We start from the raw sequence: 104262 nt of genomic DNA, 5'->3' as shown, positions 1-104262 counted from the left end.
TGGAAGTGACGGATGGCATAAGTTGTCAGGACTTATTGGATTGTTCTGGCAGTGGCGTTGTCCCTGGAAATAACTCCAGCAGAGACCGTACCCGAAACCGACACAGGTGGTCAGGTAGAGTATACCAAGGCGCTTGAGAGAACTGTGCTGAAGGAACTCGGCAAATTGCACGCGTAACTTCGGAATAAGCGTGACTCACCTAGGGCAACCTAGAATGAGTGGCACAAGCCAGGGGGTAGCGACTGTTTAGCAAAAACACAGGGCTCTGCGAAGCAGCAATGCGACGTATAGGGTCTGACGCCTGCCCGGTGCCTGAAGGTTAAAGGGAGATGTGAAAGCGTCGAACTGAAGCCCAGGTAAACGGCGGCCGTAACTATAACGGTCCTAAGGTAGCGAAATTCCTTGTCGGGTAAGTTCCGACCTGCACGAATGGCGTAACGACTTCCCCACTGTCTCCAGCACAGGCTCAGTGAAATTGAATTCCCCGTGAAGATGCGGGGTTCCCGCGGTCAGACGGAAAGACCCTATGAACCTTTACTATAGCTTCGCCTTGGCGTTAGCGACCGTATGTGTAGGATAGGTGGGAGGCTATGAAACCGGGGCGCCAGCTCTGGTGGAGCCATCCTTGAAATACCACCCTTACTGTCGTTGACGTCTAACCGAGGGCCGTTATCCGGTCCCGGGACATGGCGTGGTGGGTAGTTTGACTGGGGCGGTCGCCTCCCAAAGTGTAACGGAGGCGCGCGATGGTGAGCTCAGAGCGGTCGGAAATCGCTCGTCGAGTGCAATGGCATAAGCTCGCCTGACTGTGAGACTGACAAGTCGAGCAGAGACGAAAGTCGGCCATAGTGATCCGGTGGTCCCGCGTGGAAGGGCCATCGCTCAACGGATAAAAGGTACTCTAGGGATAACAGGCTGATTTTGCCCAAGAGTCCATATCGACGGCAAAGTTTGGCACCTCGATGTCGGCTCATCACATCCTGGGGCTGGAGCAGGTCCCAAGGGTATGGCTGTTCGCCATTTAAAGTGGTACGTGAGCTGGGTTCAGAACGTCGTGAGACAGTTTGGTCCCTATCTGCCGTGGGTGTTCGAAGCTTGAGAGGATCTGTCCCTAGTACGAGAGGACCGGGATGGACATACCTCTGGTGGACCTGTCGTGGCGCCAGCCGCGCAGCAGGGTAGCTAAGTATGGAATAGATAACCGCTGAAAGCATCTAAGCGGGAAACTAACCTCAAAACAAGGCTTCGCTGAGGATCGTGGAAGACTACCACGTTGATAGGCCAGGTGTGGAAGCGCGGCGACGCGTGAAGCTTACTGGTACTAATAATCCGATCGGCTTGATCGTTTCTCAGCAAAACTCATTCAAGGTTTTACCGCTAGACGGTGTCTTCTCATCATCATTTCCCATCCGCCCGGTTGACCTGGTGGCTATGTCGGAGGTTCCCCACCCGATCCCATCCCGAACTCGGTCGTTAAGCCCTCCAGAGCCAATGGTACTTCGTCTTAAGGCGCGGGAGAGTAGGTCGCCGCCGGGTCTACCGGTCGGATGGGTAATGATGTTTCGAACCATTCTTCCTTCACATATGAAAAGCCCCACGGTCACCGATCGTGGGGCTTTTTCGCGTCTGGATTTCCGAGCGCTTTCTCGGCCAATGCGGCAGGCGGGCGATGAGCTTGCCTGCAACCCCGGCACCAGAAACAGCCGATGATTGTATATCGAGCGGGTTCGCCTTTATGGTGGCGGCGTTAGCCAACGAGGGTGGGTCGGCGATGAGGGTGCGGTTTAAAGGGGAACTCAGATTTCGGTCCCTGAAGCGTGCGACCATCCTGCGCGTCACGGTGGCGGTCGGCGGCCTCATGAAGGTTGCCTGTGGATTGGCTGTCTTTCTGAGTCTGGTCCAACTGGTCCTCGGGTGGGGACGTTAGGTGGACGAGATTGTCGAACAGAAGTTGCGGCTAGGTCGTCGCATTCGTGATTTGAGAACCGAAGCGGGTTGGACGCCGACCCAACTGGCCCAGGCGCTCGGGATCAGCTTTCAGCAAGTCCAAAAGTACGAGCACGGCATCACACGGATCTCCGTCGTGACGATCTTACGCGTGCTGGCCGTGCTGGGCGTTCCCGCGGATGTCTTCTTCGCCGGCATGGCTGAACCGACCGGCCTGCCGTTCACACAGGCGGTTGCGGATCCAAGCTCAGAGCAGCTGCGGCGCGACTACCAGGCCATTAGGAACCCAGACGCACGGCGGGCCTTGAGGGATATGGCGCGCGTCTTGGCCGGAGGGTCTGTCGCAAAGCGGAGCCTTTAAGAATAACCGGCGTTATTCTTCTGAAGTCGAACGGGGTCTCGTCATGCGTGCCGCCATTGCCGCAATCTCAATCCTGGCGCTTGCCGCCGCCTGCACACAGCGGGCCGAGGAGGCTCAGCCGCAATCCCCACAGCCGCAGGCGCCGGCCCCCACGGCGCCGGTCGCGCCTCCCGTCGGCTACGCTTGCGAGAGCGGTCAAACGGTGACGGTCGCCTACCCGGATACCGCCACGGCGCAGATTACGTACAAGGGGCAGACCTTCGCTATGCGGTCTGTTCAGGCCGCTTCGGGCGCGCGTTACGCCGGATCGGGCCTTGAGTGGTGGACGGAGACGCGTGACGGACAGGAGGCGGCGACGCTGAGCCGGCTCGGTCCGAACGAAGACGTGGGCGTGGCGGTGCTGGAGCGCTGCAGCCGTCCCGCTGCGGGCGTGGCCAATCCGCCCGGACCGGCTCCGACCCCGACGCCCGCACCGGGCGGCGTGCTGCCAGCGGCGGCGCCGTGCCGGGGTCCGCAGCTGCGGCTGTCTGCCGACGGCGGAGACGCCGGCGCGGGCAACCGACAGCTGGTGGTTGGTGTGACGAACGTGGGCCTGCAGACGTGCAGCCTGACCGGCTATCCGACCGTGACCCTTCAGGACGCGCGTGGACGCAATCTGACGGCCATTCGAGCGGATCAGAATCCCAGCAACTATTTCACCAACAACAGCGCGCCGCAGCCGGTGACGTTGGCCCCGCAGGCCAAGGCCTTCGTGGACATAAACTGGAACGTGGTGCCGCACGAAGCGCAGGGCGAGCGCACCTGTCCGAGCGCCGCGCGGATCCGGTTTATGGCCCCTGGCGACACTTCGCCGATCAATCTGGACCAGACATTCACCCCTTGCGGCGGCCGGATCCAGGTCAGTCCCTTCCATGCACAGGGCGGTCCCTCGGTCGGCAACGGCGTCTCGGGCTGAGGCGTCCGGCGGGGTTTCGGCGCGGGGCGAAAGGTCGTAGGTCGTCGCCATGACGCAAGCCTTTCATCACCGCATCCGCGCCGAATTGGCCGACATCGACGCTCAAGGCCTGACGAAACCGGAGCGCATCATTCAAAGCCGCCAGGGGCCCCAGATCCGCGTTGGCGGGCAGGACGTGCTTAACTTCTGCGCCAACAACTATCTGGGCCTGGCGGGCGCCGAGCGTGTGGCGCAGGCGGGCATCGCAGCGCAGGCGCGTTGGGGCGCCGGTACGGCCTCGGTGCGGTTCATCTGCGGCACGCTGGAAATCCACAAGGAGCTGGAGCAGTCGATCGCCGGCTACCTAGGCTTTGAGGACGCCATCCTGTTCGCCGCCGCCTTCGACGCCAACGGCGGTCTGTTCGAGCCGCTGCTCGGCGCTGAAGACGCGATCGTCTCCGACAGTCTGAACCACGCATCGATCATCGACGGGGTGCGGCTGTGCAAGGCCAAGCGGTACCGGTTCGCCAACTCCGACATGGACGATCTGGAGACCCAGCTGAAGGCGGCGCGGGCTGACGGCGCGCGCGACATCATCATCGCCACCGACGGCGCCTTCTCGATGGACGGCTATATCGCCAGGCTGAACGATATCCGCGTCCTGGCGGACAAGTATGACGCCCTGATCATGGTCGACGACTGCCACGCGTCCGGCTTCCTGGGGCCGCAGGGCAGGGGATCGTTCGCGCACCACGGAGTGAAGATCGACTTTCTGACCGGCACATTCGGCAAGGCGCTGGGCGGAGCCATGGGCGGCTTCATCTGCGCGACGAGCGCGGTCGTGGAACTGCTGAAACAGCGGGCGCGGCCGTACCTGTTCTCCAACGCCCTGGCGCCGGCGGTGTGCGGGTCGTCGCTGGAAGCGATCCGCGTTTCGGCCAGCGCCGACGGCGACGCTTTGAGGACGCAGCTGTTCGCCAACGCCGGCCGCTTCCGTGGCGCGATGGCTCAGGCGGGCTTCGACCTGCTGCCGGGAGAGCACCCGATTATTCCGGTCATGCTGGGCGACGCAAAGCTGGCTCAGACGATGGCCGCGCGGATGCTGGAGCTTGGCGTCTATGTGATCGGCTTCAGCTTCCCGGTCGTTCCACGCGGCCAGGCGCGCATTCGCACGCAGATGTCGGCGGCGCATACCTTCGACCAGATCGACCATGCGGTCGCCGCCTTCACCATGGCGGGCCGCGAGTTAGGAGTGATCGCATGACCGAGATGATGAAAGCCCTGGCCAAGACCGGTCCCGTCGAGGGGCTGGAGCTGATCGACGCGCCGATTCCGTCGCCCGGCGACGAGGATGTTCTGATCAAGGTGCACCGCACGGCGGTATGCGGCACCGACATACACATCTGGAACTGGGACGAGTGGTCCCAGAAGAACGTCCCGACCCCGATGATCACGGGGCACGAGTTCGCCGGCGAGATCGTCGCCATCGGCAAGGACGTCGATCGCCGGCTGAAGGTCGGCCAGCGCGTTTCGGCCGAAGGGCACGTCATCGACCTGAATTCGGAAGCCGCCCGCGCCGGCCACTTCCACCTGGACCCGGCAACGCGCGGCATCGGCGTCAACCGCCAGGGCGCGTTCGCCGAATTCGTGGCGGCGCCGGCGTTCAACGTCATCGAGCTGCCGGACGACGTGCCGTACGAGATCGGGTCGATCCTCGATCCGTTCGGCAACGCGGTTCACACGGCCCAGCAGTTCGACCTTCTGGGCGAGGACGTGCTGGTGACGGGTGCGGGCCCCATCGGCGTTATGGCGGCGGCGGTGGCCCGTCAGGCGGGGGCACGGACGGTGGTATTGACCGACATCAACGACTTCCGGCTGGAGCTGGCGCAGAAGGTGGCGCCGGGCGTGCGGACGGTGAACACCACCCGCGAGGATTTGCACGACGTGATGAAAGAGCTGGGCCTCAAGGTCGGCTTCGACGTGGCGCTGGAGATGTCGGGCTCGCCCATCGCGTTCAAGCAGTGCGTCGACACCCTGATCATGGGCGGCGGCCTGGCGCTGCTGGGTATCCCGGCGCGGCCGACGGAGACCGACTGGGGCGCGATCATCCTGAAGGCCCTGACCATCAAGGGCGTCTACGGGCGCGAGATGTTCACGACCTGGCGCAAGATGCTGGGCCTGTTGAAGGCCGGTCTGGATCTGACGCCGCTGATCACCCATCGCCTGGCGTACGACCAGTACCGCGAAGGCTTCGAGGCCATGAAGTCCGGTCAGTCCGGCAAGGTCATTCTGAACTGGGAAAAGGCGGCGGCCTGAACTCAGGCCGCCGCTAGGGTCTTCCGGGGAGGGAAGTCTTGGAAAGCGGCCGGGACGCGAAGGCGTCCCGGCCGTTCTCGTATCTAGTAGCGGGCGCGCAGGGTGAGACCGACCGTGCGCGGATCGCCGGGGTTGCCGATGACCAGGCCCGAGTTGCCGGCCTGGACCGAGACGAACTGCAGATAGTCCTCGTCCAACGCGTTCTTGACCCAGACGAAGGCTTCCCAGCCGCTGTTGGCGCGGTAGCCGGCGCGCAGGCTGACCAGCGCGTAGCTGTCGATCTCGGTATACTGCGACACGGCGGCGTCGGAGTTATACTTCGAGCGATAGCTGGCGTCCGCGCCGACGAAGGCCTCGCCTGCGATGCCGAACCAGTTGGACGGGGCGTGGATTTCCGTCCCCACACCGGCGGCCCAGGGCGAGACGCCCGGCAGTTCCTTGCCCGACAGATCGCACGCCACGGTCGAGGTGCCGATCAGCTCCAGCGGGCAGGGACCGTTGGCGAAGCTGGCGTATTCGCCGTCGGTCCAGGCGACGTTGGCGTACAGGTCGATGAACTCGTTCGGACGCGCCGTGGTGTCCAGTTCGACGCCCTGGATCTCCACCTTCTCGGCATTGGCCAGATAGCCGCGCAGGGCGCCCGGACCGGTGTCGACGACGTTGGCCTGATAGTCGTCGATGTCGGTGCGATAGGCGGCCAGGTTGGTGGTCAGGCGACGGTCGAACCACTGAGACTTGATGCCCAGCTCGTAGGTGGTGACCACCTCTGGCTTGACCACGGCGTTGTTCAGCGCCGGCGTGCCGTCCGGCAGGTTCGGGATGCCGGCCATGTTGATGCCGCCAGACTTGTAGCCGCGGGCCCACGACCCGTAGACCAGGAAGGTGTCGGTGACGTCATAGGACAGGGCCACCTGACCCGACAGATCGTCGTCTTCCAGGCTGGCGGCGTAGGATTGCGGCCGCGCGATGCCGTTTCGGGCGGTCAACTGAGCGGGCGTCGGATTGGCCAGACCGCCGCTGACGGTCGTGGCGTATGCGCCTTCCTTCTCTTCGCGGGTGTAGCGAAGGCCCGGCGTCAGATGCAGGTCGTCCGTGATGTCCCAGGTGACCTGGGCAAAAGCGGCGTAGCTGTCCGTTTCGATCCGGCTGTCGTTGAAAACGGTGTAGCCGTCCAGCAGGGCGTCCAGGGTGGCGCGGCCGGTGGTCGCGAGGTTCGCCTGATAGAAGGCGGGCGACAGCCAGTAGGTGCCGTCGGCGCCGTACTCCGTGACGCCGTGCGTCTCAACCGCCTGGTGGAAGGCGTATAGGCCGCCGACCCAGGTGAAGTTGCCCGAACCACCGGCCAGCCGCAGTTCCTGGCTCCACTGGTCCTGATCGGACGGGTTGGCCGACTGGCGGGTGATGTCCAGCGCGGTGTAGTCGCGGTCGTTCTGCGGACGCCAGTCCCACGAGCGCCAGGCCGAGACCGACGTCAGCGTCGCCCAGCCGAAGTCGTAGTCGATGATGGCCGAAACGCCGCGGTGGATCTGGTCAGCCAGGATGCCGCTGTCGACGTCCGCGATGCGATCGTACGGATCGGTGTTGGGCACATAGCCACGACCTGCCGCCAGCGCCGCGAACTCCAGGTTTGCCGGCTTCAGCGTATCGCCGACGCGGACATAGACCTGGGTGCAGCATTCCGGCGTCTGGTCGCTGTAGTCCGCATAGAGGCGAACGCGCAGGTCTTCGGTCGGCTGATACAGCAACTGGCCACGCCAGCTGATGCTGTCCTGGCTGTTCTGCCGCTCGTCCTGAGTGACATTGTAGAGCATGCCGTCGCGCTGGGTGGACACGAACGAGACGCGGCCGGCCAGGGTGTCCCCGTACAGCGGGCCCGAGACCGAAGCCTTCACTTGGCGGAAGTCGTAGTCGCCGATGCTGACTTCACCCAGGGCTTCCGGCGTGAAGGACGGGGCCTGGGTCGTGATGTTCAGCGCGCCCGCGGTCGTGTTCTTGCCGAACAGGGTGCCTTGCGGACCGCGCAGGATCTCGATGCGCTCCAGATCGACGAAGTCCAGCGTCGCCGTGGCCGGCCGGCCGTAATAGACCTGGTCGATGTAGACGCCGACGCCTTGCTCAAGGCCGTCGTTGGCAAGGCCATAGCTGGCGCCGAGGCCGCGGATCGTGATGGCCGTGTTCCGCGGATTGGAGCTCAGAAGCTGTACAGTCGGCGCGACCTGGCTGATCTGGCTGACGTTGTATGCGCCCGTCCGCTCCAACAGTTCCTCGTTGATGACGGTCAGGGCGATCGGCACGTCCTGGACGCTCTCTTCGCGGCGGCGGGCGGTGACGATGATGTCACCGACACTGGCGACGCTGTTATCCAGCGGTGCGGTCTGGGCGACCTGCGCCTGGGCGAGTTCAGGCGCGGCCAAGCACAGGGCGAGAGCGCTCACGGAAGCGAGTTTCAGGGCGAGCGTCTTCGACGGGGCGATCATGTATCCCTCCATTGATCTGGCGGGCAAAAAGCGTTCAGAATTCCCAGCCGTCAACTAGGTATTTCTAACCATCATCAACAGCCACGCTGTCAGGGCCGGTCATGGCAGCCTGGTAAGGCGAGCCGAGCGCTCTGCGCCATTACGCAAGGCTTTGTAATACTTGCACTTCACGTCACCGCACGGTTCTCGAGCACCGCGCCGTAGACGATTCTCCGGCGGCGTGGACGGGCTCAGGATGGTGCTGTAGGGCCACGGACCCGGCATCAAAGGAGGCCGCTGCCCTTGAGTTTTCAGGGCAGAGCCCGGTGCGTCAGGCCTTGGCCAACACCTTGGCGACCGCCTTCTCGAAGCCTTGAGTCTCCGACCCGGGTAGAACGCCCCGGATCTCGCCGTCCTCGAACAGCTTGAAGATGGCGGGGTGGACGTAGGAAGCGCGGCAGACTGTGGGCGTGTTGCCCAACAACCCCGCCACGGCCTTCACGCACAGGTTCAGCTTGCGCTTGGCGTCTGTCGCAGAGGTCGGCTCGTCCATGTCTCGCAGCGCCCGCGCCGCCGACACCGTGCCGGCCCAGGTTCGAAAGTCCTTGGCGGAGAACTGGTCGCCCATCGCCTCGCGGATGTAGGCGTTCACGTCGTCTGAGGTGATCGGGCACAGGTCGCCGTCGGCGTTGCGGTACTTGAACAGATGCTGGCCGGGCAACTCACGCATCGACCGCATCATGCGCGCCAGGCGCTTGTCCTTCAGGCTGACCTTATGCTCCACGCCGCTCTTGCCGCGAAAGGCGAAGGTCAGCGAGGCGCCATCGACGTCCAGGTGACGCTTGTTGAGCGTCGTCAGGCCATAGCTGCGGTTCTGCTTGGCGTAGGTCGCGTTGCCGACGCGGATGAGGGTCAACTCCAGCAACTGGACCGCCGTGGCCAGCACCTTGTCCTTCACCGGCCCGTGCAGGGCCAGGTCATGCTCGACCCGCGCCCGCAGCTTGGGCAGGGCACGCGCGAAGGCCGGCATCTTGTGGAATTTGGTCTCCGACGCGTGCCGGCTCCAATCGTTGTGATAGCGGTACTGCTTGCGCCCTTTGACGTCGCGGCCCGTCGCCTGGATGTGGCCGTTGGCACGCGGGCAGATCCAGACGTCCGTCCAGGCCGGCGGGATCGCCAGCATGCGGATGCGATCGAGGACCTTGGCGTCGGTGACCTTGGCGCCCTTCGCGTCGGTGTAACCGAATCCCTTTCCTGCGCGGCGGCGGGTCAGGCCGGGGTTCTCGTCGCTGCAGTATGAGAGGCCCTGGGGAACCTCGGCGGCAGCGTCGAAGCTGTGCGATCCGTCGGCCATCACTCAGCTCCCTCGAGGCGGCCGTGCAGGCCTTCGACCCAGCGCTTGCCCGGGTCGCCGCCCCACAACAACCAGGCGATGTAGCCAGCGGACGGCTTGTCCTTGTCGCCCCAGTTCTTGCCGCGCTTATCGATCTGATGGCGGGCGAAATAGCTGTACATCGACTTGATGTCGCGCTCGCTGACCGTGTCGCGGCCGGCCAGTTGCTCGGCGCGCCTGCGGCCCACGTCCGTGCCCCCGCGGCCGTGCTCCTTGCGCAATTCCAGCCCCTTGGCGGCCTGCTCGGCGACCGCCTTCGGCGGTGTGCGCTGTGTGTCGCTGAGATCGGATCGGGCGGCCATGGGCATGTCTCTTCAAGGGCTTGCGACGAACGCGGGCCTAGGAGGGCGAGTTCCGCTTGACCCGAGGCCGCGCGCATCGGACTGGGCGGCATGAACTATCGCCACAGCTTCCACGCCGGAAACTTCGCCGATGTGGTCAAGCACGCCCTGCTGTTGTGGCTGCTGGACCAGCGTCAGCCCGCTGGACCGTTGACCGTGCTGGACACCCACGCGGGGGCCGGCCTTTACGATCTGACGGGCGACGCGGTGCGTTCACGAGAGGCGGAAGCCGGCGTCGAGCGCCTGATGGCTGCGAGCCGTCGGCCGCCGCTGATCGAGGCGCTGGCGGCCGAGGTCGCCGCGCTGAACGGCGGGGGCGAGACGCGGCTGTACCCGGGGTCGCCGTTGCTGGTCGCCCGGCGGCTGAGGCCCTCGGACCGCTATGTCGGTTTCGAACTGCGGGAAGAGGTCCAGACGCTGCTGGTCGACAGCCTCAGCGCGAATCCGAACGCCGAGGCCCGGCTGGCGGACGGTTACGAGGCTGTTGTGACGGAAGCGCGCGCGGCCCGTGGGCCGGTGGTGCTGATCGACCCTCCGTTCGAACGGCCCGACGACTACATCCGCGCGGCGGACACGGCCCGTGACCTGGCCCGTGATCCGACCGCCTGCATCGCGATCTGGACGCCGCTGAAGGACATGGAGACCTTCGACGGCTTCATTCGCCGCCTGTCGGGCCTGAACGTCGTCGCCGCCGAAGCGCGCCTGCGGCCGCTGACCAATCCGATGAAGATGAACGGTTGCGCGATGGTCTTCGTAAACCCGCCGGCCGGCGTCGAGGCGGCGTCGGAACAGGTTTGCGGCTGGGTCGCCGAGGCGCTGGGTGACGGATCTGGACGGGCCGAGGTCTGGCGGCCCTAGGCCAACAGCGCCTTGCGGACCAGGGGAGCGATATCGGTGTTGCCGGCCAGAACCTGCTTGGCGGCGTAGGGATCGCCGTCGCCGTCGATGACGCCGATGACGCCGCCGGCCTCGGTGACCATCAACAGGCCCGCCGCCACGTCCCAGGGCTTCAGGTCGCGTTCCCAGTAGGCGTCGTAGCGGCCGGCCGCGACCCAGGCCAGGTCCAGAGCGGCCGAGCCCAGGCGCCGGATGCCGGCCGTGCGCTGGCTGATGGCGTGGACGTCCTTGACCGCCTGGCCATAGCCGCCCTTGCCGATGAAGGGCAGCCCGGTGGCGATCAGGCTTTCGCTCATGTCGCGGCGGCCCGACACGCGGATACGGCTGTCGTTCAGATAGGCGCCCTTGCCCTTCTCGGTCCAGAACAGCTCGTTCTGCACCGGGTTGAAGGTGACGCCCGCGACGACCTCGGTCGCGCCGTCCGGCGCGCGCCGCTCCAGCGCCACGCTGATGGCGAAGTGGGGCAGGGCGTGCATGAAGTTGGTGGTGCCGTCGATCGGATCGACGATCCAGGTGTGCGACTTGTCGGTGCCTTCGACCATACCGCGCTCTTCACCCAGGAAGCCGTAGCCGGGGCGCGCCTTCAACAGCAGTTCGAACAGGCTCTCCTCGGCCTTGATGTCGGCGGCGGTGACGAAGTCGCCAGGGCCCTTGCGGGACACCTGCAGCTGCGAGACTTCCCCGAAATCACGCAGCATCGGTCGGGCGGTCTTTCGAACCGCGTCGATCATGACGGAAACGAGGGCGGAGGCGAGGGCCATGGCGGAATCTCCTGGTCCGCATGTCCTTCACAAGGCGGTCAGCCCGGACATGCGGAGAAGTTCGTGGATCGCCCCAAAGGGGCGGTGATGGTGGTTCGATCAGTCCGCGCGGCGGACGTACTCGCCGGTCGAGGTGTCGACGATGATGCGCTCGCCGGCCGACATGTACGGCGGGATCATGATGCGCACGCCGTTGTCGGCGATGGCCGGCTTGTAGGACGACGAGGCCGTCTGGCCCTTCACGGTCGGCTCGGTCTCCGCGACGGTGACGGTGACCTGATCGGGCAGCGACAGGCCGATCGGGCGGTCCTCGTGCATCTCGATGACGACCTTCATGCCGTCCTGCAGATAGGGGATCGAATCCTCGCCGACCCAGTCCTTCTGCAGTTCGATCTGCTCGTAGGTGGCGTCGTCCATGAAGACCAGGGCGTCGCCCTGCTCATACAGATACGAGAAGTCCTTCTGCTCCAGGGTGACGCGTTCGACCTTGTCTTCCGAGCGGAAGCGTTCGTTCAGCTTGTTGCCGGTTTCGAGGTTCTTGGCCTCGACGTTGGCGAAGGCGCCGCCCTTGCCGGGCTTGACGTGGCTGGCCTTCGTCACGACCCACAGGCCGTTGTTGTGCTGCAGGACCATGCCGGGCTTGATGGTGTTGCCGTTGATTTTGGCCATGTCGGGATCGCTGAAAAGGTGGAGGCGCAACGCCTGATCGCGCGCCGAGCATCAGCGCGCGAAATCGGCCGCGATCCCTAGAGGATAGGCCTCAAAAGGGCAAGGCTGGCGCCGCTCAGTGCAGGGTACGCTGACCGGACGTCGCCTGTTCTGTCTTGCGGTGGATGAAGTTGGCCACGCGTACGCCTGCGCCCGTTGGGGCGGCGATCTTGCCGGCCGCCTCGTCCAGCTTGCGGGCTTCGAAGGCGAAGGCGGCGGCCAGGCCGGCCGATGACATGGCGGCGGCGATCTGGCTGCGCAGCGACGACGGGCGCAGGCCCAGCCAGATGGCGTTGACGGTCTGGGCTGCGAACCACAGGCCCATGGCCAGGGACCGCTCGCGGCTGGTCGGGGCGTTCCAGACCCGGACGGCCGACAGGGTCGTGGCCGAAAACACCGCCGGCAGGATCAGGCTGAAGGCGCCGCGCGGCTTTTCGGTCACCGGCATGGCACGATCACGCACATTCTTCATCGTGCGCTTCGGCTGTATCTGGCCGGACGCCAGCGCGGTGGCCAGCAGCGCGAAGCCGACCGTCAGCGCGACGCCGGCCAAGACGTGCGTGGCGCTGCGCCCCTCGCTGTTGAGAAATTCCTGCGCGCGGTCGCCCACGTCGTCGAAGATGTCGTCGATGTCGGTCATGCCGCGCTCCCTCACCTGAGAGATCGGAATGGGCGGGCCGCGCAACGGTTCCGCTTAGTTGCCTGTCGCGCTCTTGTCCGGGGCGATCTCGGTCATGGCCGATTGCAGGTAGTTCTGCTCGCCCAGCTGTTCGATCAGCTTGAATTGCGCTTCCAGGAAATCGATGTGCTCTTCCGTATCGCCCAGGATGCGCATCAACAGGTCACGGGTGACGTAGTCGTGGGCGGCCTCGGCCTGGGTCACCGCGGCTTTGGTCGTGTCCCGGCTGCCCAGTTCCAGCTGCAGATCGGCGCCCAGGCATTCGATGGCGTTCTCGCCGATCTTCAGCTTGTGTAGGTCCTGCATGTTGGGCAGGCCGTCTAGGAAGAGGACGCGCTTGATCAGCATATCGGCGTGACGCATCTCGCCGATCGATTCCTCGTAGATGATGTTGCCGAGGTGCTTCAGGCCCCAGCTTTCGAACATCCGCGCGTGCAGGAAGTACTGATTGACCGCGGTCAGCTCGTTCGTCAGCACCGCGTTCAGGGTGCGGATGATGGCGGGATCGCCCTTCATGGTTCAGCTCCGTCGGTTCGTCGTGGTCGCGATTTGGTCTGCCGTATCACACCCTGGACGCGCTGTATGATTTGCGAGGGCTTATCACTCTACTTGAGAGTGACAGTGTGGACCGCTTCTCAAGGGCGAAATGGACTATTCGGCCGCGAGTGCGAAGCTTTCGCGCGTGTCCTGGATCATCTGGCGCATTTCACAGACGCATTTGGCGCACTGCGCCGAGCAGCCGTTGCTGGCGAAGACATCGCGCGGGCGCTGGGCGCCGGCCTGGATGGCCTGCGCCACATCGCGTTGGCGAAGGCCGTTGCAGTTGCAGACGTACACTGAGAAAAGCCCGACGACACCCGATTGATAATCATTCTCTATCGCGAGACAGCAGCGACTGCAAGTCGTTCTCAGGCGCGGCGTTGACGCGCCGGGCGGCGCCGGGCAGGGCAGGTCATGGCCCGCAATCCGACCCCGCCCGAACGCCCTGCCTGTCAGCTCTATCTGATCACGCCGCCGGTCATTCCCGATCTGGAGGTCTTCGTCGGACAGCTCGAGGCTGCGCTCGGCGCAGGCGATGTCGCCGCGCTTCAGATCCGCCTCAAGCCCGCCTCCGACGCTCAGATCCTGACGGCGGCGGCGCGCATCGTGCCCGTTGCGCAGGCCCACGGCGTGGCGGTGCTGATGAACGACCGGCCCGATCTGGCGCGCGCGGCGGGTTGCGACGGCGTGCATCTGGGGCAGGAGGACGCGTCGGTGGCTGAGGCGCGGCGGCTGCTGGGCCCGGCCGCCATGATCGGCGTCACCTGCCACGACAGCCGTCACCTGGGCATGGAGGCGGCCGAGGCGGGGGCCGACTACGTCGCCTTCGGCGCCTTCTTCCCAACCGACACAAAGGCGACCACGCACCGGCCGGAGCCGGATGTCCTGACCATCTGGCAGGAGACGATGGAGATCCCCTGCGTCGCGATTGGCGGGATCACCGCAGACACCGCCGCCGTGCTGGCGACTGCGGGCGCGGACTTCGTGGCAGTCAGCGGCGCGATCTGGAACAGCCCGAAAGGGCCGGCCGACGCCGTCAGGGAACTTCTGACGAACCTGAGCCCCTAAGGCTTCAGGAGATATTAGGACGCGTGTGGTTAAGCCGAGGACTGGACTGGGTTGGATCACATAGAGCATGAGCCGGGCGCTCGATCTCTCGAATGAGGCTGTCGGCGCCGCGCCGACCGTGAAGGTGCGGCCGGCGCAGGTCGGGCTGTTCGCCAATCCCCTCATCCCCATGCTGACGACGCTGGGCGTGACGATGCTGGTCGTCGTGGCGCTGCTCTTTGCGCGAACGACAGGCATGGTCGCGGCGCTGTGGGGCGCGAGCGGCCTCGCGGCCGTGGTGTGGCTGCGTTGCGGACAGCGCGGATTGGTCTACGAGGCACCGTTCGCGCTGCTGATCGCTACGGGCGTCATGGCGGGCGAGCTCATGGCGGGCAATCCGATCGGCCTGTCCGTCGCCTTCACGGCCGCCAACATGCTGGAAGTCATGCTGGTGGTGGCGGGGACGCGCAAGCTGGTTCCGCAACTGCGCCTGGACTCGGTCGACAACGCCGCGCGCTACCTGCTGATCGTTTCGGGCCTGGCGCCGATTCCGTCGGCTCTGCTGATGTCGGGAACCCTCGCGGGGTTGCATGGCCAGCCTTTCTTCGAGGCGTTTGCAACCTGGTGGTTCTCGCATGCCCTTGGCTTCGTGGTGCTCGGCGCCATGGGGCTGTCCGCCACGCCCCAGGCCATTCGCGCCTTTGCGCGACCGGCGCGCGCGATTGAGGCGGTCGGCATCCTCGGCGTCATCCTGGCCGTCAGCGTGACCATTTATTCCGGCGTCCGGATCCCTGTGGGGTTCGTCATGCTGCCTCTGTTGCTGCTGACCGCAGTTCGCCTGAAGGTGCTGGGCACGTCCCTGGCGCTTGGCGTCATCAGCTTGGCCGCGATCGGCTCGGCCATGCTGGGGCACGGACCCTACACGACGGGCTTCACGGGCCCGCAGCAGGCGATGATGGCGCAGTTGCTGGTCATCGTGGGCTATCTGCCGTTGCTGTTCGTGGCGGCCCTGCTGGAAGAGCGTGACGCCCTCGCCGACCGCGCGCGGGACGGCCAGTTGCGCGCCGAACAGGCGTCGGAGGCCAAGTCTCGCCTGCTGGCCAATGTCGCCCATGAGATCAAGAGCCCGGTCGGCGGCGTCATCGGCATCGGCGACCTGTGGAGGACCGGCCAGCTGGGGCCGGTCACCGCGACGCAGACCGAGATGGCTGAAATGCTGGTCAAGACGGCGCGCCAGATCGAGGCTCTGTCGTACGACTTGCTGGATGTGGCCCGGGCGGAGTCCGGGGCCATGAAGGTGGAGCTGCTGCCCACGGACATCCCCGGTCTGCTGGAAGACGTGCGCCGCGCCACCGCGCTGCGGCCCGAGGCCAAGTCGCTGTGGATGGAGGTCCAGGTCGAGGGCGAAGGTCTGGTCGCCATGGCTGACAGCCAGCGGCTGGTGCAGATCGTTTCCAACCTGGCGACCAACGCGGTCAAGTACGGCGCGTCCGGCGGCTCGGTGGTGTTCCGCGCCAAGCGTGTGCGCGACAAGGTTCGGCTGGAGGTCGTCGACCGCGGACCAGGACTGTCTCGCGAAAAGCAGGCCCAACTGTTCGAGCCGTTCAACAGGCTTGGGCTGGAGCGTTCGACGGTCGAGGGGCACGGTGTCGGCCTGGCCTTGGCCAAGCGTCTGACAGAGCTGCAGAACGGCGCCATCGGGGTGGACTCCATGCCCGGCGAGGGCGCGGTCTTCTGGGTCGAACTGCCCGCCGCCTGAGATCGCTTGCAGACGAGGCGCTCAGGCGCGAAGGTCCGTCGCATGAAAGCCCCGCTTCTTGCCGCCGCCGCCACCGCCGTACTGACCCTCAGCGGGGGATCGGCCTGGTCGCAGTCCACGGACCGATCGGCGTCCGATCTGACGCGCGATCTGAACGCCTTGCCGGCCGGCGCGGTCATCGCGCCCGTCAGCCCCCCGTCGCCGTCCCCGACCCCGACAGCGAGCACGCCGGCTCGCGCGCCCGTGTTGGGGCCGACCGCCGCGCCTCAGCCGGCCCGGCCCGCGACGACGACCCCGGCGCCCACGCCCGGCGCCGCGGCGCTGAACACCAGCTATGGGCCTCCCGCCACACCGATCGCGGCGCCGACGGCGACGGCCCCAGCGCCCGCGCCTCGGCCGACCACCCAGCCTCCGGCCTCCACGACCCCTTCGCGACCGGCGACTGCACCGGCGCCGACGCCGCGTCCCGTAACGCCGGCGGCGGCCTCGACCGCGCCGACCGCCGCTGCGCCGACGCCGGTCCCCACGCCCGCACCGGCTGTGGTCGCGATGGATGTTGCGGCGATCTCGGCGCTGCCGTTCAGCCTCACATTGCCGCCCGGTTTCATCTTGGTGGAGGGGCGCGCCGGGCCGAACGCCCACATCTATTCGGTGAAGCGCGGCGATGAGACCTTCGCCATGGTCTACACGGGCGCCACGTCTCAGTTCCCGATCTACGACGGCCAGATGGTCCAGGCCGCCGGCCGCACCAGCATCGTCGTCACCGAGGACGGCAGGCGCACCGCGGCCGAACACCTGTTCCAGCGCGCCACCGCCCCGGCCGAAGTCCATGTCTGGATCTCCAGCCTCGACGGCGCCGACCGGGCTCTTGCCGAGGGCATCGCCCAGTCTGTCGACGTGCGCTGATCGCGCGCCGTCAGTAGGCCAGCGCCAGCCCGTCCTTGCGCATTTCCGACGCCGCGCCGTAGGTCCAGGGGCCGCGCGCATTCTGTTGACGCACCACATTCTGATAGCCGCCGAACCCGCCGTCGGGCGGCCCCAGCACCCATCCCATGGCCTCAAGCCCACGCCGCGTCGCCTCGGGCACGCCGCTTTCCAGATTGAGGATGCCGACACCCTCGGCCGGCTGGCCGGTCGGTTCGGACGAGCCGTAGTGCTGCCAGCGCGGTGCGTCGCCGGCGGCCTGGGGGTCGAGGCCGTAATCGACCATGTTGATGATGATCTGCGCCTGACCCTGCGGCTGCATGGCGCCGCCCATGACGCCAAAGGCCATCCAGGGCTCACCGTCCTTGACCGCGAAGCCGGGAATGATGGTCTGGAAGGGCCGTTTGCCCGGCGCATAGACGTTGGGGTGGCCGTCGGTCAGAGCGAACAGTTCGCCCCGGTCCTGGAACATGAAGCCCAGCGGCTCATGGCCGTCATCCGGCGCGAGCCCTGAGCCCATGCCGCGATAGTTGGACTGTATCCAGCTGACCATCATGCCGTCGGCGTCCGCCACGCTGAAATAGGTGGTGTCGCCGTGGTGCGGGGCGTCGCCGGGGAAGACGCGGTCCATCACCCGGTCCGGGCGGATCAGTCGGGCCCGTTCGGCGGCATAGGCCTTGGAGTTCAGCCATTCGACCGGCGTCCGGCTGAAGCGGGCGTCGGCGAACCAGCGCGCGCGGTCCTCGAACGCCAGCCGCTTGGCCTCGGCCTGATGGTGCAGGGATGCGGCGGACTGGAAGCCCATCCCCTTCAGGTCGAACTGTTCGCAGATGTTGAGGACCTGGTTGGTCGAGAGCCCTTGGGTGTTCGGACCCAGGCCGAAGACGTCGACGCCGCGATAGTTGGTCTGGATCGGCTCGACCCATTCGGTGCGGTGCGCGGCCAGATCGGCGCGGGTCATCCAGCCGCCGATCCGCTTGAAATAGGCCTCGATGCTGTCGGCGATGGGGCCATCGTAGAAGGCGTCGCGTCCGCCCTCGGCCATCAGGCGAAGGGTCCTGGCCAGGAAGGGGTTGGCGAAGACCTCGCCCACGGCCGGGACCTGACCGCCGGGCGCCCAGATGCGCTTGCGGTTGTCGTTCTCCTCGATCGGATAGCGGCCCGCGTCGAAGGCGGCGAGGTTACGACTGAGGTAGTAGCCGATGACCTGCGGCACGGGCGCACCGGCCTCGCACAGGTCGGCGACGGGCAGCAGGACGTCCTTCCAGGCCAGCTTGCCATAGCGCTGGTGCGCGCTCCACCAGGCGTCGACGGCGCCGGGGACATTGACCGTCACGGCGCCGTAGCGGGGCAGGTAGCCGTCGATGGCCTTGGCCCGGGCGGTCTCCAGCGACAGGCCGCGCGGGCTGGGGCCCGAGCCGTTCAGACCGACGACCTTCCGCTGTTTCGGGTCCCACAGCATGCAATAGGCGTCGCCGCCGATGCCGTTGGCGACGGGCTCGAGGAAGCCCAGCGCCGCGTTTATGGCGATGGCCGCGTCGATGGCCGAGCCGCCGCGTCTCAGGGTGTCGATGCCGATCAGGGTGGCGGTCGGATGGGCGGTGGCGGCCGCGCCATGCGCCCCCCAGACTGTGGAGCGGCCGGTGAAGTTGACGCCCGTGATCCGGTCTCCGTGGCCGACGCCGGCAAAGGGATCGGTCGGCGGGGCGACCTGGGTCTGCGCGCGCGCGACGCTGCCCGTGCTCACGGCGCCGAGCGCCGCGCCGGCGGGCAGGGCGGCCAGGAAAGTGCGACGGCGCATGGGACGACTCCAAACTGAGAGGGGCCAGCGATCAGACGCGCGCGCCGGTCTCCGGTCAAAGAAAAAGGGCCGCGCCCGAAGGCAGCGGCCCCTGATCCGTCTGCGTCGGTGAGACGCCTACTCGATGTCTTCGTTCAGCAGGCCGACCTTCAGGAAGCCGTTGGTCTGCATGGTGTTCATGACTTCCATGAACTGGTCGTACTTCACTTCCGGCTGGGCGCGCACGAACAGGCGCTCGTCGCGGCAGTTCGGGGTCGGAGCGAGGGCGGCGCAAACCTCGGCCGGCAGGTTCTCGATCGTGACTTCCTTGGGACCGATGAAGAGCTTACCGCCCTCCTGGATCGAGATGTAGACCGGCTCCTTGGGGTTCGGGTCGTTATTCGGAACGGCCGGCGGCAGGTCCAGCTTGATGGACACGGTGGCCAGGGGCGCGACGACCATGAAGATGATCAGCAGCACCAGCATGATATCAACGAAAGGCGTAACGTTGATATCCGAGTTCTGACCGATGGTCTTGCCGCCTTGGGCGCCAGACAGTTTCGCCGCCATGCTGTGACTCCGGTAACGCGGCCGTATCGACGGCCGGCGAAGCTAATGGGTTCGGGGAGGTTCTTGGCGTCCCGGGCCGCGCTTGTAAAGCGGTCACGGCCCAAACTCGGTTCCTCGGCCGTCGAATACGCCTGTGGCGCGAAGCCTCACCCCTTGGAGGTCAGCCCTTGCCCGCCAGTTTCAGAAAGCGGTCCATCAGGGCCGGGTCGCTCTTGAAGGCGCCTGTGAAGCGGGTGGTGATGGTCGAGACGTGGCGGTGGTGCACGCCGCGAGTGGTCATGCACTGGTGTTCGGCGTCGATCATCACGGCGACACCCAACGGCGCCAGTTGTGATTCGATGGCGTCGGCGACGTCCTGGGTCAGGGTTTCCTGGTTCTGCAGGCGCCGCGCGAAGATTTCGACCACGCGGGCGATCTTGGAGATGCCGACGACCTTCTCGCCCGGGATGTAGGCGACGTAGGCCTTGCCCAGGAAGGGGGCCATGTGGTGCTCGCAGTGACTCTCGACCTCTATGTCGCGCAGCAACACCATGTCGTCATAGCCCTGAACGTCCTCGAACGTGCGGCTCAGCTCCTTGGCCGGATCGGCGTCATAGCCCTGGAACCAGTCGCCGTAGGCGTCGACCACGCGTTTGGGCGTATCGATCAGACCGGCGCGTGAGGGATCGTCGCCGGCCCAGGCGATCAGGGTGCGAACGGCCTCCATCGCGGCTTCGCGGCTGGGACGCTGCACCTGGTCGTTGCTGACCAGTACGGGCTTGGCGGGCGTGGCGGTCATGCAGGCTCTCGAACTGCGAACACAATGACCCCTATGGAAGTCATCAGTGACTGTTTATCAGCTTCGCGGCCTATATGGGACCGTCTGTCCGTCCTGCAAGAAAACCGACCGAATGCCGCTGACCCTCTATGACTCCCTGCACCGCGAGAAGCGGGTGTTCGAACCGCGCGATCCCAGCCGGGTGAGCCTCTATGTCTGCGGCCCGACGGTCTATGACTTCGCCCACATCGGCAATGCGCGGCCGCCGGTGGTGTTCGACGTGCTGGTGCGGCTGTTGCGGCGGCAATATCCGTCGGTGGTCTATGCGCGGAACGTCACCGACGTGGACGACAAGATCAACGCCAAGGCCGCGCGCGAGGGCGTGCCGATCGGCGAGGTCACGGCGCGGTACGAAGCCGCCTATCTGGCCGACATGCAGGCGCTGAACGTTTCGCCGCCCGACATCGCGCCGCATGTGACGGACCACATCGGGGCCATCGTCAGCCAGATCCAAGCCATCGTGGACGCCGGCTGCGCCTATGCGGCGGAAGGCCATGTGCTGTTCGACGTCTCCAGCTATCCGTCCTACGGCGCGCTGTCGGGCCGGAACCTGGACGACATGATCGCCGGCGCCCGCGTCGAGGTGGCTCCGTACAAGAAGAACGCCCACGACTTCGTGCTGTGGAAGCCGTCGAAAGAGGGCGAGCCGTCCTGGCCGTCGCCGTGGGGCGAGGGACGGCCCGGCTGGCACATCGAATGCTCGGCCATGATCGAGGAGACGCTGGGTCTGCCCATCGACATCCACGGCGGCGGCATCGATCTGGTCTTCCCGCACCATGAGAACGAGGTGGCGCAGGGCGTCTGCGCCCACGGCCACGCCCAGGCGGCGGGCGCGCCGGCGGAATACAGCCGCTACTGGATGCACAACGGCTTCCTGACCGTGGACGCCGAGAAGATGTCCAAGTCGATCGGCAATGTCCTGCTGCTGCACGATCTGGTGCAGCACATGCCGGGCGAGGTGGTGCGCTGGGCGCTGCTGAGCGCGCATTACCGTCAGCCGCTGGACTGGAACCAGGGGCTGCTGGACCAGAGCCGCAAGTCGCTGGACCGGTTGTACGGGGCGCTGGGTCGGGCTGCGGCGGTGGAGGCTTCGACCGACCAGCCGGGCACCGACTTCCTGGCGGCCATCGAGGACGACCTGAACACGCCGGGCGCGACGGCGACCCTGTTCGCCCTCTCCAGCGAGATCGAGCGCGGCATGACGGCGGGCGACACAGCGTCGGTGGCGCGGGCCAAGGGCGAGCTGCTGGCCGCGGCGAAGCTGCTGGGCGTGCTGCTGGCGGATCCGGCTGACTGGTTCGGCGGCGGCGACGACGATCTGAAGGCCGAGGTCGAGGCGCTGCTGGAACAGCGGGCGGCGGCGCGGGCGGCCAAGGACTGGCCAGAGGCGGATCGCATCCGTGACAGGCTGAATGCGCTGAACGTCGTGGTCATGGACGGACCGCAGGGCGCCACCTGGCGGCTGAAGGCGTGAGGTGACGGAGACGGCGGCACGCGCTAGAGCGCGCGGATGACCACCGACGTTTCCGGCCTCTCCCAGCTCGGCGCTCAGACGGCGCAGCCCACGTCGCCCGAGACGGCGGTGCTGGAGCGCGTGCCGAACCCGCACCCCGATACCCTGTACCTGGCCCGCTTCACGGCGCCCGAGTTCACCAGCCTGTGCCCCGTCACCGGCCAACCAGACTTCGCCCACATCGTCATCGACTATGCGCCGGGCGACTGGCTGGTCGAGTCGAAGTCGCTGAAGCTCTATCTGACCAGCTTCCGCAACCACGGCGCCTTCCACGAGGACTGCACCGTGGCCATCGGCAAGAAGATCGCCGATCTGCTGGCTCCGAAATGGCTGCGGATCGGCGGCTACTGGTATCCGCGCGGCGGCATTCCCATCGACGTCTTCTGGCAGACGGGCCCCGCCCCCGAAGGCCTGTGGCTGCCCGACCAGGGCGTGCCGACCTATCGCGGGCGGGGCTGATCGCTACCGCGTTCGCAGCCGGCGCCAGTCCAGCGCCGCCAGCACGGGCAGAACGATCAGGGTCAGCACCGTCGCGGTGGTCAGGCCGCCGATGACGACTGTCGCCAGCGGCTTCTGCACCTCCGCCCCCGCGCCCATCGCGAAGGCCATGGGGACGAAGCCCAGGACCGCGACCAGGGCGGTGGTCAGGACGGCGCGAAGACGGCTGACGGCTCCCTGAAGCGACGCCTCGAGCGGGGGCAGGCCCTCGTCCGTGCGCTGGCGGATGGCCTGCATCATGACCAGGCCGTTCAGGGTGGCGACGCCCGAGACCGCGATGAAGCCCACCGCCGCCGAGATCGACAGCGGCATCCCCCTCAGCGCCAGCGTCAGGGCGCCGCCGACCAGGGCCAGCGGGACGCCCGCGAAGACCAGCGCCGCGTCCTTCCATGAGCGAAGGGCCACGACCAGAAGCCCGCCGATGGTTAGGAACACGATCGGCACGATCAGGGCGAGGCGGTTCGAGGCGCGTTGCAGGTTCTCGAACTGGCCGCCCCAGTCGATCCAGCCGGACGGCGGGGGCTGGATCTGATCGGCGACCTTGGCCTGAGCCTCCGCGACGAAGCTTCCGAGGTCGCGGCCGCGGACGTTGGCCTGGACAATCATGCGGCGCTTGCCGTCCGAACGGCTGATCTGGCTGGGCCCTTCGGCGGTGTCGAAGCGGGCGACGGACGACAGGGGCACAGTCGGGGCCCCGGCCTCGGCGTTCTCGGGCATGACGGGCAGTTGCTCGAGGATGGCCGGGTCGTTGCGGAAGTCGTCGCCCAGACGGACCACGACGTCGAACCGGCGGTCGCCCTCGTTCACCTGGCCCGCCGAGCGACCGGCCAAGGCGATGGCGAGAGCGTCGGCGGCGTCGGACGCGTGGACGCCTTGGGCCGCCGCGACGGTGCGGTCGACGCTGGCGGTGATGGTCGGCTGGCCCGACACCTGTTCGACGCGGACGTCGGCGGCGCCGTCGATGCCGTTCAGCAGGGTCGCGACCTGCTGGGCCGTGCGGTCCATGGCGGCGAAGTCGTCGCCGTAGATCATCACCGCCACGTCGGAGCGAACCCCGGCGATCAGCTCGTTGAAGCGCATCTGCACGGGCTGGGTGAACTCGTAGTTGTTGCCCAGCAGGACCCCGAGCCGTTCCTCCATCCGCTCGACCACCGCAGCCTTCGCTTCGCCGGGGTTGGGCCAGTCGCGGCGGTCCTTCAGCATGACGAAGGTGTCCGAGATGGACGGCGGCATGGGGTCGGACGCCACCTCGGCCGTGCCGGTGCGGGTGAAGACGCGCTCGACCTCGGGCATGGCCTTCAGCGTGGTCTCCACCCGGAACTGCATGGCCTGGCTCTGTTCCAGTGAGGTCGAGGGGACGCGAAGCGCCTGGACCAGGACGTCGCCCTCATCCAGTTGCGGCACGAACTCTTGGCCCAGGGTCGCGAAGGCGACGCCGCCGGCCAGCAGCGTCAGGCCGGCGCCGATCAGCACCGCGCGGGGGCGGGCCAGGGCGGCAGCGAGTAGCGGGGCGTAGCGGGCCTTGGCGGCGCGCGTCAGCCGGGTCTCTTCGTGATCGGTCTTGGGTTCCTTCACCAGCAGGGCGGCCATGGCCGGGACGAAGGTGAAGCTGAGGACGAAGGCCGCCAGCAGCGCCAGCATGACGGTCGCGGCCATCGGCCCGAACATCTTGCCCTCCACGCCCTCGAACATCAGCAGGGGGGCGTAGACCAGCATGATGATGGCCTGGCCGAAGGCGGCGGGACGCGCCATCTCGCGCGCGGCGTCGGCGGCGACCGACAGGCGTTCGGCCGCGTTCAGGGCGCGGCCGGTCTCCTCCCGCTTCAGGCCGAGGCGGCGCAGGGTGTTCTCGATCACCACCACGGCGCCGTCGACGATCAGACCGAAGTCCAGGGCCCCGAGGCTGAGCAGATTGGCGCTGATGCCGAAGCGGTTCATCGCCGAGGCCGCAAACAGGAAGCTGAGCGGAATGATCAGGGCGGTGATGATCGCCGCGCGGACATTGCCGAGCGCGAAGAACAGCACGGCGATGACCAGCAGCGCACCGAGAGCCAGGTTGTGCTCCACCGTGCGGATCGTCGCCTCGACCAGATCGGTGCGATCCAGTTCGGGCCGCAGGCGAACGCCCGGCGGCATGCTGGACTGGATCTCCTTCAGCCGCTGGCCGACGCGGTGGGCCACCTCGCGCGAGTTCTCGCCCTGAAGCATCAGGGCGGTGCCGACGACGGTTTCTCGCCCGTCGGCGCTGGCCGAGCCGAGACGGGGGGCGCGGCCGATCTCGACCGTGGCGACGTCGGAGACGCGGATCACCTGACCGCCGCGATTGAGGATGGGCGTCTGGGCAAGATCCTCCAGGCTCTTCAGGCGGGCGTCGGCGCGAACGATGTAGGCCTCGCCCGCGCGGTTGATGTAGCCGGCGCCGGCGATGCGGTTGGCGTGCTCCAGCGCCTCGACCAGTTGCACCAGACCCACGCCATAGGCGGCGAGCCGGCCCGGGTCGGGATGGACGGCGTACTCCTTCACATAGCCGCCCAGCAAATCGACGCCGGCGACGCCGGGCACGGTCTTCAGCTGGGGGGCGACCAGCCAATCCTGGACGGTGCGCAGATAGGTGGCCTTCTCGGCGTCCGTGACCAGCCGTTCGCCCTCGGGCGTGACATAGGGCGCGCCGGTGCGAGCGGCGGGGCCGGTCAGCTCCAGCGTCCAGATGTAGACTTCGCCCAGACCGGTCACGACCGGACCCATCGAGGGCGACAGACCCTGCGGCAGGTCCTCGCGCGCGGACTGGATGCGTTCGTTGATCAGGTTGCGCGCGAAATAGATGTCGGTGCTGTCGGTGAAGACGGCCGTGATCTGCGAGAAGCCGTGGCGCGACAGGGAGCGCGTCTCGGTCAGGCCGGGCAGGCCGGCCAGCGCCGTCTCCAGCGGGAAGGTGACCTGGCTCTCGACCTCCTCCGGCCCCATGGCGGGGGCGACGGTGGTGACCTGGACCTGGCGGTTGGTGATGTCCGGCACGGCGTCGATCGGCAGGCGCATCAGTTCGCGCGTACCCAGAACGGCCAGGATGAGGGCCAGTCCGACGACCAGCCAGCGGTGGCGCACGGCGGCGCCGATGATACGGTCCAGCATGATCAGTGCCCATGCTCCGCTTCGCCCTTGGCCAGTTCGGCCTTGAGCAGGAAGGCGCCGGCGCCGGCGATGCGTTCGGACCCGGTCAGGCCCGAGACGATCTCGATGCGGCCGGCCAGGGTGCGGCCGGTGACGACGGGACGGGCGCGGAAGCCGCCGGCCTCTGCGACAAAGACCGACGGCACGCCCTCCAGTGTCTGGACAGCGTCCAGCGGTACGACGATGGCCCCGCGACCGGCCGAGGCGGTGATCCGGGCCGAGACGACCGAGCCGGCAGGAGGCACGGCGCCGGTCGGGCGAGCGCGAACGATGACGACGCCGGCCTCGTTGGCCGGGGCGATGGCGACGACGACGCCCGAGACGGCGCCGGCGCCGGCGATCGAGCTTTCCAGCGTATCGCCGATGCTGAGCAGGGCGGCGGCCGCCGGCGGGGCTTCGAACACCAGTTCGACGCGGCGCGGGTCGGAGACGGCGGCGACCTGAAGAGCCTCCTCATGCAGCACCTGGCCCGGCGCAGCGCTGACGCGGGTGACGACGCCGGCGATCGGGCTACGCACGACGGTCAGGCCATTCGAGCCGGGCGAGCCATAGGCGCCGACGCGGGCGCGCGCGGCGCGCAGGTCGGCCTCGGCGCGCCTCGCCTCGGCCGCCGTCACGTCAAGACGCGCCTGCGAGACCCAGCCCTGGGCGAACAGGGTGCGGTCGCGGCGCTCGGCGGCGCGTGCGGCGTCGGCCTGAGCCGAAGCGGCGTCGGCCTCTGCCCGCGACGCGGCGCCGTCGGGACTGCGCAGAGTGGCGAGGGGCGACCCCGCGGCGACCCTGTCGCCCAGGCCGACGTGGACCCGCGCCACAGCCCCGGCCAAGGGGGCGTCGACCGAGGCCTCTGCGCCCGGAGCAAAGGCGACCCGGCCGGGCAGTTTCAGCTCCGCGCCGCCGCCGCGTTGCAGGGCGACGATGGAGACGCCGGCCGCTGCGGCCTGATCGGGCGTCAGGGCGACGACGCCGCCTTCGGGGTCGATGTCTTCATGGCCTGCTTCGACGTGACTGTCGGCGGCAGGCGGTCTCAAAAGGTGAGCGGTTCCGAAGCCGACGCCTAATGCGGCGACGACGGCGGCGCCGGTCGTCAGCCAGTATCTCTGCGATGTCATGGAGGATCCTCAAACCGGCGCGCGGCCGGTCCAGTCAGCAGGGCGCGCGCTCGTGAAAGGCGACGCGTTCGGCGAAAGTCCGGGCGTCTCACGCCCAGCGAGGATCAGATGCGGGGAGGGCGACGCGGGCCGGCGGCGTCGGCCAGCGGAGGAGCGATCGAGTGGCTCCACGACAGGGGCACCGTGAAGGTCGACACGGTCTGGATCATCGACACGTCCGGCGCGGTCGCTGGATGCGGCGCATGACAGCATCCATTGGCGCAGGCCTGGCCGCAGTCGGCGCACGGCTGCTTCGCTTCATCGACCGTAGCGCCCGACGCGAGGGCGACGGTGGCGCAACCGGCGTCCACGCAGGCGTGAGCCCCCAGCGCCGGCACCATCGCGGCCAGCGTCAGCAACAGCAGGCAGGCCAGCCGCAGACGACGGATCATGCTCAGGGGCAGAGACAGCATCACGCGGCGCATTAACACGGCTTGCGGCGTCACGCACCGGGCACGCCGCCGCAGCCCTAGTCGGCGCTACTGCAAGCGGACTAGCCTGTGCGCCATGACGCAGCGTCTTCCTCTCGAGGCCTGGGGCCGGCGGCTCCTGACGGACGCGCAGGCGTGGGCCGATCGGTCGCGCTGGCGCGGCTATCTCTATGAGTTTCTGTGGTTCGGGCTGAAGCAGGGATGGGCGTGCCTGTTCGGCGGGCTGATGCTGATTCTGATCGTCGGCACCTTTTTGCTGTGGCCCGACGGCGCGCCTGTGTCGCGCTACGACTTCCTGGTTGTGGGCGCACTGGCGGTCCAGGCCGGAATGCTGGCGTTTCGGCTGGAGAGCTGGTCCGAGGCGCGGGTCATCCTCGTGTTCCACATCGCCGGGACGATCATGGAGCTGTTCAAGACCGCGCACGGATCGTGGGCCTATCCCGAGGACAGCGTGCTCAGGATCGGCGCCGTGCCGCTGTTCTCGGGCTTCATGTATGCGGCGGTCGGCAGCTACATCGCGCGGGTTCAGCGCATCTTCCACATCAAGGTGCGGGGCTATCCGCCGCTATGGGCGACGTGGCTTCTGGCGGCGGCGATCTATGTGAACTTCTTCGCTCACCACTGGCTGCCCGACGCGCGCTCGGCGCTGTTCCTGGCGACGGGAGCGGTGTTCGGATCGGGCTGGTTCTACTTCACGGCGGACCGGACGCGGCGGTCGATGCCGCTGCTGGTCGGCTACGGGCTAGTGGCGCTGTTCATCTGGTTCGCCGAGAATCTGGGCACCTTCGCCCGCGCCTGGACCTATCCGGGGCAGGAGGGCGCGTGGGAGATGGTTTCGCTAAGCAAGCTGGGCGCCTGGTTCCTGCTGATGATCATTTCGGTGGTGCTGGTCTCGCTGGTGCACCGGCCGGAGGAGGAGCCGCGATGAGCGATGGGTGGGAAGAGTCGGCGCAGGCGTGGATTGCGTCGCAGGGCGACAGCGGCGACTTCGGGCGGCAGTGGGTGATGGATGCGCCGATGCTGGCGCGTGTGCGGCGTGGACGTTTCAGGCGTGCGCTGGATGTCGGCTGCGGCGAGGGGCGGTTCTGCCGGATGCTGAAGGCCGAGGGCGTCGAGGCCGTGGGCATCGATCCGGCCCCGGCTTTGATCGATCACGCGCGGGCGATGGACCCGGGCGGCGACTACCGCGTCGAGGCGGCGGAGGCGTTGGGATTCGCGGACGGGTCGTTCGATTTGGTGGTCAGCTATCTGTCGCTGATCGACATTCCCGATGCGGGTGCAGCCATCGCCGAGATGGCGCGGGTGCTGGCGCCCGGCGGGACGCTGCTGATCGCCAATCTGGCGGGTTACAACTCGGCCGCCGACGCCAACGAGCTGGGCTGGGCGACGCTGGTGGACGGCCGCCGGGCCCATGCGATGGACCATTATCTTGAAGAGAAGGTCGGCTGGATCGCCTGGAAGGGCATCCGCATCCAGAACTGGCACCGGCCGCTGAGCACCTACATGACGTTGCTGCTGGAGCAGGGCCTGCGGCTGACCCATTTCGACGAGCCGCGCGCGCATGGCGGCGACCCGATGCGGCAAACGCATTACAACCGCGCGCCCTGGTTCATGCTGATGGAGTGGACCAAGCCCTAAGGCAGGATGGTGGTCAGTTTCGCCAGATCCGGCCGGTCGCGTTCCAGCGCCGGTTCATTCAACGAGCCGATGTGGATGAAGCCGGCGATCGTTTCGCCAGCCGTCACGCCGAACAGGGCGGCGGCTTCGGCGTCGTAGCTGTACCAGTCGGTGATCCAGCTGGACCAGAAGCCGAAGGCCGAGGCGGCGTGCTCGAGGTTCATGCAGACGGCGCCGGCCGAGAGCTGTTGCTCCCAGACGGGCTTCAGGCCGGGCGCGGCGGTGGAGATCACCAGGATGCTGACCGGCGCGGCGGTCAGCTTGGCCAGGACGGCGGCAGCCTTAGGCGACAGATTCTTCGTCTTGACCAGGGCGGCCAGTTGTTCGGCGATGTTCGCGCGGCTTTGCGGGCCCAGCACGACGAACCGCCAGGGGGTCATCTTGGCGTGGTCGGGCGAGCGGGCGCCGAGCTTCAGGATGGCGGCGATCTGCGCCTCGTCGGGGCCGGGGGTTCTCAGGTCCTGGGCCGGCGCCGAGCGGCGGACGGCCAGGCGATGCTGCATCTCTTCCGAGACAAGCGGGGCGGGGAGGGGTGCGCCGAGAGGATAGTCGGTCATGCGCCCTAGCTAGGCGGCGCGGGCCGTCTGCGCCATACCCGGCGCATGTCCAAATCGCCCCCGAAATCGTCGGCTGACTCCCGCGACTGGTTCGATGCCGACCGGCCGCTTCCGGCCTGGGATGACGGGTCGGACCGCCCGCCCGCTTGGCGCACCGAGACTAGCGAGGTCACGTTCGAGAACCCGTGGCTCAGCCTGACGCGGCACAAGGCCATCGCGCCGACGGGGGCGAACGCGGACTACACCGTCATGCGGCCTAAGAATCTGGCGGCCGGGGTGCTGCCGCTGCACGCCGACGGGACCGTGATCCTGGTGGGCCAGCAGCGGTTCGCCCTGATGAACTATTCCTGGGAGATGCCCGAGGGCGGCGCGCCTTACGGCGAGGACCCGCTGGCGGGGGCGCAGAGGGAGCTGGCGGAAGAGGCGGGACTAGTTGCCGCGACGTGGGTCGAGGTGCTGCGGATGGAGCTGTCCAACTCGGTCACGGACGAGCGGGCGGTGGCATGGCTGGCGTGGGACCTGAGCCCGACCGAGACGGCGCCGGACCCGACGGAGGTCATCGCCTCGGTGCGCGTGCACTTCATGGCCCTGATCGACGAGATCGGTCGCGGGGCGATCCGCGACGCGTTTACGGTGGCGACAGGACTTCGCGCCTACCATATGGCCCGCGAGGGGCTGCTGCCCGCATCACTGGCGCAGGCTATGCTGACGCGGGTATGATGGGCCGATGGAGCCGGTGATGACCAAGCTTGAAGTCGTCGCGTCGCAGGACAGCGTGTGGTCGCAGCTGCGCGCCTCCGCCGAGGACGCGGCGCGCAGTGAGCCGCACCTGGCCTCGGTGATGAATGCGACCGTGCTGTCCCACATCGACCTGGCCAACTCGCTCAGCTTCCAGATCGCGCGCAAGATCGGCGACAGCGAACTGGCGCCCATGAGCGTGCGCGAGGTCTGCGCCTTCGCCTACTGGTCGGACAAGGGCATTGTGGCGGCGGCCGAGGCGGACCTGAGGGCCGTGGCCGAGCGCGATCCGGCGATCCGGTCGCTGCTGCAGCCGTTCCTCTACTTCAAAGGCTTCCAGGCGCTGCAGGCGTCGCGGGTGGCGCACTGGCTGTGGACGCAGGGGCGCGAGACGCTGGCCTTTCATTTCCAGAGCCGCATCTCCGAGCTGTTCCAGATCGACATCCATCCGGGGGCGACCCTGGGCAAGGGGCTGTTCTTCGACCACGGCACGGGCATCGTCATCGGCGAGACGGCGGTGGTGGGGGACGACGTCTCCATGCTGCACGGCGTGACCCTGGGCGGCACCGGGGCCGAGCGCGGCGACCGTCACCCCAAGATCGGCAAGGGCGTGCTGCTGGGCGCCGGCGCCAAGGTGCTGGGCAATATCGAGATCGGCGACTACGCCAAGGTGGCGTCCGGCTCGGTAGTGCTGAAGCCCGTGCCGTCGGGTTGCACCGTGGCCGGCGTGCCGGCGCGGCTGGTCAACTGCCCCACGGGCGCCGAGCCGGCGCGGACGATGGATCACACTCTGGCCGACGTGGTCTACGACTTCGTCATCTGAGGGTTTCTTTCGCGGGGCCGCTTCTCTAGGGTCCGCCGCCTCGCATTCACCTGCAATTCACACGGAGGCCCCGGCCGTGAAAGACACCGACATCAAGCGCGTCGAAAGCCACCTGAAGCGCACCTTCAACACCGGCGGCATCATCCTGAAGGCCCGCCCCAAGCAGAACGACTCGGCCGAGGTCTATGTCGGTGACGAGTTCATCGGCGTCGTCTTCGAAGACGAGGACGAGCCCGGCTCCTTCATGTTCGAGATGGCCATCCTGGCCGAGGACCTGCCGGAAGCCTGAGGCTTTCCCCGGCGGACAAAGAAAAAGGGCCGGACGGGGCGATCCCGTCCGGCCCTTTCTATTTCAGCGCGGAGTGATCAGCGCTTGCCGAAGATGGCGTCGCCGAGCGTGGCGAAGAAGCCCTTCTTGGCGGGAGCGGCGGCCGGCTTCGGAGGCGTAGCGGGGGGCGTGGCCGACGGGGTAGCGGCCGGGGCCGGCGTCGGAGCCGCTGTGGGAGCGGGTGTCGGAGCCGGCGAGGCGGCGGGCTTCGGAGCCGGGGCTGCAGCAGCGGCTGGCTTCGGCGCGGTCGCGGGCTTGGCGGCGGCGGGGCGGGTCTTGGGGGCCGTGGCTTTCGGCGCGGGCTTGGCGGTCGCCGTCTTCGGCTTGGCGACAGCCGCGGACTTCACGGACTTGGGCGCGGCGGCCTTCGGTGCGGCGGCCGGCTTTGCAGCCTTGGGAGCGACGGCGGACTTGGTCGCGACCTTGGGCGCAGCCTTGACAGCCGGCTTGGCGGCGGGCTTCGCAGCCGCCTTGGGCGCGGTCTTGGCGGCCGGAGCGGCCTTCGGCTTGGCGGCGGCGGCCGGCTTCGGCGCGGCGGCCGTCTTCGGAGCGCTCGACTTTGCCGCCGGTTTCGGCTTGGAAGCGGCGGCGGCCTTCGGGGCCGCTGATTTGGTGGAAGGTGTTTTGGCCATGGTTTGCCCGACCCCTATGTTGATGCAGATGCGCGCCGGCTCGGGCCGGGCCACGATTCGGCATGATAACGGCGTTTAGGAAATGTCCGAGTCCGCCCTTCAAATAATCGCACACGGAACGCGCGCGGCCGCCGAGGCCGGCGCCGCCCGTCTGGACGCCGACCCCCTGCTGGAAGGCGCCACCTATTCCATCCTCGAGGAAGACGAGGATCGCGGCATCTGGCGCATCGACGCCTTCCCGACCTCGGCTGAGGAAGCCGACGGCGTTCAGGCGCGCCTGAACGCGGGTGGCGACCTGAAGGTGGTCGTCGAGGATCTGGCCGATGCCGACTGGCTGGCCATGTCGCTGTCGGGCCTGCCGCCGGTGCGCGCCGGCCGCTTCTTCGTCTACGGCGCGCATGACGGCGGCCGGGCGCCGGTCAACGCCGTGAAGCTGAAGATCGATGCGGGCGCCGCCTTCGGCACGGGTCATCACGGCACGACCGTCGGCTGCCTGGAAGCCTACGACCGCCTGCTGAAGCGCGAGCAGTTCGAGCGCGTGCTGGACGTCGGCTGCGGCACGGGCGTCTTGGCCATCGCGGCGGCCAAGACCGGCAGCCGCGTCGCCATCGGCACCGACATCGACGCGCCCTCAGTCCGCATCGCCAACGAGAACGCCATGCTGAACCAGGCCCATGCCCGGTTCGTCTACGCCTCCGGCCTGAACGCTACCTCGGTGCGCTCGCAAGGGCCCTACGACCTGGTGTTCGCCAACATCCTGGCGCCGCCCCTGGTAGCCCTGGCGCAGGACATCAAGATGGCGCTCAAGCTGGACGGGGTGGCCATCCTGTCGGGCCTGCTGCGGACCCAGGAGCGGCGCGTCACCGCCGCCTATCTGGCGCGCGGCTTCAAGCTGGAGCACCGCATCCACCACGACGCCTGGAGCGCCCTGACGCTGCGCAGGGTGGGTTAACGGTGGAACCGTCACGCTGGCGCGCCGTTCCGACGCCGCAACAGGAGACGGACCATGAGCGACTTCGACCCCGCCGTTGAGCGCCGCACGGTGATCGAAACCCAGCCTGGCCAGGTGGACACGGTCGAGACCGTCGTCGTGCGTCATGATTCGTCAAACTTGGGTTGGTGGATCGCCGGCGGTCTGGCGGCGCTGATCCTCCTGGCGGTGATCTGGCTGTTGGCGACACGCCCGGCCGAGACGACGACCACGGATCTGCAGGCGCAGTCGGTCGCCGAAACGGAGGCCGCGCAGGCCCGGGCGGATGCCGATCGTCTGGCGCTTCAGGCCCAGATGACCAGCAATGCGCAGACCGTGGATATCGCGCGCTCCGACGCCGCTCGCGCCCAGGCCGAGGCCGCTCGCGCCGCCGCTGAAGCCCGCGCCGAGGAAGCCCGCGCCGTTACTGCACTCAGCACGCCCGCCCCTTCGCCGAGCGCGCCCGTCTCGACCCCGGCGCCGGCCGTCGTGACGCCGACCACGCCGCAGCCCTAGAGCCTCTAGCCGGAGGCGGTCGCGCGGCTTAGATCGGGGCCATGAGACAGTCCTTCGAAGAGACCACCGATCCGTCGTTCGGCGCCCATCATCTGCCGCTGGTGCGGGCGCGCATGGCCGAGCAGGGCCTGGACGGCTTCCTCGTGCCGCACGAGGACGAGCACCAGAACGAATACCTGCCCGAGGCGAACGAGCGCCTGGCCTGGCTGACCGGCTTCTCCGGCTCGGCGGGGGCGGCGGTGGTGCTGAAAGACCGGGCGGCGGTGTTCGCCGATGGCCGCTACACCGTGCAGGTACGGGCCCAGGTCGACCCCGGCCAGTTCGAGATCCTGGACCTCGTCGAGGGCGGGGTGCCGGCCTATCTGGAGCAGGCGCCCAGAGGTGCGGTCATCGGCTACGACGCGCGGCTGCACAGCCCCGACGCTTTGGCGGTCCTGTCCCGCGCGGCAGCCAAGGCGGGCGCCAGCCTGAAGGCGGTCGACGCCAATCCGCTGGATCAGGCCTGGGATGATCGCCCGAGCCAGCCGCAGGCGACGGTGGTCCCGCATGAGGATCGCTATGCCGGCGAAGCGGCTTCCGCCAAGCGGGCCCGTATCGGCGCGGCGATCGCCGGGGCGGGCGCCGATGCGGCGGTGATCACGGCGCCGGCGTCGCTGGCCTGGCTGCTGAACATCCGCGGCGGCGACGTGATCCGCACGCCGCTGCCACTGGGTCAGGCCATCGTCGCGGCCGACGGCGGGACGCGGCTGTTCATCGACCCGGCCAAGGTGTCGAACGAACTGCCCGCGTGGCTGGGCGACCAGGTCCTCATCGAGGGGCCGGAGCAGCTGGAGCCCGCGCTGGCGTCGCTGTCGGGGCGCAAGGTGCTGGTCGATCCCGGTCAGTCCTCGGCCTGGTATTTCGATCAGCTGGCCGCCGCCGGCGCGACCGTGGTGCGGGCGCAGGACCCCTGCACCGTGCCGCGCGCGACCAAGAACGCTGTGGAGATCGAGGGCTCGCGGCAGGCGCACATCCGCGACGGCGCGGCCCTGACGCGGTTCCTGCACTGGGTCGATACGGTGGCGCAGACCACCCTGCCGGACGAGCGGGCGGTGGCCGAGGCGCTGGAGCGGTTCCGCGAGGCGACGGGCGCCCTGAAGGACCTCAGCTTCGACACCATCGCCGGCGCCGGACCGAACGGCGCCCTGCCGCACTACAAGCCGGTGACGCGGACCCTGCGGCGGATCGAGAAGGGCTCACTGCTGCTCGTAGACGGCGGGGGCCAGTATCTGGACGGCACCACGGACGTGACCCGCACCATGGCCATCGGCGAGCCAACGGCGGACCAGAAGCGGATGTTCACCCTGGTCCTGAAGGGCCATATCGCTATGGCGACCGTGCGCTTTCCGGCGGGCACGACCGGGCCGCAGATCGACGCCCTGGCGCGCCTGCCGATGTGGATGGCGGGGCTGGATTACGACCACGGCACCGGGCACGGCGTCGGCAGCTATCTGGGCGTCCACGAGGGGCCGGCGCGCATCTCCAAGGCGCCGAACAGCCAAGCCCTGCTGCCCGGCATGATCCTGTCGAACGAGCCCGGCTACTACCGCGAGGGGCACTGGGGCATCCGCATCGAGAACCTGCAGGTGGTCACTCCGGCCGAGCCGATCCCCGGCGGCGAGCGGCCGATGCTGGGCTTCGAGACCCTGACCCTCGCGCCCATCGACCGCCGCCTGATCGACGTCGCCCTGCTGACCCCCGACGAGCGCGCCTACATGGACGCCTACCACGCCGAGGTCCTGGCCAAGGTCGGGCCGTTGCTGGATGCGACCGTGCGAGGCTGGCTGGAAGCCCAGTGCGCGCCCTTGACGTGAGCCTGTGAAGCGCCACCTGCGGAGGGTCACCCCCATCGCAGGAGATCGCCCCATGAAGACGCGCACGCTGGGCCGCGCCGGTCCGCAGGTTTCGGCTATCGGCCTGGGCTGTATGGGGATGAGCGCCTTCTACGGCGGGTCGGACGAGGCGACCTCGCTCGGGGTCATCCACCGGGCGCTGGACCTGGGCGTGACCTTCTTCGACACGGCCGAGGTCTATGGGCCGCACACCAACGAGCTGCTGGTCGGCAAGGCGCTGAAGGACCGGCGGGACCAGGCCTTCGTCGCCACCAAGTTCGGCATCAACCGGCTGGCCGACGGCTCCATGCTGACCGACGGCACACCCGCCAACATCCGCCGCGCCATCGAGGGCAGCTTGAGCCGGCTCGGGATGGATCACGTCGATCTCTACTACCTGCACCGCACCGACCCGGCGACGCCGATCGAGGAGACGGTGGGGGCGATGGCGGAGCTGGTGACCGAGGGCAAGGTCCGGTTCCTGGGCCTGTCGGAAGCCGCGCCCGAGACCCTGCGGCGAGCCCATGCGACCCATCCAATCACGGCGCTGCAGACCGAGTATTCGCTGTGGAGCCGCGAGCCGGAGGACGAGCTGTTCGGCCTGTGCGAAGATCTCGGCGTCGGCTTCGTGCCTTACAGCCCACTGGGGCGCGGCTTCCTGTCGGGCGACATCCGCTCGATCGACGACCTGGGGCCGGACGACAGCCGCCGGATGATCCCGCGCTTTCAGGGCGAGAACTTCCAGAAGAACCTGGACCTGGTCGAGGCGGTGAAGGCCATCGCCGCCGACAAGGGCGTGACGGCGGCGCAGCTTGCTTTGGCCTGGGTGCTGCGCCAGTCCGACAACCTGGTCCCCATCCCCGGCACCCGCCGCGTGCGGACGCTGGAGGAGAATGTCGCGGCGACCGAGATCGTGCTGACCGACGAGGATGTGGCGCGGATCGAGGCGATCTTCCCCAAGGGCGCCGCGACCGGGCACCGGTACGCCCCCGCAGCGCAGGCGGCGCTGAACCGATAGTCGCTTTCCTCCCCATTCTCGATGGGGAGGGGGACCACGAAGTGGTGGAGGGGCTGCGACAAGCGCTGTGCTTAAACAGCCCCTCCGTCGCGCTGCGCGCGCCACCTCCCCATCCGCATTCGCGAATGGGGAGGAAATTAGTTGCCGATCAGCGCCAGCCAGTCGTCTTCGCTGAGGACCGTCACGCCGTGCTTCTGGGCATCGGCCAGCTTCGAGCCCGCGCCGGGACCGGCGACGAGGTAGTCGGTCTTCTTCGACACCGAGCCGGAGACCTTGGCGCCCAGGCTTTCGGCGCGGGCCTTGGCTTCGTCGCGGGTGAAGCGTTCCAGGGCGCCGGTGAAGACGACGGTCTTGCCCGAGACAGGGCTGTTCGCCTGGGGGCGTTCGGCGTCCTCGATCGTGGTCAACTCGGCGACCAGGGCGTCGACGACGGCGCGGTTGTGGGGCTCGTGGAAGAACTCGGCGATGGCGCGGGCGGCGACAGGGCCGACGCCGGCGATGCCGCCGATTTCGCCGAGGGTGGCGGAAGGGCCTTCAACGCGGGCGATCTCGGACAGGCGGCGGATGGCGGCCCAGTCGGGGGCGATCTCGGCCAGGGCGCGGCGCGCGGGCGCGGCGACGCCCGGGAAGGCGAAGGCCAGCTTCTGGTCGAGGGGCGCGTCGGGCCAGGGATCGTCGGCAGTTGGCTCGGCCGCGGCCAGCACGGAGAGCGTGCGGGGCGAGACGCCGTGGCCCTCGGCCAGGCGGGTCCAGTCGGGGGAGGGGACGCCCCCGGCGGCCGCTTTGCCCGCTTCGTAGAAGGCGCTCCACGAGCCGAAGTGTCGCGACAGCAGCAACGACGTCTGCTCGCCGATCTCGCGGATGCCCAAGCCGAAGATCAGGCGGTCGAGCGCGATGGTGCGCCGGTTGTCGATGCCGGCGATCAGGTTCCGCACACTGGTCTCGCCATAGCCGTCCTCGGCCCGCAGCTGGTCCAGCTTCTCGGCATCGCGCGCCAGACGGAAGATGTCGGCGGGTTCGTTCAGCCAGCCGCGCTCGTGGAAGGCGACCAGCTGCTTCTCGCCCAGGCCCTCGATGTCAAAGGCGCGGCGTCCGACGAAATGCTTCAGCCGCTCGACCAGCTGGGCGTTGCAGATCAACCCCCCCGTGCAGCGGCGCCTGACCTCGTCGCCTTCGCGCACGGCCTCGGAGCCGCAGATGGGGCAGTGGGTCGGGAAGACGTAGGGCGCGGCGCTCGCCGGGCGTTTTTCCAGAACGACCCCGAGGATCTGGGGAATGACGTCGCCCGCGCGCTGCAGGATGACGGTGTCGCCGATGCGGACGTCCTTGCGAGCGATCTCGTCCTCGTTGTGCAGGGTGGCGTTGCGGACCACGACGCCGCCGACCGTCACCGGATGCAGGCGCGCGACGGGGGTCAGGGAGCCGGTGCGGCCGACCTGGATGTCGATGCCCTCGAGGACCGTCTGGGCCTGCTGGGCCGGGAATTTGTGGGCGATGGCCCAGCGCGGGGTGCGGGAGACGAAGCCGAGGCGGGCCTGCCAGTCCAGGCGGTCGACCTTGTAGACCACGCCGTCGATGTCATAGCCGAGGCCCGCGCGATCGGTTTGCAGGCCGTTGTAGATCGCCTCCAGCCCTTCGGCGTTCTCGACGCGGGTCGAGCGGGGATTGGTGGTGAAGCCCCAAGCCTTCAGCGCCTCCAGCGCGCCCCACTGCGTGTCTGCGAACGGCTCGGACACCTCGCCCCAGGCGTAGGCGAAGAAGCGCAGGGGCCGCTGGGCGGTGATGGTCGGGTCCTTCTGGCGCAGCGAGCCGGCCGAGAAGTTGCGGGGGTTGGCGTAGGTGCGCGTCCCGGCCGCCTCCGCCGCCGCGTTGAAGGCGTCGAAGGCGTCGTTGGGGGCGTAGACCTCGCCGCGCACCTCAATGACCTTGGGCCAGCCCGAGCCGGAGAGGCGGTGGGGGATGTCGACGATGGTCTTCAGATTGGCGGTGACGTCCTCGCCCGTCTTGCCGTCGCCGCGGGTGGCGCCCTGGATCAAGACGCCATCGACGTAGCGAAGTGAGGCGCTGAGGCCGTCGATCTTCGGCTCGGCGGTGAAGGCCAGGGGCTCGTCGGCGGGCAGCTTCAGGAAGCGGCGGATGCGGGCTTCGAAGTCCGCGACCTCCGCGTCCGAAAAGGCGTTGTCCAGCGATAGCATGGGCACGCCGTGGCGCACCTCGGCGAACTGGCTGGAGACGGGGCTGCCCACGACCTGGGACGGGGTGGCCGCGCTGGTCAGGTCGGGAAAGCGATCCTCGATGGCCAGGGCGCGGTGCTTCAGGGCGTCGTAGTCGGCGTCGGAAATCTCCGGTGCGTCGTCGCCGTGGTACAGGGCGTCGTGGCGCGCCAATTCGGCCGTCAGGCGGCTCAGCTCGGCCTCGGCGTCTGCGACGGACAGGGATTCGACGGGCGTCTCTGACATGGCCGCATCTAGCCCGCAGGTGACAGGATGCGGAAGCGCTCTATGGTCGCCGCACCTGTTCGGAGTTCGCATGACCCGCCTTTGCCGCCGCCTGATCCCGCTGAGCCTCGCCGGCGCCCTGTTGGCCGGCTGCATGCACACGTCGCCGCCGGCGGTGGTGACGCCGGCCATGCCCAGCGGCGACTACGCCCAGTTGCTGGAGGATGTGCGTGTCCTGTCGGCCGACGACATGCAGGGCCGGGACACCGGATCGGAGGGCGGGGCGCGGGCGCGGGCCTATATCATCGGCCGGCTGGAAGCCTTGGGCGTCGCGCCGTCGTCGATGGGTCGCGAACAGCCGTTCGAGGCGGCCGGCCATACGCGCGAGGGGCCCAAGACCTTCAACGGCGTCAACATCCTGGGTCAGATCCCGGGCACGCGCGTGGGCGGACGCTGGATCGTGGTGACGGCACATTACGACCACGTCGGGGTCAACGACGGCCAGATCTTCAACGGTGCGGACGACAACGCCTCGGGTGTGGCGACCATGCTGGAGTTGGCCCGGCGGCTGAAGGCCCAGGCGCCGGAGCACAGCGTGCTGTTCGTGGCCTTCGACGGGGAGGAGCGCGGGCTGATCGGAGCCAAGCGGTTCGTCGAGGCGCCGCCGTTCCCGCTGGACTCGATCACGCTGAACCTGAACTTCGACATGACGGCGCGGGCCGAGACCGACAACCATCTGTGGGTCACGGGGACGTATCAGCATCCCGAGCTGCGGCCGTTGCTGGCCAGCATCCCGGCGTCGGGGGCGATCTCGCTGGCCTTCGGCAAGGACACGCCACAGGACCTGGAGGAGAACAACTGGGTCGATGCGTCCGACCACGGCGCCTTCCACGCGGCAGGCGTGCGGTTCCTCTACATGGGCGTGGATTATCACCCCGACTATCACCGGCCGACGGACGACTTCGACAAGATCCAGCCGGCGGTGTTCGCGGGCTCGACCGAGCTGGCGATCGCGGCGTTTCGGGCGCTGGATCAGGCGCTGGATCGTTAGGTCTTCGCGCGGGCGGCCTTGATCTTGGCCAGAAGCGCCGCACGGGCCTTGGCCTGGGCGGCGTCCAGGACGGCGGCCTCTGTGTCGAGCGCCTTGCGGCGTTCGGTAAGATCCGCCTGCTCCTCGGCGTGGCGGGCGTCGAGGGCTTCGAGGTCGGCCTTCAGCGCCGCCAGTTTCACCTCGGCCTTGCGGGCGGCGGCGTCGGGCCTGCGCCTGAGGGGCGCCGCCTCGCCGATGTCGACGGCCTCGCCGCGCTTGATGACCTCGCCGGGTGATTTCAGGGCCGCGTCGACGTCGGGGCCTTCGGTGATCTCGTGGGCCAGGCCGGTCTGGAACAGGTCCTGTTCCGAGCCCCAGGCCGCGAGCGCCTTGGGACGCGAGGACGCAGCGACCGTGTAGGCGTGGAAGCCGTCGGACCAGCTGAAGACCTTCAGCCGCGCCGCCATCCGATCAGACGCCCGCCGCCCAGTCCGTGGCGCGGATCAGGCTGTCGACGATGCCGGGCTCGGACGAAGCGTGGCCCGCGTCGGGGATGACCTCCAGCCTCGCTTCGGGCCACGCGCGGTGCAGCGCCCAGGCCCCGGACATGGGCGTGACCATGTCAAAGCGGCCCTGGGCGATCCAGCCGGGGATGTGGCGGATGCGGCCGATGTTCTTGATGATCCAGTCTTCCTCGGGGAAGAAGCCGCCGTTCACGAAGTACCAGCATTCGATGCGGGCGAAGGCGACGGCGAATCCGGGCTCGGCGAACTTGTCGGGACGGGCGGTCGGGCCCTCTACGCTGACTGTCTCGCCTTCCCAGCTGGACCAGGCGATGGCGCACTCGATCTTGGCCTTTTCGTCATCGCCGGTCAGCCGCTTGTAGTAGGCGCCCATCAGGTCGCCGCGCTCGGCCTCGGGGATGGGGGCGACGAACCGTTCCCAGGCGTCCGGCGCCAGCATCGAGGCGCCGTCCTGGTAGAACCAGAGCAGCTCCTTCTTCGTCAGCAGGAAGATGCCGCGCAGGACCAGGGCCGAGACCCGCTCCGGGTGGGTGATGGCGTAGGCCAGCGACAGGGTCGAACCCCAGGAACCGCCGAACACCACCCATCGATCGACGCCGCAGCGTTCGCGCAGACGCTCAATGTCCTCGATCAGGGTCCAGGTGGTGTTGTCCTCCAGCGAGGCGTGAGGGCGGGATTTGCCGCAGCCGCGCTGGTCGAACAGGATGATGCGGTATTTCGCCGGATCGAAGTAGCGGCGCATGCCCGGATTGACCGCGCCGCCCGGACCGCCGTGCAGGACCACGACGGGGATGCCCGACGGGCTGCCGCATTCCTCGTAATAGATTTCGTGCTCGCCCTCGGTGCTCATCCACCCGGACGCGAAGGGCTCGATCTCGGGATAGAGGTCGCGGCGCGGTGCGGTCGGGGCGGGGAAGGACATACGAGGCGACTCTCTCAGGACGCGAGCGCGCCCGGGCCTTGCCGGAATGCCGCGAAGGCCAGCAAAAGCCAAGCCGCGATCATCAGCAGGCCCCCGATCGGCGCGACCGCTCCGAACGCCGGCGTGCTGGTCCAGATGATCAGGCAGAGCGCCAGGCAGAAGATCAGGCCGCCTGTCGCCGCCAGCCAGCCGGCGATCTGAACCAGACGCCCGCCGTGGAAGGCGCAGACGATGGCCAGGATGGCGTGGGCCAGCAGGTAGTGGCCGCCGGTGGTCAGCAGCGTCTTGACCGGCGGGGCGGCGCCATGAGCGGCAAAGGCCCCGACGGCGACGGAGAGCGCCCCGTTCAGGGCGGCGAAGACGGCGAGCGAGCGATTCATCATGGGCGAAACGTACCGCAATCCCATCGGCTCCGAACCTGCTATGGCGCGCGCCATGTCGCCCACGCGCCGCCTGTCCCTTCAATACGTGCTGCTGTTCGGATCGACGGGCGTCAGCCTGCCGTTCGCCGGCTTGTGGCTGAGCAGCCGGGGATTCAGCGGGGCGGAGATCGGCGTGCTGCTGGCGGCGCCGATGCTGGGGCGGCTGGTGACCGGGCCGTTGATCGCGGTGTGGGCGGACGGGTTCCGGCTGAGACGGACCGCGCTGGCCCTGCTGGGTCTGGCGGCGGCCGCAGGCTACGGGGCCGCGACGCTGGCGTCAGGCCTGCTGCCGGTGGGAGCGGCCTGGTTCGTGGGGGCGACGGCGATGGCGTCGGCCATACCGCTGCTGGACGTGCTGACGCTGAAGCTGGCGGCCAAGAGTGTGCTGCGGTTCTCGCCGCCGCGCGGGTTCGGGTCGGCCGCCTTCGTCGTGGCCAATGTGGCGATGGGGACCCTGCTGACACGTGGCGATCCGGACCTGGTCGTCGGCTGGATCGTGGCGGCGGGCGTGGCCTTTGCGGTTTCGGCGTGGCGGCTGCTGCCGCCAGAACCGGTCGCCGAGGGCGGGCCGCTGGATCGGATGGCGCGCTTCCGAGGGATGCACGACCTGCTGCGCGACCGGGCCTTCACCCTGGCCATCGTCGCGGTCGGACTGACCCAGGCGACGCACGCCTTCTACTACGGGTTCTCGGCGCTGATCTGGAAGGCGCAGGGTTTGAGCGAGGGCGTGACGGGCCTGCTGTGGGCCTTCGCCGTCGGTGTCGAGATCGCCTTCATCTGGTGGCTGGAGCCGTGGCGTCGCCGAGCGGGGGTAGGGGCGCGCGCCCTGCTGCTGATCGGGGCGGCGGCGGCGGTGCTGCGTTGGTCACTGCTGGCGCTGTCTCCGCCGCTGTGGGCGCTATGGCCGTTGCAGGCGCTGCATGCCCTGACCTTTGCGGCGACCTATCTGGCCGGCGTGGATCTGGTCGAGCGCCTCAGTCCGCCACAGGCGCACTCGGCGGCGCAGACGCTGAACTCGGCCCTGTCGTCAGGCGTGCTGATCGGACTGGCGACCATCGCCTCGGGCCCTCTGTTCGATGCAGTCGGCCCGGCGGGCTATCTGGCGATGGCGGGACTGGCGGCGCTGGGCGGCCTGATCAGCCTGTTGTTGCCGGCTCAGCCCAGATCGCCGACCGCCGCGTCCAGCAGCAGGTAGGCCCGGCCGCCGTCGGACGACAGGCTGTCCAACACCGCGCCCGTATCGCCGATCAGGCTACGCAGGTGAACGGCCGTGCTGCGCACATAAGCCTCGACATCCGCCTTCAGTTCGACGTCGCTGAGCACGCGGCGCGAGACGCTGCGGACAGCGGCGGGGGCGACGCGGCGTACGATCTGACGGGCGGTGTCCAGATCACCGGCGGCGATGGCCTGAGCGGCCTCCTGCACGCGGGCGCGGGGCAGAAGGGCGTTCGGATCGACGCCCATCCGGCGGATGGCGGCGGCCACGCGGTCGGCGTTCGAGGACGCGTCCTGCGCCGAGGGCCGGGGTGGGGGGCTGAGGTCGGGGATGATGGTCGGCTCGGACGGGGCGCCGGCCAGATCGTTCCAGTCCATCGGCTCGGACGGCGCAGCCTGGCGAGGGGCGTCCACCGGCGACAGTCGCAGGCGGCCGCGAAGACCGGCGCCGCGATCGCCTTCCGGCATGGGCGCGGCGGGCTCACGGCGGCGAACCGGGGCATTGTCGCCCGAGACGACGCCCATCAGGCGCACGGCCTCGGTCAGCATGTCGTAGTTGCGGCGCACCCGTTCCTGGAAGCCGGCGTCCAGCGCTTCGGTGTCCTCGGCCGCCTTGCGCGAGGCGGCGGACAGGGCTTCCAGACCGGCCTCGACCGTATCGCGAACGGCCTGGACGCGCGCCTCGGCCTCGCGCGGCAGCAGGGCGGCGCGCTGATCGACGTCGGCGATGGCCGACTCGATGCGGGCCAGGGCGCCCGCCAGCTGGTCGGCCAGGTTCTCCAGCCGCTGTTCGGCGCGGCTTCCGGCCTCGTCCACCAGTCCCGTGGTCTCGTGGACCAGACGGCGCGCGCCGGCGATGCGGGCCTCGGCGGCGGCGTCGGCCTTCTGGGCGGCGTCGAACAGCGCTTCGCCCAGACGATCGGTGCGCAACTGGGCGTGTTCGGTCGCTTCCTCCGCCTGGGTGCGGGCCTGGATGGCGGTCGCCTCCAGCGTGGCCAGCGCGCGGCGCGTCTCTTCCACCAGGCCGTCGCGCGCGTCGGCTGCGAGGGCCTCGAAACGATCGAGCGCCTCCTTGGTGGCGTTATCGAAGGAGTCGGCCTCTCGCTGGGACATGTCGACCAAGGCGCGGAACTGGTCGGAAGCGGCCTCGACCAGCTCCTTCAAGCTCTCGGCGCTGCGCTGGGACGTCTGGCCCAGTTCGGAGGCCCCCGCACGCGAGGCGGACAGCTGTTCGATCAGCTGGGCGCGCTGGCTCTCGACCTGTGCGGAGAAGTCTTCCTGATCGGTGCGCAGGGCATAGGCGGCTGTGACCAGGGCGGCGCGCTGCTGGCCCAGTCCTTCTTCGACCGACTGAATCTGATCGGCGACGCCGGTGCCGGCGTTTTCCAGTCGCAGGGTCTGGCGCGACAGATCGTCGGCGGCGATGCGGGCGGCGTCCTGGGCCTCGACGGCAGCGGCGGCCATGTCGGCGGCGCGGGCGGCCAGGGCAGCCTCGGCCTCCCGCAGCTGTGTCTGGGCCAGGTCGGACGCGTCGACGACCATGCGCGACTGGCGCTCGACGGCGTCCAGCACGCCGGCGGCCTGGCGCTCCATGTCGCCGCTGAGGCCGGTCATCAGCTCACGCTCCTGGCCCAGCTGCTCGGTCAGGCGACGGGCGGTGCGGGTGGCGGTGTCGGCCGCCTCGTTCAGGCGGTTGGTTTCCTGCGCCAACGCTTCGCGCAGCAGCGCCATGTCGTTGCGCGCCCGCTCGGCCGTCAGCAGGGCCTGGTCGATGTCGCCGCGCAGGGTGTTCAGGATCGCGCCGCTCTGCTGGGCGGCCAAGGCGGTGGGGGCGACCAGGGCTTCAGCCAGCGAGCGCGCGTGGCGGGTCTCGGCGGCCAGCCCGGCGCCTTGGCGCACTGCGTGGGCCAGCACCAGCGCCAGACCGGCGGGGGCCAGCGCGATAAGCGCATAGACGGCCAGACGCAGGGGCTCCAGCGCGGCCTGACCGGAGCCGGCCTCGAACGCGGCCCAGGAGGCGACGCCGCCCACCCACAGGGCCACGGCGACGCCGGCGACGGCGTAGGCGTAACGGGCTTGCGGCGCCGGGGGCAGGGCGAGGGGCGTCGGGGCCGGGGCGGGTTCCGGTTCGACATGCGCGAGGCTCTGCGCGTCCAGATCCGGCTCGGGATCCACATCGACGGCGACGGGCGGTCGGGCGATCGCCATGGCCATCTCGGCCTCGGCCTGCATCCTGCGGCGGCGACGCTCTGACATGAAGGGGCGATCGTCGCGCGGACCGGTCGCGTCCTCGGCGGCGAGGTCGGGCGACGGATCCGCAATCGGCTCGATCGACGTGTCGGGCGATGCCGCGTCCTGCGTCGTCTCGAAGACCGGCTCGACCACCGGGCCGTCGGTCGTCGATCGGGTCGAGCGCGAGGACGTGCGGACGCGGGATTTCATGACGGCGCCAAATCTCCAGGGTTCCCGCGACGGGCGAACGCGCAGGTGAAAAACCCTAGCGGCTGGAACGACAAGATCAAAGCCGAATGGACCCGTTTCCGGGTCTGGGGGATCAGCAGTCGGTGTTCGACTTGACGGCGAAGCCCGCCGAGCTGCTCGCATCGCCGCATTCGTGGACGCGGTGGACCTCGCGGTCCTGATCGGCGGAATGCAGGTTGAGGCCAAGCGGAGACAGGACCGCAGCCGCAAGCAGCGCGATCAGTGCGACCAGCATGTCAATCAGCGCCTGCACCGCTGAGAGCTCCTCATGAACCAGCGCTATCATGCGCGTTCTCGTGCGGAACGACAATGACCACGCCGATTTATACAGCTCCGTTTACGCCGCCGCCGCGCCGTGCGAGGCATTGGCGGCTGGCGCGGACCAGCCTTCCCACACGATTTCGTTGTCCGAGCCCGAGGCCATGACCGTACCGACCGCGGCGAGCCAGTACCCGGACACCCTGCTGGCCGGTCCTGCCGTGTGGCGCGCGGAGACGGCGCATCGCTTCACGCCGCTGATGGAGAACGCGGCCTATTTCGACGCCCTGGCGTCGGCCCTGCACAAGGCGCAGCGATCTATCGTCATCCTGGGCTGGCAGTTCGATCCGCGCACCCACCTGGACGTCCAGGCGCGCGCCGGCGACCGCCATGCCGAAATCGGGCATCAGCTGCGGATGCTGGTCAAACAGCGGCCCGACCTTGATGTGCGCCTGCTGATCTGGAGGTCGCCGCTGCTCATCGCGGCGTCGCAGGGCTTCTATCCGCAGAAGGCGCTGCGGTGGTTCAAGAAGCGGATGGTGGAGTTCCGGCTGGATTCACCCGGCCCCATCGGCGCCTGCCATCACCAGAAGGTCGTGGTCATCGACGACGCCGTCGCCTTCTGCGGCGGGGGCGACATCTCTGTGGACCGATGGGACTGCGCCGAGCATCTGGACGATGATCCGCGCCGCTGCCAGCCGTCGGGACTGTTCAGCGCGCCCCGTCACGAGGCGATGGCGGTGATGGACGGCCCGGCGGCGCGGGCCTTGGGCGATCTGGCGCGAGAGCGCTGGTTCCGGGCGACCTGGGAGCGGACCGTGCCGCAGCACGTCGCGCATGACCCCTGGCCGACCGGCATCGAACCGCTGCTGCGCGACGTGCCGGTCGGCATCGCCCGGACGGAGCCGAAATGGGGTGGCCGGCACGAGGTGCGCGAGAACGAGGCCCTGCACCTGAGCGCCATCAAGGCTGCGAAGTCGCTGATCTATTTCGAGAACCAGTACTTTACCTCACCGGTGATCGCCCAGGCGCTGGCAGAGCGTCTGCGCGAGCCGGACGGGCCCGAGGTCGTGCTGATCTCGACGGGCAGCAGCCCGAGCTGGTTCGACAAGATGACGATGGATACGGCGCGGACCGAGGTGCTGTACCGGCTGGAGCAGGCGGACCTGCATGACCGCTTCTTCGCCTTCAGTCCGCGCACGCCGGCGGGCGAGCGGATCATCGTCCACGCCAAGCTGACCATCATCGACGACAGGCTTCTGCGGATCGGATCGACCAATCTGAACAACCGTTCGCTGGGCCTGGACACCGAGTGCGACATCGCCACCGAGGTAACGCAAGAGGCCGACGTCGCGGCCGTGCGCGATTATCGCCGCAACTCCATCGCGCACTTCCTGGGCGTCTCCGGGCGAGACTATTCGGCGGCCGAGGCGGTCATGGGGTCGCCCGGCCGGGCGATGCGGGGGTTCGATTCGCCGCGCATGGCGTCGCTGGGTTCGGCGGCGCCGACCCGGCTCGAGCATTTCGTCGCCGCCTGGCAGCTGGGCGACCCGACCTCGTCATCGGACGCCTGGCGGCCGTGGAGGCGCAGAAATCCGTCGCAGCGTCGGCTTGAGGGCTAGACCAGCTCAAAGTCCAGGATCAGCGGCAGGTGGTCGGACGCCATGCGATCCAGCGGCGAAAAGGGCGCATGCACCCGCGTCGGCCGCACCTGCGGACTGATGAAGAAATGGTCGATCCGGATGGCCGGAAAGCCGGACGGGAAGGTCTTCACCGTCGGCTTAACGCCAAGAACGCGCTGGGCGTCCGCCAGCTTGCGGGTGAGCGCCTGATAGGGGCGGGTGATCGAGGTGGCGTTGAAGTCGCCGGTCAGGATGGTCGGCCCCTCGCAGGCCCCCAGCCATTCGCGGGAGGTCAGGGCCGCCGCCTGAAGGCGCTGTTCACGCGGCACCAGGCCCAGATGGGTGTTCAGGACGTTCAGCTTGACGCCGCCGAAGTCGATCTCGGACCACAGCGCGCCGCGCGGCTCCAGCCCCGGCACACCCTTGATGCTGGGCAGCGCGCCCGCCTTGACCAGCCGCTCCGGCCAAGGGGTCAGGATGGCGTCGCCGTAAAGCTCCGCCTCCACGCGCATGGCGGGATGGAAGCGCGAGCTCATGGACAGGCGGTCGGCGATGGCCCGGGCCTGATCGACGTGACCGGTGCGGGCGCGCCCGACGTCCAGCTCTTGCAAGCAGACGATGTCGGGCTCGTGCTCGGCGATCACGGCGGCGATCCGCTCGACATCGAGCTTTCGATCGACGCCGACGCAGCGGTGAACGTTATAGGTCAGCAGGCGAGGCATGCGTGCGCAGGGCTAGGCCGATCTTGTGAAGATTGCGACCCCCAACCCGGTCTGGGCGATCAAATCTCGACAAGCCGGTCGGGCAGTTCGTTGATGTCGTTCGGGCGCGGCGGGAAGTGGGCCGCCAGGACGTCGCCGCACAAGGCGATGGCCTTTTCGAAACCGTCGACGGGACGTTTGGCGGCGAGGCCGGCGGTCAGCGCCTTGACCGCCTCGCCCCAGACTTCGGGATCGACCTTGTCGTGGATCCCCTGGTCGGCCAGCACCTCGACCTGATGGTCGGCGGCGCATGCGAACAGCAGGACGCCGGTACGCTGCTCGGTCAGGTGCAGGCCGTGCGCCATGAACTGACGCAGCGCGGCCTGGCGCGTGCGGTGACGGCGCACGGAGCGCGGCGTCATCCAGCGCTTCACCGTCGGAATGCGGCCCAGCAGGTAGAACGCCAGGAAGACGGCGGCCTGAATGACGGCATAGGCGCCGATCGATCGTGCGATCGCGAAGTCGCGCGCCGCGAGATGGGCGGGCTCCCAGGTATCCGCCAGGCCCGGAAGCCACGCCGGATCGAAGCCCAGCGGCACCAGCGCCAGCGGAAGAATGAAGGCCGCCGCAGCCGCCCAGGCCAGGCCCACGTCCTGATAGGACGAAACGCTGCGGGCGATGACGCAGAAGACCTCGCCCGAGGTGTTGGCCTCGGCCTGCTGGATGGCCGTTGCGATGCGGCCGTGATCGTCGGTCGTGAGGCGCATCACCATCCTCCCGAGGCGCCGCCGCCGCCGAAGCCGCCGCCGCCTCCGCCAAAGCCGCCGCCCCCGCCGCCGAAGCCTCCACCGCCGCCGAAGCCGCCGCCCCCGCCGCGATTGCGCAGGGCCTCGGACGCCGCCCAGATGACGATCGGCGCCAGGCCGTCCGCGCCGCGCCGGCGCCGGCCGCCGCGACCGGCGCGACTGACCAGACTGAGGGCGATGAACAGCAGCACGACGGCGATCAGCAGGCCCGGCGCGATCGGAATCTCGCGAGTCTCGGACTGCCGCTCGGCGGCCGCGCGGGCGCGGGTCTGCGCTTCGGCCGGATCCAGACGCATCTGGGCGGCCAGGGCGTCGACGCCCTGTTCAACGCCGCGCTCGAACGCTCCGTCCCGGAATGCGGGCAGGATGTCGTTGGCGATCAGTTGCGACGAGAAGGCGTCGGTCAGGATGGGTTCGAGGCCGTAGCCGACCTCGACCCGCACGCGGCGCTCATTGGGCGCGACGATCAGGATGGCGCCGTTGTTCGTCTGCGACTGGCCGATGCCCCAGTGGCGGCCGAGGCGATAGCCGTAGTCCTCGATCTCCTGTCCGTTCAGGCTGTCGAGGGTGACGACAACCAGCTGGTCGCTGGTCTCGGCCTCCAGCGCGGCCAGCTTCTGCGTGATGCGGGCCTCGGCCTCGGGCTGGATCAGGTCGGCCTGATCGACCACGCGGCCGGTGAGCGCGGGAAAGCTGTCGGCCGCCAGAGCGGGCAGGGCGACCAGCAACAGGCACAGGACCATGAGCGCCTGCGCCAGCCGAACCGGTGTCCGGCGCAGGTCCCGGGCGATGTTCACCATCCCCGCTTACTGGGCCGCTGGAGCTGCGGCCGGGGCTGGCGCCCCCGCTTGGGCAGGCGCGCCGTTCAGGTTGAAGTTCACCGTAGGCGCGCTTTGAGCCTCGGCCGTGGCTGTGAACAGCTGCATCTCTTTCGAACCGGAGTGTGCGGTCTTGGCCCAGATCACGCTCGGGAAGGTCCGCAGCGAGGTGTTGTAGCCGCGAACGGCCTCGTTGTAGTCGCGCCGGGCGATGCCGATGCGGTTTTCGGTGCCCTCGAGCTGGGCCTGAAGCGTCAGGAAGTTCTGATTGGCCTGCAGCTGCGGATAGGCTTCCACCGTCACCAGCAGGCGCGACAGGGCGCCGGTCAGCTGGCCTTGCGCCTGCTGATAGGCCTGGAAGGCCTGCGGATTGTCGAGGTCGTCGGCGTTGACCTGGACCGAGGTGGCGCGGGCGCGGGCGTTGATGACGTCCGTCAGCGTCGTCCGCTCCTGGATGGCCGAGGCCTGGACGGTGGCGACCAGGTTGGGGATCAGGTCGGCGCGGCGCTGGTACTGGCTCTGGACGTCGGCCCAGGTCGCCTCGGCCTTCTCCTGCTTGGTCGGGATGGTGTTGTAACCGCAACCGGCCAGGGGCGTGGCCATCAGGGCGGCGGCGGTGAGGAGGGCTGCGCGGTTCATCGACGTCTCCGTGGCCGGGGCGTCTGCGCGCCCCGCGGCATCCATATTCGCATCCTGCGGACCAGCTTCAAGCCGTCGCAGACATCAGAGCGTCAAAGCGTCCGGTTCGATCCCCATCGACCGGCAGCACGCCGTATAAGTGTTGGCCAGCAAGCAGGCGATCGTCATGGGGCCGACGCCCCCCGGGACGGGCGTGATGGCGCCGGCGACGGCGGCGGCCTCTTCGAAAGCCACGTCGCCGACCACGCGGGTCTTGCCCTCGGCCGCTTTGACGGGGTCGCGCGAGGGCACGCGGTTGATGCCCACGTCGATGACCGTGGCCCCGGGCTTGATCCAGTCGCTGCGCACCATCTCCGGGCGGCCGACGGCGGCCACGACGATATCGGCGGCGCGGCACAGGGCCGGCAGGTCCCTGGTGCGCGAGTGGGCGATGGTGACGGTGCAGCTCTCGGCAAGCAGCAGCTGGGCCATCGGCTTGCCGACGATGTTGGAGCGGCCGACGACCACGGCGTTCAGCCCGGTCAGGTCGCCCAGCTCGGCCTTCAGCAGCATGATGCAGCCCAGTGGCGTGCAGGGCACAAGCCCCGGCAGGCCGACGGCCAGTCGGCCGGCGTTGACGACGTGAAAGCCGTCGACGTCCTTGTCCGGGTCGATGGCGGACAGGACCGCGTTGGCGTCGATCTGATCGGGCAGAGGCAGCTGCACCAGAATGCCGTGGATGCCGGGGTCGTTGTTCAGCTGATCCACCAGCGCCAGAAGGTCGGCCTGGCTGGTCGCGGCGTCCAGCCGGTGGGTGTCCGAGCGCATGCCCGCCTCGCGCGTCCGCTCGCCCTTGGAGCGCACGTAGATCTGGCTGGCGGGGTCCTCGCCCACGATCACCACGGCCAGGCCGGGGACGCGGTCATGCGCGGCCTTCATGCGGCCGACGGCCTCGGTGACACGCGCCACCAGGGTCTGGGAGGCGGCCTTGCCGTCGATGAGGCGGGCGGTGCTCATACCGTGTCGTTTTTCCTGCGGGAGGGATGCGCGGCGATTTACAGACGACAGGGTTCGGCGTCTATCATCGCGGCAATTCACCGGGGGACCGCCATGCGCGCCAAGACGATTCTGCTCGCCGCCAGCTCGCTGGCCATCCTCGCATCGGCGACCGGCGCAGCCGCCCAAACCGCCCTGCGGATCGGCGCGACCGTCCAGGGCCAACTCAGCGCCAACGATCCGATGGTGGAAGGCGACGCGGACGGCGCCGGGGCCTATCGCTACGAAGACTATTCGGTGCGTCTGCGCGCCGGCCAGAGGTTCGAGGCGGTGATGCGCTCCGAGGCGTTCGACACCTATCTGGAGCTGTTCGTGGCGGGGGACACGACCGAATCGCTGGCCAGCGACGACGACGGTCTGGGCGAGGGGACGAACTCGCGCCTGCGCTTCACGCCGACAGCGGCCGGCGATTACACCCTGAGGGCCCGGACCTTTTCGGGCACGGACGGCGGCGACTTCAGCCTGACGGCGCGCGAGCGGCCGCGGTCGCCACGCGCCCCGCGTCCCCGGCCCATCACGGTCGGGGCCGAGGTTTCCGGCGTGCTGGATGATCGCGATCCTGAACTGGATTCGGGCGCCCACTACGACGCCTATGCTTTCCGCGCGGCGGAGGGTCAGCGTTTCGCCATCAGCCTGAACTCCGACGCCTTCGACCCCGTGCTGCAGGTCGGGCGTATGGCGGGCGGCGAGTTCACCGAGACGGCGTCGAACGATGACGGTCCAAGCCGGGGGCTGAACTCCTATCTGGTCTTCACCGCGCCCAGCGCCGGCGAGTACGTTGTACGCGCCACGCCGCTGGTGGACACCGGGGCCGGCGCCTACACGCTGGCGCTGGCGGACGGGCCGGCCCCGCGCGCGGCCCAGGCTGTCGCTGTCGGCGATACGGTCGACGGCTCGCTGACGGCCGAGGACGGATCGAACGACCAGGGTCTGCGCTCCGACGCCTATCGCTTCACCGGCCGGGCCGGCCAGATCGTGACAGCGACCCTGAGCTCGGACGCCTTCGACACCTATCTGGCGCTGTATGGCCCGGACGACGGCTCGACGCCGCTGGCCGAGGACGACGACGGGGCCGGCGAGGGCACCAACTCGCGCCTGTCCTTCACCCTGCCCAGCGACGGCGACTATCTGATCGAGGCGCGCGGATTCAGCGACGACGCCACCGGCGACTACAAGCTCGAGCTCGTCGAGACGCCGCCGCCGCCGCCGCCCGCGGCTGTGGTGTTCGGCGAGACGGTGCAGGGCGCCCTGACCGACGAGGACGGCGTCGATGCGGAAGGCCGCAAGTTCGACGCCTATTCTGTCACCCTGCAGGCCGGCCAGCGGATCCAGGCCATCATGCGGTCGGGCGACTTCGACACCTATCTGGAGGTGGCCAGCACGGCCGAACCGTACACCGCCCTGGCCAGCGACGACGACGGTCTGCAGCAGGGCACGGACTCGCGCCTGAACTTCACGGCCACCGAGGCCGGCGACTATGTCGTGCGGGCGCTGCCGCTGTCGGCCGAGAACGACGGCCTCTATTCGCTGCAGATCATCGACCGGGGCCCCGAGCCGACGCCCGGCAGCATCATCGTCGGCGCCACGGCGCGCGGCAGCCTGACCGACGCCGACGCCATCGCACCGGAGGGCGGCTATTACGACGCCTACACGATCCAGGCCAAGAAGGACGAGAAGCTGGTCATCACCCTGGTGTCCAACGACTTCGACGCGCTGATCGAGGTTGGGCGGACCAATGAGGCGGGCGAATGGGAAAGCCTGGCGTCCGATGACGACAGCCTCTCGGACACCCACGCCCGTCTGGAATGGACGCCGGATGCGGACGGCGCCTACGAGCTGCGCGCCCGCAGCTTCGCACCGGCCTCGATGGGAGACTATGCCCTGATGGTGGAGCGCAAGCCGGCGGTTTGATCGCTTCTCTCTCCCAGAGGGAGCGGAGGAGTCACTTCTCCGACGGCAGCAGTTCGCCGGCGAACACGCGATAGCGCCCCGCGCGCACCGTATCCGCAGCACGCTTGATGTCCGGCGCGAAGTAGTGGTCGCTGGTGTAGGGCGCGGCGGCCTCGCGGACGATCGCGACCACGGCCTCCAGCTCGGGCGAGCTGGTCAACGGGCGGTGGAACTCCATCCCCTGGGCGGCGGCCAGCAGTTCGATGCCGACCACAGCCGCGGCGTTCTCGGCCATGTCCAGCAGACGCCGCGCGCCGTGGGTGGCCATGGAGACGTGGTCTTCCTGATTGGCGCTGGTCGGCACGGTGTCGACGCTGCACGGATGGGCGACCATGCGGTTCTCGGCGACCAGGGCGGCGGCCGTCACCTGTGCGATCATGAAGCCTGAGTTCAGGCCGCTCTCGCGCACCAGGAAGGCGGGCAGTTCGCTCATCTTGGGATCGACCAGGATGGCGGTGCGGCGCTCGGAAATGTTGCCGATCTCGCACAGGGCCATGGCGATCTGATCGGCCGCAAAGGCGACGGGTTCGGCGTGGAAATTGCCGCCGGAAATCACCTCGCCATCCTCGAAGAAGACCAGCGGATTGTCGGTCACGGCGTTCGCTTCGCGCGCCAGGGTGGCGGCGGCCATGCCCAGCTGGTCGATGATGGCGCCCATGACCTGGGGCTGGCAGCGCAGGGAGTAGGGGTCCTGCACCTTCGAGTCGTGCTCGAGGTGCGAGGCGCGGATGGCGGAGCCGGCCATCAGGTCACGCAGGCGGGCGGCGACGGCGATCTGGCCGGGCTGGCCGCGCAGGGCGTGGATGCGGGCGTCGAACGGGGTGTCCGACCCCTTCAGCGCATCGACCGACAGGCCGCCCGCCGCGACGGCGGCGGCGAAGACGTCCTCGGCCGCGAACAGGCCGGCCAGCGCTAGCGCCGTCGAGCACTGGGTGCCGTTCAGCAGAGCCAGACCCTCCTTGGGGCCGAGCGTGAGGGGCTTGAGACCGACGCGGGCCAGGGCCGCCTCGGCGGGCAAAGTCTGGCCGTCGCGAACGGCTTCGCCCACGCCGATGAGGACGCAGGACATGTGAGCCAGCGGGGCCAGGTCGCCCGAGGCGCCGACCGAGCCCTTGGACGGGATGACGGGCAGGACGTCGGCGTTGATGAGCTTGAGCAGAGCCTCCAGTGTCTCGCGACGGATGCCGGACGCACCCTTGGACAGGCTGGCGATTTTCAGGAGCATCAGCAGGCGGGTGACGCCCGCATCCAGCGGCGCGCCGACGCCGCAGGCGTGGCTGAGCACCAGGTTCTTCTGCAGCGTCTCCAGATGGCCGGACGCGATCGAGGTGTTGGCCAGCAGGCCGAAGCCGGTGTTGACGCCGTAGACGGTGCGCCCCTCGGCGACGATGGCCTCGATGGCGGCGGACCCGCGCTCGACATCGGCCCAGGCGGCGTCGGTCAGGGTGACGGCGACGGGACCGAGGCGGGCGAGGCGAAGTTGGGCGAGCGTCAGCGGCGCGGCGCCGATCCGGATGGCGGTCATGTCAGGCTCGGCAGGTTAAGGCCGTGCTCGCGGGCCGCGGCCTTGGCGATGTCGTAGCCGGCGTCGGCGTGGCGCATGACGCCGGTGGCGGGGTCGTTCCAGAGGACGCGGTCGAGGCGCTTCGCGGCCTCGGGCGTGCCGTCGGCGACGATGACGACGCCGGAGTGCTGGGAGTAGCCCATGCCCACCCCGCCGCCGTGGTGCAGCGACACCCAGGAGCCGCCGGACGCTGTGTTCAGCAGGGCGTTCAGTAGTGGCCAGTCGCTGACGGCGTCCGAGCCGTCCTGCATGGCCTCGGTCTCGCGGTTGGGGCTGGCGACGGAACCGCTGTCGAGATGGTCGCGGCCGATGACGATGGGGCCGCTGAGTTCGCCGGACGCCACCATCTCGTTGAACATCAGGCCGGCGCGGTGGCGGTCGCCCAGGCCGATCCAGCAGATGCGCGCGGGCAGGCCCTGGAAGGCGATCCGTTCGCCCGCCATGTCCAGCCAGCGGTGGAGGCCGGCGTTGTCGGGGAACAGCCGCTTCATGGCCGCGTCGGTCTTGCGGATGTCCTCCGGATCGCCGGTCAGGGCAGCCCAGCGGAAGGGACCGATGCCCCTGCAGAACAGGGGGCGGATGTAGGCGGGGACGAAGCCGGGGAAGTCGAAGGCCTTCGTCACACCCACGTCAAAGGCGACCTGCCGGATGTTGTTGCCGTAATCGACGACGGGGATGCCGGCCGCCTGGAAATCGAGCATGGCCTGAACGTGGTCAATGATTGATTGACGCGCCGCCGTCGCCACAGCCTGCGGGTCGGAGACGCGCTTGTCTTCCCATTCCGCGACCGTCCAGCCCTTGGGAAGATAGCCGTTGATCAGGTCGTGGGCGCTGGTCTGGTCAGTGACCAGATCGGGCCGAACGCCGCGCTTCACCAATTCAGGCAGAACATCCGCTGCATTGCCCAACAGACCGACGGATATGGGTTTTCCACCAGCGTTGGCGTCGTCGATCAGCGCCAGAGCCTCATCGATCGTTTGAGCCATCACGTCGAGGTAGCCGGTTTTCAGCCGCATCTCGATCCGGCTGCGCTGGCATTCGACGGCTAGGCAGGAGGCGCCCGCCATGGTCGCGGCCAGGGTCTGGGCGCCGCCCATGCCGCCGAGGCCCGCGGTCAAGATCCACCTGCCCGACCAGTCGCCGCCGTAATGCTGGCGGCCGGCCTCCATGAAAGTCTCGTAGGTGCCCTGAACGATGCCTTGGGTGCCGATGTAGATCCACGAGCCGGCGGTCATCTGGCCGTACATGGCCAGGCCCTTCTTATCGAGCTCGTTGAAGTGGTCCCAGGTCGCCCATTTAGGCACCAGGTTGGAGTTGGCGATCAGCACCCGCGGGGCGTCGGCATGGGTGCGGAAGACGCCGACAGGCTTGCCCGACTGGACCAACAGGGTCTCTTCCTCGCCCAGGCTCTGCAACGTCTCGACGATGCGGTCGAAGCTGGCCCAGTCGCGCGCCGCCTTGCCGATGCCGCCGTAGACCACGAGGTCCTGCGGCCGCTCGGCCACCTCGGGGTCGAGGTTGTTCATCAGCATGCGCATCGCCGCCTCTGCGGCCCAGGTCTTCGCGGTCTTCTCCGGGCCGCGCGGCGCGCGGACGATACGGGCGTTCTGGGTCATCGTTGGCTCTCGGCGAAGGCGATGCAGGCGCCGAGGACGCGGCGCAGGTGGCCGCGCATGGGCTCGGCGCGTTCGGGATCGTAGGGGCTGGGCCAGTTGGCCTCGGACACCGGGCCGGCTGGATCGAGCATGTAGCCGCGGTCGGCCAGCTCCATCTGGATCGCGTGGACGGCATGTTTCGTTTGCCTATCGCCACCCGCGCGGCGGTCGGCTGCTTGAGGCGGGTGCGGCTGCCCGTAATGGCGCGTGGTCCAGCCGCCCTTGAAGCGACCGTTCAGGACCAGGGTCTGGCCGCTGACGGCGCAGGCGGCCTCGACGGCGCGGGACAGGTCGGGCGAGCAGGTCGTTCCGCCGTTGTCGCCGATGTTGAACTGCGGCAGCTCTCCCGCGAACAGGCGCGGCACGATCGAGCGGATCGAGTGGGCGTCATACAGGACGACGGGGCCGGTCGCGCGCAGGCGGTCGATCTGGGTCTGCAGGGCGGCGTGGTAGGGGTCGAACCAGGTGGCGCGGCGCTCGGCGATCTCGGCCTCGTCCGGCGTCTGGCCCGGCAGATAGAGCGGTTCGCCGTCGAACGTCTCGGTGGGGCAAAGGCCCGTGGTCGTCATGCCGGGATAGAGCGAGGCGCCCGACGGGTCGCGGTTCACGTCGATGACGCTGCGACTGATGGCGGTGCGGACCAAGGTCGCGCCCATGTCGGCGGCGAAGTCGTAGAGACGGTCCACCCACCAGTCGGCGTCCTTGCGGGCCAGCCAGGGCGAAGTCATCCGCGCCTCGATGGCCGCCGGGATGTCCGTGCCGGTGTGCGGCAGGCCGATGACCAAGGGTGCAGCTCCCTCGTGGATAGTCAGCCAGTCATGCGCCACGTCCAGCCTCCCTCGCCAAATCGATCCGTCGTGGTATGTCTAGACATAATGATCGCAACGGCCGGAACCTGTCCAGTGCAGACCACCCAACAGAGCCTGTGGTTCGAGACCGCCCTGTTGCCCGAGGGCTGGGCGCAGGATGTACGGATCGACGTGGCCGGCGGGCGGATTGTCGGGGTCGAGGCGGGCGCGGCGAAGATGGGAGAAGCGGCCGGATCGGTCGCCCTGCCGGGCGTCGCCAATGTGCACAGCCACGCGTTTCAGCGGGCGATGGCGGGCCTGACCGAGGCGCGCGGGCCGACCGACGACGACTTCTGGACGTGGCGGGAGCTGATGTACCGGTTCCTGGACCGGGGCGGGCCGGATGAGATCGAGGCGATCACGGCGCTGGCGTTCGCCGAGATGCTGGAGGGCGGGTTCACCCGGGTGGCGGAGTTCCACTATCTGCACAACGACACGGCGGGCGCGGCCTACGGCGACCGTGGCGAGATCGCCGGGCGGATCGCAGCGGCGGCCGAGCAGACCGGGATCGCCCTGACGCTGCTGCCGGTCTTCTACGCCCAGTCGGGGTTCGGCGGTGCGGCGCCCAGCCATGGCCAGCGGCGCTTCATCAACGATCTGGACGGGTTCGCCGAGCTGGTCGGGCGGTGCCGGGACGTGACCGCGCCGCTGGCTGACGCCGTGGTGGGCGTGGCGCCGCACAGCCTGCGCGCCGTAACGCCCGAGGCGCTGGCCGCCATGCCGGGGCTGACGGACGGGCCGATCCACATCCACGTCGCCGAACAGACCAAGGAGGTCGACGACTGCCTGGCCTGGTCGGGCGCGCGGCCGGTCGAGTGGCTGCTGGCGAATGCATCGGTCGATGCGCGCTGGACGCTGATCCACTCGACCCATGCGACCGAGGCGGAATGGCGCGGCGTTGTGGAGCGGCAGGCGGTGGTGGGCCTGTGTCCCATCACCGAGGCCAATCTGGGCGACGGCGTCTTCCCGGCGGCTGCCTACGCCAAGGCCGGCGGTCGGATCGGGATCGGCACCGATTCCAACGTCCAGATCGGTCTGGCCGAGGAGCTGCGGATGCTGGAGTACAGCCAACGGCTGGCGCTGCGCGGGCGGGCGGTGATCGCGGACGGCGGGCGTTCGACGGGCCGGGCGCTGTTCGACCGAGCGCTGGCCGGCGGGGCGCAGGCGGGCGGTGTCGAGGCGGCCATCGCGGTCGGGGCGCCGGCGGACATCGTGGCGCTGGATACGCGCGGGTCTGTGTTCGCCGGGCGGTCGGGCGATGCGGTCCTAGACAGCTGGATCTTCGGAGCCCCGACAGGGTCGGTGGCGTCGGTGTGGCGGGCGGGGAAGCAGGTGGTTCGGGATGGGCGGCACATCGACCGGCCGGCGATCGAGGCGCGCTATCGCCGGGCGTTGGCCACGGTGCTTGGATGACCCTGCACAGCCGCATCTACGGCGATCTGGAGGACGCCATCCTGTCGGGCGAACTGGCGCCCGGCGAGCGGATTCCGTTCGAACATGAGCTGACCGAACGCTACGGCTGTTCGCGGATGACGGTGTCCAAGGCGATCTCGGAACTGGCGGGGCGCGGGCTGGTGGTGCGGCGCCGGCGGGCCGGCACCTTCGTCGCCCAGCCCAAGGCCCATGCGGCGGTGCTGGCCATTCCGGATCTGCAGGCCGAAGTCGAGCGCCGGGGGCAGGTCTATGGCTATCGCCTGCTGGATCGCGTCGAGCGAGAGGCGCGAACGCCGGACGAGGCGGCGCTGGCGGGCCGCGGCCGGTTGATCGACCTGGCCTGCCTGCATCTTGGGGACGGAGAGCCGCTGGCGCTGGAGCATCGACTGATCTCGCTGGACGCGGCGCCGAATGCGGCGGCGGTCGATTTTTCAAAGACCTCGCCGGGGCGCTGGCTGCTGGACGCAGAGCCTTGGACCGAGGCGGAGAACCGCATCTCGGCCGTCGGCGCCGATGCGTCTACCGCGCGGGGCCTGTCGATCAAGCCGGGCACGGCCTGCCTTGTCGTCGAGCGGCGGACCTGGCGGGACGGGCAGGGCGTGACGCGCGTGCGCCAGACCTTCCCCGGCGACCGCTATGACATGGTGGCGCGGTTCACGGCCGGACGCGGAGAGCGGGCATGAAGGCGGACCGGATTCTGGTCGACTGCCACGTGGCGACGATGGCAGAGGGCGGCGCGGCCTATGGCGCCGTCGAGGACGCCGCTGTCGTGATCGCTGATGGCCGGATCGTATGGGTCGGTCCGCGCGCGGAGGCGCCGGCCGTCGAAGGGGCGGCGGTGGACCGGCTGGACGGGCGCTGGATCACGCCGGGGCTGATCGACTGCCACACCCATCTGGTCTTCGGCGGCGACCGATCGGGGGAGTTCGAACAGCGTCTGGGCGGCGCGACCTATGAGGAGATCGCGCGGGCGGGCGGCGGCATCGTCTCCTCGGTCGCGGCGACGCGGGCGGCGTCGGAGGAGGCGCTCTACGCCTCGGCGACACGGCGGCTGGCGGGGCTGACGGCGACGGGCGTCACGACGGTGGAGATCAAGTCCGGCTATGGCCTGGATCGCGACAGCGAGTTGAAGATGCTGCGCGTCGCTCGCCGCATCGGCCGTGAGGCGGGCGTCGAGGTGCGGACCAGTTATTTGGGTCTGCACGCCGTACCGCCGGAGCATAAGGCCGATCGCGCCGCCTATGTCGATCTGGCCATCGACGACATCCTGCCGGTTGCGCATGCCGAAGGGCTGGTCGATGCGGTCGACGCCTATTGCGAGCCCATCGCCTTCTCGGGCGAGGAGGTTGTGCGGCTGTTTGAGAAGGCCGGGGCGTTGGGGCTGCCGGTCAAGCTGCACGCCGACCAACTGTCGGACGGCGGCGGAGCAGAGCTGGCGGCGCATTATGGAGCGCTGTCGGCCGACCATGTCGAGCATGCGTCCGAGGTCGGCATCGCGGCGATGGCGAAGGCCGGCGTCGTCGCTGTGCTGCTGCCCGGCGCTTATCTGATGCTGCACGAGACCACGCCGCCCCCCGTCGACCTGCTGCGCAAGCATGGCGTGGCGATGGCGGTCGCGACGGACTGCAATCCGGGCACGTCGCCGGTCGCGTCGATGACGGCTGCGCTGAATCTGGCCTGCGTGCAGTTTCGGCTGACGCCGGAGGAGGCGCTGGCGGGGGCGACGCGGATCGCCGCCAAGGCTCTGGGGCTGACCGACCGGGGCGTGGTGGCCGCCGGGATGCGCGCGGACCTGGCGGTATGGGACATCGGGCGGCCGGCAGAGCTTTGCTATTGGCTCGGCGCGCCGCTCCTGAGCCGCCGCTACCTCGCCGGCAATACAACCTGACGTAGCAATTCTGGTCGGTTGGCGTAGGCTTCGGCCATGCCTCGATTCAAGCGACAACGCCGAGTGACGTCCTACGCCTTGATTTGCCTGATGGCGCTTGCGCTCGTGGCGCAAGCGGGACTGCTGATCTGGACGCTGGCGGGTTAGGCCGAGAGGATTTTCGCCAGCGCGTCCTGGATCGTCGCCTCGGTGAAGGGCTTCTGGATCGTCGTCTGGCCACGCCACTCGTCGGGCAGCCCGCCTTCTCCGTAGCCGGTGGAGAAGACGAACGGCACGCCCCGCGCCTTCAACGCGGCGGCCACCGGAAACACCTGCTGGCCGGCGACGTTGACGTCCAGCAGGGCGGCGTCGATCTCGACCCCGCCCGCCAGGGTGCTCAGGGCCTCATCGATGTTTGAGATGGGGCCGACGGGCGTGCACCCCATGTCTTCCAGGATGGTCTCCAGGAGCATGGCGACGAGGCTCTCGTCCTCGACGACCAGAATGCGGCGCCCTTCAAGCGATGTGCTGCTCATGAACTCGCCCTTTCGGCTTCCCGATCCAGTGAAACGATGATTTCCGCCGTCAGCCCATCACGCTCGTAGTCCAGAGTGATCGTTCCCGCCAGATCGTGGCGCACATTCCTTTCAATCAGCCGACTGCCGAATCCGCGACGCGACGGCGGGGTCTCGATCGGCGGTCCGCCGGTCTCGCGCCAGCTGATGTGCAGCTTGCGATCTCTCTGGTCCGATACGGACCAGTCCACGAAGACGCGGCCGTCGCCCGACGACAGCGCGCCGTACTTCGCCGCATTCGTCGCCAGTTCGTGGAAAATCATCCCGAGGGACAAGGCGACAGCCGGCGACAGGCCGACGACCGGGCCGTTCAACGAGATGCGGCCACCGCCATGCGCGGCGGTTTCGTGGTCCAGCACCTCATGCAGATCGGCGCCTTCCCAGTGACTGTTGGTCAGTAGGTTGTGGGTATGGGACAGCGACATCAGCCGCGCCTGGAAGCTGCGGGCGAAGGTCTGAGGATCGTCGTGCGAGCGCGCGGTCTGCATGGCGATCGACTGGACGGTGGCCAGGGTGTTCTTCACCCGATGGTTCAGCTCGTCGATCATCAGCTTCTGGCGCTCGGCGGCCATGACCGCGTCGGTGACGTTGTTGCCCTGGACGAAAATGCCCGCGACCTGGCCGGCGTCGTTGCGGATCGGCTGGTAGATGAAGTTCAGGTAGGTGGTTTCCATTGGCCCGTCGGCCGTGCGCTGCAGTTCCAGCCGCTGGCTGCGGCCCTCGTAGGGCTCCCCCGTCTCGAGCACCGAATCGAGCAGTTCGTAGAAGCCTTGCCCTGCGATGTCCGGCATGGCGTCGCGAATGGTCTTGCCGATGATGTCCGAGCGGCCGATCAGGCGCAGATAGGACTGGTTGGCCATCTGGAAGACGTGATCGGGCCCGCTGAGCACCGCTGCGAAGCCGGGGGTCTGCATGAACAGGTCGACCAGGCGATTACGCTCGCCCTCCAGCCGCCGGTTGTCGGCCTGGACCTGATCGGCGCGCTGGATGATGGCCCCGGAGAGGATGGCGTCCAGTTCACTGACGTCCGACGTCTCGCGCGCCGCATTGCGTCGCAGGTGCTCCAGCTCCGTAATGTCCGTCGTGTGCTGCAGGACGAAGATGACCTCGCCGTTGGCGTCGATAATCGGGGTGTGCGTAGCGCTCCAGTATCGCTCTTCGAACACCGGCCCGTCGGGCGTTTCGACCTCGATGGCGAAGCGAACCAGCGCCAGGTGGTCGCGCTGTCGCGTATCGCGGGCCCGTTCGAGCGAATCGCGGACCTGGCGGACATTCTCGGGCGCGGTGTCACTGGGTCCGGCGGTGAAGGCGCCGAACAGGGGCTGGCCCATGATGGCGTCGCGACGCGTGTGGGTGATGTCCAGGTAAGCCTGGTTCATTCCCGCAATGCGCAAGTCGGGCGTCACAAGGACGTAGGGGTTCGGAGACGCATCGAACGCGGTCGCCAGCTCGGCCGCGAAGCCCCCTGATTTCAACAGTTCTCGCAAGCACTATCCCCGCCCAACGGCATGCGAACGCTCAACACGGCGTTTGGTTCGCCAGCGGACACGACTGGCGCCACGCCGCAGGTTGGCTAAGGTGTCCAGATGAGCATTCTCGCCGTCGTGACCGCCTTGGCCCTTTCCATCATTCCCGCCGACGACCGGCCGACAGTGCCGACCCAGCAGGGCGCGGTGCAGGGCGTGCAGGACGGGGGCGTCGCCGCCTTCAAGGGCATCCCTTACGCGGCCCCGCCGGTCGGGCCGCTGCGCTGGCGCCCGCCCCAGCCGGTCCAGCCGTGGACCGAGACGCGCGCGGCCGACCATGTCGGGGCCATCTGCATCCAGCCGCCGGCGAACGGCGACAACGCCGTCGGGCCTGGACCGATGAGCGAGGACTGTCTGACGCTGAACGTCTGGGCGCCGTCGGGAGCCCGCGAACCCCTGCCGGTGATGTTCTGGGTGCACGGCGGCGGCTATGTGAACGGATCAGGGACAGCGGACCTGTACGACGGGTCAAGCCTGGCCCGTCGCGGCGTGGTGGTGGTGACGATCAACTATCGCCTCGGCCGCCTCGGCTTCTTCGACCATCCGGCTCTGGCGGCCGATCGTCCGGCGGATGAGCCAGCCGGAAACTACGGCGTCATGGACATGATCGCCGCCATGAAATGGGTGCACGCCAACATCGACCGGTTCGGCGGCGACGCGGGCGACGTGACGATCTTCGGCGAGTCCGCCGGCGGGGTGGCGATCAGCCAGTTGATGCTGGCGCCGGATGCTCGCGGACTGTTCACCAAGGCGATCATCCAGTCCGGCGTGCCGCAGGGCCCGACCAGCCGTCTGGACGTCGCGACGCCGTCAGGCCCGCCGCTGGCCGAAAGGGGCGCCGCCTTCGCCGCGCTGAAGGGCGTACCGGCCGACGGCTCGGCCGAAGCCCTGCGCGCCATTCCCGGTGAGGCGTTGCTGGAGCCCGCGCCCAATTTCGGCGGCGGGGATCTGGTGATCGCGGACGGCCGGGTCGTGCCGACCTCGATCGAGGATGGCTTCGCGCGGGGCCTGCAGGCGCCCGTGCCGCTGATTGTCGGGACCAACAGCAACGAGTTTCCCTGGGCGCGCGCCGACACCAATCCGATGGCGCAGGCCCTGGCGCCGGCTGAACGCGCGGCGCTGGTCGCGGCCTATGACGACGAGGACGATTTCCAAGGCCGGTTCATCAGCGACGTCATGTTCAACGGCCCGGCCCGCTGGCTGGCGCGGGCCCACGCGGCGGCGGGCAATCCGACCTGGCTCTACAGCTTCGACGCCTGGCCCGACGCCATGCCTCAGCCGCACCGCGGCGCCTGGCATGCGCAGGAGCGGCAGTACGTCTTCGACACCCTGAAGACCTCGCCCTGGCCGACCACCGCGCGGGACGAGGCGGTCGCCCAAGTGACCAGCGACTATTGGGCGACCTTCGCGAGGACAGGCGTTCCCGCCGTTGATCAGCAGCCGACCTGGCCGGCTTTCGGCGCGGGCGAGGAACAGGCGCTGGTGTTCCATAACGACGGCGTGGCGGTGGAGCCGGTTCCCGGCGTGGCGCGTCTGGACCTCATTGATGCACTGCTCGATCGCTTGAAGACGGCGGGACTGCGGTAGCAACCTTGACCATAAGCGACGGCGGGGTGATGGACATCGCGAACGGGTTCTAGGATCACCGCATGACCGTGCCGCGCGCCGACGCTGCCGCCGGCCCAGCAACCGGCGCGAGGCGGCCCTATCTGGTCGCCTATCGGACCGACGGACTGGGTTCGCGAATCCTGAATCTGGCGTGGACGTGGCGCGTGGCCCGGCGTCTCGGGGCTCAGACCATCGTCTACTGGTCCGGCACGCCCGGAGGCGACGTCGAGCATTTCGGGCGTGGGTATCAGGCGGGGCGGCTGTTCGACCTTTTCGACATCTACCGTCGGGATGCGGGCGTCGTCTTCGTCGACGGCGACCCCAAGCCCGTCCGGGGCCTGACGCGGATCGACAAGCGGCCGGACTGGAAGCGCAACGGCCTGCGGGGTTGGCCGGCGCAGGATGTCTTCGGCGCCGAAGATCACGCCTATTACACCGTCTGTGATCCGCTGCTCCTGGAGGGCGAGCGGCCGGATGACGCCGGGCGCGAGGCCTGTGCGCTGCTCGCCGAGTTGACGCCCAATCGGGTGGTGCGCCGCCGCGTGAAGCAGATCGCGGCAGAGGTGGATCTGTCCAGCATGGTCGGCGTGCATTTCCGACGCGGCGACATCGTGGGCCGGCTGGCCGGGCTCGGCGCCGAGCTGCAACAGACAGGCAGCGCGCCGCCCGAGCTGGCCGAGTGGATCGAACACTTCTTCGCCCGCTGCGCACCGGCCGACGCCTATGCAGCGGAGGCGACGCGACAGGCCGGGACCGGGGCAGAGTTGCTGGTGTGCAGCGAAGACCCCGATGCGGCAGCGCTGTTCAGCGACCGCGCCCGATCACTGGCCCCCTTTCTGACGGACCTCCCGTCCGTCCAGGCCGCGATGGTCGAGATGTTGGCTCTGGCGCGCTGCGGCCAGATCATCAGCACCGGAAGTCGGTTCGGTCAGGCGGCAGGCCTGATCGGTGGGCTGGCCCCGGCGGATGCGCGGCTATCTGCCTCGCCCGAGGGCTATCTGGGCGAGTTGTCGCGCGTGATGGGGCTGACTGCACTGGATCGCGATCATCCGGCTGTTCGAACGGCGGCCGACGCCGTCATCGGCTCAAGTAGCGTCTTCCGCCTGTCGCGCGACCTCGGCTGGGGCCTGGATGCGACGCGCGCCGCGGCTCTGATCGCAGCGGGCTGACGGAAGGGTGGAAGGAAGGCGATGGTGGATGCTGCAGGGATTGAACCTGCGACCCCCTCGGTGTGAACGAGGTGCTCTCCCGCTGAGCTAAGCATCCGCCGGCCGTGGCCGCGAGGCCCGCCCCGGTTCGGGGAGGCGCGGACATAGCTTGGCTCGCTCGTCGGCGCAAGCCGCAGCGGCGCCTCAGATGCCCGCCGGGCCGACCTCGGTGTTCGCGGCGTCGGGGTCGCCGGGCAGCCAGGCGACACGGCCGTCATAGATGTCCTCGTCCAGAATGCCTTCTTCGCGGGCCACCAGCACCGGGACCAGCATCTGGCCGGTGACGTTGGTGGCGGTGCGCATCATGTCGATGATCCGGTCGATGGCGACGATGTAGCCGATGCCTTCCAGCGGCAGGCCGGCCGTCGACAGGGTCAGGGTCAGCATGACGACGCTGGTCCCCGGCACCCCCGCCGTGCCCAGCGAGCCCAGCACGGCGGTCAGGCCGATCAGGATGTATTGGGTCAGGGTCAGGTCGATGCTGAAATACTGGGCGATGAAGATCGAGGCGATGGCCGGATAGATGGCGCCGCAGCCGTCCATCTTGACGTTGGCGCCCAGGGGCACGGCGAAGGCGGCGTAGGCCTGGGGCACGCCCAGCCGTTCGACCGTCTGGCGCAGGGTGATGGGCAGGGTGCCCAGCGAGGAGGAGGTGGCGAAGGCCGTTTGCTGGGCCGCGAAGGCGCCGCGGAAGAAGCTGGTCACCTTCAGGCCGTGCAGCTTCAGCAGGCCGGAATAGACGATCAGGATGTGGAACAGGCAGGCGGCGTAGATGGCGAAGATGAACTTGCCCAGCGGCAAGAGCGCCTCCCAGCCGTAGCCGCCGACCACCGAGCCGATCAGGCCGAAGACGCCGAAGGGGGTCAGCTGGATAACCCAGCGGGTGATGCGGAAGATGATGGCGGCGCCTTCGTCCACCAGCCGCCGCACGCCCTGCGCCCGCTCGCCCAGCGCCACCAGCGCCATGCCGACCAGGGCCGAAAAGAAGATGATCTGCAGCACCTTGCCCTCGCTCAGCGCCGCGAACGGGTTGGTCGGGACCACGCCGATCAGCACGTCCAGCGGCGTGGGGATGACGCGTTCCTTGACCTCGCCCAGCGGCAGGTTGGCGAGGCCAAGTCCGGGATTGATCAGGTGGCCGAAGGCGATGCCGACCAGCACCGCCAGCGCCGAGGTGACGGCGAACCAGACGATGGTGCGCACGCCCAGGCGCACGGCGCCGACTCCTTCGCCCAGTTTGGCGATGGAGCTGGCGATGGTGAACAGCACCAGGGGCGCCACCACCATGCGGATCAGGTTCAGATAGACGTCCCCAATGGGTTGAAGCCAGGTCTCGGCAGCCGGGCCCAGCAGCAGGCCGGCCAGGATGCCTAGCGCGAAGCCGGCGGCGGTGCGTTGCCACAGGGGGATGGCGAAGAAGGCGCGAAACATCGGTCGGTCCCGGAACGTCGAGCCGCCTAACTGGTCTCTTCGGCGGGAAACGGCAACCGAAGCGGGCGCGGATGACGGTCAGATTTTCTGTTAGCCGACCAGTTTGTCGATTGCGTCTTCCAGCTGCTCATAGCTGTCGATCAGGGCGTCGCCGCCCAAGTCCTTGGCCGGGATATCGGTGTAGCCGAAGGTGGCGACGACGCAGGGCATACCGGCGTTGCGGGCGGCGCCGACGTCGTACTTGCTGTCGCCGACCATGATCGCGCGCCCCGGATCGCCGCCGGCCATGCGGGTCGTCTCGATCAGATGGGCGGCGTCCGGCTTCTTGGCCGACACCAGGTCGGGGCCGACGATGGCCGCGAAATGCCGCCTGAGATCCAGAGCCGACATCATCGCCAGAGTCAGGTCGGTGCGCTTGTTGGTGGCCACGGCCAGCAGGGCGCCACGCGCCGTCAACCGGTCCAGCGTCTCGACCACATGCGGATAGGGCAGGGTCTCATCGGCGATGTGCGGCAGATAGTCGGCGATGAACTCGTCGAACAGGGCGTCGAAGGCGTCATCGTCCCAGGCCGCGCCGGCCTGGGCGAAGCCCTGCTGCAACAGCGGCCGCACCCCGCCGCCGATCAGCTTGCGCGCCTCCGCATAGGGCAGGGGCGCCATGCCCCGCGCGGCAAGCATCCGGTTCAGGGTGGCGACGATATCAGGCGCGGATTCGACCAGGGTGCCATCCAGATCGAACAGGACGGTCCAGCCGGAGAGGGAGGGGCGATGCATGGGCTGGACGTAGCGCGTGAGGCGCCCCTCCGTCACGCTTCGCGCGCCACCTCCCCATCAAGGATGGGGAGGAGATGCCGTTTTCCTCCCCATGAAGTGGGGAGGGGGACCGCTTGCGGTGGAGGGGCGCCTCAAGCGCGACGCTGAAGAGCTTCGTCCCTGATCACCGCGATCACGCCTTCCAGATCATCTCGAATCCGAAGCGCGGGGAAGCGCAGCACATAAATGCCCTGTGCCGTCAGCCATGCGTCTCGGTAATCATCATGGTGGCCTGATCGGGATGCTGGTGACCTGACCCGTCTATCTCAACGGCCAGCTTCACCTCGGCGCAGTAGAAGTCGAGGATATAGCTACCGACAGGATGCTGGCGGCGGAACTTCAGACCGCCAACCGCCCGGCCCTTAAGGCACGTCCACAGCCTTGCCTCAGGCGGCGTCATCCGCTTGCGCAGGCTGCTTGCCCGACTTTGAGTGACGGCGTCTGGCACGGCCCCTCCACCACTTCGTGGTCCCCCTCCCCATCTGCGATGGGGAGGAAAGAGCGTTCAAGCGATTTTACCGAGTCACAAGCCGCGCTAAGGCGTTCCCATGACCGCACGCGCCGCCATCATTCTCGCCGCCGGGCAGGGCACCCGGATGAAGTCCTCCCTGCCCAAGGTGCTGCACCCCGTGGGTGGGCGGGCGATGCTGGATCACGCCATCGACGCCGCCGAGGCCCTGGGCTGCGAGCGGATCGTGGTGGTGGTGGGCGATCATTCGCCGTCGGTGCGGGCGCACGTCGTGGCGCGGCTGGGCGAAGGCGCCGTGGCCGTGCAGGACCCGCCGCTGGGGACGGCCCATGCGGTGCGGGCGGCCGAGGCGGCGCTGGCGGGCTTCGAGGGCGAGGTGATCGTCACCTACGGCGACACGCCGTTGCTCAAGGCGTCCGACATCGCCGTGGCCTTCGGCGGCGAGGGCGTGACGGTGGTCGGGTTCGAGGCGCGCGATCCGACAGGATATGGCCGCCTGCTGCTGGACGCCGACGGCGGGCTGGAGGCGATCGTCGAGCACAAGGAAGCCACGCCGGACCAGCTGACGGTCACCACCTGCAACTCCGGCGTCATGGCGGCCTCGGCGTCGCTGATGTTCTCGCTGCTCGCCGAGGTCAGGAACGAGAACTCCAAGGGCGAATACTATCTGACCGACGTGGTCGAGCTGGCGCGTGCGCGCGGAGCGGCGACGCGGGCGGTGATGGCCAACGAGGACGCGGTGATGGGCGTGAACGCCCAGGGCGAACTGGCGCAGGCCGAGGCCCTGTTCCAGTCGATCCAGCGCGACGCGGCGATGGCGCGGGGGGTCCACATGCCGGCGCCCGACACCGTCCACTTCAGCTGGGACACCGAGATTGAAGGCGGCGTGACGGTCGAGCCCTATGTGGTCTTCGGCCCCGGCGTCACGCTGGCGTCCGGCGCGCGCATCCGCGCCTTCAGCCATATCGAAGGCGCGACAGTCGGTGCGGACGCCCAGGTCGGACCCTATGCCCGGCTGCGTCCCGGTGCGGTGCTGGGCGCGCACGTGCACGTCGGCAACTTCGTCGAGGTGAAGAACGTCGAGATGGGGCCGGGGTCCAAGGCCAACCACCTGACCTATCTGGGCGACGGCTCGGTCGGCCCGCGCGCGAACATCGGCGCGGGCACGATCTTCTGCAACTACGACGGCTTCTTCAAATACCGCACCGAGGTGGGGGAGGGGGCGCTGATCGGCTCCAACACCGCCCTGGTCGCGCCCGTCAGGGTGGGCGCGAACGCCATGACCGGATCGGGCGCCGTGATCACCGAGGACGTGCCGGACGGCGCGCTGGCCATCGCGCGGGCCAAACAGGTCACCAAGCCCGGCTGGGCGCAGGAGTTCATCGAGATGATGCGGGCCAGGAAGATGGCGGCAGGCAAGTGAGCGCGGACGATCAGAAGCGCCTCGCCGGCGAGGCGGCGGCCCAGCGGGTCGAGGCCGGGATGGTCGTGGGCCTGGGCACGGGTTCGACGGCGGCCTGGTTCGTCAAAGCGCTGGCGGCTCGGGGCTTGAGCGGCCTGCGCTGTGTGCCGACGTCGGATAAGACGGCTGACCTGGCGCGCGAGCTGGGGCTGACGCTGTCGACGCTGGAGGACACGCCGCGCATCGACCTGACCGTCGACGGCGCCGACGAGGTCGGGCCGGGGCTGGCCCTGATCAAGGGCGGCGGCGCGGCCCTGCTGCGCGAGAAGCTGGTGTGGGAGGCCTCGGCGCGCTGCATCGTCATCGCCGACGCGGCCAAGGTGGTGCCGGTGCTGGGCGCCTTCCCCCTGCCGATCGAGGTGGTGGCCTTCGGCTACAAGACGACCGGCAACCGCATCGCCGACGTCCTTCTGGACCACGACATCCAGATGCCGGCGCGGGTGCGTCAGGCGGACCGCGGCCTGGTCCGCACCGACGGCGGCAACCTGATCTACGACACCAAGTGCGGCGCCATCCACGATCCGGTCCGCCTGGCCGACGATCTGAAGCTGATCACCGGCGTGGTCGAGCACGGCTTGTTCCTGGACTTGGCCGATGAGGCGATCATCGGCTTGGATTCCGGCGTCGACGTTCTACATCCCTAGAACGAAGACCCATTCTTTCGTCATCCTCCGGCGGAGCGAAGCGGAGACCGGGGGACAAGGCGGCGCCGAAGGCGATCTTTCGGCCGCAGCATCCTCGACAGGTTCCTGCTCTCGCAGGCCGCTTTGTCCCCCGATCAAGTCGGGGGATGACGAAAGCAGACAATGAGCGGACTAAGCATGGCCTACGACTACGACCTCTTCGTCATTGGCGCGGGTTCCGGCGGGGTGCGGGCGGCACGGTTGACGGCGCTGGACGGCAAGAAGGTAGCCATCGCCGAAGAGTTCCGCGTCGGCGGGACCTGCGTGATCCGGGGCTGCGTGCCCAAGAAGTTCATGGTCATGGCCAGCGACTTCGCCCACCAGTTCGAGACGGCCGAAGGCTATGGCTGGACGGTCGAGGCCAGCTTTGACTGGCCGAAATTCATCCAGGCCAAGGACGTCGAGATTGCCCGGCTGTCGGGCATCTACGCCGCCAATCTGGGCAAGGCAGGGGTCGATCTGGTGCACGGCCGCGCGGTGCTGAAGGATGCGCACACGGTCGAGATCGTCGGCAAGGATCGGACCATCACCGCCGAGAAAATCCTGATCGCCACCGGCGGCCGGCCCTGGATGCCGGAGACCCTGCCGGGCATCGAGCACGCCATTTCGTCGGAAGAGGCCTTCCATCTGCCGGAACTGCCCAAGCGCATCCTGATCGCGGGCGGCGGCTATATCGCGGTGGAGTTCGCCGGCATCTTCGCCGGCCTGGGCGTCGAGACGACCCTGATCTATCGCGGGCCCAACATCCTGCGCGGCTTCGACGACGACGTGCGCGCGCACCTGGCCGGCGAGATCGAGAAGCGCGGGATCAAGGTGATCCTGGGCTGCCAGCACGCCTCCATCGAGAAGACCGAGACAGGTCTGGTCAACCATCTGGAAAACGGCATGACGATCGAGACCGACGTGGTCATGTTCGCCACCGGCCGCATCCCGCACGTCAAGGATCTGGGGCTGGAGACGGCAGGGGTCGAGCTGAACGACGAGGGCGCGATCCAGGTCGATCCGCATTCGAAGACGACGGCGGCCAATATCTGGGCCATCGGCGACGTGACCGACCGGATGAACCTGACGCCCGTCGCCATCCGCGAGGCGGTGGCGTTCCACCAGACCGTCTATCGCGACAATCCGCAGAGCTTCGACTACGAATCGGTGGCGACCGCCGTCTTCAGCCAGCCGCCGGTCGGCGTGGTCGGGCTGAGCGAATCCGAGGCGCGGCGGACCTGCAACAAGGGCGTCGACGTCTATGTGACGCGCTTCCGTCCGATGAAATACGCCTTCACCGGCTCGGATGAGCGCGTGCTGATGAAGTTGGTGGTGGATGCGGAAACGCAGCGGGTCGTCGGCGTGCACATCGTTGGGCCGGAAGGTCCGGAGATGATCCAGCTGGCCGCCATCGCGGTGAAGGCGGGCCTGACCAAGGCGCAGTGGGACGCGACCTGCGCCGTCCATCCGACCATGGCGGAGGAACTGGTCACACTGCGCGAGAAGCAGTCGGCGGCGAACGTCTCGGCGGGCTGAAAGTCGTTCTACCTGTGAATGGGCCCGCGGCGTCACCTGCTTGACAGAGGGCGGGCGCGCGGTGAATGATACCGCTAACAGACAACGACCGCGTCGCATGAAGGCGCTGGCGGAGGACCATGGCTCGCATCATCGACGATCTTCCCGCCGACTGGCGTGAAGCGCTTCTTGTCGGCCGCCTGCAACTGGCCGAGGGACCGACCCCCGTGCTGGTGCGCGGCGGCCGTGTCATCGACATCTCCCGTTTCGCGCCGACCACGGCCGAGGCCCTGGCGCGGGCCGATCTGGCGACGGCCGAGGGGCCGGACCTGGGCGATCTGGCCGACTTCGACTTCGCGGTCGACTGGGACGACAACGCCGCCGATGCGATGAAGCTGCTCTCGCCGCTGGACCTGCAGGTGGTGAAGGCCTCGGGCGTCACCTTCGCGGTCTCGGCCGTCGAGCGGGTAATCGAGGAGCGCGCGCGCGGCAGTGCGGAGAAGGCCCGCGAGATTCGCGAGACCCTGGCTGAACGCGTGGGCGCCGACCTGTCCGCCGTCAAGCCGGGCTCGGAGCAGGCTTACGCTCTGAAGGACGCGCTGATCGCCGACGGCCTGTGGTCGCAGTACCTCGAGGTCGCCATCGGCAAGGACGCCGAGATCTTCACCAAGGCGCCCGTCCTGTCCTCGGTGGGCTGGGGCGATTACGTCGGCGTGCGTGGCGACAGCACCTGGAACAACCCGGAGCCGGAGGTCGTGCTGGTGTGCGACGCATCGGGTCGGGCGGCCGGCGCGACCCTGGGCAACGACGTCAACCTGCGCTGCATCGAGGGTCGTTCGGCCCTGTTGCTGGGCAAGGCCAAGGACAACAACGCCTCGGCCTCGGTGGGTCCGTTCATCCGCCTCTTCGACGAGCGCTTCACCATGGATGATGTGCGCGGCGCCACCGTCAGCCTGGAAGTGGCCGGCGACGACCAGTTCGTGATGCGCGGCTCGTCGTCGATGCGGCTGATCAGCCGCGACCCCGTGGATCTGATCGGCCAGACGGTCGGCGCGACGCACCAGTATCCCGACGGCTTCGCGCTTTATCTCGGCACGATGTTCGCGCCGATCGACGACCGCGACGCACCGGGCAAGGGTTTCACCCACAAGACCGGCGACGTGGTGACCGTCGCCTCGGAACGCCTCGGCGTTCTGCGCAACAAGGTCACCACCTGTGAAGAGGCCCCGCCCTGGACGCTCGGCGTCGGTGGGCTGATGCGTAACCTGGCCGCGCGCGGTCTTCTCGGAGCCGCTGCGTGAGTTCGAATAGCTATCCGTCCCTGAAGGCGCGCGTCGTGGTCGTCACCGGGGGCGGCTCCGGCATCGGCGCGGCCCTGACCGAAGGCTTTGCGCGCCAGGGCGCCCAGGTGGTGTTCCTGGACGTCGCCGATGAAGATTCGAAGGCGCTGGAGGCCTCGCTGGCCGGCCTGTCGCCGGCGCCGAAGTATCGCCACTGCGACCTGACCGATCTGGCGGCCCTCGAGACCTGTTTCGCCGACATCGCCCGCATTCACGGGCCGGTCGAGGTGCTGGTCAACAACGCCGCCAACGACGACCGTCACAGCCTGGGCGATGTGACGCCCGAGTACTGGGACAACCGCATCGCGGTGAACCTGCGGCACCTGTTCTTCTGCGCCAAGGCGGTGGCCCCGGCGATGAAGGACAAGGGCGAGGGCGTGATCCTGAACTTGGGCTCCATCTCCTGGCACTTGGGCCTGCCGGACCTGGCGCTGTACGAAACCGCCAAGGCGGGCATCGAGGGCATGACCCGGGCGCTGGCCCGCGAGCTGGGCGTCGACGGCATCCGCGTCGCCTGCATCGTCCCGGGCAATGTGAAGACGCCGCGCCAGATGAAGTGGTACACGCCCGAGGGGGAGGCCGAGATCGTCGCGGCCCAGTGCCTGAAGGGGCGCATCGAGCCCAAGGACGTGGCGGCTCTGGCGATGTTCCTGGCGTCCGACGACGCGCGGTTCATCACCGGACATGAGTATTTCGTGGACGCCGGCTGGCGCTAAGGCCGACATCTGTTTCAGGCCGCCCGCAAAGAGGCGGCCATTCGAGGGAGGATATCAGTGGCGGGACCAACGGGGGGCTCAGGCCCAGACATCGCCGGGGATGACAAGGTCAACCTCGGCTTCATCATCGCCATTGTCGCCGTCGCGACGATCGGCGGTCTGCTCTTCGGCTACGACTCGGGGGCTGTGAACGGCACCCAGGCGGGCCTGCAGGCGGCGTTCAACCTGGACGCCAACGGCCTGGGCTTCACGGTCGGCTCGCTGCTGATCGGCTGCGCGTTCGGCGCCTTCTTCGCCGGCCGTCTGGCCGACGTGATGGGTCGCCGCTCGGTCATGATCCTGGCAGCCGTGCTGTTCCTGATCGGCGCCCTGGTCCAGGGCCTGACCGACACCCACATCCTGTTCGTGTCCGCGCGCTTCGCCGCCGGCATGGCCGTGGGCGCCGCCAGCGTGCTGTCGCCGCTCTACATTTCGGAAGTCGCGCCGGCCAAGATCCGCGGGCGCATGAGCACCGTGCAGCAGGTCATGATCATCAGCGGCCTGACCGCCGCCTTCCTGGTCAACTACTTCCTGGCCCAGAAGGCCGGCAGTAGCCTGGGCGAGATCGGCGGCACGACCGCCTGGCGCTGGATGTACCTGGCGCAGGCCGCGCCCGCCGCCATCTTCCTGGTGGCCCTGTTCCTGATCCCGGAAAGCCCGCGCTATCTGGTGATGAAGGGCAAGGATGACGCGGCCCGCGTCGTGCTGACCAAACTGTTCGGCGCCGAGGCGGCCGAGCGCAAGATCGGCGAAATCCGCGCCAGCTTCACCGCCGGCCACCGCCCGAGCTTCAAGGACATCACCGGCAAGTTCATCTTCCGCCCCATCGTCTGGGCCGGTCTGATCCTCGCCACCTTCCAGCAGTTCGTGGGCATCAACATCATCTTCTATTACGGCGAGACCCTGTGGCGTCTGGCCGGCGTGTCCGAAGAGGTGGCCCTGGAGCGCAACATCATTTCCGGCGCGGTCTCCATCGCGGCGGTGCTGCTGGCCCTGGCCGTGATCGACAAGGTCGGCCGCAAGCCGCTGCTGATCATCGGCTCGGTCGGCATGGCCATCACCCTGGGCGCCATGACCTGGGCGTTCAGCGGCGCGACGTCCGACGCGGCGGGCAATCTGGCCCTGGGCGCCACGGCGGGCATGACGGCTCTGGTGGCCGCCAACCTGTACGTCATCTTCTTCAACTTCAGCTGGGGCCCGGTGATGTGGGTCATGCTGGGCGAGATGTTCCCCAACCAGATGCGCGGTTCGGCCCTGGCCATCTGCGGCCTGGCGCAATGGGGCGCCAACTATGTCGTCGTCCAGAGCTTCCCCGGCATGGCCGAGAGCATCGGCCTGGTCGGCACCTACGCCCTCTACACGGCCGCGGCCGTGATCAGCATCTTCCTGGTCCAGTCCTTCATCAAGGAAACCAAGGGCAAGGAACTGGAAGACATGACGGGCTGATCTGGCCCGTCCGACTTCCTATCTAACCCGGACGGCGGCGCTCCCTCGCCGCCGTCCCTTACATTCCAAAGGATATCGCCATGACCGACACGCTCGAACTCACGCACTGGATCAACGGTGAGAAGGTCAAGGCGGACCTGAAGGGCGAAAGCCACAATCCGTCCGATACGCGCGAACTGGTCGCGCGCACGCCCGACGGCGGCGACGCCGAGGTCGATGCGGCGGTGCAGGCCGCCAAGGCCGCCTTCCCCGGCTGGTCCGACGCCTCGCCGGAAGTCCGCTCGGACATCCTGGACAAGGCCGGCACCCTGGTCATGGAACGCCGCGAACAGCTGGGTCGCCTGCTATCGCGCGAAGAGGGCAAGACCCTGCCCGAAGGCATCGGCGAGACCGTCCGCGCCGGCCGCATCCTGAAGTATTTCGCCGGCGAGGCGCTGCGCGTCCACGGCCAGAACCTGGCCTCGACCCGTCCCGGCGTCGAGATCCAGACCTATCGTCAGGCGGTCGGCGTCTACGGCCTGATCACGCCCTGGAACTTCCCCATCGCCATCCCGGCCTGGAAGATGGCCCCGGCGCTGGCGTTCGGGAACACCGTCGTCATCAAGCCGGCCGGCCCGACCCCGGCGACGGCCGAAGCACTGATCGCCATCCTGCATGAAGCGGGTCTGCCCAAGGGCGTGGTCAACATGATCATCGGCCGCGGCCAGGTCGGCCAGGCCATCGTGGACCACAAGGACGTGGACGCCATCTCCTTCACCGGCTCGCAGGGCGTGGGCGCCGGCGTGGCCGCGGGCGCGATCAAGCGGCAGGCGCGCGTGCAGCTGGAGATGGGCGGCAAGAACCCGCTGATCATCATGGACGACGCCGATCTGGAGCGGGCCGTCGCTATCGCCCTGGACGGCAGCTTCTTCGCCACCGGCCAGCGTTGCACCGCCTCCAGCCGCCTGATCGTGCAGGAGAACATCCACGACAAGTTCGTCCAGCTGCTGGGCGAGAAAGTCGCGGCGCTGCGTGTCGGCGACGCGCTGGACCCCAACAGCCAGATGGGTCCGGCCGTGTCGGAAGCGCAGATGGAGACGTCCTACAAGTACATCGACGTGGCCAAGTCCGAGGGTGGCCGCATCGTCACCGGTGGCGACCGTCTGAAGCTGGACAAGCCCGGCTGGTACGTCCAGCCGACGCTGATCGCCGATACCGACGCCGGTTCGCGCATCAACAACGAGGAAGTCTTCGGCCCCGTCGCCTCGACCATCCGCGTGAAGGACTATGAGGAGGCCCTGGCCATCTCGAACGGCGTCGAGTTCGGCCTGTCGGCCGGCATCGTCACCACCAGCCTGAAGCACGCGCGCAACTTCCAGCGCCAGGCCAAGGCGGGCATGACCATGGTCAACCTGGCCACCGCCGGGGTCGACTATCACGTGCCGTTCGGCGGCTCGAAGAAGTCCAGCTACGGCGCCCGCGAGCAGGGCTTCGCGGCGGTCGAGTTCTTCACCCAGACCAAGACGTCCTACAGCGCGAGCTGATCTCCATGAGCCGATCCGAAGCGACCCCCGAACTTGTCTGGGATGTGCAGGCCGAACTGGGCGAAGGCCCGGTCTGGGTCGCTTCGGATCGCGCCGTCTGGTTTGTCGACATCAAGGGGCGAAAGCTCCATCGCTACGGCGTTGATGACGACAGCCGGACGTCCTGGGACACACCGGACCAAACGGGGTTCGCCCTGCCGGCCGAGGACGGCAGCCTGATATGCGGGGTGCGGGGCGGCCTGCACCGCTTTGACCCCGCGACCGGCCAATTCACCCTGATCGTCGCGGTGGAAGAGGACCGTCCGCAGAACCGCCTCAACGACGGCTTCGTCGCGCCGGACGGTTCGCTATGGTTCGGGTCGATGGACGATTCGGAAGAGCAGAAAACCGGCGCCCTGTACCGATGGGCCGACGGCGAGCTGACCCGGCATGACGACGGCTATGGCGTCACCAACGGCCCGGCGCTCAGCCCGGATGGGCGCACGCTGTATCACCACGATACGCTGGACAAGACGGTCTACGCCTTCGACCACGAAGACGGCGCGGTCTCGAACAAGCGGGTCTTCGCGGTGGTCGAGGACGGCTACACCGACGGTCCGTCGGTCGACAGCGAGGGCGTGCTGCACGTCGGCCTGTTCAACGGCTGGGGCGTGGCGAAGTTTTCGCCGGACGGCGAACGCATCGGCCATATCCGTCTGCCGGTTCAGACCTGCACCAAGGCGGCGTTCGCGGGCGACGATCTGCGCGACCTCTACATGACCACGGCCTGGCTGGGGAACGGCGACAAGCGCGCCGAACAGCCGACGCTGGGCGGCCTCTATCGCGTCCGGGTCGAGACGGCTGGCCAGCCGCAGAACCTGATCCGCCTATGATCGTGAGGGAACTGTGATCCGGCTGAGCCACGGCGACTGGGCGATGACGGTGCTGCCGGACTTGGGCGGCGCCATCGGTTCGCTGACGCTTAGGGGCCGCGACGTGCTGCGCCCGACGCCGGACGGTTGCGACGAGATACTGCTGACCGCGTCGTTCCCGCTGGCGCCCTACGCCAACCGGATCGACCACGCCCGCTTCGTGTTCGAGGACCGCAAGGTCGAGCTGCCGGCCACGCCCGGCTTCGAGCCCCACGCCCTGCACGGCGACGCCTGGCTCGCGCCCTGGGCGGTGGAGGCGCAAGACGCCGTCTCCGTGACGCTGAGCCAGAGCCATGAGGCCGGCGCCTGGCCCTGGGCCTGGACGGTGCGTCAGACCTTGGCGCTGGATGAGCAGGGTCTCAGCGCCGAGATCGCCCTGACCAACCGCTCCGATGCGCCCATGCCGGGCGGCGTCGGCTTCCATCCCTATTTCCTGCGCGGACCCGAGACCTGCCTGACGCTGGCCGCCGAAAAGGTCTGGCTCGGCGCCGACCTGATCCCAGACCGCCAGGAGGCGGCCGACGTTCTGGTCGACTGGAGCCGGGGGCAGGTCGTGGAGGCCATGCCCTTCGTCGATAACGCCTACGCCCTGTGGGACGGCCGCGCCGAGGTCAGCGACGCTGATCGCACCGTCCGCCTGACGGCCTCGGCCAATGCGCGCTGGGTGCACGTCTATCGGCCGCAGGGCGAGGCGTTCGTCTGCGTCGAGCCGGTGACCCATCGTCCCGACGCCCTGAATGCGCCGCCTGGAGAGAATTCCGGCGTCCAGACTTTGCCGCCCGGCGAAACTCTGACCTTGGCCATGCGGATCGGCGCCGAATGAGCCGGCGGCCGACACGGCGGGGGCAGGGCGGGGCCACCGTGCACGACGTCGCGCGCCATGCGGGCGTCTCCGCCATGACCGTCTCTCGCGTCATCAACGGCGAGCCCAATGTGCGCGAACAGACCCGCGCCAAGGTGATGGAGGCGGTCGAGGCGCTCGGCTACGCACCCAACCTGGCGGCGCGCAGTCTGGCCGGCGCCGGCGCGGCGCGGATCGGCCTGCTCTACAGCAACCCGTCCTCCGGCTACCTGAGCGAGTTCCTGCTGGGGTCTTTGGACCAATGCAGCCGACTGGCGCTGCAGCTCAGCGTCGAGAAGTGCGATCCGGACGTGGACGTGACCGGGCCGGTCGATCGCCTGATCAACCAGGGCGTCGACGGGGTCATACTGCCGCCGCCGCTGTCGGATTCCGAACCCGTGCTGGCGCGCCTGCTGGAAGCGGGCCTGCCTGTGGCGGCGGTCGCAACGGGCGCGGACCATCCGGGCTGCGCCCTGGTCAGCATCGACGATTTCGGCGCGTCCAAGGCGATGACCGCGCGCCTGCTCGAGTTGGGTCACTGCCGCATCGCCTTTATCAGCGGCGATCCCAACCAGACCGCCAGCGCCCAGCGCCGTGAAGGCTATCGCGCCGCCCTGGCCGAGGCGGGACTGAGCGATACGGCTCGCGTCGAGGTGGACGGCGACTTCTCGTTCCAGTCGGGGCTGACAGCGGCAGAGGCCTTGCTGGATCGGCCTGAGCGCCCCACCGCCATCTTCGCCAGCAACGACGACATGGCGGCGGCTGCGATGTCGGCTGCGCACCGGCGCGGCCTGGACGTCCCGGGCGATATCAGCGTCGTCGGCTTCGATGACACGCCCCTCGCTATGGCCGTCTGGCCCGCCATGACCACCATCCGTCAGCCCGTCGCCGATATGGCCCGCGCCGCCATCACGATACTGGCCGGCGACATTCGGGCGGGGGCCGACCGGAAGCCCGTACGCCAGCAGATCGAGCATCAGCTGGTGGCGCGCCAGTCCGACGGTCCCGCGCCTCGGATCTAGCCCCGACAGCGATCCGGCTGAATCCTTTCGCCGCTCGCCGCGTTGTGGCTGCAAGGAGATCGCCATGACCGCTGCCCGCGCCTTCGTCGTCCACGCCGCCCACGAAGGGCGCGGCGCCGGCCACCGTGTCGAAGGCCACAGCTTCGAGGATGCCGCGGTCGCCTTCGTCGAGGCCTGGAGCCCGACCGTCTCGGCCGAGGGCGAGGTTCAGGTCATTGTCCGCGACATCGACGACGGCCGTGAGCACTGCTTCGTCGTCGATGTGGACGAAGGCGAAGCATCGCCCTGCAACTGATCCCGCTGTCCGTGCGGCGATAGAGCGGCCGCCCCAATAACGACCCAATTCGCTACTCATGTAGCGCTACAAGCGTAGCGACATGAGAGGTTGTCATGATCGAGGCCCTGCCGCGCCGAGAGCGCGAGGTGTTCGAATCCCTGTGCCGGTTGAAGTCGGCCACCGCCGCGGCTGTGCGCGTCGCCTTGTCCGACCCGCTGAGCGACTCGGCCATCCGCACCATGCTGACCCGGTTGGAGGCCAAGGGTCTGGTGACGCGACAGCCCGGCGTGGACGGTTTCGTCTATGCGCCGGTCGAGGCCGCCGAGGCCGTGGCGGCGACCGCGCTGCGCCGCATGATCGACACCTTCTTCGCCGGATCGGCCGCCAGCGCCGCGACCGCCTTGATCGGCCTTAGTGACCGGCTGACGACGGAAGAGGCCGCCGCCCTGGAGGCCGCGATCGATAGAGCCCAGGAGCGCAAGTCGTGAGCCTGTTGGTCATAGCGGGGCTGGCCGCGAAATCCGGCCTGGTGTCGCTGGGGGGTCTGGCCTGCGCGCGCCTGATCGGCGGCGGCGCTTTGGATCGTGCCAATGTGCTGCGGGCCACCGTCTGTCTGTTGCTCGCTCTTCCGGTAGTCGGCGCCGCACTGCCGACCCTGACCGTCCTTCTGCCCACGACGGCTCAGGCTGCGCCGCCGGTTGCCTTGTGGGAGGGCGAAGTGGGCCGGATCGGCTCCGTCGCCGTATCGGGCTCGGTTCCGTGGCCGTCGCTCGGCGCTGTTGCGCTGGCGATCTGGCTGCTCGGCATGACGGCCATCGTGGGCCGCCTGGCCCTTGGCCTGCGGACGCTGGACGCCTGGACCCGGTCCGCACGCCCCATTCGTTCGGCGGAATGGCTGACCGTAGTGGACCGTGAGGCTGCGCATCGTCGTCCGCGGTTGCTGCGCAGCGGCCAGGTCGCCGGGCCGCTCAGCTGGGGACTGAACCCCGGCGTCATTCTGGTCGACCCGGCCAGCCTGGAGCGGCCGGGCGCAGCCGGACCCATCCTGGCGCATGAGCTGGCGCACCTTCGTCGCCGCGACTGGCTGTTTCTGATCCTGTCGCGGCTGGCCGTGGCTGTGTTCTGGTTCAATCCGCTGGTGTGGCGTCTGCACGCCGAACTGGTCGCGCGGTCCGAAGAGGCCGCCGACGCCGCCGCGATCGAGCGCATCGATCGACACGACTACGCCCGCGCGCTGGTTCGCCTCGCGTCCCACCCCGCCGGCGCAGCGACGGCCATGGCCGCCGACGCCCGTTCCCTCAAAACAAGGATCGCATGCATCATGTCTGAAGCCCGCCCCAACCGCCGCCCGGTCGCCGTCGCCCTGACGGTCATCGCGCTCGCCGCCGTCGCCACGCCGCTCGCGGCGCTGGAGATCACCGACAGCGCGCAGGCCGTCGCCCCGACGCCCCCCGCGCCGCCGCCGCCCCTGGTTCGCCCGCCGGCTCCCCTCGCGCACGCTGCACCGCCCGCGCCGCCCGCGCCGCCTGTTCCGCCCAGTGCTCACGCCCGGATCGCGCCGCCGGCCCCGAACGCGCCTCCGCCGCCTGCGCCTCCGGCCTTCGCCGCTCCGGCCGCGCCGCCGCCTCCGGCCTTTGCTGCGCCCGCCCCGCCTGCGCCGCCGCCGCCGCCGCCTGCAGGCTTCGCCCCTCCGCCGCCGCCCCCGGCGCCGCCGACGCCGCCCGAAGGCCGGGGTCACGTCCACAGGCTCGGCGCCGCCGCACCCGGGCCGCGCCGGGCCGCCGAGGAGGCGCGTCGCCACGCCACCGCCCGTGCTCAGGTTGATGTCGAGCGGCATCAGGCGGTCGAGGCGCGCGCTCACGCCCAGGTCCAGGTCGACGCCCGGCCCGACGTTCGTGTGCATGTCGACGCGGACCACACCGCCGCCGACTAGGCCGACGCGCCGGATCGGCAGACTGCCGATCTCGTCCGGCCTTGAGAGACCCACGGCCGCCCGCACCGGGCGGCCGTGACCGCGTGATCCCCACGACCCAAGGGAGAAGGAGCCCAGGAATTTCTGGACGTCTCGGCGCCCGTGACGCAACGCTTCCCAAGCTGGAGCGCTATTGCGGTGACGCTTCCATGAGGGTGACAGAGATGACCGACCTGGACCGACTGGCCGACCTGATCATCGTGACCGGCTTCAGCGTCGGCCTGTGGGCGCTCAGCCTGATTTCCCCTGCGCAACCTTCACGCGCCACTGTGCGGAACTAGGGCGCGCCCACCTCTGCAATGCAGCTGCTGAAGGTCCAGACGCCGGCCATCCGCCGGCGCCGCGCACGTGGCGGGCCGGAACGCCGCTTCGGCGCCCATACCTTCATCGCAATCGCCGATGCCGCCGGCGCCGTGATCGGCGAACTGCACGGCATCGCGCGCGGCCCGAACGGCGCCCCGCTCAAGATTTACGGCGGCGTCCTGCCTTTCCGCCGCGAGTTCATCTGGGGCGAGCGGCTCGACCATCGCACGGGCTTCTACGACGAGAGCTTTCCACAAGGCGTGCTGATCGAAGGGGAAACCGAGGTCGCCGCCTGCCTTGAACGCGAGCAAAGGGTGCGAGCCGCCGTCAACGCCCGCCACATCCCCTATCCCTGGCCCGCCCTGTTTGGAGCCAACAGCAACGCCTACTACGCCACACTCATCGCCGGGATGGGGCTGGAGGATATTCCGCTGGATGGGGAGCTCTGGGCGCCGTCCGTGAAGCGCTTGCTGCTGGATGCTCCGACGTTGCGGTCGTTCGCGGCCGATAGCGTCAAGACCTGAACGCGACCGGGATATCGTCCCATGCCGTCGTCCGCGACCACGTCACGTTCTCTCGCAGCTTCCGCGCCGGGATGCCGGCGTAGACGCAGCGTGGATCCAGCTTTCCCGTTGCGACCGAGGCCTGGCCGACGATCGTCGATGCGCCGACCTCGGCCCCCTTGGACACGCGAACGCCGCTGCCCAGCCACACGTGGGCGTGCACGACGACATCCTCCGGCGGGTTGATATGGTCCTGCGTCGCTAGGTCGAAGATTCCATGGGCGTCGTTGGTTCGCAGCGTCACCGAGTGGGAGAACATGCAGTCCTGGCCGATCGCCAGCAGTCGGGACTGCTTGCTGGAGAAGCCCCGACCCGACTCCCAGCTGGTTCGAGCGCCGACCACGACGGCGCTGTCGCGCCCCGAAACCATAAGCACCACGTTCTTGAGACGGGCCTCGGGTCCGATGATGATCAGCCCGCCTTTCCCAGACACGTGCAGTGTGCATCGCGTCAGTGTGGCGCCGGCGCAGATGAAGACGTGGTTGCCGTTTTGGACTTCGAACGTGCAGAGCGGCGCCTTTGCGCCCTCCGCGATGTGCGCGCCCGACGCCATCTCAAAGGCTCCGAAAGCCTCCGGCAGCGCGCAGTCCACCTCGCGCGCCATCAGGCCGGGCGTCACCTTGGCAAGGGCCTCCGCATAGGCCTCAGGCGCTGATACTTCCGATGTCATTTTCGTCCGTTCAGGAAGAACAGGTTCTGATTGGTGACCGTGACCGCCTCATAGCCCTTGTCGCGCATGAACCGGACGGTGTCCGACGCCATCGATTGGGTCACTGCCTTGGACTTAAGCTCGATGATGAACAGCAGCGGGCGAGTGACCTCCCAGTCCAGCGAGGACAGCACGCTCTGCTCGAAGCCCTCGACGTCCAGGCTGACGAGATCAATCCGTCGGTCGACGCCGATTGTCTCGGCGATCACGGCTTGCAGCGGACGAACAGGAACGCGCGTCTCGGACAGCAAGGTGCGTCCGCCTTTTCCGATGGCGTTCAACTTCGTCGCCCGGACGCGATCGAAGGTGTTGAAGACGGGGTTCTCGAACGCGAAATAGTCCATCTCGCCGGGCGCGTCGGCGATGCCGACGTTGACGCAGATGTCCTCTGGTCGCTTGTCCAGAAACTCGACTTCGAAGCCGGGCTGGGGATCGATGCAGAGCCCCCGCCAGCCGCGCTCGTAGTAGAAAAAGGTGTTGGAGTATTTGACGGGCCAGCACGCGCCGACGTCCAGATAGGTCCCGCCCGGCTCCATCGTCACACCCTGGCGCAGCAGGATGGTCTCGGCGATCAGGTCCTCGGCGAACTGGCTGTAGCTGGTCTTTCCGCCGGGCGCGCTTCGTCGCGAGGGAACCACGACGGCGGCGGCAGACGTCGCGGCGGGCAAGGGGGCGGGAGCGGCCGCGAGGGGCAGGGGCGCCGGCGTGACGGCGGCCGGCAAAACGAGCTCGGCCAGGCGCGCCTTGATCGCCGGCGCGTACTGAACCAGCGACACGTCCACCTCGTCATTGCGATTGTGCATTCGGAAATGCTCCTCGCGGCGCAGCTTCTCCGGGTGGTTGTCCGGCTTGGTCGCCCGGCCCCGCGCGACCTTCAGATCCCATTCCTCGCGCGACTTGGTGAAGTAGTGATGCAGGCAGATGATGTCGTGGGAAACGGTCTCGCTCTTGCCCGTCGCCGGCGGGATGACCTCGCCCGTCACCGTCGCGTAAACAACACCCTGCGCGAAGTCGTGATTGTGAAGGTTCGGCGTGATGAGTGCGTCCGTGCGCGCCAGCGTCTTCACGGCGCGGTTGCCGGAATGCTGGGTGTCGGCGCGCTGCGTGAAGCGCTCCGTCACCAGACCGTCGGTGCGCGTCTGACGGCCGCTGGTCCCGAACAGCTTCCAGTTCACGGCGATGGCGTCGCGATCGTCGTGCGCGGCCAGAAACGACTGGATGTCGTTTCCAAAGCCGGGGACGTAAAGAAACTCATCAAGGTCGATGAAGGCGACCCACTGAAACTCGGGGCGCAGGCGGCTCAGGCCATCGGCATAGGCCCGTTTCTGCGTGCGGCCGTCGGGTGTCGAGGCCCAGTCCAGCGTCCTGACGACGTTCTGGTCCTGCAGCGCCTTCAGCACATCAGCCGTCTCGTCGGTGCTCTCGTTATTGTAGACCAGGATGTCGTCGAACCCGATCATGCGGTGGTAGACCGCCCATTCGGCGAGGTACGGACCCTCGTTCCTGGCGATGGCGCAGATCGCCGCCAGCTGACGTGAATCAGACGACATCCAGTGGGTCCATTTCATGGGCTTGAGACGGCGACGGCGCTCGCAGGTATTGTCGCGAGGCGGCCACGTCGCGATAGAGCGCGGTGTATCGGGCGGCCATCGCCGCGACGCCGTACTCCGCGCCGGCGTTGTGTTGCCAGCGTCCGATCTCGGCGACCTTGTCCGCCGCTCCCTGCTGATCATCGGCAATGGCCAACAGCGCGCGGTAGACCGCTTCGGGCGCGGTGTCTGTCAGCAGCCAGCCACCGCCATGATCCCGGATACGCTCGCCCAGCGCGCCCACGTCGAACGCGACGGTCGGCACTCCCGCCGCCCACAGCTCGGTCAGCGTGTGGCAGTAGGTTTCCGGCCAGATGGAGAAGATGCCGCCGACATTCGGTTGCAGCGCCGCGATCCGCTCGACGATCTCTTCCCGATCAAACGCTCCGTGCAGCACGACGTCCGCGCCCACCAGCATCTCGTGGCAGAGACCGAGAATGTGGAACTCCAGCCGGCCGTGCACATCGAGACGCTTCACGTCGCGGATCAGCCGGGCCCCTTTGGGAATGCCGATGTTGCCTGGAACGACGATGCGCAGGGGCGAAAGCGGCTTGAGCGGCTGTGCGGCTTGCAGGAACTGCGTGAAGTCACGCCCATGCTCGATGACGGGAAACCGCTTCTCGGCCAGCGAGGGCAGCCTCGCGATCAGCAGCTGTTTGGCGAAAGGCGAGGTCGTGACGAAGGCCTCGCACCCCTTCAACGCTTCAGCCATCTGCGCGCGCCAGGTGTAGACCCAGTCGTCGCGAAGGGGCGGAAGGTCGAACTCGTCCCACAGCTCGGGAACGCAGGATCCTTCCGCCAGCGTGCAGACGCCCCCGCAGAAGTTGAGGCTGTGATCCAGCAGCTTCAGAGACGGGCATACCGCGTAGAAATCGTGGAACGAGAAGACGACCGGGATCGAAAGGTCGTCCGCAACCCGGAACAGCCCGAAGCTGTGCCAGCCGATGTGGCGCACGTGGACCAGTTCGATCGCGTACTGCGTCAGCCAGCTCGCGACCACCCGATCATACTCGCCTGACCGGTGGCTGAGCGGGTCGATCGGCGTTGCAAGGCTGTGCTGGGTCAGAACCTCATTTTCCAGGCCGGCCGGCCTCTCGAGGAAGAGGGTCCGGCGATCGAACCGCAGGATGAAGGGATCATACTCATCGTCGATCGCCGACATCAGGTCGCGGTTGGTCTGGGGGGTGCCGCCGGTCTCCTTGTTGATGACGAACAGGATGCGCGGCCTCGCCGGGGCCCGATCCGTTGAGGCGAACCCGTCCTCTGCCGCTGCCTTGACCGCTCGCATCCCGGGGCCGCCGATGAAGGCGCGCACTTTTGAGGTATAGTCCGGGTAGCGATGGTCGATCACCTTGCGCCCGGCGGTCATCAGTTCGGTCTTCTCGTCGCCGAAGCTCGCGGATCGCTCATGGAACACGAGCGTGCGGTCATCGACGACATGGGTCCAGCCACGTCGAACCGCGCGCATGCACAGGTCATTCTCCTCGCCGTAGCCGCGCGGGAAGGCCGCGTCGTCGAGCAGGCCGACGTCATCCAGACAGTCGCGACGAATATACATGCAGAAGCCGTGGCCGGTCGGCGCCTCGGGCCAGAGAGCGCGAGCGGATTGCGCCACCTGTCTCGCGACAACCGGGTCGTCGGCCGGGTCGTGGGCGCTCTGCCGCTCTGGCAACGGGATAGAGAAGGCGCCGGCATTGTCCGAGACGGCCGTAGCGCTGGCGGTCCGCGCGGTTCGATGAGCGGCGAGACGCAGGCTCTCTAGCCAGCGGGGGCCGACGCGAGTGTCTGAATTCAGCAGCACGACGTCCGCCCGCCCCGCCGCTGCGATCCCGCGGTTGACGGTACGGGTGAAGCCGAGGTTCTCGACGTTGCGCAGGACGCGCACGTTCGCCAATCCCTCGAACTGAGCCAATAGCGACGCTATGCGTGGATCGCTGCTGGCATCGTCTATCAGAATGAGCTCGGCCGGCGTGCTCGTGTGGTCCAGCAAGGCCGCGATGCAGCGCGCCGTAGCCTCGACGGCGTTGAAAATCGGAACCACGATCGCGACCGGGGCGCGCCTCAAGACCTGCACGTCGAGGGCACGGGCGAATGCGCCGTCCGCAGGTCCACTCGGCGCCGCCCCTGACGCACCGGCCGCGTAGGACGCCGGTTTGGGAAGCGGCCTGTACCCGTTCGACGGCAAGGCCGAAAAATCTTCGAACGCGCGACCGATCAGGTCATCGGGCAGCGGCCAGTGGAAAGCATGCGCACCGTCTCCGATCCCCCGATTGCGCAAGTCGCCGCGGGGTTGATCGGCGATCGTCGAGGCTCTCCACAGACCGTCCACGAAGATGTCGACAACAACGCGGGCGCCGGGATCGTCGTGATCGAAAGCCCATCCGATCAGGGCGTCGCCTCTCAGGGCCTCCATCCTGCCGACCAGCCCTGTCGTCGCGGCCGCCTTGGCCAGGCGGCGCGCACGCGTCTCGCTCATGGGAGGGGTCAGCGTCACGCTGTCGTGCAGAGTGTCGAAGTCGACCCAGGCGAGACCGTCGCGCGCCGTGCGCAGCGGCGTGCTCCGACCGGGCGACCAGAGCTCGAAGGCTGGATTTGCGCTGGTCGACGGACAGCGCATCGCCAGGAGGACGGTGTTCTCGGACCGTCCGAGCGGGGAGACCACGGCGGCGATCCCAGCGACCACCGCCCGCGCGACGAACAGACGCTGCAGTTCGTCCGGCACTTGGAGCTTGACCAACAGCCGGTCGCCGCGTCGGGCCGCGGAATGGATGAAGACCTGATCCCGGACCAGGTTTTCGTTGCGGTTCAACGTCTGACCGCCCGCCCGGATCTCCAACGGGGCCGCCAGCCACGCGCCCGGCTGGCGGGACGGCTTGATGTTGAAACCGCACAGGGCCGGCGCGCCGTCCGGTGCGCCATCAGGACGGGGCGACGAAAAAGGTACGCTGAAGGCCAGGACGCCGCCGAACCAGAACTCACCGACCAGAGGCGTATCCGGCCTCGCGTCGTCGTAGGCGTAGCCCACGATGCGTCCCGATTCCCGCACCTTGACGCGATATCTGATCAAGTTCGCAGACGTCCAGAAGCCCAGGCCAGCACTACGAACAGTGCGGACAGGCCGTCTCAGTCCGGCTTTGCCACCTGTGATTTGCAGTCGTTCGTAGATCGCATTTCACGGTCCTAGACAAGCGATGTCGCTGGGTCAGTCGGCCTCGAATGCTTGTTTCGCCGACCCGATGGGCTGGCCAATGGCCGCAAAGATCTCGGCGAGCATATTGCGCCCAAACCTATGGTTGGCGTGATGATAATCACCGGTTGTAAAGCTTGAATATTCTTCTTTTAGAAAACCGGTCTTTGCTCGCGCATCATCCAAGGCGGGAACGACTTTCACGCCCATATCGCGCAGTTCACCCAACACAGCACTGCGCGCGAGCCGGTCCAACTCCAGCACGATGCGGCGTTGCATGACGGTGGCGAAGGCGGGATCATCTCCCCTGACCTGAGGGGCTTCAACCGCCAGAACATTCAGATCCAAGGCCATCATGGCCCTGTAGAAATCGAGTGTCTGCGCGAAGTGCGACCGCGCAATCTCTGCCACCAGTCCGTCCGATAGCGGAGTGCGCCCCGACTGTTTCGCCAGCCGCCAAGGCGCGTAGTTGTCCCAATCCTTCATCCGAACGAACAGGGTGGTGGTGAAGCCCATAACAAGGGCGAACGTCAGGTCCCGGTGTTCCGGCCCGATCGTTTCCGACCCCGTCAGCTGTTTCATCACGGCCGAATAGTCGGGTCGGTCGAACGCGATCCGCGTGCCGTCGAACCTGAAGAACGGCCGCAGGCTCTGCGGGAAGGAATAGAGTTTCGCGGCGGCGACGCGCGGCAGGCCAACAAGACCTTCCCGCTTCAACTGGACCAAGCCGCGTCCCAGGGCGACGACATGGGAATCGCCGGTCAGCACCAGTCGTCTCATGGCTTCGCCCGGGACAGAGGCGCACCGATCACTCGGAAGCGCCAGGCGGACAAAGGCAGGTGAGTGATCACGGGCGACAGGCGATTGACCAGGTTGATTGCGCGCGCACTCTATCATCGCTGAGAGGGCGCAACATCCCATGTGACCACGCGATCACGGCCGACGCGGCGCCGGAGTGGGCTGAAATGCGAGAGGGACGATGGTGGGTGATGTAGGGTTCGAACCTACGACCCGCTGATTAAGAGTCAGCTGCTCTACCAACTGAGCTAATCACCCGAACCGATCGTCTCGGCCTCCGGCCTTGACCGGAGGGCGCTGCAAATAGGCTGGATCGGGACGGGGTGCAAGGCGCATTTCATAGGCGCAATGTCGCGGCTAAGGTCGCATCTGGATTCGCGGAGGGGCGACATGGCTTTCTGGAACCGGCGACGTTCGATCGACGCCATGATCGCGGGTCACGAGGGCGAGCGCCTGAAGGCGACGCTGAGCTGGCCGCATCTGCTGGCGCTGGGCGTCGGGGCCATCGTGGGCACGGGCATCCTGACGCTGATCGGCGTGGGGGCGGGTCTGGCGGGACCGGCCGTGCTGGTCAGCTTTGGCCTGGCCGGGCTCGTCTGCCTGTGTGCGGCCCTGGCCTACGCCGAGTTGTCGACCATGATGCCGGCGGCGGGCAGCGCCTATGCCTATTCCTATGCGGTGCTGGGCGAGCTGGCGGCGTGGGTCATCGGCTGGAGCCTGATCCTCGAATATTCCCTGGTGGTCTCGGCCGTGGCCGTGGGCTGGTCCGGCTATGCCGTCGGCTTCCTGTCGGGGCTTGGGATCGACGTGCCGCTGGCGCTGGCGGCCGGGCCGCACGCGGGCGGGATCGTCAACCTGCCGGCGGTGGCCATTATCGGCGTGGTGACCGGCCTTCTGCTGCTCGGCACGCGTGAGAGCGCGACGCTGAACGCCGTGCTGGTGGTGATCAAGATCGCCGCTCTGGTCGCCTTCGTGGCGCTGGCCCTGCCGCACTTCGAGCAGGCGCATTTCACGCCCTTCATGCCCAACGGTTTCGGCGCGCCCTTCGTCCAGACCGGCGTGATGGCGGCGGCGGCCATCATCTTCTTCGCCTTCTACGGCTTCGACGCCATTTCGACGGCGGCCGAGGAGACCAAGAAGCCCGAGCGCGACCTGGCCATCGGCATCGTCGGCTCCATGCTGATCTGCACGGTGCTTTATATGGTGGTGGCGGCCGTCGCGATCGGCGCGCGCCCCGTGGCGGACTTCGCCGACAGCCCCGAGCCGCTGGCGCTGATCCTGCGCCAGATCGGGCAGGGCGGCTGGGCTCAGGTCATCGCGGCGGCGGCGGTGATCGCCCTTCCGACGGTCCTGCTGGCCTTCCTGTTCGGTCAGAGCCGGATTTTCCTGGGCATGGCGCGCGACGGCCTGCTGCCGCGCCGTCTGGCCAAGGTGTCGAGCCGGGGCGTGCCGGCGGTGGTGACGGTGTTCACCGCCGTCATCGTGGCCATCCTGGCCGGCCTGCTGCCGCTGGATGAGCTGGCGTCGCTGGCCAATGCGGGCACGCTGGCGGCCTTCTGCGCCGTGGGCGTCTGCTTGGCCGTGCTGCGGCTGCGCGAGCCGGGCCGGAAGCGGATGTTCAAGGCGCCGCTGTGGCCGCTGGTCTCGGTCGTCGCCGTCGTGGGCTGCATCGTCTTCTTCCTCAGCCTGAAGACGGTGACGCAGGTCGGCTTCCTGGTCTGGAACGCGCTGGGACTGGTGGTCTATTTCGGCTGGTCGATGTGGCATTCGCGGCTGGGTCAGGATCTCGAAGCCTGATGGCGCGGCGCGACCTGACCGGCGCGGTCGACTTCACGACGCTGGAGCGAATGACCGGCGACGACGCGGCGGTGTCGGAAGAAGTGCTGGCGCTGTTCGTTCAGCAGGCCGAGATGTGGTCCGCCCTGATGGAGCCAAAGGGCGACGGCTGGCGTGACGCGGTTCACACCATCCGGGGCGCGGCGTCGGGCATCGGCGCGAACGCCCTCGCGGCCGCCTGCGCCGAGGCCGAGGTCGCCGAGCCGTCGCTTCGACCGGCCCATCGCGACCACGTTCAGGACGCCCTGAACCTCGCCCTGGCCGATGTCGCGGCCTACCGCCACGAGCTGATGTTGCGAAGCCTGAGGGGTTAGCGACGCGTCCGGTCGTAAACGCCGAATTCATAGGCGATGCAGCGGTCAACCAGGGTGCGCCAGACCGGCTCGGCGATGTCGGGCGACAGATGGTGCGCCTCGGCCGACTTCAGAACCTTGGCCACGACGTCTTCGATGCGGGCGTCGTCATGCACGGCGTCGCGGTCCGGCTTGATGCGCGCAGCGGCGTCCATGTAGCGCTGGCGCTCGGCGAGCAGGGCGACGAGGGCGCGGTCGAGCGCGTCCACGCCCTGGCGGACCTCGGTCATGGAGGTGCAGTCGGCGGGATCGACGCGGGCGTCGACGGCGACGAGGGCGGGCTTGTGCATGGCCGCTGGACTAGCGGTCCCGGCCTGCAATCTCAACCGACGAAGGCGCGTTCCAGGACGTAGTCGCCCGGTTCGGCGTTGGAGCCTTCCTTCAGGCCGAAGGTTTCGAGCAGTTCGCCCGTCTCCTTGATCATGCCCATGGAGCCGCACAGCATGACGCGGTCCTTGGCCGGATCGAACGAGCCCTCGATGCCTAGGTCGGCGAAGGCGGCGCCGGACTTGATGCGGTCGGTGATGCGGCCCGGCGTCTCGAAGTCTTCGCGCGTCACGGTCGGATAGTAGGTCAGCTGGGCCTTCGCCTCGTCGCCGACCAGCGGGTCGTCATGGATGCCCGAGGTGAAGAAGTCGCGGTAGGCCAGGTCGGCCACGCCGCGCACCGTGTGGCAGACGATGACACGGCCGAAGCGGCTGTATGTATCGGGATCGCGCGCCACCGACAGCCAGGGCGCCAGGCCCGTGCCCGTGCCGATCAGCCACAGACGCTCGCCGCCGGTCAGTGCGTCCAGCACCAGAGTCCCGGTCGGCTTCTTGCCCATCAGAACCGTGTCGCCGGCCTGGATCTTCTGCAGGCGGGTCGTAAGCGGGCCGTTTGGCGCCTTGATGGAGAAGAACTCCAGCTGCTCGTCCCAGCAGGGGCTGGCGATGGAGTAGGCGCGCAGCACTGGCTTGGCGCCGTCTTCGCCCGGCAGGCCGATCATCACGAACTCGCCCGAGCGGAAGCGGAAATCCTCGGGCCGCGCGACGCCGAAACTGAACAGCTGGTCGGTCCAGTGGCGCACCCACAGAACCTCCAGTTCGTGGAACGGGCTGGCCTTGACGGGCGCGGGGGAGGCGAGGGTGTCGGTCATCGCCGCTTCTAATAAGGTCTGGTCCCGTCGTGCGAAAGTCCGGCGCCCGCTCGCGTTTGGCGATCTTTGCTGGCGCTTGGCCCCAGCAGGGCTCAACGTCGGCCGCCAAACACAGCAACCATGATGAAGCGGAGCGGTTAGGCGGCCATGGACAAGCTCTTCACCCATCTGGCGTCGGTCACCTCCAAGATCGCGGGCCGGCCGTGGACGTTCATGGCGTGCCTGGGGATCGTGATCCTGTGGGCGGTGTCGGGCCCGGTCTTCAAGTTCAATGAGACGTGGCAGCTGGTCATCAACACCGGGACTACCATCATCACCTTCCTGATGGTCTTCCTGATCCAGAACACCCAAAACCGCGACAGCGCCGCCATTCACGCCAAGATCGACGAGTTGCTCCATGCCGTGCGGTCGGCGGATGAGCGGTTTATCGGCATTGAACGGCTCACAGACAAGGAGCTCGACGTCATCCTGCAGGAAGTCGAGGGACGGGCGCAGCGGCTGCACAAACAAGGCCTGCCGCGCGTCGCCACGCGGGCGGAAGACGCCAAGGCCGACGCCAAGGCGGCGGAAAAGGGCAAGACGTCCCAGGCGGCTCGCAAGCCACGCGTGAAGGCATGAGCGACTGGCTCGCCAACGCCGTGGGGACTGGCGCGGCGATCTGTTCGATCACCAGCTTCGCGCCTCAGGCTATCAAGATCTGGAAGGAAAAGGACGCCTCCTCCGTCAGCCTGAAGACCTATTCGCTGACAGTGACCTGTTTCGTCCTGTGGGTCGCGTACGGCGCGATGATCCAGGCGTGGCCGATCGTGGCGTCCAACGCCTGCGCCCTGGTGATGGCGGCCATTGTGCTGGCGATGAAGTGGCGCTTCAGCGCCTGACGTCCAGGCCGCCGCCTTCCATCGCCGCCTCGACGTCCGCCAGGGTGAAGGGGCTGAAGTCGCCGGTGATGGAGTGTTTCAGGCCGGACAGGGCCAGCCCGAGCGCCAGCGAACGCGCATCGTCCTGGCCCGCGGCCACACCGAACAGAACACCCGCCGCGAAAGCGTCCCCGCCGCCGATCCGGTCGACGACACCCGCCAGATCAATGGCGGGCGCATGGTGCTCGCCGCTCCGAGTAAACATCACGGCGGACAGGGTCTGATCCGCCACGCTGGTCTGGGTGCGGACGGTGCAGGCGACCCGCTCGAGACGCGGGAAGGTGTCGAATGCGACCTCGGCGGCGGCGCGGCGGCGGTCCATGGCGTCGGCCGGCTCGAACGGGCGGCCCAGCATCAGGGCGATGTCGCGATCGTCGACGAAGGCGATGGAGGCGGTCGCCATCAGGGCGCTGAGCACCCTGGGCGGATCGGATTCCCACAGGGCCCACAGCTTGCCGCGGAAGTTTCCGTCGAAGGAGACCTTCACCCCGGCGGCGACGGCCGCCTCGGTGATCGCCAGGGCGGCGGCCGCGCCCTTGGGGCCGACTGCCGGGGTGACGCCGGAGATGTGCAGCCATTCGGCGCCTTCCAGCACCTCGGCCCAGTCCAGCGTATCGGCCTGTTCGGCGAAGGCCGATCCGGCGCGGTCGTAGAGCACTTCGGACGGACGCCGCACGGCTCCGGGCGAAACGAAATACAGGCCCATCCGACCGTCGCTCATCCGCACGCCAGACGTGTCGGTGCCCGCGCGGCGAACCTCGTCACGCGCCGCGCGGCCCAGGGGGTTGTCGGGCAGGACGCTGGCCCACGCCGCCTCGGCGCCCAGGCGCGCCAGGGCCACGGCGACGTTCGCCTCGGCCCCGCCCGGATGGACCGCCATGGCGGCCGACTGCAACAGGATCTCCGGCCCCGGCGGGGTGAAGCGCAGCATCAGCTCGCCGAAACAGACGATCCGGCCGGTGGCGTAGGTCTTGGGCATCAGTGATTGTCGCGCGGCATGCCCCGGGTGTCGACAATCCGATGATATTTCACGGCCGGTTCCAGCACGGCGCCGGTCTCCAGCTGACCGACCATGCTGCGCTGGAACTCCTGCCAGGGCGTCTGGGATTCCGGGAAGGCGTAGCCGCCGGCTCGCTCGAACGTCTCACGGCGCTCGGCCAGTTCCTCGTCGGAGATCAGGACGTCGACCTTGCGGGTGTTCAGGTCCACGCGCATCCGGTCGCCCGTGCGCAGCAGGGCGATGTTGCCGCCCGCCGCCGCTTCCGGGGAGGCGTTCAGGATCGACGGCGAGCCCGAGGTGCCCGACTGGCGCCCATCGCCGATGCAGGGCAGGGCGGTGACGCCCTGTTTGATCAGATAGGCGGGCGGCCGCATGTTCACGACCTCGGCCGCGCCCGGATAGCCGATGGGGCCGGCGCCGCGCATGATCAGGATGTGCTCCGGCGTGATGCCTTCGCCCTCGTCGTCGATGCGGTGGTGATAATCCTCCGGCCCGTCGAAGACGACGATCGGGCCCTCAAACGCCTCCGGGTCCTGCGGGTTGGACAGGTAGCGGTCGCGGAACTCCGGCGAGATCACGCTGGTCTTCATGATGGCGCTGTTGAAGACGTTGCCGCTGATGACTAGGAAGCCGGCATCCTTGACCAGGGCGGTCTCGAACGTGCGGATCACGTCGGGCAGCACGATCTCTGCGTCGCGGCAGTTTTCGCCCATCGTCTTGCCGTTCACGGTCAGGGCGTTCTCGTGGATCTTGCCGTGCTTGATCAGCTCGGCGACCACGGCGGGGACGCCCCCGGCCTGGTGATAGTCCTCGCCCAGATAGGCGCCGGCCGGCTGCAGGTTCACCAGCAGCGGCGTGTCGTGGCCGTGGTCTTCCCAAACCTGCAGCGGCACGTCGACATGGGCGTGGCGCGCCAGGGCGGTCAGGTGGATCGGGGCGTTGGTCGAGCCGCCGATGGCCGAATTGATGACGATGGCGTTCTCGAACGCCTCCTTGGTCAGGATGTCCGACGGCTTCAGGTCCTCATGGACCATGGCGACGATCCGCCGGCCGGTCTCATACGCCATCTGGCCGCGCTCGCGGTACGGCGCCGGAATGGCGGCCGAGCCGGGCAGGGACATGCCCAGCGCCTCGGCCAGCGAGTTCATGGTCGTGGCCGTGCCCATGGTGTTGCAGTAGCCGACCGACGGCGCGGAGGTGGCGACCAGCTTGATGAAGCCGTCGTAGTCCAACTCTCCGGCGGCCATCATCTGACGGGCCTGCCAGATGATGGTGCCCGAGCCGGTACGCTGACCCTTGTGCCAGCCGTTCAGCATCGGGCCGACCGACAGAGCGATAGCGGGGATGTCGACGGTGGCCGCCGCCATCAGGCAGGCGGGCGTGGTCTTGTCGCAGCCGATGGTCAGCACCACGCCGTCCAGCGGATAGCCGTACAGCAGGTCGACCAGACCCATGTAGGCCAGGTTGCGGTCCAGACCGGCGGTCGGGCGCTTGCCGGTTTCCTGGATCGGGTGCACCGGAAATTCCATCACGATGCCGCCGGCCTCGCGGATGCCCTCGCGGACGCGCTTGGCCAGTTCGATGTGGTGCCGGTTGCAGGGGCTCAGATCCGAACCGGTCTGGGCGATGCCGATGATCGGCTTGCCCGACTGCAGCTCTTCCAGCGTCAGGCCATAGTTCAGATAGCGCTCCAGATAGAGCGCCGTCATGTCGGGGTTGTCGGGGTTGTTGAACCAGGCGCGCGAACGCAGCGGGCGGGACATTCAGGCGCTCCAATCGGGAATAGTCTGACAATATAGGGTCAGGCGGCCCGTGACAATCAGGCCGTATAAATCAGGACGGGCGGTTCGGACGCGCGCGGACGATCTCCGCCGTCTGAGCGCGGGCGTCGGCGACCAGCACGGCCATGGCGCGGCGCGCGCGCTCCGGGTCGCCGGCCTCGACCGCATGATAGACTTCCCAGTGCTGCGGCATTGGATCCGCGGGCAGGCGCTGCTTGCGGGACTTGTAGAAGGTGGTCCAGCGCACTCCGGCGCCGATGGTTGATGCCAGGCTGATCAGGGCCGGATTCGCGGTGGCCTCCAGCAGGGTCTGGTGGAAGTCGCGGTCGGCCGACTGGCCTTCGACCGTGCGAAGCGTGCGGCGCTGCATCTCGCGCAGGCGCGATTCCATCCGCATCAACTGCGCCTCGGTGCGGCGCTCGGCGGCCAGGGCGGCGGCGGCCGGTTCGATGATGGCGCGCAGTTCGAAGATCCCCTCCACGACCACCTCGCTGGGCTCGCCCTCGAAGAACCAGGCCAGGACGTCCGGATCCATCAGGTTCCAGCGGTCGGTCGGCAGGACGCGCGTGCCGGTGCGAGGGCGGCTTTCCACCAGGCCCTTGGCGGCCAGGGTTCGGATCGCCTCGCGATAGGCGGAGCGGGACACGTCCAGCATTTCGCTGAACTGGATCTCGTTGGTCAGCGCCTCGCCCGGCTTGTGCTTGCCCGAGACGATGGCGATGCCCAGGTCGCGCGCGATGGCGCCGTGCAGGCGCTCGCCCGAGCGGCGGGAAACGCCGCTGGCCGTCCGGTTTGCGCGCGTCGGGGTCACGTCGCCATCCGCCGCAGCTGGTCGCGCACCATCTTGCCCGAGCGGGTGATGTGGGCGTCGGTCCAGCCGCCGATCGCCGGTGCGCCGCGCACCAGCGCCGCTGCGCTCTCGCGCTTGTCGTTCAGCGACCAGTTGGCGTAGCTGATGTGGTTGGCCTCCATGAAGTCCCACCAGGCTTGCGTTTCCTCTGCGTCGATGACGCCGTCGCCGGTCGCTTCCGTCGTGCCGTATTCGGTCACGAAGACGGCCGCGCCGCGCTCCATCGCGCGGGTCACCTTGTCCCGATACGCCTGCCCGTGGCTGGTAGCGTAGAAGTGCATCACATAGGCGACGTTGTCGAAGGGCAGGGGATCGGCCGCCGCCACATCCACGTCCGACGACCAGCGCGGGGTGCCCGCGACGATCAGGTTGTCCGGATCGATGGCGCGGATCCTGGGGATCAGGGCCATGTGATACGGCTTCACGTCCACGGGCCAGGTGTGGTGCTCCAGCGGCTCGTTCCACGGCTCGTAGATGATGTTGGGCAGGTGGCCGTACTTGGTGGCGATGTGGGTGAAGAATGTCGCCGCCGCCTCGGGCTCAGGATCGTGGGCATGCCAGTCGACGATGACGTACAGGCCGTTGGCGATGGCCGCGTCGATGGCGCGCTCGGCCTTGGCGGTCTCACGCGCGGGATGCTGCAGATAGCCGCCCGACGGGACGGCGACGGCGACGCGCAACAGGCTCGCCTTCCAGTCCCGCGCCAGCCAGCCGATGGCGTCGGCGTTGTAGAAGCGGGGCCCCCACTGGCTCCAGAACAGGCTCATGCCGCGCAGGGTGACGGGCTGGCCATGCGCGTCGATCACCTGATTGCCGCGCACGGACAGCTTGCCATGCCGTTCGACCGGCGTCGGGCCCGCCGCGTCGGCGGCCAGGACCGGCCCCGCGACGACGGAGGCGCCGGCGGCGATCATTAGGGCGCGTCTGGAAATCAGCATCGTCTTCCTCCGTTTTGCCGCGAGACTAGCCGCGTTCGGCGGGCGACGACAGTCAGGCGCGGGTCTCGGCGACGACACGCTGCGCCTGCTGGCCCAGGTTCTGGATGCCCAGCTCCATGCGGTCGCCGGGCTTCAGGTAGAGCGGCGGTTTCTGGCCCATGCCGACGCCGGGCGGCGTGCCGGTGGTGATGATGTCGCCGGGCTGCAGGCTCATGAAGCGGCTGACGTAGCTGACGATGAAGGCCGGCTTGAAGACCATCGTCTTCGTAGAACCGTCCTGGAAGCGCTGGCCGTTGACGTCCAGCCACATGGACAGGCTCTCGACGTCGCCCGCCTCTTCTGGGGTGACCAGCCAGGGGCCGATGGGCCCGAAGGTGTCGCAGCCCTTGCCCTTGTCCCAGGTGCCGCCGCTTTCCAGCTGGAAGGCGCGCTCTGAGACATCGTTTACGACGCAGTAGCCGGCGACGTGGTCCAGCGCGTTGGCCTCTTCGACGTAGCGGCACTCGCGGCCGATCACGATGCCCAGCTCGACCTCCCAGTCCAGCTTGGTCGAACCCTTCGGCTGAATGACGTCGTCGTTCGGGCCGACGATGGCGCTGGTGGCTTTCATGAAGATGACGGGCTGGCTGGGCACTTCCGCGCCGGTCTCGGCGGCGTGGTCGGCGTAGTTCAGGCCGATGCAGATGAACTTGCCGACGTTCCCCACGCAGGGGCCGATGCGACCCGGCGAGGCGACGACCGGCAGTCCTGACGGGTCGAGGTCCTTCAGCGCGGTCAGAGCCTTCGGATCGAGGGCCGCGCCCGACAGGTCGCGGACATGGCCGGACAGGTCGCGGACCTGGCCGTCATGATCCAGCAGGGCGGGCTTTTCGGCGCCCGGGGCGCCATAGCGCAGCAGTTTCATGGCCTATCCGATCCAGCCGCCGTCGATGATGTGCGTCGTCCCGGTGGTGAACGACGATTCGTCCGAGGCGAGATAGAGGGCAAGCGCGGCGATTTCCTCCGCCCGGCCCAGGCGACCCATCGGCTGGCGGTCCGAGAAGGCGCGATAGGCGGCCTCGAAGTCGCCCGTCGCGGCCAGACGTTCCTTCAGAGATGGCGTTTCCACCGTGCCGGGGCAGATGGCGTTGCAGCGAACGCCCTGACCCACATAATCGGCGGCGATGGACTTGGTTAGGCCGATGACCGCCGCCTTGGAGGCGCCATAGGCGAATCGGTTCGGGACGCCTTTGATCGATCCGGCGACCGAGGCCATGTTGACGATGGAGCCGCCGCCCCTCGCGATCATGCCGGGCAGATACGCCCGGATGGTGCGGAACATGGCGGTGACGTTCAGGTTGAACGACCGCTCCCAGGCCGCGTCGTCGCAATCCAGCAGTGCGCCCGCGTGCACATAGCCGGCGCAGTTGAACAGCATATCCAGCTCGCCCGTCGTCGAATGGGCCACCGCGATGGCCTCGGCGCTGGTGACGTCCAGCGCCAAGGGGCGCGCGCCCGCAATGTCGGCCACGCTCTCCAGCTTCAGGTCGCTGGCCCAGACCGTCGCACCTTCGGCGACGAACAGAGCCGCCGCCGCCCTGCCGATGCCAGCCCCGGCGCCGGTCACCAGCGCCGTCTTGCCCGCCAGACGACCCGCCATCAGACCGCCGCCAGAGTGCGGCGGACGGGCAGGCAGGCCGGACCGATGGGTTCGAAACTCTTGTAGGTCAGGATGAACTCCTGGTGGCCCATGGCTTCCGACACGGTGCGCTCGCCCTCGGCCACGCGGCGGATCAGATCGACGATCTCCTCGCCCACCTGATCCAGCGTCGCCTCGCCGTTCAGGACGCGGCCGGCGTCGATGTCCATGTCGGCGCTCATCCGGCGATAGGTGTCCGGGTTGGCGCAGACCTTGATGACTGGCGAGATGGCCGAGCCGACGACCGATCCGCGGCCCGTGGTGAACAGGGTCAGATGCGCCCCGCAGGCCATCATCTCCACGATCTCGGCGTTGTCGCTGATGTTGGGGAAGCCGAAGCGCGGCTCGCCGTCCGGCACCACGTCCAGCAGGTAGAGCCCGCCCGTCGGTGGGACGTCGCCGGGCTTCAGCAGGCCCGAGATCGGCGAGGCGCCCGACTTGGAATAGGCCCCCATCGACTTCTCTTCCTGGGTCGTCAGGCCGCCGTCGGCATTGCCCGGCGCGAAGCTGCCGAAGCCCATGATCGTATAGTAGCGCTCGGCCTTCTCGACCGCCGCCTCCAGCTCGCGCGCCAGCTCCGGGGTGACGGCGCGTTCGGCCATGACGGCTTCGCAGCCGACCAGTTCGCCGGTCTCCTCGAAGATGCAGGCGGCGCCCTGATCGACCAGCGCATCGAAGGCGCGGCCCACGGCCGGGTTTGCGGTCAGGCCGCTGGTCCCGTCCGAACCGCCGCAGATGGTGCCGATGATCAGCTCGTCCATCCGCACATCGACCCGCGGAGCCTCGGCCGCCTGAGCGCGGACGCGTTCGACCGCCTCGGCGCCGGCGCGGATGGTGGCGGCGGTGCCGCCGGTCTCCTGGATGATGAACAGCTCGGCCGGGCGGCCGCTCGCGCTGGCGGCTTCCAGCAGGCCGCGCCGGTTGAAGCTCTCGCAGCCCAGCGAGATCAGCACCACGCCGCCCACGTTCGGGTGGCTGACCAGGGCCCGCATCATCCGGTCGGCGTATTTGTTTGGATAGCAGCCGGGGAAGCCGATCAGGTGGACATCCAGATCGTCGGCGGCGCTGACGATGCGGCGTGCGACGTGGTGCGCGCACTCCACCAGATAGGCGACGATGACGACGTTGCGGATGCCCTTGCGTCCGTCCGCGCGCAGCCAGCCGTTCACGACGCGCGCCTTTCGCTGGCGGTTTCGCGCGAGTGGGTGGCGATGTAGTCGCTCTTCATATTGTGCAGATGGACGTGCTCGCCCGGTGCGACGGGGGCGGTGATCGAGCCGATCGAAGCGCCGTGCTTGATGACCTTGTCGCCGATACTCAAGGGCTGGCGCGCGACCTTGTGGCCGGCGGGCACGGCGGCGGGGGCGACGATGTGGTCGCCCTCGACGTCGAAGGCGACCCCAGGCTCCAGCGAGACGCGGCAGACCAGCACATTGTCGCGCGGGCTGAGCAGGAGGACAGGCGACAGGGTCATGCCGCCTGCCTGACCAGGGGGACGGGCGCCTCCGAGTCGATCAGACCCTCGGCGTGCAGCGCTTGCCAGAAGCCGGCGGGGATCGGCGCGGCGATACGGGCAGCGGCCAGACGGGCTTCTTCCGCATCGGCCGCGCCGGGAATGACGCTGACGACGGCGGAATGGGCGAGGGGGAACTGCAGCGCGGCGGCGGGCAGCTCGACACCGAAGCGGGCGCAGACGCCGCGTAGAGCCGCGACCTTGTTTGTCACCCAGGCGGGCGGCGCGCCGTAGTCATAGTGGGCGTTGCCGGCCGGCGCGGCGCAGGCCAGCACGCCGGAGTTGAACGGTCCGCCCACGATCAGCGACACGCCGGCCTGGGTGCAGGCGGGCAGGAGGTCGTCCAGCGGCGCTTGCTCCAGCAGGGTGTAGCGGCCGGCCAGCAGGAAGACGTCGAAGTCGCCCTGATCCAGCGCACGGCGGCAGACGGCGGCCTCGTTGGCGCCCAGGCCGATGGCCCGCACCACGCCCTGATCGCGCAGAGACAACATGGCCTTGTATCCGCCGTCCATGAAGGCGGCCCAGTGCGCCGCGTCGTCCGCGCCGTGGGTCGCGGCGCCCAGGTCGTGGGCCAGCAGGATGTCGATGTGATCGCGGCCGAGGCGCTTCAGGCTGGCCTCGAGGCTGCGCATGACGCCGTCGTGGCTGTAGTCGAAGCGGGGCTCGAAGGCGGCGGCGTCGACGAAGCCGTGCCGTTCGCCCTGGGCTTGATCGGCGGCGATGGGCTCCAGCACGCGGCCGACCTTGGTGGAGATCAGCGCCTCGCCCGCGGGGTCGAGATCGGACAGCGCGGCGCTCAGCCGGCTTTCGGCCAGGCCAAAGCCGTAGTGGGGCGCGACATCGAAGTAGCGGACGCCGGACGCCCAGGCGGCGGCCACCGAGGCGTGGGCGTCGGCCTCGCTGACGCGGCGGTACAGATTGCCGATCGCCGCACCGCCGAAGCCCAGCGGCGTCAACCGGCGGCCCGACGATCCCAGGCGATCAAAGAGCCTCGTCACGGGCCGAACTTTCATATTTGAACGCGTATTCAAAATCGGAATGCGGGTTGGGCAAGCGGCTGTCAACGGCATTCGCAGTGTAGACCCGCGCGGCCGTTTGGCCGAACACGACTCCATGATCGCGCTCGGGTATCAAGTCGCGGCACAGGGTCAGCCAGTCAGCGTAGTCGCCGGCCAGCGTCAGCACGGGCCAGTCGCCGCCCCACATCAAGCGGTCGGGACCGAAAGCGTCCAGCAGGGTATCGACGACGGCGGCGAGGTCTTCGGGCGTCGCGTCGTCCGAAGCTTCCGTCAGCAGGCCCGACAATTTGCATGTCAGGTTGGGCCGTTCGGCGAGGCGGCGGACGTCCTCACGCCACAGGCCGATATCGCGGCCGATGGTCGGCTTGCCGCCGTGGTCCAGCACGATCCGAAGCTCTGGCCACTGACGCGCGAATTGGTCCAGCGGGCCCAGGTGCTGGGGCTTCACCAGGGCGTCGAAGGCCAGGTCGTGGTCGATCAGGGCGCTGACGGCGGCGTCGCAGTCGGCCTGGAGAATCCACTCCGGCGGCCGGTCCTGCAGCATGGGACGAAGGCCCATCAGCGGACGGCGGGCGAGCGCCGCGATGCGGTCGGTCGCGTCTTCACGCGTGACGTCCACCCAGCCGACGACGCCGCGCACCCAGTCGTGCGCCTCGGCGATGTCGAGCAGGTGCTCGGTGTCGGCGTCATCTTCCTGGCTCTGCACCAGGACCGCGCCGGTCACGCCGTGACGACGCGCGATGGGGAGGTAGTCTTCCGGCGTGAAGTCGCGGTAAATCGTCAGCAGGTCCGGCCCCGGCCAGACGCAGCCGTGCTGGCCGATGCGCCAGAGGTGAGCATGAGCGTCGATGACCTCAGGCGGCACGTCGCGCGGCCTTCCAGCCGAAGGCCAGCACGACCAGGAAGCACAGGCCCGGCACCAGCATCGCGCGGGCGATGCCGCCGGCGTCGGACACAAATCCCATCAATGCCGTCAGGACCGCCCCGCCGATGATCGACATGACCAGCAGGGAAGACGCCGCCTTGGTCCGCTCGCCCAGACCCTTGATGGTCGAGGCGAAGATGGTCGGGAACATGATCGACATGAAGAAGCTGGTCGACGCCAAGGCCATCAGGCCGACATGTCCCGGCATGACGACGGCGACTGCGCATAGCGCGACGTTGATGGCGGCGAAGACCGACAGCAGCCGCGTGGGGCTGAAGCGCGTCATCAGGGCGGCGCCGACGAAACGGCCGATCATGAAGGCGACGACGGAGCCGGTCAGATAGTCGGCGGCGACGCGCTCGCCGAGGCCCGCTGTCTGCTGGGCGTAGCGGATCATGAAGCTCCACACCCCGACCTGGGCGCCGACATAGAAGAACTGGGCCAGGACGCCCCAGCGGACGCGGCTCATTCCCAGGATAGCGGCGAAGTCGCGCGCCGCGCCCGGCCCCTCTTCCTTCGCGGCGGCGGAGCCGGTGATGGCCGGGAATCGAACCACCGCGAAGACCACCGCCCACAGGAGGACGAACAGGCCAATCAGCAGATAGGGCCCCTGAACCGCGGTCGCCTCGCGCGCGTAGAAGGCTTCCACAGCGCCCGGCGACATGGCGGCCATTTCGGCGGGTGTCGGCTCGACACCCGAAAGGATGAAGTGGCGCCCGACCATCAGACCGAGGATCGATCCCAGCGGATTGAACGCCTGGGCCAGGTTCAGACGGCGCTCGGCCGTCTCAGGTGGTCCCAGCACGGTGACCAGCGGATTGGCCGAGGTCTCCAGAAAGGCCAGGCCGCTGGCGATGACGAACAGGGCGGCCAGGAAGAAATTATAGCTGCGGACTTCGGCCGCCGGATAGAACAGCAGGGCGCCGCAACCGAACAACACGAGCCCCAGCACGACGGCGGCCTTGTAGCCAAACCGCTTCATGAACACGGCGGCCGGGATCGCGAGGCAGAAGTAACCGAGATAGAAGGCCGACTGGACCAGGCCGGACTGCAGGTCGCTCAGGGCGAAAGCCTTGCGGAACTGTGCGATCAGGATGTCATTGAGATTGTTGGCCATCCCCCACAGAAAGAAGAGGCTGACGACCAGCAGGATCGGCAGGACGGCCGACCGAAGTCGGGGCGCGGGCGGTGTCATGATGGGTGTCCTCCGGCGCCGTTCTCCGGCGTCTCGTCTGGCGTTAGACAATCATATGTGAACTTGGTCGTCAAATATGAGAATGAAGGTGTGACATGCGCCATGTCATGATGCTCGACCTGATCAATGACGCCGACAAAATCGCGCGCTATGAGGCCTGGCATGCGGCGGGGGCCGTGCCGGCGGCGGTGGTGCGCTCGATCCGGGCCGTGGATATCAGGAGCCTGGAGATCCATCGGCTAGGCGACCGTCTGGTCATGGTGA

General features: G+C 68.4%; 100 protein-coding genes, 2 tRNA genes and 2 rRNA genes (2 of these 104 cut by a window edge). 50 read left to right on the top strand and 54 right to left on the bottom strand.

Annotated features, from left to right (window positions below; all coding sequences use genetic code 11):
• From ASG17_RS11950 to tdh, 6 genes are all read left to right on the top strand, one after another.
• Positions 1-1346: ribosomal RNA gene (locus ASG17_RS11950) — 23S ribosomal RNA — on the top strand (it extends 1443 nt beyond the left edge of the window).
• A 75-nt stretch (positions 1347-1421) separates the two neighbouring features.
• Positions 1422-1536: ribosomal RNA gene (gene rrf / locus ASG17_RS11945) — 5S ribosomal RNA — on the top strand.
• Between the two features lie 391 nt (positions 1537-1927).
• Entirely contained in the window at positions 1928-2308 is a 381-nt protein-coding gene (locus ASG17_RS11935) for a helix-turn-helix domain-containing protein (RefSeq protein ID WP_056103980.1), read from the top strand.
• A gap of 43 nt (positions 2309-2351) precedes the next feature.
• Positions 2352-3263 (top strand): DUF4232 domain-containing protein, encoded by a 912-nt coding sequence (locus ASG17_RS11930; RefSeq protein WP_056103977.1) that lies wholly within the window; start codon positions 2352-2354, stop codon positions 3261-3263.
• Between the two features lie 49 nt (positions 3264-3312).
• On the top strand, positions 3313-4506 hold the full coding sequence (locus ASG17_RS11925; protein ID WP_056103974.1) for a glycine C-acetyltransferase: 1194 nt from the start codon (positions 3313-3315) through the stop codon (positions 4504-4506).
• A gap of 8 nt (positions 4507-4514) precedes the next feature.
• A complete protein-coding gene (gene tdh, locus ASG17_RS11920) occupies positions 4515-5558 on the top strand; it encodes an L-threonine 3-dehydrogenase (RefSeq protein ID WP_200935084.1) in 1044 nt (347 codons plus the stop codon).
• A gap of 83 nt (positions 5559-5641) precedes the next feature.
• On the opposite strand, the gene ASG17_RS11915 is transcribed toward tdh, so the two are convergent.
• The 3 genes from ASG17_RS11915 to ASG17_RS11905 form a co-directional block, all read right to left on the bottom strand.
• Positions 5642-7993, bottom strand: a complete 2352-nt coding sequence (locus tag ASG17_RS11915) for a TonB-dependent receptor (protein ID WP_235560438.1) — start codon at positions 7991-7993, stop codon at positions 5642-5644.
• Positions 7994-8345: 352 nt separating this feature from the next.
• Entirely contained in the window at positions 8346-9368 is a 1023-nt protein-coding gene (locus tag ASG17_RS11910; RefSeq protein WP_056103969.1) for a DNA topoisomerase IB, read from the bottom strand.
• Positions 9368-9709, bottom strand: a complete 342-nt coding sequence (locus tag ASG17_RS11905) for a hypothetical protein (protein WP_056103966.1) — start codon at positions 9707-9709, stop codon at positions 9368-9370. The genes ASG17_RS11910 and ASG17_RS11905 overlap by 1 nt, the downstream gene beginning before the upstream one ends.
• A gap of 90 nt (positions 9710-9799) precedes the next feature.
• Here ASG17_RS11905 and rlmJ point away from each other — a divergent pair, with 90 nt between their 5' ends.
• On the top strand, positions 9800-10606 hold the full coding sequence (gene rlmJ / locus ASG17_RS11900; RefSeq protein ID WP_056103963.1) for a 23S rRNA (adenine(2030)-N(6))-methyltransferase RlmJ: 807 nt from the start codon (positions 9800-9802) through the stop codon (positions 10604-10606).
• Here rlmJ and ASG17_RS11895 read toward each other — a convergent pair.
• From ASG17_RS11895 to ASG17_RS11875, 5 genes are all read right to left on the bottom strand, one after another.
• Positions 10603-11406: an inositol monophosphatase family protein gene (locus ASG17_RS11895; RefSeq protein WP_056103960.1), complete on the bottom strand. Its 804-nt coding sequence runs from the start codon at positions 11404-11406 to the stop codon at positions 10603-10605. The genes rlmJ and ASG17_RS11895 overlap by 4 nt on opposite strands.
• A gap of 99 nt (positions 11407-11505) precedes the next feature.
• The gene (efp, locus tag ASG17_RS11890; protein ID WP_056103957.1) at positions 11506-12075 is read right to left on the bottom strand and encodes an elongation factor P; all 570 of its coding nucleotides are present in this window, start codon (positions 12073-12075) and stop codon (positions 11506-11508) included.
• 115 nt (positions 12076-12190) lie between these two features.
• Positions 12191-12754, bottom strand: a complete 564-nt coding sequence (locus ASG17_RS11885; RefSeq protein ID WP_056103954.1) for a tryptophan-rich sensory protein — start codon at positions 12752-12754, stop codon at positions 12191-12193.
• Positions 12755-12808: 54 nt separating this feature from the next.
• Positions 12809-13309 (bottom strand): bacterioferritin, encoded by a 501-nt coding sequence (gene bfr / locus ASG17_RS11880; protein ID WP_056103951.1) that lies wholly within the window; start codon positions 13307-13309, stop codon positions 12809-12811.
• Positions 13310-13444: 135 nt separating this feature from the next.
• The gene (locus ASG17_RS11875) at positions 13445-13630 is read right to left on the bottom strand and encodes a bacterioferritin-associated ferredoxin (protein ID WP_056103948.1); all 186 of its coding nucleotides are present in this window, start codon (positions 13628-13630) and stop codon (positions 13445-13447) included.
• A 117-nt stretch (positions 13631-13747) separates the two neighbouring features.
• On the opposite strand from ASG17_RS11875, the gene thiE reads away from it, so the two are divergent.
• The 3 genes from thiE (at position 13748) to ASG17_RS15500 (ending at position 17045) form a co-directional block, all read left to right on the top strand.
• Positions 13748-14401, top strand: coding sequence for a thiamine phosphate synthase (gene thiE / locus ASG17_RS11870; protein WP_056103944.1), 654 nt, complete (start codon positions 13748-13750; stop codon positions 14399-14401).
• A 67-nt stretch (positions 14402-14468) separates the two neighbouring features.
• On the top strand, positions 14469-16139 hold the full coding sequence (locus tag ASG17_RS11865) for a HAMP domain-containing sensor histidine kinase (RefSeq protein WP_056103943.1): 1671 nt from the start codon (positions 14469-14471) through the stop codon (positions 16137-16139).
• A 42-nt stretch (positions 16140-16181) separates the two neighbouring features.
• Entirely contained in the window at positions 16182-17045 is an 864-nt protein-coding gene (locus ASG17_RS15500) for a hypothetical protein (protein ID WP_056103940.1), read from the top strand.
• Between the two features lie 10 nt (positions 17046-17055).
• On the opposite strand, the gene ASG17_RS11855 is transcribed toward ASG17_RS15500, so the two are convergent.
• The 3 genes from ASG17_RS11855 to folE all read right to left on the bottom strand — a co-directional run bounded on the left by ASG17_RS11855 (position 17056) and on the right by folE (position 20191).
• Complete coding sequence (locus ASG17_RS11855) at positions 17056-18864, bottom strand: gamma-glutamyltransferase family protein (protein ID WP_056103936.1); 1809 nt, start codon at positions 18862-18864, stop codon at positions 17056-17058.
• A 117-nt stretch (positions 18865-18981) separates the two neighbouring features.
• Positions 18982-19413: a biopolymer transporter ExbD gene (locus ASG17_RS11850; RefSeq protein ID WP_056103933.1), complete on the bottom strand. Its 432-nt coding sequence runs from the start codon at positions 19411-19413 to the stop codon at positions 18982-18984.
• Between the two features lie 160 nt (positions 19414-19573).
• Positions 19574-20191, bottom strand: a complete 618-nt coding sequence (folE, locus tag ASG17_RS11845; protein ID WP_056103930.1) for a GTP cyclohydrolase I FolE — start codon at positions 20189-20191, stop codon at positions 19574-19576.
• Between the two features lie 112 nt (positions 20192-20303).
• Here folE and cysS point away from each other — a divergent pair, with 112 nt between their 5' ends.
• Together cysS and queF are read left to right on the top strand one after the other, a co-directional pair.
• Complete coding sequence (gene cysS / locus ASG17_RS11840; RefSeq protein WP_056103927.1) at positions 20304-21704, top strand: cysteine--tRNA ligase; 1401 nt, start codon at positions 20304-20306, stop codon at positions 21702-21704.
• A 36-nt stretch (positions 21705-21740) separates the two neighbouring features.
• Positions 21741-22202, top strand: coding sequence for a preQ(1) synthase (gene queF, locus ASG17_RS11835; protein WP_056103925.1), 462 nt, complete (start codon positions 21741-21743; stop codon positions 22200-22202).
• A 3-nt stretch (positions 22203-22205) separates the two neighbouring features.
• Here the strand turns inward: queF and ASG17_RS11830 are convergent, their stop codons facing one another.
• The 3 genes from ASG17_RS11830 to ASG17_RS11820 form a co-directional block, all read right to left on the bottom strand.
• Positions 22206-25370, bottom strand: coding sequence for an efflux RND transporter permease subunit (locus ASG17_RS11830; protein ID WP_056103922.1), 3165 nt, complete (start codon positions 25368-25370; stop codon positions 22206-22208).
• 2 nt (positions 25371-25372) lie between these two features.
• Entirely contained in the window at positions 25373-26518 is a 1146-nt protein-coding gene (locus tag ASG17_RS11825) for an efflux RND transporter periplasmic adaptor subunit (RefSeq protein ID WP_056103919.1), read from the bottom strand.
• Between the two features lie 104 nt (positions 26519-26622).
• Entirely contained in the window at positions 26623-26970 is a 348-nt protein-coding gene (locus ASG17_RS11820; protein WP_156367850.1) for a hypothetical protein, read from the bottom strand.
• A gap of 94 nt (positions 26971-27064) precedes the next feature.
• Here ASG17_RS11820 and ASG17_RS11815 point away from each other — a divergent pair, with 94 nt between their 5' ends.
• Entirely contained in the window at positions 27065-27916 is an 852-nt protein-coding gene (locus ASG17_RS11815; protein ID WP_056103913.1) for a DUF817 domain-containing protein, read from the top strand.
• A complete protein-coding gene (locus ASG17_RS11810) occupies positions 27913-28626 on the top strand; it encodes a class I SAM-dependent methyltransferase (protein ID WP_056103910.1) in 714 nt (237 codons plus the stop codon). The genes ASG17_RS11815 and ASG17_RS11810 overlap by 4 nt, the downstream gene beginning before the upstream one ends.
• Here the strand turns inward: ASG17_RS11810 and ASG17_RS11805 are convergent.
• Positions 28623-29222 (bottom strand): nitroreductase family protein, encoded by a 600-nt coding sequence (locus ASG17_RS11805; protein WP_056103908.1) that lies wholly within the window; start codon positions 29220-29222, stop codon positions 28623-28625. The genes ASG17_RS11810 and ASG17_RS11805 overlap by 4 nt on opposite strands.
• 45 nt (positions 29223-29267) lie before the next feature.
• On the opposite strand from ASG17_RS11805, the gene ASG17_RS11800 reads away from it, so the two are divergent.
• From ASG17_RS11800 to ASG17_RS11765, 8 genes are all read left to right on the top strand, one after another.
• The gene (locus ASG17_RS11800; RefSeq protein ID WP_056103905.1) at positions 29268-29942 is read left to right on the top strand and encodes an NUDIX hydrolase; all 675 of its coding nucleotides are present in this window, start codon (positions 29268-29270) and stop codon (positions 29940-29942) included.
• 19 nt (positions 29943-29961) lie between these two features.
• Entirely contained in the window at positions 29962-30783 is an 822-nt protein-coding gene (gene cysE / locus ASG17_RS11795) for a serine O-acetyltransferase (RefSeq protein WP_056104369.1), read from the top strand.
• 76 nt (positions 30784-30859) lie between these two features.
• Positions 30860-31072 carry a DUF3126 family protein gene (locus ASG17_RS11790; RefSeq protein WP_056103902.1) on the top strand — a complete coding sequence of 71 codons (213 nt, stop codon included), beginning with the start codon at positions 30860-30862 and terminating at the stop codon, positions 31070-31072.
• A gap of 84 nt (positions 31073-31156) precedes the next feature.
• Entirely contained in the window at positions 31157-31822 is a 666-nt protein-coding gene (locus ASG17_RS11785; protein WP_156367849.1) for a hypothetical protein, read from the top strand.
• 3 nt (positions 31823-31825) lie between these two features.
• The gene (locus tag ASG17_RS11780) at positions 31826-32695 is read left to right on the top strand and encodes a 50S ribosomal protein L11 methyltransferase (protein WP_056103896.1); all 870 of its coding nucleotides are present in this window, start codon (positions 31826-31828) and stop codon (positions 32693-32695) included.
• 54 nt (positions 32696-32749) lie between these two features.
• A complete protein-coding gene (locus ASG17_RS11775) occupies positions 32750-33229 on the top strand; it encodes a hypothetical protein (protein WP_056103893.1) in 480 nt (159 codons plus the stop codon).
• A gap of 41 nt (positions 33230-33270) precedes the next feature.
• Entirely contained in the window at positions 33271-35082 is a 1812-nt protein-coding gene (locus tag ASG17_RS11770) for an aminopeptidase P family protein (RefSeq protein ID WP_056103890.1), read from the top strand.
• Between the two features lie 52 nt (positions 35083-35134).
• Positions 35135-36118: an aldo/keto reductase gene (locus ASG17_RS11765; protein ID WP_056103887.1), complete on the top strand. Its 984-nt coding sequence runs from the start codon at positions 35135-35137 to the stop codon at positions 36116-36118.
• Positions 36119-36255: 137 nt separating this feature from the next.
• Here the strand turns inward: ASG17_RS11765 and ligA are convergent, their stop codons facing one another.
• Positions 36256-38577, bottom strand: coding sequence for an NAD-dependent DNA ligase LigA (gene ligA / locus ASG17_RS11760; protein ID WP_056103884.1), 2322 nt, complete (start codon positions 38575-38577; stop codon positions 36256-36258).
• Positions 38578-38647: 70 nt separating this feature from the next.
• On the opposite strand from ligA, the gene ASG17_RS11755 reads away from it, so the two are divergent.
• Positions 38648-39607 (top strand): M20/M25/M40 family metallo-hydrolase, encoded by a 960-nt coding sequence (locus tag ASG17_RS11755; RefSeq protein ID WP_056103881.1) that lies wholly within the window; start codon positions 38648-38650, stop codon positions 39605-39607.
• Here ASG17_RS11755 and ASG17_RS11750 read toward each other — a convergent pair.
• Genes ASG17_RS11750 through ASG17_RS11740 form a run of 3 tightly spaced genes read right to left on the bottom strand, consistent with a single transcriptional unit; the run spans position 39604 to position 41415 of the window.
• Positions 39604-40053 carry a hypothetical protein gene (locus tag ASG17_RS11750; protein ID WP_056103878.1) on the bottom strand — a complete coding sequence of 150 codons (450 nt, stop codon included), beginning with the start codon at positions 40051-40053 and terminating at the stop codon, positions 39604-39606. The two genes, ASG17_RS11755 and ASG17_RS11750, sit on opposite strands and share 4 nt — an antisense overlap.
• 4 nt (positions 40054-40057) lie before the next feature.
• On the bottom strand, positions 40058-41032 hold the full coding sequence (pip, locus tag ASG17_RS11745; RefSeq protein WP_056103875.1) for a prolyl aminopeptidase: 975 nt from the start codon (positions 41030-41032) through the stop codon (positions 40058-40060).
• Positions 41033-41046: 14 nt separating this feature from the next.
• Complete coding sequence (locus tag ASG17_RS11740) at positions 41047-41415, bottom strand: DUF423 domain-containing protein (protein ID WP_056103873.1); 369 nt, start codon at positions 41413-41415, stop codon at positions 41047-41049.
• Between the two features lie 52 nt (positions 41416-41467).
• Here ASG17_RS11740 and ASG17_RS11735 point away from each other — a divergent pair, with 52 nt between their 5' ends.
• On the top strand, positions 41468-42649 hold the full coding sequence (locus ASG17_RS11735) for an MFS transporter (RefSeq protein ID WP_082496273.1): 1182 nt from the start codon (positions 41468-41470) through the stop codon (positions 42647-42649).
• Here ASG17_RS11735 and ASG17_RS11730 read toward each other — a convergent pair.
• Both ASG17_RS11730 and ASG17_RS11725 read right to left on the bottom strand, forming a co-directional pair.
• Entirely contained in the window at positions 42610-45111 is a 2502-nt protein-coding gene (locus tag ASG17_RS11730) for a hypothetical protein (protein ID WP_056103868.1), read from the bottom strand. The two genes, ASG17_RS11735 and ASG17_RS11730, sit on opposite strands and share 40 nt — an antisense overlap.
• 112 nt (positions 45112-45223) lie before the next feature.
• The gene (locus ASG17_RS11725) at positions 45224-45436 is read right to left on the bottom strand and encodes a hypothetical protein (protein WP_235560437.1); all 213 of its coding nucleotides are present in this window, start codon (positions 45434-45436) and stop codon (positions 45224-45226) included.
• A gap of 136 nt (positions 45437-45572) precedes the next feature.
• Between ASG17_RS11725 and ASG17_RS11720 the strand changes: the two genes are divergently transcribed.
• The gene (locus ASG17_RS11720; RefSeq protein ID WP_056104360.1) at positions 45573-47030 is read left to right on the top strand and encodes a phospholipase D-like domain-containing protein; all 1458 of its coding nucleotides are present in this window, start codon (positions 45573-45575) and stop codon (positions 47028-47030) included.
• Here the strand turns inward: ASG17_RS11720 and ASG17_RS11715 are convergent.
• The 5 genes from ASG17_RS11715 to folD all read right to left on the bottom strand — a co-directional run bounded on the left by ASG17_RS11715 (position 47027) and on the right by folD (position 50990).
• Positions 47027-47752 carry an endonuclease/exonuclease/phosphatase family protein gene (locus ASG17_RS11715; RefSeq protein ID WP_056103865.1) on the bottom strand — a complete coding sequence of 242 codons (726 nt, stop codon included), beginning with the start codon at positions 47750-47752 and terminating at the stop codon, positions 47027-47029. The genes ASG17_RS11720 and ASG17_RS11715 overlap by 4 nt on opposite strands.
• Positions 47753-47811: 59 nt before the next feature.
• Complete coding sequence (locus ASG17_RS11710; RefSeq protein WP_235560436.1) at positions 47812-48498, bottom strand: TPM domain-containing protein; 687 nt, start codon at positions 48496-48498, stop codon at positions 47812-47814.
• On the bottom strand, positions 48498-49337 hold the full coding sequence (locus tag ASG17_RS11705) for a YgcG family protein (RefSeq protein ID WP_056103857.1): 840 nt from the start codon (positions 49335-49337) through the stop codon (positions 48498-48500). Before ASG17_RS11705 ends, ASG17_RS11710 begins: the two co-directional genes overlap by 1 nt.
• Before the next feature lie 6 nt (positions 49338-49343).
• The gene (locus ASG17_RS11700; protein ID WP_056104357.1) at positions 49344-49994 is read right to left on the bottom strand and encodes a LemA family protein; all 651 of its coding nucleotides are present in this window, start codon (positions 49992-49994) and stop codon (positions 49344-49346) included.
• 84 nt (positions 49995-50078) lie between these two features.
• Entirely contained in the window at positions 50079-50990 is a 912-nt protein-coding gene (gene folD, locus ASG17_RS11695) for a bifunctional methylenetetrahydrofolate dehydrogenase/methenyltetrahydrofolate cyclohydrolase FolD (protein WP_056103856.1), read from the bottom strand.
• Positions 50991-51083: 93 nt separating this feature from the next.
• Here folD and ASG17_RS11690 point away from each other — a divergent pair, with 93 nt between their 5' ends.
• The gene (locus ASG17_RS11690; RefSeq protein ID WP_056103853.1) at positions 51084-52940 is read left to right on the top strand and encodes a PPC domain-containing protein; all 1857 of its coding nucleotides are present in this window, start codon (positions 51084-51086) and stop codon (positions 52938-52940) included.
• Between the two features lie 31 nt (positions 52941-52971).
• Here ASG17_RS11690 and hutH read toward each other — a convergent pair whose 3' ends face one another.
• From hutH to hutG, 3 genes are read right to left on the bottom strand one after another with little or no spacing between them, the layout of a single operon-like run.
• Complete coding sequence (hutH, locus tag ASG17_RS11685) at positions 52972-54504, bottom strand: histidine ammonia-lyase (RefSeq protein WP_056103848.1); 1533 nt, start codon at positions 54502-54504, stop codon at positions 52972-52974.
• Complete coding sequence (hutU, locus tag ASG17_RS11680) at positions 54501-56159, bottom strand: urocanate hydratase (RefSeq protein ID WP_056103845.1); 1659 nt, start codon at positions 56157-56159, stop codon at positions 54501-54503. The genes hutH and hutU overlap by 4 nt, the downstream gene beginning before the upstream one ends.
• On the bottom strand, positions 56156-57025 hold the full coding sequence (hutG, locus tag ASG17_RS11675) for an N-formylglutamate deformylase (protein WP_056103842.1): 870 nt from the start codon (positions 57023-57025) through the stop codon (positions 56156-56158). The genes hutU and hutG overlap by 4 nt, the downstream gene beginning before the upstream one ends.
• Before the next feature lie 75 nt (positions 57026-57100).
• Here hutG and ASG17_RS11670 point away from each other — a divergent pair, with 75 nt between their 5' ends.
• Genes ASG17_RS11670 through hutI form a run of 3 tightly spaced genes read left to right on the top strand, consistent with a single transcriptional unit; the run spans position 57101 to position 60368 of the window.
• Entirely contained in the window at positions 57101-58459 is a 1359-nt protein-coding gene (locus ASG17_RS11670) for a formimidoylglutamate deiminase (protein WP_235560435.1), read from the top strand.
• Entirely contained in the window at positions 58456-59163 is a 708-nt protein-coding gene (gene hutC, locus ASG17_RS11665; protein WP_056103837.1) for a histidine utilization repressor, read from the top strand. Before ASG17_RS11670 ends, hutC begins: the two co-directional genes overlap by 4 nt.
• Positions 59160-60368 (top strand): imidazolonepropionase, encoded by a 1209-nt coding sequence (hutI, locus tag ASG17_RS11660; protein ID WP_056103835.1) that lies wholly within the window; start codon positions 59160-59162, stop codon positions 60366-60368. Before hutC ends, hutI begins: the two co-directional genes overlap by 4 nt.
• A gap of 143 nt (positions 60369-60511) precedes the next feature.
• Here the strand turns inward: hutI and ASG17_RS11655 are convergent, their stop codons facing one another.
• A complete protein-coding gene (locus ASG17_RS11655; RefSeq protein ID WP_056103832.1) occupies positions 60512-60883 on the bottom strand; it encodes a response regulator in 372 nt (123 codons plus the stop codon).
• The gene (locus tag ASG17_RS11650; RefSeq protein ID WP_056103829.1) at positions 60880-62409 is read right to left on the bottom strand and encodes a sensor histidine kinase; all 1530 of its coding nucleotides are present in this window, start codon (positions 62407-62409) and stop codon (positions 60880-60882) included. The genes ASG17_RS11655 and ASG17_RS11650 overlap by 4 nt, the downstream gene beginning before the upstream one ends.
• A gap of 99 nt (positions 62410-62508) precedes the next feature.
• Here ASG17_RS11650 and ASG17_RS11645 point away from each other — a divergent pair, with 99 nt between their 5' ends.
• Together ASG17_RS11645 and ASG17_RS11640 are read left to right on the top strand one after the other, a co-directional pair.
• Positions 62509-64035 (top strand): carboxylesterase/lipase family protein, encoded by a 1527-nt coding sequence (locus tag ASG17_RS11645; protein ID WP_056103827.1) that lies wholly within the window; start codon positions 62509-62511, stop codon positions 64033-64035.
• Between the two features lie 62 nt (positions 64036-64097).
• Complete coding sequence (locus ASG17_RS11640) at positions 64098-65225, top strand: hypothetical protein (RefSeq protein WP_056103825.1); 1128 nt, start codon at positions 64098-64100, stop codon at positions 65223-65225.
• A 22-nt stretch (positions 65226-65247) separates the two neighbouring features.
• Here ASG17_RS11640 and ASG17_RS11635 read toward each other — a convergent pair.
• The 5 genes from ASG17_RS11635 to ASG17_RS15960 form a co-directional block, all read right to left on the bottom strand.
• A tRNA-Val gene (locus ASG17_RS11635) sits at positions 65248-65322 on the bottom strand.
• 86 nt (positions 65323-65408) lie between these two features.
• A complete protein-coding gene (locus ASG17_RS11630) occupies positions 65409-66695 on the bottom strand; it encodes a dicarboxylate/amino acid:cation symporter (protein WP_056103822.1) in 1287 nt (428 codons plus the stop codon).
• A gap of 90 nt (positions 66696-66785) precedes the next feature.
• Positions 66786-67469 carry an HAD hydrolase-like protein gene (locus tag ASG17_RS11625; RefSeq protein ID WP_056103819.1) on the bottom strand — a complete coding sequence of 228 codons (684 nt, stop codon included), beginning with the start codon at positions 67467-67469 and terminating at the stop codon, positions 66786-66788.
• 131 nt (positions 67470-67600) lie between these two features.
• Positions 67601-67690 carry a hypothetical protein gene (locus ASG17_RS15965; RefSeq protein ID WP_255354029.1) on the bottom strand — a complete coding sequence of 30 codons (90 nt, stop codon included), beginning with the start codon at positions 67688-67690 and terminating at the stop codon, positions 67601-67603.
• Positions 67691-67707: 17 nt separating this feature from the next.
• On the bottom strand, positions 67708-67956 hold the full coding sequence (locus ASG17_RS15960) for an endonuclease domain-containing protein (RefSeq protein WP_255354028.1): 249 nt from the start codon (positions 67954-67956) through the stop codon (positions 67708-67710).
• A gap of 100 nt (positions 67957-68056) precedes the next feature.
• Between ASG17_RS15960 and glmU the strand changes: the two genes are divergently transcribed.
• The 14 genes from glmU (at position 68057) to ASG17_RS11550 (ending at position 82533) form a co-directional block, all read left to right on the top strand.
• Entirely contained in the window at positions 68057-69400 is a 1344-nt protein-coding gene (gene glmU, locus ASG17_RS11615) for a bifunctional UDP-N-acetylglucosamine diphosphorylase/glucosamine-1-phosphate N-acetyltransferase GlmU (protein ID WP_056103817.1), read from the top strand.
• Positions 69397-70083, top strand: coding sequence for a ribose-5-phosphate isomerase RpiA (gene rpiA, locus ASG17_RS11610; protein ID WP_056103814.1), 687 nt, complete (start codon positions 69397-69399; stop codon positions 70081-70083). The genes glmU and rpiA overlap by 4 nt, the downstream gene beginning before the upstream one ends.
• A 162-nt stretch (positions 70084-70245) precedes the next feature.
• A complete protein-coding gene (gene gor, locus ASG17_RS11605) occupies positions 70246-71640 on the top strand; it encodes a glutathione-disulfide reductase (RefSeq protein WP_369796702.1) in 1395 nt (464 codons plus the stop codon).
• Between the two features lie 119 nt (positions 71641-71759).
• The gene (locus tag ASG17_RS11600; RefSeq protein ID WP_056103808.1) at positions 71760-72920 is read left to right on the top strand and encodes a fumarylacetoacetate hydrolase family protein; all 1161 of its coding nucleotides are present in this window, start codon (positions 71760-71762) and stop codon (positions 72918-72920) included.
• Positions 72917-73675 (top strand): SDR family NAD(P)-dependent oxidoreductase, encoded by a 759-nt coding sequence (locus tag ASG17_RS11595; RefSeq protein WP_056103805.1) that lies wholly within the window; start codon positions 72917-72919, stop codon positions 73673-73675. The genes ASG17_RS11600 and ASG17_RS11595 overlap by 4 nt, the downstream gene beginning before the upstream one ends.
• A gap of 57 nt (positions 73676-73732) precedes the next feature.
• On the top strand, positions 73733-75160 hold the full coding sequence (locus tag ASG17_RS11590; protein ID WP_056103802.1) for a sugar porter family MFS transporter: 1428 nt from the start codon (positions 73733-73735) through the stop codon (positions 75158-75160).
• 80 nt (positions 75161-75240) lie between these two features.
• Positions 75241-76683, top strand: a complete 1443-nt coding sequence (locus ASG17_RS11585) for an aldehyde dehydrogenase family protein (protein ID WP_056103799.1) — start codon at positions 75241-75243, stop codon at positions 76681-76683.
• A gap of 5 nt (positions 76684-76688) precedes the next feature.
• Positions 76689-77555 carry an SMP-30/gluconolactonase/LRE family protein gene (locus tag ASG17_RS11580; protein ID WP_056103796.1) on the top strand — a complete coding sequence of 289 codons (867 nt, stop codon included), beginning with the start codon at positions 76689-76691 and terminating at the stop codon, positions 77553-77555.
• 13 nt (positions 77556-77568) lie between these two features.
• On the top strand, positions 77569-78417 hold the full coding sequence (locus tag ASG17_RS11575; RefSeq protein WP_056103794.1) for an aldose 1-epimerase: 849 nt from the start codon (positions 77569-77571) through the stop codon (positions 78415-78417).
• The gene (locus ASG17_RS11570) at positions 78414-79457 is read left to right on the top strand and encodes a LacI family DNA-binding transcriptional regulator (RefSeq protein WP_056103791.1); all 1044 of its coding nucleotides are present in this window, start codon (positions 78414-78416) and stop codon (positions 79455-79457) included. The genes ASG17_RS11575 and ASG17_RS11570 overlap by 4 nt, the downstream gene beginning before the upstream one ends.
• A 64-nt stretch (positions 79458-79521) precedes the next feature.
• A complete protein-coding gene (locus ASG17_RS11565) occupies positions 79522-79752 on the top strand; it encodes a DUF5961 family protein (protein ID WP_056103788.1) in 231 nt (76 codons plus the stop codon).
• 95 nt (positions 79753-79847) lie between these two features.
• Positions 79848-80222, top strand: coding sequence for a BlaI/MecI/CopY family transcriptional regulator (locus ASG17_RS11560; protein ID WP_056103786.1), 375 nt, complete (start codon positions 79848-79850; stop codon positions 80220-80222).
• Complete coding sequence (locus ASG17_RS11555) at positions 80219-81667, top strand: M56 family metallopeptidase (protein ID WP_056103782.1); 1449 nt, start codon at positions 80219-80221, stop codon at positions 81665-81667. The genes ASG17_RS11560 and ASG17_RS11555 overlap by 4 nt, the downstream gene beginning before the upstream one ends.
• A gap of 338 nt (positions 81668-82005) precedes the next feature.
• The gene (locus ASG17_RS11550) at positions 82006-82533 is read left to right on the top strand and encodes a hypothetical protein (protein WP_056103779.1); all 528 of its coding nucleotides are present in this window, start codon (positions 82006-82008) and stop codon (positions 82531-82533) included.
• Here ASG17_RS11550 and ASG17_RS11545 read toward each other — a convergent pair.
• From ASG17_RS11545 to ASG17_RS11525, 5 genes are all read right to left on the bottom strand, one after another.
• Positions 82523-83191 (bottom strand): hypothetical protein, encoded by a 669-nt coding sequence (locus ASG17_RS11545; RefSeq protein ID WP_156367848.1) that lies wholly within the window; start codon positions 83189-83191, stop codon positions 82523-82525. The two genes, ASG17_RS11550 and ASG17_RS11545, sit on opposite strands and share 11 nt — an antisense overlap.
• Positions 83192-83238: 47 nt before the next feature.
• Complete coding sequence (locus ASG17_RS11540; RefSeq protein WP_056103773.1) at positions 83239-84831, bottom strand: glycosyltransferase family 2 protein; 1593 nt, start codon at positions 84829-84831, stop codon at positions 83239-83241.
• Entirely contained in the window at positions 84821-87937 is a 3117-nt protein-coding gene (locus ASG17_RS11535; RefSeq protein ID WP_056103771.1) for a glycosyltransferase, read from the bottom strand. Before ASG17_RS11535 ends, ASG17_RS11540 begins: the two co-directional genes overlap by 11 nt.
• A gap of 135 nt (positions 87938-88072) precedes the next feature.
• Positions 88073-88825 carry a hypothetical protein gene (locus ASG17_RS11530; protein ID WP_162238794.1) on the bottom strand — a complete coding sequence of 251 codons (753 nt, stop codon included), beginning with the start codon at positions 88823-88825 and terminating at the stop codon, positions 88073-88075.
• A gap of 212 nt (positions 88826-89037) precedes the next feature.
• Positions 89038-89113, bottom strand: a tRNA-Lys gene (locus tag ASG17_RS11525).
• Positions 89114-89245: 132 nt separating this feature from the next.
• On the opposite strand from ASG17_RS11525, the gene ASG17_RS11520 reads away from it, so the two are divergent.
• Together ASG17_RS11520 and ASG17_RS11515 are read left to right on the top strand one after the other, a co-directional pair.
• Positions 89246-90652, top strand: a complete 1407-nt coding sequence (locus ASG17_RS11520; protein ID WP_056103766.1) for an amino acid permease — start codon at positions 89246-89248, stop codon at positions 90650-90652.
• Complete coding sequence (locus ASG17_RS11515; protein ID WP_056103763.1) at positions 90652-91005, top strand: Hpt domain-containing protein; 354 nt, start codon at positions 90652-90654, stop codon at positions 91003-91005. Before ASG17_RS11520 ends, ASG17_RS11515 begins: the two co-directional genes overlap by 1 nt.
• Here the strand turns inward: ASG17_RS11515 and ASG17_RS11510 are convergent.
• Together ASG17_RS11510 and ASG17_RS11505 are read right to left on the bottom strand one after the other, a co-directional pair.
• Positions 91002-91334 (bottom strand): chorismate mutase, encoded by a 333-nt coding sequence (locus ASG17_RS11510; protein ID WP_056103760.1) that lies wholly within the window; start codon positions 91332-91334, stop codon positions 91002-91004. The two genes, ASG17_RS11515 and ASG17_RS11510, sit on opposite strands and share 4 nt — an antisense overlap.
• Before the next feature lie 32 nt (positions 91335-91366).
• Positions 91367-92182: a ferredoxin--NADP reductase gene (locus tag ASG17_RS11505; RefSeq protein ID WP_056103757.1), complete on the bottom strand. Its 816-nt coding sequence runs from the start codon at positions 92180-92182 to the stop codon at positions 91367-91369.
• Positions 92183-92329: 147 nt separating this feature from the next.
• Between ASG17_RS11505 and ASG17_RS11500 the strand changes: the two genes are divergently transcribed.
• Positions 92330-92800, top strand: coding sequence for a low affinity iron permease family protein (locus ASG17_RS11500; RefSeq protein ID WP_056103755.1), 471 nt, complete (start codon positions 92330-92332; stop codon positions 92798-92800).
• Positions 92797-93060: a SemiSWEET family sugar transporter gene (locus tag ASG17_RS11495; protein ID WP_056103750.1), complete on the top strand. Its 264-nt coding sequence runs from the start codon at positions 92797-92799 to the stop codon at positions 93058-93060. The genes ASG17_RS11500 and ASG17_RS11495 overlap by 4 nt, the downstream gene beginning before the upstream one ends.
• On the opposite strand, the gene ASG17_RS11490 is transcribed toward ASG17_RS11495, so the two are convergent.
• The 11 genes from ASG17_RS11490 to fucP all read right to left on the bottom strand — a co-directional run bounded on the left by ASG17_RS11490 (position 93050) and on the right by fucP (position 103998).
• On the bottom strand, positions 93050-94078 hold the full coding sequence (locus ASG17_RS11490; RefSeq protein WP_056103747.1) for a sugar kinase: 1029 nt from the start codon (positions 94076-94078) through the stop codon (positions 93050-93052). The two genes, ASG17_RS11495 and ASG17_RS11490, sit on opposite strands and share 11 nt — an antisense overlap.
• Complete coding sequence (locus tag ASG17_RS11485; protein ID WP_056103745.1) at positions 94078-95862, bottom strand: IlvD/Edd family dehydratase; 1785 nt, start codon at positions 95860-95862, stop codon at positions 94078-94080. Before ASG17_RS11485 ends, ASG17_RS11490 begins: the two co-directional genes overlap by 1 nt.
• A gap of 70 nt (positions 95863-95932) precedes the next feature.
• Positions 95933-96691, bottom strand: a complete 759-nt coding sequence (locus ASG17_RS11480) for a FadR/GntR family transcriptional regulator (RefSeq protein WP_056103740.1) — start codon at positions 96689-96691, stop codon at positions 95933-95935.
• Positions 96688-97668, bottom strand: coding sequence for a glycoside hydrolase family 5 protein (locus tag ASG17_RS11475; RefSeq protein WP_235560434.1), 981 nt, complete (start codon positions 97666-97668; stop codon positions 96688-96690). Before ASG17_RS11475 ends, ASG17_RS11480 begins: the two co-directional genes overlap by 4 nt.
• Positions 97669-97720: 52 nt before the next feature.
• Entirely contained in the window at positions 97721-98572 is an 852-nt protein-coding gene (locus ASG17_RS11470) for a fumarylacetoacetate hydrolase family protein (protein ID WP_056103734.1), read from the bottom strand.
• 3 nt (positions 98573-98575) lie between these two features.
• The gene (locus tag ASG17_RS11465; protein ID WP_056103732.1) at positions 98576-99307 is read right to left on the bottom strand and encodes an SDR family oxidoreductase; all 732 of its coding nucleotides are present in this window, start codon (positions 99305-99307) and stop codon (positions 98576-98578) included.
• Positions 99307-100515 carry a UxaA family hydrolase gene (locus ASG17_RS11460; RefSeq protein WP_056103729.1) on the bottom strand — a complete coding sequence of 403 codons (1209 nt, stop codon included), beginning with the start codon at positions 100513-100515 and terminating at the stop codon, positions 99307-99309. Before ASG17_RS11460 ends, ASG17_RS11465 begins: the two co-directional genes overlap by 1 nt.
• Positions 100512-100820 carry a UxaA family hydrolase gene (locus ASG17_RS11455; RefSeq protein ID WP_056103725.1) on the bottom strand — a complete coding sequence of 103 codons (309 nt, stop codon included), beginning with the start codon at positions 100818-100820 and terminating at the stop codon, positions 100512-100514. Before ASG17_RS11455 ends, ASG17_RS11460 begins: the two co-directional genes overlap by 4 nt.
• The gene (locus ASG17_RS11450) at positions 100817-101857 is read right to left on the bottom strand and encodes an aldo/keto reductase (protein WP_235560433.1); all 1041 of its coding nucleotides are present in this window, start codon (positions 101855-101857) and stop codon (positions 100817-100819) included. Before ASG17_RS11450 ends, ASG17_RS11455 begins: the two co-directional genes overlap by 4 nt.
• A complete protein-coding gene (locus ASG17_RS11445) occupies positions 101841-102743 on the bottom strand; it encodes an amidohydrolase (RefSeq protein ID WP_200935078.1) in 903 nt (300 codons plus the stop codon). The genes ASG17_RS11450 and ASG17_RS11445 overlap by 17 nt, the downstream gene beginning before the upstream one ends.
• Entirely contained in the window at positions 102733-103998 is a 1266-nt protein-coding gene (gene fucP, locus ASG17_RS11440; protein WP_056103721.1) for an L-fucose:H+ symporter permease, read from the bottom strand. Before fucP ends, ASG17_RS11445 begins: the two co-directional genes overlap by 11 nt.
• A 95-nt stretch (positions 103999-104093) precedes the next feature.
• Between fucP and ASG17_RS11435 the strand changes: the two genes are divergently transcribed.
• A protein-coding gene (locus ASG17_RS11435) for an L-rhamnose mutarotase (protein ID WP_056103718.1) crosses the window boundary here: on the top strand, positions 104094-104262 show its start. Its footprint extends 176 nt past the window's final position; 169 of the gene's 345 nt are visible here — the first part of the coding sequence; it begins with the start codon at positions 104094-104096; its stop codon lies beyond the right edge, outside the window.

It is taken from the genome of Brevundimonas sp. Leaf363, from assembly GCF_001424025.1.
Classification (GTDB): Bacteria; Pseudomonadota; Alphaproteobacteria; order Caulobacterales; family Caulobacteraceae; genus Brevundimonas.
This window is presented reverse-complemented; position numbering and strand designations above follow the sequence as displayed.

Excerpts from the sequence above, each read along its gene's own strand:
- ASG17_RS11930 (WP_056103977.1), top strand. The coding sequence starts at position 2,352 with ATGCGTGCCGCCATTGCCGCAATCTCAATCCTGGCGCTTGCCGCCGCC.
- ASG17_RS11925 (WP_056103974.1), top strand. The coding sequence starts at position 3,313 with ATGACGCAAGCCTTTCATCACCGCATCCGCGCCGAATTGGCCGACATC.
- tdh (WP_200935084.1), top strand. The coding sequence starts at position 4,515 with ATGAAAGCCCTGGCCAAGACCGGTCCCGTCGAGGGGCTGGAGCTGATC.
- ASG17_RS11910 (WP_056103969.1), bottom strand. The coding sequence starts at position 9,368 with ATGGCCGACGGATCGCACAGCTTCGACGCTGCCGCCGAGGTTCCCCAG.
- ASG17_RS11905 (WP_056103966.1), bottom strand. The coding sequence starts at position 9,709 with ATGGCCGCCCGATCCGATCTCAGCGACACACAGCGCACACCGCCGAAG.
- rlmJ (WP_056103963.1), top strand. The coding sequence starts at position 9,800 with ATGAACTATCGCCACAGCTTCCACGCCGGAAACTTCGCCGATGTGGTC.
- ASG17_RS11895 (WP_056103960.1), bottom strand. The coding sequence starts at position 11,406 with ATGGCCCTCGCCTCCGCCCTCGTTTCCGTCATGATCGACGCGGTTCGA.
- efp (WP_056103957.1), bottom strand. The coding sequence starts at position 12,075 with ATGGCCAAAATCAACGGCAACACCATCAAGCCCGGCATGGTCCTGCAG.
- ASG17_RS11885 (WP_056103954.1), bottom strand. The coding sequence starts at position 12,754 with ATGACCGACATCGACGACATCTTCGACGACGTGGGCGACCGCGCGCAG.
- bfr (WP_056103951.1), bottom strand. The coding sequence starts at position 13,309 with ATGAAGGGCGATCCCGCCATCATCCGCACCCTGAACGCGGTGCTGACG.
- thiE (WP_056103944.1), top strand. The coding sequence starts at position 13,748 with ATGGCCCGCAATCCGACCCCGCCCGAACGCCCTGCCTGTCAGCTCTAT.
- ASG17_RS11865 (WP_056103943.1), top strand. The coding sequence starts at position 14,469 with ATGAGCCGGGCGCTCGATCTCTCGAATGAGGCTGTCGGCGCCGCGCCG.
- ASG17_RS15500 (WP_056103940.1), top strand. The coding sequence starts at position 16,182 with ATGAAAGCCCCGCTTCTTGCCGCCGCCGCCACCGCCGTACTGACCCTC.
- ASG17_RS11855 (WP_056103936.1), bottom strand. The coding sequence starts at position 18,864 with ATGCGCCGTCGCACTTTCCTGGCCGCCCTGCCCGCCGGCGCGGCGCTC.
- ASG17_RS11850 (WP_056103933.1), bottom strand. The coding sequence starts at position 19,413 with ATGGCGGCGAAACTGTCTGGCGCCCAAGGCGGCAAGACCATCGGTCAG.
- folE (WP_056103930.1), bottom strand. The coding sequence starts at position 20,191 with ATGACCGCCACGCCCGCCAAGCCCGTACTGGTCAGCAACGACCAGGTG.
- cysS (WP_056103927.1), top strand. The coding sequence starts at position 20,304 with ATGCCGCTGACCCTCTATGACTCCCTGCACCGCGAGAAGCGGGTGTTC.
- queF (WP_056103925.1), top strand. The coding sequence starts at position 21,741 with ATGACCACCGACGTTTCCGGCCTCTCCCAGCTCGGCGCTCAGACGGCG.
- ASG17_RS11830 (WP_056103922.1), bottom strand. The coding sequence starts at position 25,370 with ATGCTGGACCGTATCATCGGCGCCGCCGTGCGCCACCGCTGGCTGGTC.
- ASG17_RS11825 (WP_056103919.1), bottom strand. The coding sequence starts at position 26,518 with ATGACATCGCAGAGATACTGGCTGACGACCGGCGCCGCCGTCGTCGCC.
- ASG17_RS11820 (WP_156367850.1), bottom strand. The coding sequence starts at position 26,970 with ATGCTGTCTCTGCCCCTGAGCATGATCCGTCGTCTGCGGCTGGCCTGC.
- ASG17_RS11815 (WP_056103913.1), top strand. The coding sequence starts at position 27,065 with ATGACGCAGCGTCTTCCTCTCGAGGCCTGGGGCCGGCGGCTCCTGACG.
- ASG17_RS11810 (WP_056103910.1), top strand. The coding sequence starts at position 27,913 with ATGAGCGATGGGTGGGAAGAGTCGGCGCAGGCGTGGATTGCGTCGCAG.
- ASG17_RS11805 (WP_056103908.1), bottom strand. The coding sequence starts at position 29,222 with ATGACCGACTATCCTCTCGGCGCACCCCTCCCCGCCCCGCTTGTCTCG.
- ASG17_RS11800 (WP_056103905.1), top strand. The coding sequence starts at position 29,268 with ATGTCCAAATCGCCCCCGAAATCGTCGGCTGACTCCCGCGACTGGTTC.
- cysE (WP_056104369.1), top strand. The coding sequence starts at position 29,962 with ATGACCAAGCTTGAAGTCGTCGCGTCGCAGGACAGCGTGTGGTCGCAG.
- ASG17_RS11780 (WP_056103896.1), top strand. The coding sequence starts at position 31,826 with ATGTCCGAGTCCGCCCTTCAAATAATCGCACACGGAACGCGCGCGGCC.
- ASG17_RS11775 (WP_056103893.1), top strand. The coding sequence starts at position 32,750 with ATGAGCGACTTCGACCCCGCCGTTGAGCGCCGCACGGTGATCGAAACC.
- ASG17_RS11770 (WP_056103890.1), top strand. The coding sequence starts at position 33,271 with ATGAGACAGTCCTTCGAAGAGACCACCGATCCGTCGTTCGGCGCCCAT.
- ASG17_RS11765 (WP_056103887.1), top strand. The coding sequence starts at position 35,135 with ATGAAGACGCGCACGCTGGGCCGCGCCGGTCCGCAGGTTTCGGCTATC.
- ligA (WP_056103884.1), bottom strand. The coding sequence starts at position 38,577 with ATGTCAGAGACGCCCGTCGAATCCCTGTCCGTCGCAGACGCCGAGGCC.
- ASG17_RS11755 (WP_056103881.1), top strand. The coding sequence starts at position 38,648 with ATGACCCGCCTTTGCCGCCGCCTGATCCCGCTGAGCCTCGCCGGCGCC.
- ASG17_RS11750 (WP_056103878.1), bottom strand. The coding sequence starts at position 40,053 with ATGGCGGCGCGGCTGAAGGTCTTCAGCTGGTCCGACGGCTTCCACGCC.
- pip (WP_056103875.1), bottom strand. The coding sequence starts at position 41,032 with ATGTCCTTCCCCGCCCCGACCGCACCGCGCCGCGACCTCTATCCCGAG.
- ASG17_RS11740 (WP_056103873.1), bottom strand. The coding sequence starts at position 41,415 with ATGATGAATCGCTCGCTCGCCGTCTTCGCCGCCCTGAACGGGGCGCTC.
- ASG17_RS11735 (WP_082496273.1), top strand. The coding sequence starts at position 41,468 with ATGTCGCCCACGCGCCGCCTGTCCCTTCAATACGTGCTGCTGTTCGGA.
- ASG17_RS11730 (WP_056103868.1), bottom strand. The coding sequence starts at position 45,111 with ATGAAATCCCGCGTCCGCACGTCCTCGCGCTCGACCCGATCGACGACC.
- ASG17_RS11725 (WP_235560437.1), bottom strand. The coding sequence starts at position 45,436 with ATGATAGCGCTGGTTCATGAGGAGCTCTCAGCGGTGCAGGCGCTGATT.
- ASG17_RS11720 (WP_056104360.1), top strand. The coding sequence starts at position 45,573 with ATGACCGTACCGACCGCGGCGAGCCAGTACCCGGACACCCTGCTGGCC.
- ASG17_RS11715 (WP_056103865.1), bottom strand. The coding sequence starts at position 47,752 with ATGCCTCGCCTGCTGACCTATAACGTTCACCGCTGCGTCGGCGTCGAT.
- ASG17_RS11710 (WP_235560436.1), bottom strand. The coding sequence starts at position 48,498 with ATGCGCCTCACGACCGACGATCACGGCCGCATCGCAACGGCCATCCAG.
- ASG17_RS11705 (WP_056103857.1), bottom strand. The coding sequence starts at position 49,337 with ATGGTGAACATCGCCCGGGACCTGCGCCGGACACCGGTTCGGCTGGCG.
- ASG17_RS11700 (WP_056104357.1), bottom strand. The coding sequence starts at position 49,994 with ATGAACCGCGCAGCCCTCCTCACCGCCGCCGCCCTGATGGCCACGCCC.
- folD (WP_056103856.1), bottom strand. The coding sequence starts at position 50,990 with ATGAGCACCGCCCGCCTCATCGACGGCAAGGCCGCCTCCCAGACCCTG.
- ASG17_RS11690 (WP_056103853.1), top strand. The coding sequence starts at position 51,084 with ATGCGCGCCAAGACGATTCTGCTCGCCGCCAGCTCGCTGGCCATCCTC.
- hutH (WP_056103848.1), bottom strand. The coding sequence starts at position 54,504 with ATGACCGCCATCCGGATCGGCGCCGCGCCGCTGACGCTCGCCCAACTT.
- hutU (WP_056103845.1), bottom strand. The coding sequence starts at position 56,159 with ATGACCCAGAACGCCCGTATCGTCCGCGCGCCGCGCGGCCCGGAGAAG.
- hutC (WP_056103837.1), top strand. The coding sequence starts at position 58,456 with ATGACCCTGCACAGCCGCATCTACGGCGATCTGGAGGACGCCATCCTG.
- hutI (WP_056103835.1), top strand. The coding sequence starts at position 59,160 with ATGAAGGCGGACCGGATTCTGGTCGACTGCCACGTGGCGACGATGGCA.
- ASG17_RS11655 (WP_056103832.1), bottom strand. The coding sequence starts at position 60,883 with ATGAGCAGCACATCGCTTGAAGGGCGCCGCATTCTGGTCGTCGAGGAC.
- ASG17_RS11645 (WP_056103827.1), top strand. The coding sequence starts at position 62,509 with ATGAGCATTCTCGCCGTCGTGACCGCCTTGGCCCTTTCCATCATTCCC.
- ASG17_RS11640 (WP_056103825.1), top strand. The coding sequence starts at position 64,098 with ATGACCGTGCCGCGCGCCGACGCTGCCGCCGGCCCAGCAACCGGCGCG.
- ASG17_RS11630 (WP_056103822.1), bottom strand. The coding sequence starts at position 66,695 with ATGTTTCGCGCCTTCTTCGCCATCCCCCTGTGGCAACGCACCGCCGCC.
- ASG17_RS11625 (WP_056103819.1), bottom strand. The coding sequence starts at position 67,469 with ATGCATCGCCCCTCCCTCTCCGGCTGGACCGTCCTGTTCGATCTGGAT.
- glmU (WP_056103817.1), top strand. The coding sequence starts at position 68,057 with ATGACCGCACGCGCCGCCATCATTCTCGCCGCCGGGCAGGGCACCCGG.
- gor (WP_369796702.1), top strand. The coding sequence starts at position 70,246 with ATGAGCGGACTAAGCATGGCCTACGACTACGACCTCTTCGTCATTGGC.
- ASG17_RS11600 (WP_056103808.1), top strand. The coding sequence starts at position 71,760 with ATGGCTCGCATCATCGACGATCTTCCCGCCGACTGGCGTGAAGCGCTT.
- ASG17_RS11585 (WP_056103799.1), top strand. The coding sequence starts at position 75,241 with ATGACCGACACGCTCGAACTCACGCACTGGATCAACGGTGAGAAGGTC.
- ASG17_RS11580 (WP_056103796.1), top strand. The coding sequence starts at position 76,689 with ATGAGCCGATCCGAAGCGACCCCCGAACTTGTCTGGGATGTGCAGGCC.
- ASG17_RS11570 (WP_056103791.1), top strand. The coding sequence starts at position 78,414 with ATGAGCCGGCGGCCGACACGGCGGGGGCAGGGCGGGGCCACCGTGCAC.
- ASG17_RS11565 (WP_056103788.1), top strand. The coding sequence starts at position 79,522 with ATGACCGCTGCCCGCGCCTTCGTCGTCCACGCCGCCCACGAAGGGCGC.
- ASG17_RS11560 (WP_056103786.1), top strand. The coding sequence starts at position 79,848 with ATGATCGAGGCCCTGCCGCGCCGAGAGCGCGAGGTGTTCGAATCCCTG.
- ASG17_RS11550 (WP_056103779.1), top strand. The coding sequence starts at position 82,006 with ATGCAGCTGCTGAAGGTCCAGACGCCGGCCATCCGCCGGCGCCGCGCA.
- ASG17_RS11540 (WP_056103773.1), bottom strand. The coding sequence starts at position 84,831 with ATGTCGTCTGATTCACGTCAGCTGGCGGCGATCTGCGCCATCGCCAGG.
- ASG17_RS11520 (WP_056103766.1), top strand. The coding sequence starts at position 89,246 with ATGGCTTTCTGGAACCGGCGACGTTCGATCGACGCCATGATCGCGGGT.
- ASG17_RS11515 (WP_056103763.1), top strand. The coding sequence starts at position 90,652 with ATGGCGCGGCGCGACCTGACCGGCGCGGTCGACTTCACGACGCTGGAG.
- ASG17_RS11510 (WP_056103760.1), bottom strand. The coding sequence starts at position 91,334 with ATGCACAAGCCCGCCCTCGTCGCCGTCGACGCCCGCGTCGATCCCGCC.
- ASG17_RS11505 (WP_056103757.1), bottom strand. The coding sequence starts at position 92,182 with ATGACCGACACCCTCGCCTCCCCCGCGCCCGTCAAGGCCAGCCCGTTC.
- ASG17_RS11500 (WP_056103755.1), top strand. The coding sequence starts at position 92,330 with ATGGACAAGCTCTTCACCCATCTGGCGTCGGTCACCTCCAAGATCGCG.
- ASG17_RS11495 (WP_056103750.1), top strand. The coding sequence starts at position 92,797 with ATGAGCGACTGGCTCGCCAACGCCGTGGGGACTGGCGCGGCGATCTGT.
- ASG17_RS11490 (WP_056103747.1), bottom strand. The coding sequence starts at position 94,078 with ATGCCCAAGACCTACGCCACCGGCCGGATCGTCTGTTTCGGCGAGCTG.
- ASG17_RS11485 (WP_056103745.1), bottom strand. The coding sequence starts at position 95,862 with ATGTCCCGCCCGCTGCGTTCGCGCGCCTGGTTCAACAACCCCGACAAC.
- ASG17_RS11475 (WP_235560434.1), bottom strand. The coding sequence starts at position 97,668 with ATGCTGATTTCCAGACGCGCCCTAATGATCGCCGCCGGCGCCTCCGTC.
- ASG17_RS11470 (WP_056103734.1), bottom strand. The coding sequence starts at position 98,572 with ATGAAACTGCTGCGCTATGGCGCCCCGGGCGCCGAAAAGCCCGCCCTG.
- ASG17_RS11465 (WP_056103732.1), bottom strand. The coding sequence starts at position 99,307 with ATGGCGGGTCGTCTGGCGGGCAAGACGGCGCTGGTGACCGGCGCCGGG.
- ASG17_RS11455 (WP_056103725.1), bottom strand. The coding sequence starts at position 100,820 with ATGACCCTGTCGCCTGTCCTCCTGCTCAGCCCGCGCGACAATGTGCTG.
- fucP (WP_056103721.1), bottom strand. The coding sequence starts at position 103,998 with ATGACACCGCCCGCGCCCCGACTTCGGTCGGCCGTCCTGCCGATCCTG.